The organism is Agrobacterium sp. P15N1-A, from assembly GCF_044626815.1.
In the GTDB taxonomy this organism is placed as follows: Bacteria; Pseudomonadota; Alphaproteobacteria; order Rhizobiales; family Rhizobiaceae; genus Agrobacterium; species Agrobacterium leguminum.
The window spans coordinates 110658-220203 of sequence record NZ_JBIUPF010000002.1 but is presented as its reverse complement, the minus strand read 5'-3'; the positions used below and the strand labels follow the sequence as shown (position 1 = coordinate 220203).

Here is a 109546-nt window from a genome sequence, read left to right as displayed (position 1 = left end):
CTTTGTAAAAAGGTCCCTTGGGGCAAAGGCAAACCCGACGGGTTCACATGTTGTGTTCCCGTCTACTGGAGACAGACAGTGGAAAGAGCGGAAAAACGCGAATTCGTCACGGAGCTGAACGAAGTCTTCAAGGCTTCCGGTTCGGTTGTCGTGGCCCACTATGCTGGTGTCACCGTTGCGCAGATGAACGACTTCCGTTCGAAGATGCGCGCTGCCGGAGGCACCGTCAAGGTCGCGAAGAACCGCCTGGCCAAGATCGCTCTTCAGGGCACGGAGTCGGAAGGGATGACAGATCTCTTCAAGGGCCAGACGCTGATTGCATACAGCGTCGACCCGATGATCGCTCCGAAAGTCGTCATGGATTTCGCCAAGACCAACGACAAGGTCGTTGTTCTCGGTGGCGCCATGGGTGCAACCACGCTCAACGCCGAAGCAGTCAAGTCGCTTGCGACCCTGCCTTCGCTGGACGAGCTGCGCGCAAAGCTGCTGGGCCTTCTCAATGCCCCGGCAACCCGCGTCGCTACGGTTGTCGCCGCACCTGCAAGCCAGCTGGCACGGGTGTTCTCGGCTTACGCCAAGAAGGACGAAGCCGCTTAAGGCGGTTTTTCGCTGTAAATATTCAAACTGGTTCGAACTGAACAAAAGGAACTATCAAAATGGCTGATCTCGCAAAGATCGTAGACGACCTCTCCTCGCTGACCGTTCTGGAAGCTGCAGAACTGTCCAAGCTTCTCGAAGAAAAGTGGGGCGTTTCCGCTGCTGCTCCGGTAGCTGTTGCTGCTGTTGCTGGCGGTGCAGGCGCTGCTGCTGCTGCTGAAGAAGAAAAGACTGAATTCGACGTGATCCTGGTTGACGCTGGCGCCAACAAGATCAACGTCATCAAGGAAGTCCGCGCTATCACGGGCCTCGGCCTGAAGGAAGCCAAGGACCTCGTTGAAGGCGCTCCGAAGGCTGTCAAGGAAGCTGTTTCCAAGGCTGAAGCTGCTGATCTCAAGAAGAAGCTTGAAGAAGCCGGCGCTAAGGTCGACGTTAAGTAATCTTGCGATTACTGGCGGGAAGGGGCTTCATGCCCCTTTCCGTCGTTATCGTTTTTAAAACTCATTACCCAAAAGCCGCGTGAAAATGGCTTTTGGGTAATGGGTTCTTCAAGAGAATGGTTCCGAACCGGCTCATCTAGGCAATCCGGCCTGATCGATCCGGGATGTGGAACGAGATTGATGACACCCATTGCTTGACGGGATCGACTGGCCATCGGTTCCCGTCCGTTGCAGGCCCGGATGCAATTTTTAAAGGAGCGACGATGGCTCAGACCCTTTCGTTTAACGGTCGCAGGCGCGTACGCAAGTTTTTCGGCAAAATTCCAGAAGTAGCGGAAATGCCGAACCTCATCGAGGTTCAGAAGGCTTCGTACGACCAGTTTCTCATGGTTGACGAGCCCAAGGGTGGCCGTCCCGACGAGGGATTGAATGCCGTATTCAAGTCCGTATTCCCGATCACCGATTTTTCCGGCGCCTCCATGCTTGAATTCGTGTCCTACGAATTCGAAGCGCCGAAGTTCGACGTCGAGGAATGCCGTCAGCGCGATCTGACCTATGCTGCGCCGCTGAAAGTGACGCTGCGCCTCATCGTGTTCGATATCGATGAAGATACGGGCGCAAAGTCCATCAAGGACATCAAGGAACAGTCCGTCTACATGGGCGACATGCCGCTCATGACCAATAACGGTACGTTCATCGTCAACGGCACCGAGCGCGTCATCGTTTCGCAGATGCACCGTTCGCCGGGCGTGTTCTTCGATCACGACAAGGGCAAGAGCCATTCTTCCGGCAAGCTGCTCTTCGCTGCCCGCGTCATCCCGTATCGCGGTTCCTGGCTCGACATCGAGTTCGACGCCAAGGACATCGTCTATGCGCGTATCGACCGTCGCCGCAAGATCCCCGTGACCTCGCTGCTGATGGCGCTTGGCATGGATGGCGAAGACATTCTGTCGACCTTCTACACCAAGGCTTCCTATGAGCGCGACGGCGACGGCTGGCGCATTCCGTTCCAGCCCGAGACGCTGAAGAACGCCAAGGTCATCACCGACATGATCGACGCCGATACCGGCGAAGTCGTGGTCGAAGGTGGCAAGAAGCTGACCCCGCGCCTGATCCGTCAGCTGACGGAGAAGGGCCTGAAGGCGCTGAAGGCGACCGACGAAGACCTCTACGGCAACTATCTGGCCGAAGACATCGTCAACTACGAGACGGGTGAAATCTATCTCGAAGCCGGCGACGAAATCGACGAGAAGACCCTCGGTCTCATCCTGCAGTCCGGCTTCGACGAGATTCCGGTCCTCAACATCGACCACGTCAATGTTGGCGCCTATATCCGCAACACGCTGTCTGCCGACAAGAACGAGAACCGTCAGGAAGCCCTGTTCGACATCTACCGCGTCATGCGTCCGGGTGAGCCGCCGACCATGGAATCGGCGGAAGCGATGTTCAACTCGCTGTTCTTCGATGCGGAGCGTTACGATCTGTCGGCCGTTGGCCGCGTCAAGATGAACATGCGCCTCGACCTCGATGCGGAAGACACCGTGCGCACGCTGCGCAAGGAAGACATCCTCGCCGTCGTCAAGATGCTGGTCGAACTGCGCGACGGCAAGGGCGAAATCGACGACATCGACAACCTCGGCAACCGCCGTGTCCGTTCTGTCGGCGAGCTGATGGAAAACCAGTATCGTCTGGGCCTTCTGCGCATGGAACGTGCGATCAAGGAACGTATGTCCTCGATCGAAATCGACACCGTGATGCCGCAGGACCTGATCAACGCGAAGCCGGCAGCCGCCGCCGTTCGCGAATTCTTCGGTTCCTCGCAGCTGTCGCAGTTCATGGACCAGGTGAACCCGCTTTCGGAAATCACCCACAAGCGCCGTCTTTCGGCTCTTGGACCGGGTGGTCTGACCCGCGAGCGCGCCGGCTTCGAAGTCCGCGACGTTCACCCGACCCATTACGGCCGCATTTGCCCGATCGAAACGCCGGAAGGCCCGAACATCGGTCTGATCAACTCGCTTGCAACTTTCGCCCGCGTCAACAAGTACGGCTTCATCGAAAGCCCGTACCGCAAGATCGTCGACGGCAAGGTGACCAACGACGTGATCTACCTCTCCGCCATGGAAGAGGCCAAATATTACGTCGCGCAGGCCAATGCGCCGCTCAATGAAGACGGTTCGTTCTCGGAAGAGTTCGTCGTCTGCCGTCACTCGGGCGAAGTTATGCTCGCACCACGTGACAACATCAACCTGATGGACGTTTCGCCGAAGCAGCTCGTTTCGGTCGCAGCGGCTCTCATTCCGTTCCTGGAAAACGACGACGCCAACCGCGCTCTCATGGGCTCGAACATGCAGCGTCAGGCCGTTCCGCTTCTGCGCGCCGAGGCACCGTTCGTCGGTACCGGCATGGAGCCGATCGTCGCCCGTGACTCCGGCGCTGCCATCGCAGCCCGTCGTGGCGGTGTGGTCGATCAGGTGGATGCGACCCGTATCGTTATCCGCGCCACGGAAGACCTCGATGCCGGCAAGTCCGGTGTCGACATCTACCGTCTGCAGAAGTTCCAGCGTTCGAACCAGAACACCTGCGTCAACCAGCGTCCGCTGGTTTCCGTCGGCGACAACATCTCCAAGGGCGATATCATCGCGGACGGTCCGTCGACCGACCTCGGCGATCTGGCTCTCGGCCGCAACGCGCTTGTCGCGTTCATGCCCTGGAACGGCTACAACTACGAAGACTCGATCCTGATGTCGGAGCGTATCGTTTCCGACGACGTGTTCACCTCCATCCACATCGAAGAATTCGAAGTGATGGCGCGCGACACGAAGCTTGGTCCGGAAGAAATCACGCGCGACATTCCGAACGTTTCGGAAGAAGCGCTGAAGAACCTCGACGAAGCCGGTATCGTTTACATCGGTGCGGAAGTTCAGCCGGGCGATATCCTCGTCGGCAAGATCACGCCGAAGGGCGAAAGCCCGATGACGCCGGAAGAAAAGCTTCTGCGCGCCATCTTCGGTGAAAAGGCTTCCGACGTTCGCGACACCTCCATGCGCATGCCTCCGGGCACGTTCGGTACGGTCGTCGAAGTCCGCGTCTTCAACCGTCACGGTGTGGAGAAGGACGAGCGCGCGATGGCTATCGAGCGCGAAGAGATCGAGCGCTTAGCAAAGGACCGCGACGACGAACAGGCAATTCTTGACCGTAACGTCTACGGCCGTCTGATCGACATGCTGCGTGGCCACGTTTCCATCGCCGGTCCGAAGGGCTTCAAGAAGGGCGTCGAGCTTTCCAACGCCGTCGTCTCCGAGTATCCCCGCTCGCAGTGGTGGATGTTCGCGGTCGAAGACGAGAAGGCCCAGTCCGAACTCGAAGCGCTTCGTGGCCAGTACGACGAGTCCAAGTCGCGCCTTGAACAGCGCTTCATGGACAAGGTCGAAAAGGTCCAGCGCGGCGACGAAATGCCTCCGGGCGTCATGAAGATGGTCAAGGTCTTCGTTGCCGTTAAGCGCAAGATCCAGCCGGGCGACAAGATGGCCGGCCGTCACGGTAACAAGGGCGTCGTCTCGCGTATCGTTCCGGTCGAGGATATGCCGTTCCTCGAAGACGGCACGCATGTCGACATCTGCTTGAACCCGCTCGGCGTGCCTTCGCGCATGAACGTCGGCCAGATCCTCGAAACCCACCTCGCATGGGCATGCGCAGGCATGGGCAAGAAGATCGGCGAGATGCTCGAAGAGTATCGCAAGACGATGGACATCAGCGAGCTTCGCAGCGAGCTGACGGAAATCTACGCGTCAGAAGCCAATGACGAGGTTCAGCGTTTCGACGACGACTCGCTGGTGAAGCTTGCCGAAGAAGCCAAGCGCGGTGTTTCCATCGCGACCCCGGTCTTTGACGGTGCGCATGAGCCCGACGTCGCCGCGATGCTGAAGAAGGCAGGTCTGCATGAATCCGGTCAGTCCGTCCTTTATGACGGTCGTACCGGTGAGCCGTTCGACCGCAAGGTCACCGTCGGCTACATGTACATGATCAAGCTGAACCACCTTGTTGACGACAAGATCCACGCTCGCTCGATCGGTCCTTACTCGCTCGTTACCCAGCAGCCGCTGGGCGGCAAGGCGCAGTTCGGCGGACAGCGCTTCGGGGAAATGGAAGTCTGGGCTCTGGAAGCATACGGCGCGGCCTACACGCTGCAGGAAATGCTGACCGTCAAGTCGGACGACGTGGCCGGCCGCACCAAGGTCTACGAAGCGATCGTCCGTGGCGACGATACCTTCGAGGCCGGTATTCCGGAGAGCTTCAACGTTCTCGTCAAGGAAATGCGGTCGCTCGGTCTTTCGGTTGAGCTGGAAAACTCGAAGATCGAGAACCAGCCCGAAGACCAGCTGCCCGACGCGGCGGAATAAAAATGAGAGAGGCGGGCGCCTTCCGGGCGCCTGCCGGTTTCCCGTCAGCGCGGCTGGCGGGGGACACTTTCGCCGCATTGTGCGGTTAATCCGTATTTAAAGCTCTGGACGGCGACCCGGGAAGAAACCGGTCCGGATGCAAACAGGGGCAGCAGCTAGCCTCTCAAGGAGACAAGGCATGAACCAAGAGGTCATGAATCTTTTCAATCCTCAGGTGCCTGCGCAGCATTTCGATTCCATCCGGATTTCGATTGCTTCGCCGGAAAAAATCCTGTCGTGGTCCTACGGCGAGATCAAGAAGCCGGAAACCATCAACTACCGTACGTTCAAGCCGGAACGCGACGGCCTTTTCTGCGCGCGTATCTTCGGACCGATCAAGGACTATGAGTGCCTGTGCGGCAAGTACAAGCGCATGAAGTACAAGGGCATCATCTGCGAAAAGTGCGGCGTCGAAGTCACGCTGTCGCGCGTTCGCCGTGAGCGCATGGGCCATATCGAGCTCGCAGCGCCGGTTGCCCACATCTGGTTCCTGAAGTCGCTTCCCTCGCGTATCTCGACCCTGCTCGACATGACGCTGAAGGATGTCGAACGCGTTCTTTATTTCGAGAACTACATCGTCACCGAGCCTGGCCTCACTTCGCTGAAGCAGAACCAGCTTCTGTCCGAAGAAGAGTACATGATCGCCGTTGACGAGTTCGGCGAAGACCAGTTCACCGCCATGATCGGCGCTGAAGCCATCTACGAGATGCTGGCTTCGATGAACCTCGAAAAGATCGCCGGCGACCTGCGTGCCGAACTTGCTGAGACCACGTCTGATCTCAAGCAGAAGAAGCTGATGAAGCGCCTGAAGATCGTCGAGAACTTCATGGAGTCGGGTAACCGTCCTGAATGGATGATCATGAAGGTCGTTCCGGTCATTCCGCCGGACCTGCGTCCGCTGGTTCCGCTGGATGGCGGCCGTTTCGCGACGTCCGATCTCAACGATCTCTATCGCCGCGTCATCAACCGTAACAACCGTCTGAAGCGCCTGATCGAGCTTCGCGCACCTGGCATCATCATCCGCAACGAAAAGCGTATGTTGCAGGAATCCGTCGATGCGCTGTTCGACAACGGCCGTCGCGGTCGCGTCATCACCGGTGCCAACAAGCGTCCGCTGAAGTCGCTCTCCGACATGCTCAAGGGCAAGCAGGGCCGCTTCCGCCAGAACCTTCTCGGCAAGCGCGTCGACTATTCCGGTCGTTCGGTCATCGTGACCGGTCCGGAACTGAAGCTGCACCAGTGCGGTCTGCCGAAGAAGATGGCGCTCGAACTGTTCAAGCCGTTCATCTACGCCCGCCTCGACGCCAAGGGTTACTCCTCGACCGTCAAGCAGGCCAAGAAGCTGGTTGAAAAGGAAAAGCCTGAGGTCTGGGATATCCTCGACGAGGTCATCCGCGAGCATCCGGTTCTTCTGAACCGCGCACCGACGCTGCACCGTCTGGGTATCCAGGCTTTCGAACCCATGCTGGTCGAAGGCAAGGCCATTCAGCTGCACCCGCTCGTCTGCACGGCCTTCAACGCTGACTTCGACGGTGACCAGATGGCTGTCCACGTGCCGCTTTCGCTGGAAGCCCAGCTGGAAGCACGCGTGCTGATGATGTCGACCAACAACATCCTGCATCCGGCGAACGGTCATCCGATCATCGTTCCGTCGCAGGACATGGTTCTCGGCCTCTATTACCTGTCGATCATGAACCAGAACGAGCCGGGCGAAGGCATGGCCTTCTCGGATATCGGTGAGCTGCATCACGCGCTTGAAAACAAGGTCGTGACGCTGCATGCCAAGATCCGCGGCCGCTTCAAGACCGTGGATGCCGACGGCAAGCCGGTTTCGAAAATCCATGAAACGACCCCTGGCCGTATGCTGATTGGCGAACTTCTGCCGAAGAACGTCAACGTGCCTTTCGACGTCTGCAACCAGGAAATGACCAAGAAGAACATCTCCAAGATGATCGACACGGTCTACCGTCATTGCGGCCAGAAAGACACGGTCATCTTCTGCGACCGCATCATGCAGCTCGGCTTTGCCCACGCCTGCCGCGCCGGCATTTCGTTCGGCAAGGACGACATGGTCATTCCGGACAGCAAGGTGAAGATCGTCGGCGACACCGAAGCTCTCGTGAAGGAATACGAACAGCAGTATAATGATGGTCTCATCACCCAGGGCGAAAAGTACAACAAGGTTGTCGACGCCTGGGGCAAGGCAACCGAAAAGGTCGCCGAAGAAATGATGGCACGCATCAAGGCTGTCGAGTTCGATCCGGAAACGGGCCGCCAGAAGCCGATGAACTCCATCTACATGATGTCCCACTCGGGTGCTCGTGGTTCTCCGAACCAGATGCGTCAGCTGGGCGGCATGCGCGGCCTGATGGCGAAGCCGTCGGGTGAAATCATCGAGACGCCGATCATCTCGAACTTCAAGGAAGGCCTGACCGTTAACGAGTACTTCAACTCGACCCACGGTGCCCGTAAGGGTCTTGCAGACACCGCCCTGAAGACGGCGAACTCGGGTTACCTGACCCGTCGTCTCGTCGACGTCGCGCAGGATTGCATCGTCAACTCCAGGGATTGCGGCACCGACAAGGGCCTCACCATGACCGCCATCGTCGATGCCGGTCAGGTCGTTGCCTCGCTCGGCGCGCGTATCCTCGGCCGTACGGCTCTGGATGACATCGACAATCCGGTCACCGGCGAGAACATCGTCAAGGCTGGAACGCTGATCGACGAAGCCGACGTTGCGACCATCGAAAAGGCTGGCATCCAGTCCGTCCGCATCCGCTCGGCGCTTACCTGCGAAGTGCAGATCGGCGTCTGCGGCGTCTGCTACGGTCGCGACCTTGCACGCGGTACGCCTGTCAACATGGGCGAAGCCGTCGGCGTCATCGCCGCACAGTCTATCGGTGAACCGGGCACGCAGCTCACCATGCGTACGTTCCACCTTGGCGGTACGGCAAACGTGGTCGACCAGTCGTTCCTCGAAGCCTCGTATGAAGGCACGATCCAGATCAAGAACCGCAACATCCTGCGGAACTCCGAAGGCGTTCTCATCGCCATGGGCCGTAACATGTCCGTTACGATCCTCGATGAGCGTGGCGCGGAACGTTCCACGCAGCGTGTGGCCTACGGTTCGAAGATCTTCGTGGACGATGGCGACAAGGTTAAGCGCGGTCAGCGTCTTGCAGAGTGGGACCCCTACACCCGTCCGATGATGACGGAAGTGGAAGGTACCGTTCACTTCGAAGACCTCGTCGATGGTCTCTCCGTTCTGGAAGCGACCGACGAATCCACCGGCATCACCAAGCGTCAGGTCATTGACTGGCGTTCGACGCCGCGCGGTTCGGACCTCAAGCCTGCTATCGTCATCAAGGACGCTTCCGGTGCGGTTGCGAAGCTTGCCCGTGGTGGCGAAGCCCGCTTCCAGCTGTCGGTCGACGCCATCCTGTCGGTCGAGCCGGGTGCGAAGGTCTCCCAGGGTGACGTGCTTGCACGTTCGCCGCTGGAAAGCGCCAAGACGAAGGACATCACCGGCGGTCTGCCGCGCGTTGCCGAACTGTTCGAAGCCCGTCGTCCGAAGGACCACGCCATCATCGCTGAGATCGATGGTACGATCCGTCTCGGCCGCGACTACAAGAACAAGCGTCGCGTGATGATCGAGCCTGCGGAAGACGGCGTCGAGCCGGTCGAATACCTGATCCCGAAGGGCAAGCCCTTCCATCTTCAGGAAGGCGACTATATCGAAAAGGGTGAATACATCCTCGACGGTAACCCGGCACCGCACGACATTCTGGCGATCAAGGGCGTGGAGGCTCTGGCTTCCTACCTCGTGAACGAAATCCAGGAAGTCTACCGTCTGCAGGGCGTTGTGATCAACGACAAGCACATCGAAGTGATCGTTCGCCAGATGCTGCAGAAGGTCGAGATCACCGATGCTGGTGACAGCCAGTATATCGTCGGCGACAATGTCGACCGTATCGAGCTGGACGACATGAATGACCGTCTGATCGAAGAGGGCAAGAAGCCGGCTTACGGCGATCCTGTCTTGCTCGGCATCACCAAGGCTTCGCTGCAGACGCCGTCCTTCATCTCGGCCGCATCCTTCCAGGAAACCACCAAGGTTCTCACGGAAGCTGCGATCGCCGGCAAGACGGACACGCTGCAGGGCCTCAAGGAAAACGTCATCGTCGGCCGTCTCATCCCGGCCGGTACTGGCGGCACCATGACGCAGATCCGCCGCATCGCCACGTCGCGCGACGACCTCATTCTCGAGGAACGCCGCAAGGGCACCGGTGCAGGTTCTGCGAACCAGATGCTGCAGGACATGACGGACCAGGCTCCGGCCGCCGAATAAGGCGGGAAGGGCAGGGGCTTTGCGAAGCCCCGCCAAAGTTCAGAACAAAACGCCCGGAGCAATCCGGGCGTTTTTGTTTGTGCGGAATAGGGGCTGTCGCTTTTGCGGTCGGCCGGTGTCTCCAGCCACGTGCGGCGGGGTCAGCCCTGTTCGCGGATGTTATAACGGGTCAGGACGGAGAGCCGGCGAACGAGATCGGTCTGGCCGGTGCTGCCGGTCTTCGCATAGATCGACTTGGCGTTGCTGCGCACCGTTTCGTGGGAAATCTGCAACTGCTTCGCCACGGCGGGAAGCGAAAGCCCCTTCATGATTTCCAGCGCCACACGGGCCTCGCCTCTGGTGAGGTCGTAAAGCCCCTTCAGCAGTGAGGTCGCGTCGGCGACGGTGCCCATGGGTTGCGATATCAGCACGATGGCGCAGCCTTTCGGGGACAGATCCAGTGCGTTCCTGCGCAACGGTATGACGTGCAGGATGCAGGAGCGATCTTCGCCGGTCGGCAGCGGGAACGAGCCGATATTATGCCCGGCAAGCGCCTTATAGAGCAGCCGGTTCACTCTTTCGTCGGAGATCACGAGCCTGTCGTGGGCGCGGGTGGAAATACATTTCCTGAGGGAGAGAAACATGTCGTTTGCCGAAAGCACACGGCCGCTCGCCTGAAGCACCGCCGCCGGCGCCCCGATGGCGTTCAGTCCAAGCGTCATGGCATCGGCTTTCTGCCGCTGCAAGCGGGTTGCCAGCGTGAGGCTGCGGGCAATATGCGGCCTCAGCCGGCCCAGCGCCGCCATGGTTTCCGGCCCGATGACGCCGCTATCGAGCTTGCGTTCGAAAAGCACTGTCATTGCCGGATGGTCGGGCGGGGCAACCTGGGTGGCCGCGCCATATCCCAGGCCGCGCGGCATGAGGAAATCGCGCACGATCGGCAGTCCCGCCCATTCATCATGGGTAAAAACATCGAAATCCTGCACGAAGGAAAATTGCCCCTCACGGATTGCGCGGGTCAGGCGGTCGTTTCGGCGGTTCCAGCCGCCATCCATGAAGGCCTGCATCAGCTCCTGGAAATTGGGCGTGTAAAGCCAGGCTTCTTCTTCACCCTTGCCCCAGGTAAGGGCGCCACCCCAGAAATCCAGCCGGTGGCCGATGGCGGCTATGACCTGTGCCCAACGATCGGGGAAAAGCGCTGCCTCATAAATGTCATCGATAATGTCTGCCGACAATATAGTATTCAACCCGTCACTGGAATCTTGTGTCGGGCGTATTTAAACATCATATTCCGGTATTGTTCAACGTATAATCAAATAATACTATTGTATTCAAAGTATATAATCTATGAGTGACTTAATATATTGACCAATTTGCCAAAGGGATCGCGCAGAAACAGCCGGCGCACGCCCCAGGCCTCGGTAACCGGGCCATAGTCGATCGGCAAGCCCGCTTTCAGGATTCTTTCGTGGACCTCTTCGAAATTATCGACCTCGATGGAAAGGTCCGGCACTGCCGCGCCGGAGCCGCCTTCGCTTGCGAAGCTGACCTGCGCCCTGGCTTCGAGCGGACTGGCATAGGTCAGTATCCAGCCGTGGTCCATGGCGACGTTCATGCCGAGAATATCGCCATAGAACGCCTGAACCCGAGCGGGGTCGGGCGTTGCGATGTTGGCGACGACACGTCTTACCGCCACGGACCTGCGCCTCAGGCGAAGCGGATGATGGCGACTTCGCCTTCGAGCGCGCCCTGATAGGCGGAGGCGTGCGGCTCTTCATCGGGGATCTCGGTCAGCATGCCGATCTGGTCGAGATCGGCTTCGATGAAACCTTCCTCGGAAAGGGCATTCAGCGTTTCGCGCACGGCGGTATCGTCGTCCGGTGCCCGCAGGATGACGTGGATGTCGATGCCCTCGGAATTGTCGGTCTCATAGGCCTTGCCGATGACGATGAAGACCATCGGCTCGTCGCGTCCGTTGTCGTTGTCGGGGAGGGTGCTCATGACGCGGTTCCTTGATCTGTCGTTGCTGTGATGCGGGCCGAGGGAATCGGTCCCGCCCATGGCGAAGCCGCTCCGGCCCGCCATGGGGAATCAATAGACGGATTTTATGAAAAGCCAAAGCGCGGAGGTCAAAATCGCTGCCTTCCGTGCCGACTTATGTTAAAGCGGGTTGGAAATGGCCCGGACGTGGGCTTTGCGGCCATGGGTGGCGGCGCAAAATGTGGATTCACCCTTGACGAAAGCTGGCTAAAACAGTAGTACGCCCGCCATCGGAGCCTCTGTGGGTGCTGGCCGTTCGGTAACCTTTTTCCCGAACATCATCTCAAACGGGTCTCCATTGCACGTAGAAGACACGAATGTTGCACGCAAGACGCCTCATCCGGTGTCCTCTGCTCTTGGTGGTCCATCCGTGAAAACGGATCGGGCCACGTTTTGCGCATGAGGATATATGCGTGCATCGTCGCCGGCAACGGCATAGCCGCCACCCGTGAGGGTGGCTAAAGTAGTTTTTGCAAGGGATGGTTATATGCCTACCGTAAACCAGCTGATCCGCAAGCCTCGCCAGGCACAGGTAAAGCGCAACAAGGTTCCTGCTCTTCAGGAAAACCCGCAGAAGCGTGGTGTTTGCACCCGCGTTTACACGACGACCCCGAAGAAGCCGAACTCGGCTCTGCGTAAGGTTGCCAAGATCCGCCTCACCAACGGCTTCGAAGTCATCGGCTACATTCCGGGCGAAGGTCACAACCTTCAGGAACACTCCGTGGTCATGATCCGCGGCGGCCGCGTAAAGGACTTGCCGGGCGTGCGTTACCACATCATCCGCGGTGTTCTCGATACCCAGGGCGTCAAGAACCGCAAGCAGCGCCGCTCCAAGTACGGTGCGAAGCGTCCGAAGTAATTCGGGTTTCAACAAATTCCGGCGCTGCGCGAGGTTCTCCGCGTGGTTTAGCGTCAATAACATTGAGAGACAAAGAATATGTCCCGTCGCCATAGTGCAGAAAAGCGTGAGATCAACCCGGACCCGAAGTTCGGCGATCTGGTCGTCACCAAGTTCATGAACGCCATCATGCTTCACGGCAAGAAGTCGGTCGCAGAAAGCATCGTTTACGGCGCGTTCGACGTCGTTCAGGGCAAGACGAAGCAGGAGCCGCTCGGCGTGTTCCACTCCGCCCTCGACAACGTTGCTCCGCACGTTGAAGTGCGTTCGCGCCGCGTTGGTGGTGCCACGTATCAGGTTCCCGTCGACGTTCGTCCCGAGCGCCGTCAGGCCCTCGCTATCCGCTGGCTGATCACGGCTGCCCGCAAGCGCAACGAAACGACCATGGTCGATCGCCTTTCCGGCGAACTCATGGACGCTGCGAACAACCGCGGTTCCGCTGTCAAGAAGCGCGAAGACACGCACAAGATGGCCGACGCCAACCGCGCATTCTCGCATTACCGCTGGTAATCTTAACCGGTCGCATATCGAAAGGCAGTCCATTATGGCTCGCGAATATAAAATCGAAGACTACCGCAATTTCGGTATCATGGCGCATATCGACGCCGGCAAGACGACGACCACCGAGCGTATCCTTTATTACACCGGTAAGTCGCACAAGATCGGCGAAGTTCACGATGGCGCTGCCACGATGGACTGGATGGAGCAGGAGCAGGAGCGTGGTATCACCATCACCTCCGCTGCCACCACGACCTTCTGGAAGGGTCGCGACGGCAAGATGCGCCGCTTCAACATCATCGACACCCCCGGCCACGTCGACTTCACCATTGAAGTCGAGCGTTCGCTGCGCGTTCTCGACGGCGCCATCGCGCTGCTCGATGCCAACGCCGGTGTTGAGCCGCAGACGGAAACCGTCTGGCGTCAGGCCGAGAAGTATCATGTTCCGCGCATGATCTTCTGCAACAAGATGGACAAGACCGGTGCTGACTTCTACCGCTCGGTAGAAATGATCAAGACCCGTCTCGGCGCCATCGCCGTTGTCATGCAGCTGCCGATCGGCGCTGAGACCGAGTTCAAGGGCGTTATCGACCTGATCGAGATGAACGCACTCATCTGGCGCGACGAATCGCTCGGCGCTCAGTGGGACGTCGTCGAAATCCCGGAAGACATGAAGGCCAAGGCTGACGAATATCGCGAAAAGCTGATCGAGACCGTTGTCGAGATCGACGAAGAAGCGATGGAAGACTACCTGAACGGCATCATGCCCGACAACGACAAGATCCGTGCGCTCGTTCGCCGCGGCACCATCGACGTGAAGTTCCACCCGATGTTCTGCGGTACCGCGTTCAAGAACAAGGGCGTTCAGCCGCTTCTCGACGCAGTTGTCGACTACCTGCCTTCTCCGCTGGACATTCCAGCGATCAAGGGTATCGACTTCAAGACCGAAGCCGAAATCGAGCGTCATGCCGACGACAGCGAGCCGCTTTCCATGCTCGCGTTCAAGATCATGAACGACCCCTTCGTCGGTTCGCTGACCTTCGCACGCATCTACTCGGGCAAGCTCGAAAAGGGTACGTCCGTCATCAACACGGTCAAGGACAAGCGCGAGCGCGTCGGCCGTATGCTGCAGATGCACTCCAACAGCCGTGAAGACATCGAAGAAGCCTTTGCCGGCGACATCGTTGCTCTGGCTGGCCTCAAGGAAACCACGACTGGCGATACGCTCTGCGATCCGCTGAAGCCGGTTATCCTCGAGCGCATGGAATTCCCCGAGCCGGTCATCCAGATCGCGATCGAGCCGAAGACCAAGGGCGACCAGGAAAAGATGGGCCTCGCGCTCAACCGTCTGGCTGCTGAAGATCCTTCGTTCCGCGTCAAGACCGACGAAGAGTCCGGTCAGACGATCATCGCGGGCATGGGCGAACTTCACCTCGACATTCTCGTTGACCGTATGCGTCGCGAGTTCAAGGTTGAAGCAACCGTCGGCGCTCCGCAGGTTGCCTACCGCGAAACCATCACGCGTCAGCACGAAGAAGACTACACGCACAAGAAGCAGTCCGGTGGTACCGGTCAGTTCGCGCGCGTCAAGATCATCTTCGAACCGAACCCCGAAGGCGAAGACTTCAAGTTCGAGTCCAAGATCGTCGGCGGTGCTGTTCCGAAGGAATACATCCCGGGCGTTCAGAAGGGTATCGAAAGCGTTCTGTCTTCCGGTCCGCTCGCTGGCTTCCCGATGCTCGGCGTCAAGGCGACGCTGGTCGACGGTGCATTCCACGATGTTGACTCGTCGGTTCTCGCCTTCGAAATCGCATCGCGTGCCTGCTTCCGTGAAGCAGCGAAGAAGGCTGGCGCACAGCTTCTCGAGCCGATGATGAAGGTCGAAGTCGTAACGCCGGAAGACTATGTCGGTGACGTTATCGGCGACCTGAACTCCCGTCGTGGTCAGATCCAGGGCCAGGAAAGCCGTGGTATCGCCGTCGTCATCAACGCGCATGTTCCGCTCGCGAACATGTTCAAGTACGTCGACAACCTGCGCTCCATGAGCCAAGGCCGTGCACAGTACTCGATGACGTTCGACCACTATTCGCCGGTTCCGTCGAACGTGGCGCAGGAAATCCAGGCTAAGTACTCCGGTCAGAAGTGATCGGGGTACGCCCCACCGAATTTTGAAGATTATTCCCGTCAAGGGACAAGAATGGAGAGCCACTAATGGCAAAGAGCAAGTTTGAGCGCAATAAGCCGCACGTCAACATTGGCACGATCGGTCACGTTGACCATGGCAAGACGTCGCTGACGGCAGCGATCACGAAGTTCTTCGGCGAATTCAAGGCGTATGACCAGATCGACGCCGCGCCTGAAGAAAAGGCCCGTGGTATCACGATTTCGACGGCACACGTCGAATACGAAACGCCTGCCCGTCACTACGCGCACGTCGACTGCCCCGGCCACGCCGACTACGTGAAGAACATGATCACCGGTGCTGCCCAGATGGACGGCGCGATCCTGGTTTGCTCGGCTGCCGACGGCCCGATGCCGCAGACCCGCGAGCACATCCTGCTTGCCCGTCAGGTTGGCGTTCCGGCGATCGTCGTGTTCCTCAACAAGGTCGACCAGGTTGACGACGCCGAGCTTCTCGAGCTCGTCGAGCTTGAAGTTCGCGAACTTCTGTCGTCCTACGACTTCCCGGGCGACGATATCCCGATCATCAAGGGTTCGGCTCTTGCCGCTCTTGAAGATTCCGACAAGAAGATCGGTGAAGACGCGATCCGCGAGCTGATGGCTGCGGTTGACGCCTACATCCCGACGCCTGAGCGTCCGATCGACCAGCCGTTCCTGATGCCGATCGAAGACGTGTTCTCGATCTCGGGCCGTGGTACGGTTGTGACGGGTCGCGTTGAGCGCGGTATCGTCAAGGTTGGCGAAGAAGTCGAAATCGTCGGCATCCGTCCGACCTCGAAGACGACTGTTACCGGCGTTGAAATGTTCCGCAAGCTGCTCGACCAGGGCCAGGCCGGCGACAACATCGGTGCTCTCGTTCGCGGTGTTAACCGTGACGGCGTCGAGCGTGGTCAGATCCTGTGCAAGCCGGGTTCGGTCAAGCCGCACAAGAAGTTCAAGGCTGAAGCCTACATCCTGACGAAGGAAGAAGGCGGCCGTCATACGCCGTTCTTTACGAACTACCGTCCGCAGTTCTACTTCCGCACGACGGACGTAACGGGCATCGTTACGCTTCCGGAAGGCACGGAAATGGTTATGCCTGGCGACAACGTCACCGTTGACGTCGAGCTGATCGTTCCGATCGCGATGGAAGAAAAGCTGCGCTTCGCTATCCGCGAAGGCGGCCGTACCGTCGGCGCAGGCATCGTTGCCTCGATCGTCGAGTAATTTCGACCTTTGAAATTCTGACTGGCGGCGGTGTGAACAACACCGCCGCCGGACTTTTGGTAAAAAGCCTGGCGGCGTTGCATTTTTAGTGCTTGAAAAATTCGGTGAAAGCGCGTAAACGCGCACTCACACTCACCGCTGGATTCGCAAGCGATTGCGAAACGCGGTGTTTTAGCAATACAGACAACTGAAATGATTGGGATGCGACAGCGCATTTCTCTCGATTTTTGAAAATCTGCGGCGCCACGATCAATAGAAGTTCATGTGTTTCCGCGTGCGGAAACGAATAACAAAGAACAAGGACAAGACGAATGAACGGCCAGAATATCCGTATCCGCCTCAAGGCGTTCGATCACCGGATCCTCGATGCCTCTACCCGTGAAATCGTGTCGACCGCAAAGCGCACCGGCGCCAGCGTTCGCGGCCCGGTTCCGCTCCCCACTCGCATCGAAAAGTTTACCGTCAACCGCTCTCCTCACGTTGACAAGAAGAGCCGTGAACAGTTCGAAATGCGGACGCACAAGCGTCTTCTCGATATCGTTGACCCCACCCCGCAGACTGTCGATGCTCTGATGAAGCTCGACCTCGCTGCTGGCGTTGACGTGGAAATCAAGCTCTGAGACCCGGCCTGATCCATTAAAGGTGAGGGCTGAAGTAACAAGGCCGGACCTCACTTTTGGGTGAGGGCCAATAACAAGGAAGGTACGTGGAGTAATCCAACGACTTCCAAACCGGAGACCGGAAACATCGTGAGATGTCGAAGGGCACTCCTTAACAAAGGCCAGAGAGGGTTTTCCCTTCAAGGCTCGCAAGAGGATGAACCAATGCGTTCAGGTGTGATTGCACAGAAAGTGGGTATGACACGCGTCTATAACGACGCAGGTGAACATATCCCCGTAACAGTATTGCGACTGGATAACGTACAAGTCGTTGCCCAGCGCACGGAAGACAAGAATGGCTACACCGCAGTTCAGCTCGGTGCCGGCCAGTCCAAGGTCAAGAACACGACGAAGGCGCTTCGCGGTCATTTTGCCGCTGCCAATGTCGAACCGAAAGCCAAGCTCGTCGAGTTCCGGGTTTCCCCCGAGAACCTGATCGACATCGGTGCAACACTGACCGCAAATCATTTTCAGTCCGGCCAGCTGGTCGACGTCACTGGAACCACGATCGGTAAAGGTTTTGCCGGTGCTATGAAGCGACACAACTTCGGTGGTGGCCGCGCTTCGCACGGTAACTCCGTATCGCACCGTGCACATGGTTCGACCGGTAACAACCAGGATCCGGGCCGCGTCTGGAAGGGCAAGCGCATGGCTGGTCATATGGGCCAGACGCGCGTTACGACCCAGAACCTCGAAGTCGTTTCGACCGATGAAGACCGTGGCCTCATCCTCGTGAAGGGTGCAGTTCCCGGCTCGAAGGGTTCCTGGATCATCGTCCGCGACGCCGTCAAGTCGGCTGCGAAGTAAGGGAGCCTTATCATGGAATTGAACGTCAAGACCCTCGAGGGAAAAGACGCCGGCAAGGTTTCTCTGTCGGATGAGATCTTCGGCCTCGACCCCCGCCAGGACATCCTGGCCCGCATGGTTCGCTGGCAGCTTGCAAAGAAGCAGCAGGGAACCCACAAGTCCAAGAACCGGTCGGAAGTTTCCCGCACCGGCGCGAAGATGTACAAGCAGAAGGGTACGGGCCGCGCTCGTCACCATTCGGCTCGCGCACCGCAGTTCCGCGGCGGCGGCAAGGCCCACGGCCCGGTCGTTCGCAGCCATGCACACGATCTTCCGAAGAAGGTTCGTGCGCTCGCTCTGCGTCACGCCCTGTCTGCAAAGCTGAAGGCTGAAGAACTGATCATCGTCGATCAGCTCGTCGCGTCCGAAGCAAAGACCAAGGCTCTGCTGGGCAGCTTCGCTTCGCTTGGCCTGACCAACGCTCTCGTTATCGGCGGCGCCGAACTTGATGGCAACTTCAAGCTCGCTGCTCAGAACATCCCGAACGTGGACGTTCTGCCGGTTCAGGGCATCAATGTTTACGACATCCTGCGCCGTGGCAAGCTGGTGCTTTCCAAGGCTGCTGTAGAGGCTCTGGAGGAGCGGTTCAAATGACGGATCTTCGCCACTACGATGTGATCGTATCTCCTTCGATCACGGAAAAGTCGACGCTGGTATCCGAACAGAACCAGGTCGTATTCAACGTCGCCAAGAATGCTTCCAAGCCTGAAATCAAGGCTGCCGTGGAAGCTCTCTTCGGCGTCAAAGTCACGGCTGTGAACACGCTTATCCGCAAGGGTAAGACCCGTCGTTTCCGTGGATTCGCCGGTAAGCTGAAGGACGTCAAGAAAGCCGTCGTCACGCTCGCCGAAGGTCAATCCATCGACGTGTCCACCGGACTCTAAAGGTTAGGCCCAAGCGGGCAAAGACCCAAAAGGGAACAAGAAAATGGCATTGAAAAGTTTCAATCCGACCACGCCGAGCCAGCGCCAGCTGGTTATCGTGGACCGCGCTTCGCTCTACAAGGGCAAGCCGGTAAAGGCTCTCACCCAGGGCCTCAGCTCCAAGGGTGGCCGTAACAACCAGGGCCGGATCACCGTCCGTTTCCAGGGTGGCGGTCACAAGCGGACCTACCGTCTGGTTGACTTCAAGCGTCGCAAGTTCGACGTAGAAGGCACCGTTGAGCGTCTGGAATACGACCCCAACCGCACCGCGTTCATCGCGCTGGTTACGTATACCGACGGCGAACAGGCTTACATTCTCGCGCCACAGCGTCTCGCTGCCGGTGACAAGGTGATCGCCTCCGACAAGGCAGTGGACGTGAAGCCCGGCAACACCATGCCGCTTCAGTACATTCCGGTCGGTTCGATCATCCATAACGTCGAGATGAAGCCGGGCAAGGGCGGTCAGATCGCTCGCTCCGCCGGTACGTATGTCCAGCTCGTCGGCCGCGATGCCGGCATGGCCATCCTGCGTCTCAACTCGGGCGAACAGCGTCTAGTGCACGGCTCCTGCCTCGCATCGATCGGTGCTGTTTCGAACTCGGACCACGCCAACATCAACGACGGCAAGGCCGGTCGTTCCCGTTGGCGCGGCAAGCGTCCGCACGTTCGCGGCGTCGTCATGAACCCGGTCGACCACCCGCACGGTGGTGGTGAAGGTCGCACGTCGGGTGGTCGCCACCCGGTTACTCCGTGGGGCAAGCCCACGAAGGGCAAGCGCACCCGTTCGAACAAGTCGACCGACAAGTTCATCATGCGCTCGCGCCATCAGCGTAAGAAGTAAGAGAGGTAGTCACTAATGGCTCGTTCAGTATGGAAAGGTCCGTTTGTTGACGGCTATCTTCTCACCAAGGCTGAGAAGGTGCGCGAGAGCGGACGTAACGAAGTAATCAAGATCTGGAGCCGTCGCTCCACGATCCTGCCGCAGTTCGTTGGTCTGACCTTCGGCGTCTACAACGGCAGCAAGCATGTGCCCGTCTCCGTCAACGAAGACATGGTCGGACACAAGTTCGGTGAATTCTCTCCGACCCGTACCTATTACGGTCACGGCGCGGACAAGAAGGCAAAGAGGAAGTAATCATGGCGAAGGCTAAGACCGAACGCCGGCTGAAGGACAACGAGGCTCAGGCCGTTGCCCGTACGCTCCGCGTCAGCCCCCAGAAACTGAACCTGGTTGCCGCTCTTATCCGTGGCAAGAAGGTTGATCGCGCTCTCGCCGAGCTCGAATTCTCCCGCAAGCGCATTGCAGGCACCGTCAAGAAGACGCTCGAATCTGCAATTGCCAATGCGGAAAACAACCACGACCTCGACGTCGACGCTCTCGTCGTCGCCGAGGCCTATGTTGGCAAGTCCATCACCATGAAGCGTTTCCACGCTCGTGGCCGTGGTCGTGCTTCCCGCATCGAAAAGCCGTTCGCTCACCTCACGATCGTTGTTCGTGAAGTTGAGGAAAAAGGGGAGGCCGCATAATGGGTCAGAAAATCAATCCGATCGGCTTCCGCCTCGGCATCAACCGTACCTGGGATAGCCGCTGGTACGCTGACACCGCAGAATACGGCAAGCTGCTGCATGAAGACCTGAAGATCCGGGCTTACCTGATCAAGGAACTTAAGCAGGCCGGTATCGCCAAGGTCGTCATCGAGCGTCCGCACAAGAAGTGCCGCGTCACGATCCACTCGGCTCGTCCGGGTCTGATCATCGGCAAGAAGGGTGCGGACATCGAGAAGCTTCGCAAGAAGCTTTCCGAGATGACCAACTCCGAAACGCACCTCAACATCGTTGAAGTGCGCAAGCCGGAAATCGACGCGACGCTGGTTGCCCAGTCGATCGCTCAGCAGCTCGAGCGCCGCGTGGCTTTCCGCCGTGCGATGAAGCGTGCTGTTCAGTCCGCAATGCGTCTTGGCGCCGAAGGCATCAAGATCACCTGCGGCGGCCGTCTTGGCGGTGCTGAAATCGCTCGTACCGAATGGTACCGCGAAGGTCGCGTTCCGCTGCACACGCTGCGTGCGGACATCGACTACGGCACGGCTGAAGCTGAAACCGCATTCGGCATTTGCGGCATCAAGGTCTGGATCTTCAAGGGCGAAATCCTTGAGCACGATCCGATGGCTTCTGAGCGTCGCGGTCTCGAAGGCGACGCACAGGGCCCTGCAAGCCGTGAGCGTGGCGATCGTGGCGATCGTCGTCGCGAAAACGCTTGATTGACGCTGGCGAAAGATAAGCTCGGAGAAGTAAGAAAATGTTGCAGCCAAAGCGTACTAAGTACCGTAAGCAGTTCAAGGGACGCATCAAGGGCGTCGCCAAGGGCGGCTTTGACCTGGCATTCGGTGAATTCGGCTTGAAGTCGCAGGAACCGAACCGCGTGAATGCACGCGAGATCGAAGCGGCCCGCCGCGCGATCACGCGTTACATGAAGCGCGCAGGTCGCGTGTGGATCCGCGTATTCCCCGACGTTCCGGTCACGGCCAAGCCGACCGAAGTTCGTATGGGTAAGGGCAAGGGTTCGGTCGATTACTGGGCATGCAAGGTCAAGCCCGGTCGTATGATGTTCGAGATCGACGGTGTGTCCGAGGAGATCGCCCGTGAGGCGCTTCGTCTCGGCGCTGCCAAGCTCTCGGTCAAGACGCGCTTCGTACAGCGCATCGCAGAGTAAGGAGCAAGGCACATGAAAGCCGATGAAGTTCGCGGCCTCAGCGCCGACCAGCTCAAGGACAAGCTCGCCGATCTGAAGAAGGAGCAGTTCAACCTGCGCTTCCAGAAGGCAACTGGTCAGCTGGAGAAGTCCTCGCGCATCAACGAAGTCCGCAAGGATATCGCCCGCGTTAAAACCATTGCCCGCCAGAAGGCGGCAGAAGCCAAGGCCTAAGGAAGAATAATATGCCGAAACGCATTCTGCAGGGCGTCGTTGTGTCCGACAAGAACGAGAAGACTGTCGTAGTTCGCGTTGAGCGTCGATTCGCTCACCCGCTGCTTCAGAAGACCGTTCGTCGTTCGAAGAAGTACAAGGCACACGACGAAAACAATCAGTATAAGGTCGGCGATGTCGTTTCCATCGAGGAATGCGCACCGATCTCCAAGGACAAGCGCTGGACGGTCGTTTCCGCCCAGGCTTAATTTCATCAGAATCGCGCCTTGTGTCTTGCACTTGGCGCGAATTCCTGTATGAAGCAGCGCAAGGACGCTCGTGACCCGAGCGTCTTTTGCTTTGATGCGCACGGAAGGTCCTTCGGGAAACCACCCTGTCACGACATTTCCGCGCAAAAAAAGAGATATTCATAAGCTGGGGCAGGGGGCTCGCTCGGGAGAGTTTGCCCAACCGTTCCGGTAACAACAAGAAGGCGACCTGACATGATTCAGATGCAAACAAACCTCGACGTTGCGGATAATTCCGGCGCACGTCGTGTCATGTGCATCAAGGTGCTGGGCGGCTCGAAGCGCAAATATGCTTCTGTTGGCGACATTATTGTCGTTTCCATCAAGGAAGCTATTCCGCGCGGCCGCGTCAAGAAGGGCGACGTGATGAAGGCGGTTGTCGTGCGCACCGCCAAGGACATCCGCCGCGCTGACGGCAGCGTCATCCGTTTCGATAACAACGCAGCCGTTCTTATCGACAACAAGAAAGAGCCCATCGGCACCCGTATCTTCGGACCGGTTCCGCGCGAACTTCGCGCCAAGAACCACATGAAGATCATCTCGCTGGCTCCGGAAGTACTGTAAGGAGCGACAAGCGATGCAGAAGATTCGTAAAGGCGACAAGGTTGTCGTATTGACCGGTAAGGACAAGGGCCGTACCGGCGAAGTAATCCAGGTTTTGCCGAAGGAAGATCGGGCCGTTGTGCGTGGCGTTAACATGGTGAAGCGTCACCAGCGCCAGACCCAGGCCCAGGAAGCCGGCATCATCAACAAGGAAGCATCCTTGCACATCTCCAACATCGCCATCGTCGACAAGGATGGCAAGCCGACCCGCGTTGGCTTCTCTGTTGTGGATGGCAAGAAGGTCCGCGTGGCCAAGCGTTCGGGAGAAGTGATCGATGGCTGATAAGTACGAGCCGCGTCTCAAGACGGAATACGTTTCCCGTATCCGTGGCGCCATGCAGGAGAAGTTCTCCTACGCAAACGTCATGATGATCCCGAAGCTTGAAAAGATCGTGATCAACATGGGTGTTGGCGAAGCAACTGCCGACTCCAAGAAGCCCACGATTGCTGCCGGTGACCTGGCTGCGATTGCCGGCCAGAAGCCGGTCGTTACCCGCGCTCGCAACTCGATCGCTGGTTTCAAGGTTCGCGAAGGCATGCCGATCGGTGCGAAGGTTACCCTTCGTGGCGCCCGCATGTACGAATTCCTTGATCGTCTGGTCAACATCGCGCTGCCGCGCGTTCGCGACTTCCGGGGCCTGAACCCGAAGAGCTTTGACGGCCGTGGCAACTTCGCCATGGGCATCAAGGAACACATTGTGTTCCCTGAGATCAACTACGATAAGGTTGATCAGATGTGGGGCATGGACATCATCGTTTGCACGACGGCGACGTCGGACGACGAAGCTCGGGCTCTGCTTACAGAGTTCAACTTCCCGTTCCGTCACTAACCGTAACGACGAGCGTAGAAAAGGAACTCCGATATGGCGAAAACAAGCGCAGTTGAAAAGAACAAGCGCCGCCGCAAGTCGGTCGCCCAGCAGGCCGCCAAGCGCGCTGCTCTCAAGGCGATCGTTATGAACCAGTCCCTTCCGATCGAAGACCGGTTCAAGGCCACTCTGAAGCTCGCTTCGCTGCCGCGTGACGGCTCGAAGACGCGTATCCGCAACCGCTGCGAAGTAACGGGCCGTCCGCGCGCGTTCTATCGCAAGCTCAAGATGTCGCGTATCGCGCTTCGTGAGCTGGGCAATTCCGGCAAGGTGCCGGGCATTGTCAAGTCGAGCTGGTAAGGAGACGGGCACATGACCATGACTGATCCTTTGGGTGATATGCTCACCCGCATCCGCAATGGTGCTGCTCGCCGCAAGTCTTCGGTAAGCACGCCGGCTTCCAGCCTCCGCGCACGCGTTCTCGACGTGCTGCAGGCTGAAGGCTACATTCGCGGTTATTCCAAGGTCGATTTCGAAAACGGCAAGTCCGAATTCACGATCGAGCTGAAGTACTACGAAGGCGCGTCCGTGATCCGTGAGATCGGCCGCGTTTCGAAGCCGGGCCGCCGGGTTTATGTCTCGGTAAAGTCCATTCCGCAGGTCGCGAACGGCCTCGGCATCACCATCCTTTCGACCCCGAAGGGCGTGATGGCCGATCACCAGGCTCGCGAACAGAACGTTGGTGGCGAGGTTCTTTGCTCGGTCTTCTAAGACCCGAGCAAGGATCTCCATAACGAACAGACAGGATTGAATAATGTCTCGTATCGGTAAAAAGCCCGTTCCGGTTCCAGCAGGTGTGACGGCCAATGTCGACGGCCAGAAGGTTACTGCTAAGGGCCCGAAGGGTGAACTGTTTTTCGTCGCTAACGACGACATTCAGCTGAAGCTCGAAGATAACGGCGTTTCCGTAACGCCGGCTAACGGCACCAAGGAAGCTCGTTCGAAGTGGGGCATGTCCCGCACGATGATCGAGAACATCTTCAAGGGTGTTAAGGACGGCTATGAGCGCAAGCTCGAAATCAACGGCGTCGGTTACCGTGCCGCCATGCAGGGCAAGAACCTGCAGCTGGCTCTCGGCTTTTCCCACGACGTTGTTTACGAGCCGCCGGTCGGCATCACCATTGCCGTTCCGAAGCCGACGGAAATCATCGTTTCCGGCATCAACAAGCAGCAGGTTGGCCAGGTAGCCGCGGAAATCCGCGAATACCGCGGTCCCGAGCCCTACAAGGGCAAGGGCGTGAAGTACGCTGAAGAGCGTATTGTCCGCAAAGAAGGCAAGAAGAAGTAAGGATCACGCGAAATGGCTAGCAGGAAAGAAGCACTTGCACGTCGCGCGAGTCGTGTGCGCCGCCAGATCAAGGCGGTTGCCAACGGCCGCCCGCGCCTGTCGGTTCATCGCTCGTCGAAGAACATCTACGCCCAGATCATCGATGACGTTGCTGGCAAGACGCTTGCGTCTGCTTCCACGCTCGAAGCCGATCTGCGCGGCTCGCTCAAGACCGGCGCCGACGTTGCAGCAGCAACTGTCGTAGGCAAGCTGGTTGCCGAGCGTGGCGTCAAGGCTGGCGTCAAGGATGTCGTATTCGACCGTGGCGCGTTCATCTACCACGGCCGCATCAAGGCCCTGGCAGACGCTGCCCGTGAAGGCGGCCTGAACTTCTGATTTTTTCCGCCCGGACAACGATCCGGGCGGAATTTCACCGGACCATGCGGATCTCTTCATCGGGGCCGCTGGTCTTTTCGTTTGCCGTTCCACCCGTAAAAGAAAAAGGACAAGGACAATGGCACAGGATAAAAGAGGTTCCCGCGAAGAGCGTCAGAACCGCGAAGAGCGCGATAGCGAATTCGTCGACAAGCTGGTCGCGATCAACCGCGTTGCAAAGGTTGTTAAGGGTGGCCGTCGCTTCGGCTTCGCCGCTCTCGTCGTCGTTGGCGACCAGAAGGGCCGCGTTGGCTTCGGTCACGGCAAGGCTCGTGAAGTTCCGGAAGCGATCCGCAAGGCAACCGAAAGCGCAAAGCGCGATCTGATCTTCGTTCCGCTGCGCGATGGCCGCACGCTGCACCACGACGTCAATGGCCGTCACGGCGCAGGCAAGGTTCTGCTGCGTTCGGCCAAGGCCGGTACCGGTATCATCGCCGGTGGTCCGATGCGCGCCGTTTTCGAAACGCTCGGCGTTCATGACGTTGTTGCAAAGTCGACCGGTTCTTCGAACCCGTACAACATGGTTCGCGCCACGTTCGACGCTCTGAAGCATCAGGTTCATCCGAAGGACATCGCTGCACAGCGCGGTCTGAAGTATGCGACCCTTCAGGCTCGTCGTGCCGCTTCCGGCAACGCTTCTGAAGAATAAGGAGCTGGATCATGGCCAAGAAAACTACTGAAGCCAAGAAGACTGTTACGGTCGAACAGATCGGCAGCCCTATTCGCCGCCCGGCAATCCAGCGTCAGACGCTGGTCGGTCTGGGTCTCAACAAGATGCATCGTCAGCGCACCCTGGAAGACACTCCGGCGGTTCGCGGCATGATCCGTGCGGTCCAGCATCTCGTTCGCGTCGTTGACGAGAAGTGAGACGGAGTAACCTATCATGAAACTCAATGAAATCAGAGACAACGAAGGCGCCTCCAAGGACCGTATCCGCGTAGGTCGCGGTATCGGTTCCGGCAAGGGCAAGACCGGTGGTCGCGGTGTGAAGGGCCAGAAGGCTCGTTCGGGCGTCGCCATCAACGGCTTCGAAGGCGGTCAGATGCCCATCTACCGTCGTCTGCCGAAGCGCGGTTTCAACAACATCTTCGCTTCCGAATATGTTGTCGTATCGCTCGGCCGCATTCAGACCGCCATCGACGCCAAGAAGCTTGACGCTTCCGCTACGATCGATGCCGCTGCTCTCAAGGCTGCCGGCGTTATCCGCCGCGCCAAGGACGGCGTACGCATTCTCGCCGACGGCGAGCTGAAGGCCAAGGTCGCTTTCGAAGTTGCCGGTGCTTCCAAGCCCGCAATCGAAAAGATCGAAAAGGCCGGCGGTTCGATCAAGCTTCTCGCAGTTGCAGCAGAAGCCGCCGAGTAATATATAGACTTCAGACGCCCGGGGCTCGTCGCTCCGGGCGTCTGCGCTCCCTGGCCTATGGTGCTTTCGATCTAAATCGATTTATGGAGCATCAGGGCAATCTCTTCGCGGTGTGCTTCCACGGCCCCGCTTGCGGCAGAAAGTGCTGCAGGGAGAGCCTCACAGTTCTTGAACTTCCGTAGGGGAGGGGATAGGACATAAAAAACAGGGTGAGGCATGATGGCGGCTCAGAGCCGCGTTTGTCCGAAGCCCGGTTTTGACCAGTATCTTTTAGACCTTTCCGCATCGGCCGGTTGCGCTGGCTGGCAAGGGTCATTCGGAGAAATTTATGGCTTCAGCAGCGGAACAACTGGCTTCGAACCTGAATTTTTCGACCTTCGCTAAGGCGGAGGATCTGAAAAAGCGTCTCTGGTTTACTCTTGCCGCACTTCTCGTCTACCGTCTCGGCACCCACATTCCGCTTCCGGGCCTGAACCCCGAAGCCTATGCGCAGGCCTTCCGTGGCCAGGCCAACGGTATTCTCGGTCTTTTCAACATGTTTGCGGGTGGCGCCGTCGAGCGCATGGCGATTTTCGCGCTCGGCATCATGCCTTACATCTCCGCTTCGATCATCGTGCAGCTCATGACCTCGGTCGTGCCTTCGCTCGAAGCGTTGAAGAAGGAAGGCGAAGCCGGCCGCAAGATCATCAACCAGTATACGCGCTACGGCACGGTGCTGCTCGGCACGCTGCAGGCCTATGGCATTGCGGTCGGCCTCGAAAGCGGCAACGGTCTCGTGGTCGATCCGGGCTGGTTCTTCCGCATTTCCACCGTCATCACACTGCTCGGCGGCACGATGTTCCTGATGTGGCTCGGCGAGCAGATCACCTCGCGCGGTATCGGCAACGGTATTTCGCTGATCATCTTCGCGGGCATCGCCGCAGGCCTGCCCAAGGCGCTGGCCGGGACGCTGGAACTCGGCCGTACCGGTGCGCTTTCCACCCCGCTCATCCTGACGGTCGTTGTGGTCGCCATCGGCGTCATCGCGCTCATCGTCTTCGTGGAGCGCGCGCAGCGCCGCCTGTTGATCCAATATCCGAAGCGACAGGTCGGCAATCGCATGTTCCAGGGCGATACCTCGCATCTGCCGCTGAAGCTCAACACGGCCGGCGTCATTCCCGCGATCTTCGCATCGTCGCTGCTGCTGCTGCCGGCAACGGCTGCGGGTTTTGCCGGAAACACCAACCTGCCGGGCTGGGCAACCTCGATCATCGCGTCGCTGCAGCACGGACAGCCGCTGTTCATGGCGCTTTACGGCCTGCTGATCGCGTTCTTCGCGTTTTTCTATACGGCGATCGTCTTCAATCCGAAGGACACCGCAGATAACCTCAAGAAGCATGGTGGCTTCATTCCGGGCATCCGTCCGGGCGAGCGCACCGCGGAGTACATCGATTACGTCCTGACCCGCATCACCGTGGTCGGCGCGATTTATCTGGTCTTCGTCTGTATCCTTCCTGAGACACTTATCGCACGCACGGGCATTCCATTAGCCCTTGGTGGTACTTCGCTTTTGATCGTTGTCAGTGTAACTCTGGACACGGTTGCGCAAATTCAGGGCCACCTGATCGCGCAGCAGTATGAAGGGCTGATCAAGAAGTCGAAGTTGCGTGGAGGAAAGAGGGGACGATGAGACTGATATTTTTGGGTCCGCCGGGTGCGGGCAAGGGAACCCAGGCCAAGCGGCTGACGGACAAGTACGGGATCCCGCAGCTTTCCACCGGTGACATGCTTCGCGCTGCGGTCAGCGCGGGCACCGAAATCGGCAAACGCGCCAAGGCCGTCATGGACGCCGGCGGGCTTGTTTCCGACGATATCGTCAATCAGATCGTTTCCGAACGCATCGAAGCACCGGACTGTGCCAAGGGCTTTATTCTCGACGGCTATCCGCGCACCGTTCCGCAGGCCAAGGCGCTTGCTGACAACATGCGCAAGAAGAATCTGGTCCTCGATGCCGTCATCGAACTCAAGGTGGACGAAGAGGCGCTGATTCGCCGAATCGAAAACCGCGTCGCTGAAACCATTGCCGCCGGCGGTACGGTTCGCTCGGACGACAATCCGGAAGCGTTCCGCAAGCGCCTGACGGAATATCGCGAAAAGACCGCGCCGCTGTCCGCCTATTACAGCGAACAGGGCGAGCTCGTGACGCTGGATGGCATGGCTGACGTCGATGCCGTCACCGAGGCTATCGAGCGCGTTCTCGAGAAAGCCTCCGCCTGATTGACGGAGCGGATGGGCGAGGCTGTTGCGCTCTTGCCCATATCTCGCTTGCGCATGGCGGCTGATCCTTTGGATCGTAAAAGAATCTTGGCGGAGCCGGTTGCTTTTTTGCGCTGATTCCGTTAAACACCGCGCCAACTCGCGACATCCCAAGCGACTGGCGCGGATTTCCCTTAGGGAAGGGAGATCCGGGTTCGGTCGTTTTGACTTGTCACGGACACCAATTTGAACTGGCGGTCTTGTCGGCCGCTCGAATGGAATCACCACTTGCCGGATGGCAACTGGAACCAAGGAGAAGAGACGTGGCACGTATCGCTGGCGTCAACATCCCGACCGCGAAGCGCGTTGTTATTGCGCTGACCTACATTCACGGGATCGGTCCGAAATTCGCGCAGGAAATCATGGACAAGGTCGGTCTTCCGGCTGAAAAGCGCGTTCATCAGCTGACGGATGCTGAAGTTCTTCAGATCCGCGAAGCCATCGACCGCGACTACCAGGTCGAAGGCGACCTGCGTCGCGAGACCTCGATGAACATCAAGCGTCTGATGGACCTCGGTTGCTACCGCGGCCTGCGTCACCGTCGTGGCCTTCCGGTCCGCGGTCAGCGCACGCACACCAACGCCCGCACCCGCAAGGGTCCGGCGAAGGCTATCGCTGGTAAGAAGAAGTAATTTTCCGGTTCTCCGGAAGGGGGAGGCTGGTGCAGTCCGCGCCAGCCTTTCTGAGTTTGGCGTGAAGCCCCGATGGGGTTGATCGCCGGTGTAGCCGCTGGTGTTACGGCGGTGAAGAGATCAATGAAAGGTATAAAATGGCCAAGGAAGCCGCACGTATTCGCCGTCGCGAACGTAAGAACATCACGTCGGGCGTTGCGCACGTCAACTCGACCTTCAACAACACGATGATCACCATCACCGACGCACAGGGCAATGCTATTGCCTGGTCGTCCGCTGGTGCCAAGGGCTTCAAGGGTTCGCGCAAGTCGACTCCGTTCGCTGCCCAGATCGCTGCTGAAGATTGCGCGAAGAAGGCTCAGGAACACGGCATGAAGTCGCTTGAAGTTGAAGTTTGCGGTCCGGGTTCCGGTCGTGAATCGGCACTTCGCGCCCTGCAGGCTGCCGGTTTCATGATCACTTCCATTCGCGACGTGACGCCGATCCCGCACAACGGTTGCCGTCCGCGCAAGAAGCGCCGCGTCTGACGCGACCGTGGTTCGGAAATTCCGCCTTACCTCAGGTCTGGCGGAATTTTCGTGTATCTGGCGTGTGCGCGTCGATTTCGATCGACGGACTTGCGCTCAAGAACCCACCGATGAACCGCTGAATTAGGTTCCTCTCGGTGTTTTCATGCTCGGTCCGTCACGATTGGATGGTGGCGGCGAACGGAAGGTTTAAAGATGATTCAGAAGAACTGGCAGGAACTTATCAAGCCGAACAAGGTCGAGTTCACCTCGTCCAGCCGCACCAAGGCAACGCTGGTTGCCGAGCCGCTGGAGCGTGGTTTCGGTCTTACCCTCGGCAACGCGCTGCGTCGCGTTCTGTTGTCTTCTCTGCGTGGCGCCGCTGTGACGGCCGTGCAGATCGACGGTGTCCTGCACGAATTCTCCTCCATCCCCGGCGTTCGGGAAGATGTGACGGATATCGTGCTCAACATCAAGGAAATCGCCATCAAGATGGACGGCGATGATTCCAAGCGCATGGTCGTGCGCAAGCAGGGTCCGGGCGCCGTAACCGCTGGTGACATCCAGACGGTTGGCGATATCGAGATCCTGAACCCCGACCACGTGATCTGCACGCTTGATGATGGCGCTGAAATCCGCATGGAATTCACCGTCAACAACGGCAAGGGTTACGTACCGGCTGAGCGCAACCGCGCGGAAGATGCCCCGATCGGCCTCATTCCGGTGGACAGCCTCTATTCTCCGGTCAAGAAAGTGTCCTACAAGGTGGAAAACACCCGTGAAGGCCAGGTTCTCGACTATGACAAGCTGATCATGACGATCGAGACCAACGGTTCGGTTTCCGGCGAAGACGCCGTTGCCTTTGCCGCTCGCATTCTTCAGGACCAGCTCGGCGTCTTCGTCAACTTCGACGAGCCGCAGAAGGAAGCAGAAGAAGAATCGGTTACCGAACTCGCGTTCAACCCGGCGCTTCTCAAGAAGGTCGACGAGCTCGAGCTGTCCGTTCGTTCGGCAAACTGCCTGAAGAACGACAACATCGTTTATATCGGCGACCTGATCCAGAAGACCGAAGCCGAAATGCTTCGCACGCCGAACTTCGGTCGCAAGTCGCTGAACGAAATCAAGGAAGTTCTCGCTTCCATGGGTCTGCACCTCGGCATGGAAGTGCCGGCATGGCCGCCTGAGAACATCGAAGATCTCGCAAAGCGTTACGAAGACCAGTACTAACAATCAAAAAGGCAGACCCTTTAAAGACTGCCTTTCCCCGTCAAACAGCAGGTAAGTCACCTGCATGTGCCAGGAAACGGCAGGCCTTAGAGAAGGAACCTGCGAAGAAGGAGAATAGCAATGCGCCACGGTAATTCAGGCCGCAAGCTCAATAGAACCGCCAGCCACCGCAAGGCAATGTTTGCCAACATGGCTGCTTCGCTCATCACCCATGAGCAGATCGTAACCACGCTTCCGAAGGCGAAGGAAATTCGCCCGATCGTTGAGAAGCTCGTCACTCTCGGCAAGCGCGGCGACCTGCACGCTCGTCGTCAGGCGATCTCGCAGATCAAGGATCAGGACGCCGTTCGCAAGCTGTTCGACGCGATCGCAGCCCGCTACGCAAACCGCAATGGCGGCTACCTGCGTATCATGAAGGCCGGCTTCCGCCAGGGCGACAATGCCGCTCTCGCCGTCATCGAATTCGTCGAGCGCGACGTTGACGCCAAGGGCGCAGCCGACAAGGCTCGCGTTGCCGCTGAAGCTGCTGCTGCCGAAGCTGCATAAGGTTTGACGCCGTTCAGGCGTCGTGAGTAAAAAAAAGCCGGGCGAGAGATCGCCCGGCTTTTTCGCGTTAATTTATCTGTTCAGGGTTAGCGGTCTGGCAAACACCGGCTGATCTGGAGAAGAAGATCGGCAATGGGCGCGGTCAAATAAAATCGGTCAGAAGCGTGATGCGCTTGCCAAAGCACTTGCAGGTCTTCTTCTGTAATCTCGCCGCTCTCAATGAGTTCGCCCAGCTGAGAGAGGGCGCGCTGATGCTTGTCGCCTAAGGCTTGCGCAATTCGAGCGGGAGCGAAAGCCACGCCGTCGGCCGCGGCGTGGAATATCTCGGAAAGCGCAGCTTGAGCGCCGGCGAAAATGTCAGGTCGGTGGGAAGCGGTTCGATTTCGATCATTTGGCTTCATGATTTGGACTGATGTTGTAGAGGACTCCTGTTGGCGCGTCTTCCCCGTTTGTGTTGCATGATCGAGGGCCGCACCAGCCGATACCCCAGCAGCACCACCATCGTGCTGATATAAAACACCGGCTCCAGCGTGATCGACTTTCGCGCCAGCACGAAATGCAGCACGCCGACGATGAGCACGAGATAGACGAGTTTGTGCAGCGTGTTCCAGCGGCTGCCGAGTTTGCGGATCGACCAGCGGTTGGAGGTGAGCGCCAGAGGAATGAGCATGAGAAGGCCGGCCATGCCGAGCATGATATAGGGGCGCTTCAGTATATCGCCGGCGATGGAGCCGAGGATCAGGCCGCGGTCCAGCACCAGATAGACGGTGAAATGCGCCAGCACGTAATAAAAGGCGATCAGCCCCAGCGCGCGGCGATAGGCGATGAGGTTGATGTTGAAGAGATCGCGTAGCGGCGTCACCAGAAGCCCCAGGCAGAGGAAGCGCAGCGCCCAGATGCCGAGCAGGTGTTCGAAATCCTTGACCGGATTGAAGCCGAGGCCGCCGGTTGCCGCGAGATAGAAATACCAGAGGCCCGGACAGAGGCCGATCGCATAAAGCGACCAGATTGCTGCCGGCTGGTAACGCTTCGGCAGCGAGGGAAGAGGCAGGGCGAAGGCCATGGTCAATAATTCGCTTTCAGGTCCATGCCGGCATAGAGGCTCGCCACCTCGTCATAACCGTTGAACATCAGGGTAGGGCGGTTCTGGGTGCCAAAGAAACCGCCTTCGCCGATGCGCTGTTCCGTCGCCTGGCTCCAGCGCGGATGATCCACATTCGGGTTGACGTTGGAATAGAAGCCATATTCGCGGGCGTTGGAGTTTTTCCACGTCGTTTCCGGCTGTTTCTCGACCAGCGAAATGCGGACGATGGATTTAATGCCCTTGAAACCGTATTTCCATGGAACGACGAGGCGGATCGGTGCACCGTTCTGGTTGGGCAGGGTCTCTCCATAAAGGCCGACGGCGAGAATGGTGAGCGGATGGCGTGCTTCGTCGAGGCGAAGCCCCTCGACATAGGGCCAGGAGAGAGGCTGAAAGAGGCCGCTTTGCCCCGGCATTTCGTCCGGCCGCACCACGGTTTCGAAAGCGACATATTTCGCGCTGCCGAGCGGCTCCACCTTGTCGAGAAGGGCTGCGAGCGGGAAACCAATCCACGGAATGACCATCGACCAGCCCTCGACACAGCGCATGCGATAGGTGCGCTCTTCGAGAGGGTATTTCATCAGGTCTTCGATGCCGAATTCCTGCGGTTTGGAGACGAGGCCATCCACCTTCACCGTCCAGGGGGTAGGCTTGAACTTGCCGGAATTCTCCTTCGGGTCGGATTTTCCGACGCCGAATTCGTAGAAATTATTATAGCTGGTGACAGCATCGAGCGGGGTGAGCTTCTCATCCAGCTTGTAAGCGCCGGGTTTTGCGGAAAGCGGCGCGGCAACAGCCTCGCGCCCGGCCAGCCCGATTGCCGCCAGCCCCGCCGCCGTGCCGAGGAAGCCACGTCTGGACAGGTAGATATTCTTCGGCGTGATTTCATTTGCCGAGATGAGGGGCGGACGATAGGCGGGCATTGGAACCTCCACAAAAGCCGGGTACATCGGCGATAAATCGATTATGATAGCCAATACGGCCGCTGCACAGATATGTTTCAGCGCTCTGCGGAAAAACAACGGTGGGGCGGCGGAAATCGCGCATTTGTGATGAAGGCGCGGCCCGATAGCACGATGAAGAGAAAGCGTACCGTACCGAACCGTACTGTTTTGCCTCAAGGTGACAGTGACAGGGCTTGCGGTTTGCGCTAGAAAAACCGCAAAATAGGGCAGAGGCCGTTTTGACCGCGCTACGGAAGACGCGTCTTCGCCCAAGAGATTGAGGAAAACACCATGCCAGCCTATCGCTCCAGAACGACAACCCACGGCCGCAACATGGCGGGCGCGCGCGGCCTTTGGCGCGCCACCGGCATGAAGGACAGCGATTTCGGCAAGCCGATCATCGCAGTGGTCAATTCCTTCACGCAGTTCGTGCCGGGCCATGTGCATCTGAAGGATCTTGGCCAGCTCGTTGCCCGCGAAATCGAGGCGGCCGGCGGTGTGGCCAAGGAATTCAACACCATCGCCGTCGATGACGGTATCGCCATGGGCCATGACGGCATGCTCTATTCGCTGCCGTCGCGTGAGATCATCGCGGATTCGGTGGAATATATGGTCAATGCCCATTGCGCCGATGCGATGGTGTGCATTTCCAACTGCGACAAGATCACCCCCGGCATGCTGAATGCGGCGATGCGCCTCAACATCCCCGCGGTCTTCGTTTCCGGCGGTCCGATGGAGGCCGGCAAGGTCGTCCTGCACGGTAAGACGGTTGCGCTCGATCTGGTCGACGCCATGGTTGCGGCTGCAGACGACAAGATTTCCGATGAGGATGTGAAGGTCATCGAACGCTCTGCCTGCCCGACCTGCGGTTCCTGTTCCGGCATGTTCACGGCCAATTCCATGAACTGTCTGACCGAGGCGCTGGGTCTGTCGCTGCCCGGCAATGGTTCGACGCTCGCCACCCATTCCGATCGCAAGCGGCTGTTCGTCGAAGCCGGTCACCTGATCGTCGATCTGGCGCGCCGTTATTATGAGCAGGAGGACGAAACCGTCCTGCCGCGCACCATCGCCAACAAGGCGGCGTTTGAAAACGCGATGTCGCTGGATATCGCCATGGGCGGCTCCACCAACACGGTGCTGCATATTCTGGCGGCGGCGCATGAGGGCGGCGTCGATTTCGGCATGGAAGACATCGACCGTCTTTCCCGCAAGGTTCCCTGCCTTTCCAAGGTCGCGCCCGCCAAGCAGGACGTGCACATGGAAGACGTTCATCGCGCTGGCGGCATCATGCGCATTCTCGGCGAGCTGGAACGCGGCGGGCTCATCAATCGCGATACCTATACCGTTCATGAGGCGACGCTGGGCGACGCCATCGACCGCTGGGACATCACCCGCACCAACAGCGAGACGGTGCGCCAGTTCTTCAAGGCCGCCCCCGGCGGCGTGCCGACGCAGGTGGCCTTCAGCCAGTCCTCGCGCTGGGACGATCTGGATACGGACGGCGAAAACGGCGTCATCCGCTCGGTCGAGAAGCCTTTCTCCAAGGATGGCGGTCTGGCCGTGCTTTACGGCAACATCGCGCTCGACGGCTGCATCGTGAAGACGGCGGGCGTCGATGAATCCATCCTGAAATTCACCGGTCCGGCAGTGGTTTACGAAAGTCAGGATGCGGCGGTGAAGGGCATTCTCGGCAACGAGGTCAAGGCGGGCGACGTCGTCGTCATTCGTTACGAAGGGCCGAAGGGCGGGCCGGGCATGCAGGAAATGCTTTATCCGACCAGTTACCTGAAATCCAAGGGCCTCGGCAAAGCCTGTGCGCTGATTACCGATGGTCGTTTCTCCGGCGGCACCTCCGGCCTTTCCATCGGTCACGCCTCGCCGGAAGCGGCGCAGGGCGGCGCCATCGGCCTCGTGCGCCAGGGCGACCTGATCGAGATCGACATTCCGAACCGTACGATCAACCTGAAGGTCACCGATGCGGAGCTGGCTTCGCGCCGCGCCGCGCAGGAAGAACTGGGCTGGAAGCCGGAAGCGCCGCGCAAGCGCAATGTCACCACGGCGCTGAAGGCCTATGCGGCCTTTGCTTCCAGCGCGGACAAGGGCGCAGTGCGGATTCTGCCGGAGTAAGTTCCGGATTTGCGAGATGATAAGAAGTCGCCGTTGATAAACGGCGGCTTTTTTGTGCCGATCACTCTTTATCGAGCCGATAAGGTCGAAGCGGCACGATTTTCCGCCGTGGCCTGCAAAAGGCATTTGTACGGCCGGTCGCAACAAAGGCCAGCTTGTCCATCATTTTAAAAGGCCGCAGGACAAGGCGTGATGATTTCAGTTGCGGCATCGTTTCCTGTCTTTGCATTTGCGGCAGGGGAATAGTCCTCAAGATCAGAAACTGATTCAAGCGCTTTGCATCTCGATTCCGGAATTCAGGCCAACGCCCTGTTTTCATAGGGATTTTGCGAGACCATCGAATTGGGGTGTGGAAATCCGGTGCTTGAAATCAGGTCACATTGGAGTGATTGGCGGCGTTTCCTCTTTTCATCGCCGTATGGCTTCCTAGCTCAGTGACATGAAAAGACGAACCGCACTTGCCCTTATCGCCTCCCTGCCTTTAGCCCCGCTCACCCGTGCGCAAAGCACCGGCAATGGCATCCGTTTCGATCCGTTGCTGCGGGAGGCGGATGCGCTTTCCAGCCTCAAGGCGATCATTGTCAGCATCGATGGCGAAGAGGTCGCGAGCCGCGCCTATCACGGCGCCGGTTTGAACGGCTCCACCAATATCAAGTCGGCCTCGAAATCGATCATTTCCGCTCTGGTCGGCATGGCCATCGATCGCAAGATTCTCGAAGGCGCCGACCAGCCGATCGCGACCGTTCTGCGCGGCGATTTTCCGCAAAATCCCGATCCCCGGCTGGAACGGATCACCGTCGGCAACCTGCTGTCGATGCAATCCGGCCTGGAGCGCATGTCCGGCCCCAATTACGGCCGCTGGGTCGCCAGCCGCAACTGGGTGCGGATGGCGCTGGGTTCCGGTTTTGCCGGAGAACCGGGCGGTGGCATGCTTTATTCCACCGGCTCCACCCATCTGCTCTCGGCGATCCTGACAAAAGCTTCAGGCCGTTCGACGCTGTCGCTTGCGCGCGACTGGTTCCGTCCGCTCGAAGGATTTTCCATCGGCGGCTGGGAGCGCGATCCGCAGGGCATCTATCTCGGCGGTAACCAGATGGCGATGACGGCGCGGTCTTTGCTGGCCTTCGGCGAGCTTTATCGCCTGGGCGGTGTGACACCCGGCGGTGAGCGGTTGATTTCTCAGGGCTGGGTCGAGCAATCGTGGCGGCAACGTACCAATTCCGTCTTCAACGGCGACGGCTATGGCTATTGCTGGTTCATCAAGGAGATGGCAGGCGAGACGGTCTATTATGCCTGGGGTTATGGCGGCCAGATGCTCTATATCGTACCCGCCAGACGGCTATCGGTTGTGATGACCTCTCGCGAGGACGCACCTTCCGCCCGAACCGGTTATCGTGACCAGTTACATGGCCTTATGGAAAACATCATCCGGGCGGTGTGAGGAGGTCAGAGCGGCCGGTTGATGCTCTGGAACGCCTCTCCGAGACGTTTCATCCGTTCCTCGTAAGCACTGGTAAGGCAGGCAACGTCCGCTGCGCATTCCTGGCGCTTCTTCAGCCACTGGCTCTGCTCGTCGCGCAGCGTGTCGCGTGCGCCCATGGCCATCAGCTGGGTGAGGATGTCGAAGGTGGTGGCCATCTTCACATCCTGATCGTTCAGCGTGCGGTTGTCGCAGATCGCCTTTTCATCCGCGGCCAGATCGGTCTTTGCGCAATCGAAGCTCGCCGCGCTGGCCAGCGAAGCGAAAGAGGGGGAGAGGAGGATGCCGCAGGCAAGGAGGATCGGTTTCAGATGCATGGGTCGTCTCTTTTTAAGGAAAGTCAGGTGCCGGTGAAACCGAAAAGGGGCGCTGTTGGTTCCAATGTCGCCCACCGATCCATGCCTGGAAAAGGACGGCCATCATCTTGCCGCTCTTTGCTTTACAGGCTTTGGCGTTATAACTCCATCATACTGATGACGATGAGGAATCACATGCGAAGCGTGTTGAAGTATCTGTCCACCGGCTTTCTCGCCGCACTCATTCTCCTGCCCGTGGGTGCTGTGGCGCAGGATAACAGGACCGTGCCGTCGAGCCACACGGAAATGCAGCTTTCCTTCGCGCCGCTGGTCAAGCGCACCGCGGGCGCGGTGGTGAATGTCTATGCCGAACGCGTCGTGCAGCGGCGTCTGTCGCCCTTTGCCGGTGATCCTTTCTTCGAACAGTTCTTCGGCCAGCAGATGCCGAACCGCACGGAAAAGCAGTCGTCGCTCGGCTCCGGCGTGATCGTGACCGCCGGCGGCCTCGTGGTGACCAACAATCACGTCATCGACGGTGCCGATGACATCAAGGTGGCACTGGCGGATGGGCGTGAATTTTCCTCCAAGGTGCTGCTGAAGGATGACCGGGTCGATCTCGCCATTCTGCAGATCGATGCGAAGGAGCAGTTTCCCGTGCTGTCGCTCGGCAATTCCGATGCGATTGAAGTGGGTGATCTGGTGCTGGCCATCGGCAACCCCTTCGGTGTCGGCCAGACGGTGACGAGCGGCATCGTCTCGGGTCTGGCACGCAACCAGGTCACGCAGGGCGATTTCGGCTTCTTCATCCAGACCGACGCTTCCATCAATCCCGGCAATTCCGGCGGCGCATTGATGAACATGGCGGGCGAGCTGATCGGCATCAATACGGCCATCTTCTCCAAGGGCGGCGGCTCGAACGGTATCGGTTTTGCCATTCCCGCCAATCTGGTCAGGGTTTTCGTCGCTGCCGCCGAGCGTGGCGATGCGAGCTTCGAGCGACCCTATATCGGTGCGACCTTCGATCCGGTGACATCGGATGTCGCCGAGGCGCTTGGCCTGCATCGCGCCCGCGGTGCGCTGGTTGTCAGTGTCATCAAGGACGGTCCGGCGGAGAAGGCGGGTATCGAGCCGGGGCAGGTCGTCACCGCCGTCAATGGCCTCGAGGTGGAACATCCGGATGCGCTGGGTTATCGCCTGACGACCGCCGGCATCGGCAAATCCGCCGAACTGACGGTGATGGACAAGGGGAAAGAGAAAAAGGTGACCATCGCGCTCGATACCGCGCCGGAAACCGCACCGCGCGATGAACGGCTGATCGAGGGCCGCAATCCCTTCGCCGGCGCGACTGTCGCCAATCTTTCGCCAAAGCTTGCCGATGAACTGCGCATGCCCTCGCAGGTGACCGGCGTTGTCATTGCCGATGTGAAGCGTGGCTCGCCGGCCTATCGTGTCGGTTTCCAGCCGAAAGATGTGATCCTGTCGCTGAACGGCGCGGATATCGGCACCACCGCTGCGGTTGAGAAGGCGCTGGATGACAATCCCGGCTTCTGGCGCGTGGAAATCCTGCGTGACGGACAGCGCATCCGGCAGTTCCTGCGATGAACGACGACCTCTTCGCCCCGCAAGTGCCCGTGGAGGTCGCCAACCGGCGGCCTCTCGCCGATCGTCTGCGTCCGAAGACGCTGGCGGAGGTGAGCGGGCAGCCGCATCTGACGGGCGAGGAGGGCGTGCTGCGCCGCATGATCGACAGCGGCTCACTGGGGTCGATGATTTTCTGGGGACCGCCCGGCACCGGCAAGACCACGGTTGCCCGTCTGCTTTCCGGCGAGGCGGGTTTGGCTTTCGAGCAGATCTCGGCGATCTTTTCCGGGGTCGCCGATCTCAAGAAGGTTTTCGAAGCGGCGCGCACACGGCGGATGAATGGCCGGCAGACGCTGCTTTTCGTCGACGAGATTCATCGCTTCAACCGCGCCCAGCAGGATAGCTTCCTGCCGGTCATGGAAGACGGCACCATCATTCTGGTGGGCGCCACCACCGAAAACCCGTCTTTCGAACTCAATGCCGCTCTGTTGTCGCGGGCGCGTGTGTTGACATTCCGCTCGCATGACGAGGAGAGCCTGAGCGAGCTTCTGAAGCGCGCCGAGGAGGCGGAGGGCAAGTCGCTGCCGCTGACGGAAGAGGCACGGGCCAGTCTGATCCGCATGGCCGATGGCGATGGCCGCGCTGTGCTGACGCTTGCCGAAGAGGTGTGGCGGGCGGCACGCAAGGACGAGACCTTCGATACCGAAGGGCTGACGCGCATCGTGCAGCGCCGCGCGCCCGTCTACGACAAGAGCCAGGACGGCCATTACAATCTCATTTCCGCGTTGCATAAATCCGTGCGCGGTTCGGACCCGGATGCCGCGCTTTATTATCTTGCCCGCATGTTCGATGCCGGCGAAGATCCGCTCTATATCGGCCGTCGGCTGGTGCGCATGGCGGTGGAGGATATCGGCCTTGCCGATCCGCAGGCGCTCGCCGTCTGCAATGCCGCCAAAGATGCCTATGATTATCTCGGTTCACCCGAGGGTGAGCTGGCGCTGGCGCAGGCCTGCGTCTATCTCGCCACCGCGCCGAAATCGAACGCCGTTTATACCGCCTTCAAGTCGGCGATGCGGGCGGCCAAGGAAAACGGCTCGCTGGTGCCGCCGAAACATATTCTGAACGCGCCGACCAAGCTCATGAAGGGCGAGGGTTATGGCGACGGTTACCGCTACGACCATGACGAGCCGGATGCCTTTTCCGGACAGGACTATTTCCCGGAAAAAATGGGGCGCACGACCTTTTACGATCCGCCAGATCGGGGTTTCGAACGGGAAATCCGCAAGCGTCTGGACTGGTGGGCGAAGCTGCGTCGCGAGCGTGGATCGCGCTAGCATTTTACGCGCCTGCGCCGAAACCGTATCGCGGTCGATCTTAAGAAAAAGATTCAGGCCGCTGGCAAAAAGAGTCGTGAAACCGCGACAACTCGCTGTTTTTTAAGGAAGATCAGGATGCCTTGCGATGCTGTGCCGCCTGCGGCTGTGCGGGCAGCATCTTGACCGAGGATTCCGCCAGGCCGCTATGGCCTTCGGCATCGATCACCAGATGCCAGTGCAATGTCTCGGGAATGGCGATGCGGATCGGCGATTTTTTCGCAACGCCGCCGAGATATTTGAAATCGAGCAGTTCGGTGAAACGCTGGAAATTCGCGCCCGTCATCAGCCGCACATTGTTGACGGCTGACAGGGATATTTCAAGGGTAGTTCCTGCCCGCAATTCCTTCAGGTCATAATGCGTATAGCGAAAATTCGGCCGGGCCATCGCGCCCTCCCTGTAAAGTAATTTCGGTCAAAGAGGATAGGGGCCGCACGGTTAACGGTGTCTTTAAATGCCGCTGGCCGGTTTGAAAATTCACGCTTGCTGTGCCTGTCTGGCATGATGGCGCCAAGGAGTATGAGCATATGAGAACAATACCAACGTATAATATGTGTATTTAATAATAATAAATTTTTTGCCTTTAACATCGGCTGGTCGAAGTGCATCAGCGACGTTGAGGGGGAACATGAAAAACGTAACAATATCTACGCGCCTTTATGCGCTCGTCGCATTGTTTCTGGCAATACTGGCCGCGGCGCTGACATTCAGCCTGTTTGAAAGCTACCACGAGATGGAGCGCGAACGGAAAGCCGGGCTTGCGGCAATGAACGAAACCGCTGTTGCCATTCTCGATCAATATTACCGGCTGGAGCAGGGCGGAAGCCTGACGCGGGAGGCGGCGCAACAGCAGGCCAAGACGACCATTGCGGCAATGCGCTACGGCAATGGCAGCGGCTATTTCTGGATCAACGATATGCATCCCAAAATGGTGATGCATCCGATCAAACCTGAAATGAACGGCACTGACCTTACCGCCAACAAGGACCCGAATGGCAAGGCGCTGTTCGTGGAGTTCGTGAATACGGTCAAGGCGGGTGGCAAGGGCTTTGTCGATTATTACTGGCCGAAGCCCGGCGCGCCGGAGCCGGTCGAGAAATTTTCCCATGTCGCCGGTTTCACCCCCTGGGGCTGGATCGTCGGCACCGGTGTTTATGTTGACGATCTTGAAGCGGTATTCTGGCGCGACGTCTATTTTAACGGCGGTCTTTGCATCGCTGCGGGTCTTCTGGTTGTCGGCGTGGCTGCAGCCGTCGTGCGCAGCGTGACGCGGCCGATCGATCTTATCCGCCAGAGCATGCGGCGGATTGCCGACGGTGACGGCGAGGCCGAAATCAGCTTCGCCGACCGTCGCAATGAAATCGGCGCGATTGCCAAGACGCTGCTGGTGCTGCGCGACAGCGTCAATGAGCGCAGCGCGCTGCAGGCCCGCGAGGCGGATCAGCAGCGGGCACTGGAGCAGGAGCGGCACGGTAACGAGATGGTTCTGCGCTCCGCTTCCGAGCGGCAGGCCCATGCCATGGAGCGACTGGGCAATGCGCTCGAAGCGCTTGCCAATGGCGACCTGACCGTTTCGCTTGCGGATATCGGCGCGGATTATGAAAAGCTCCGCATGGACTTCAACCGTGCCGTCGGCGCATTGCACGGCGCGATCGAGGCGATTGCCAGAACGGGCCATGTGGTCAATGACAGCGCCTCCGATATCAGCGGTGCGACCGGTAATCTTTCCCGCCGCACCGAACAGCAGGCAGCGGCGCTGGAAGAGACGGCGGCTGCTCTGGACGAGATCACCGCCACGGTGCGCACGGCTTCCGAGCGTGCCAACGAGGCCCGACAGATGGTGCAGGACACGAAAACCAGCGCCGGCCGCTCGGGCGAGATCGTGCGCAATGCTGTCGACGCCATGGGGCGTATCGAGGAGTCTTCCAAGCGCATCGGCCAGATCATCTCGGTCATCGACGAAATCGCCTTCCAGACCAATCTTCTGGCGCTGAATGCCGGTGTGGAAGCAGCGCGTGCGGGCGAGGCCGGGCGTGGTTTTGCCGTCGTGGCGCAGGAGGTTCGCGAACTGGCGCAACGTTCCGCCAATGCGGCCAAGGAAATCAAGACCCTCATCAACCGTTCGGCGGAAGAGGTTGGCGGCGGCGTCGCACTGGTGCGCTCGACGGGCGATGCGCTGGAAGAGATCGTGGCGCTGGTCAATCGTGTCGATGGCCATGTGAACTCCATCGCCACGGCGGCGCGCGAGCAGGCGACCGGCCTGCAGGAGATCAACACCTCCGTCAACCACATGGACCAGATGACACAGCAGAACGCCGCCATGGTGGAAGAAACGACGGCGGCCAGCCAGACGCTCGCCGAGGAAAGCCGCCAGCTGCGCTCGCTGCTGTCGCGTTTCGAGCTTGGACATGGCGCCGGGCGCGAGGTTTCGCGGGCCGCTTGATTTCAGGTGTTTCAGGAAGTTAAAGGGCGCGGCTTTGGCCGCGCCCTTTGTTATGGACAGGACTTTATCCGACCGCTCCGTCATCCGGCGCGATTGTCGCGGTCTTGTGTGGATGGGACTGCGCCAAACACATCATTCGTTATTTCCCGCAACCAATAAGGTTTCGTTTACCTCATTTCTTTAAAATTTATCCTGTATTGCCGCGAATAGCGGCCGCTGAAGGTACAGGTTCTCGTATGGCGTATGTTTCCCTTCCGCGTCGTCTTGTGACGTTGCTGATGATTTCCACGGTCATGGTGTCGTGTTCGGCGGAGGGCCTCGTGCCACCGGCGGAGGTGGATGGCACCACACGCGTCAGCGCCATCCGCTCATCGCGGCAGCAGGGTTACAGCGCGCCGGCGGGTGCGGTGTATCAGGCCGAGCAGGCCGGGCAGGGCGCCGATTATCCGGCAGCCGTTTCACAGCCGATGCCGGAGCCTTACGCCTCGCAGGATCCCCTGCTGCAATCGCCGCAGGGTGGGCAGGGTTATTCAACGCTCGATTCCCAGCACCAGGCGCGCATGGCGGCCAGCGGCCATGGCAATATGCCGGCGCAGACAATGCAGGGTCAGACAATGCAGGGCCAGACGATGCAGGGGCAGACCATGCCCGCGCAGCAGATGACCAGCAACCAGATCGCCGAAGGCGAAGGCGGCGTGAACATGGATTCCATGCTGGGCGTGGAGCCGGTCCGCGGACTTGCCGAAGAACAGGATGCGGATATTGCCGAAGGCGCGTCGGCGCAGCCGGTGGTGGATGGTATCGGCACGGACAATCCCGTGGCCGTTCCTCCGGCCCGCCAGCCGCAACGGGCCAGCCAATCGCGGCTCATCCCGCCGCCGCCGCTCGGCTCCTCCTCCCGTCGTCAGCCGGTGGAGGAAGTGGCGATGGTGATGCCGAACGATCCGATGGCTGGTGGCGGGCTGCAAAGCAACCGCTCGATGGCGCCCGGTGTCATGCCATCTTCCGAAGTTGCCTGCCGTTCCGAGTTGCGCCGCCTCGGCGTCGCTTTCCGGGATGTCGCGCGCATTGCCGACGGTCCGACCTGCGGTATCGATTATCCGATCGAGCTCAGCGGTCTTGCCAGCGGCGTCGCCATCCGGCCGGCGGTGAAGCTCAATTGCCAGGTCACGCTTGCCTTCGCCAAATGGGTGAAGTTCGAGCTCGTGCCATCCTCGCGCTTCCGTTATCTCTCCGGTGTCGGGCGCATCACGCCGATGGGCGGTTATTCGTGTCGCAAGATGAATTCACGCTCCAGCAATCCGTGGTCCGAACATGCGCGCGGCAACGCCATCGATATCGGCACCATCACGCTGAAGAACGGCAAGGAAATCGACGTGCGCAAGAAAAGCTTCTTCGCCTTCCGCGAAAAGGCGTTGCTGAAGGCGGTGAGGTCCGACAGCTGCAAATATTTCTCCACCGTTCTCGGGCCGGGCAGCGATCCCAATCACTGGAACCATTTTCACTTCGACCTGCGCACCCGCAAGTCAGGTTACAGGCATTGTGACTAGGGGGATTGAGACGCGAACGGCGTGATTGGGCAGGGCGATAGTCGGGCGGCATTTTAGACGCTCGCTGTAATGCGTCACGTTTGCAACTTCCGTCATTCCGGCCTTGAGCCGGAATCCAGCCGACGCGCGTCAGCGCGACGGGAAGACTCCTTTCAGCTCAAGGACTTGAGCTGGCTGGATTCCGGCTCAAGGCCGGAATGACGGAAGTGCGGATTCACTTGTCGGAATTCCAACTCTTCTGTCACATTCCCACAAAAAAAGACCGGCCCGAAGGCCGGTTGAAGAAGACAGCCTTATCGGGGGGATATCGGCGTCTTTGCAAGGGCATGCAATGGGAAACGATCCCATGGAGTGGTCCATCCGGCGCGGATGTGCGGCAAAAGATATCGCGCCGTACTGACCTGCGGCCAACATGGCTTGCCGCGCTCTTCTGATACGCTATGAGGGTCACATGTTTGTGACAACGGCCTTCGGGAGCCTGCCTTTATGCCCCCTGTTTCAGAGCTGATGGTCTTTGCTGCGGCGCTTGCGGCAGCGGGTGTGGTCGCCGGTCTTCTGGCGGGGCTGTTCGGCATTGGCGGCGGCGCGGTGCTGGTGCCCGTCTTTTACCAGGTCTTCGGGCTGCTGGATGTGCCGGAGGCGGTGCGCATGCATCTTTCGCTCGGCACCTCGCTTGCCATTATCGTGCCCACCTCCATCCGTTCGTTCCTGACGCATCGTCAGAAAGGCGCGGTCGATATCGATCTGTTGAAGGGCTGGATCGTCGCCGTGCCGCTCGGCACCATCCTCGCATCCGTGGTTGCGGCCCATGCCTCGAGCGTTGCGCTGCGGCTGATCTTCGCCTTCATCGCGCTGGCGCTTGCCTTCCGGATGATCTTCAACCGGGCAAGCTGGCATCTCGGTTCCGACCTGCCGCAGAACCCGGGCCGTTTTCTGGTGGGCACCGGCATCGGGCTTTTTTCGGGCCTGATGGGCGTGGGCGGCGGGGTGATGAACAACACCTTCATGACGCTCTACGGACGCACCATTCATCAGGCAGTCGCCACGTCTTCCGGCGTCGGCGTGCTGATTTCGCTGCCGGGGCTGCTGGGTTACATCTGGGCCGGCTGGGGTGATGCGGGCCTGCCGCCGTTTTCCACCGGCTTCATCAACTGGATCGCCGTGGTGCTCTTGATCCCCATTACGCTCGTGGTCGCGCCCTATGGCGCGCGGCTGGCGCATGCGCTCAGCAAGAAGCAGCTGGAGCGCGCCTTCGGACTGTTTCTGGTCTTCGTTGCGGCGCAGTTTTTCTATAGCGTTTACGGCTGATTTTCCTTAATCGCCGAACGCAGTGTTCAGCCCGTCGGACTGGCATTTGCGCATTCTACGGCCTATATGGCGTGCATCTTACTCGGTTTTTCGAAAGATTCGCCATGAATGCCATTGTTTCGATACGGAATCTGACAAAATCCTACGCAAACGGCTTTCAGGCGCTCAAAGGTGTCAGCCTCGATATCAAAGAGGGGGAAATCCTCGCTCTTCTCGGTCCGAATGGTGCTGGCAAGACGACATTGATCTCCATCGTCTGCGGCCTCGTCAATCCCGGTGAAGGTTCGGTTCTTGTCGGCGGGCACGATGTGGTGAAGGATTTTCGCCAGACCCGCGCCCTGATCGGCCTCGTGCCGCAGGAATTGACCACAGACCAGTTCGAGACGGTGTGGAACACCGTCAGCTTCTCGCGCGGCCTGCACGGGCAAAAGAAGAACCCGGAGCTGATCGAGCGTATCCTGAAATCGCTGTCGCTCTGGAACAAGAAGGACAATATGCTTCGGGAGCTTTCCGGCGGCATGAAACGGCGTGTGCTGATCGCCAAGGCGCTCGCGCATGAGCCGAAGGTTCTGTTCCTTGACGAGCCGACGGCCGGCGTGGATGTGGCGCTGCGCCGCGACATGTGGAATGTGGTTTCCGAGCTGCGCGCCAAAGGTGTCACCATCATCCTCACCACGCATTACATCGAAGAGGCGGAAGAAATCGCCGACCGCGTGGGCGTCATCAACGGCGGCGAATTGCTGCTGGTGGAAGAAAAGACGGCGCTGATGAAGAAACTCGGCCGCAAGCAGCTTTTCCTGGAGCTTGCCCAGCCCGTGGAGCAATTGCCCGACAGTCTTGCGCCCTTCGGTCTGACGCTTTCCGATGACCGCTGCACCGTCACCTATGAAATCGAGGATAATGGCGAACAGAGCCGCATTGCCGATGTTCTGAGCGCTCTTTTCGCCGCCAACATCCATTTCAAGGATATTTCAACGCGGCAGAGTTCGCTTGAGGATATCTTCGTTTCGCTGGTGGGAGGCCAGAAATGAATTTCGAAGCCATCAAGGCCATCTATCTGTTCGAAATGGCGCGCACGCGCCGCACCCTGCTGCAGAGCGTGGTCTCCCCGGTCATTTCCACATCGCTTTATTTCATCGTATTCGGAACCGCGATCGGTTCGCGGATTCAGGAGGTTGGCGGTGTTTCCTACGGCGCGTTCATAACGCCCGGCCTCATCATGCTGACGCTTCTGACGCAATGTATCGGCAACGGCTCCTTCGGCATCTATTTCCCGAAATTCACCGGTACAGTCTATGAAATCCTCTCCGCACCGGTGGCGATGACGGAAATTCTGGCCGGTTATGTCGGGGCGGCGGCGACCAAGGGGCTGATGATCGGCACGATCATCCTGATTACCGCTTCCTTCTTCGTGGATATCACCATCGCCCACCCGTTCATGATGATCCTGTTCTTCGTGCTGACGGCAGTGAGCTTCAGCCTGTTCGGCTTCATTATCGGCATCTGGGCGACGAATTTCGAGCAGCTGAACCTCATCCCCATGCTGGTGGTGCCGCCGCTGACCTTCCTCGGTGGCAGCTTCTATTCCATCGACATGCTGCCGCCCTTCTGGCAGACGGTCAGCCACTTCAACCCGGTGCTTTATCTCATCAGCGGTTTCCGCTGGAGTTTTTATGAGATCGCCGACGTCAATCCTGCCATCAGCCTGGCGATGATCACGCTGTTTCTGGCGCTGTGCCTCGGTGTTGTCGGCTGGATGTTCAAGACGGGGTATCGGCTGCGCAACTGACGGCATCCGCATTCCCTTCATTCCTGTGCCTGTCACAGGAATCCAGCCGACGCGCGTCTGCGCGGCGGGGAGGTCCTTTCAGCCCAAGGACTTGGGCTGGCTGGATCCCTGTGACAGGCACAGGGATGAGGGAGATCGGGGCGTTCTGCCCCGTTCCCAAACAAGCCTTACGACATGATCAACCCGCCGTCGACATTGATCGTCTGCCCAGTGATGTATGCCGCATCTTCGGAAGCCAGAAACGCCACCAGTGCGGCGACTTCGGCGGGCGTTCCAGCGCGGCGCATGGGGATGTTGCGTACCCATTCGGCCATTAGTTCGCCCGGCTTGTAGTCGCCCAGCATCTGGCCCCAGACGCGGTCGTTATAGTCCCACATTTCGGTGTGGATGATGCCCGGGCAGATGGCGTTGACGGTGATGCCTTCAGGCGCCAGTTCCTTGGCAAGGCTTTGTGTCAGGCCGATAACGCCGAATTTCGAGGCGGCATAATGCGGGGTATAGATGAAGCCTTGACGCGCCTGGCCGGAAGCGGTGTTGACGAGGCGGCCCTTGGTGCCGCTTTCGCGGAAGCGGCGGATTGCCTCCTGGCAGCAGAGGAACGCGCCCTTGGTGTTGACGTCGAGATTGAAATCCCACTGTTCCTGCGTCAGTTCCTCGATCTTGGAAATGGTGATGACGCCGGCATTCTGGACGGAGATGGAAAGCGCGCCGATCGCTTCTTCGGCAGCACCATAGGCCTCGCGCACCGCTGCCGCGTCGCGCACATCGAGGATGACGCCGTGTGTGACCGCGCCAGTTTCGTCCGCTAGTTTTCTGGCGGCGTCATGGGTGTCCCTGTCGACAGAGGCGATGGCGACTTTTGCGCCTTCCTCGGCAAAACGGCGGGCGATGCCGTATCCGATGCCCTTGTTGCCTCCGGTCACGAATACGGATTGACCTTCAAAGCGCCTCATGTCTCCTCCTTTATGGGATTTTGGCTATGTTTCCTTGCCGACCAGTCGTTCGGCGGTGAATTTATCGGTGACGAGCACGTCGATCACACCGGTTCTGAGCGCACCGGCAATCGCCTCGGTCTTTTTCGAGCCGCCGGCCAGCGCAATGACGCGGTCGACATTGGAGAGATTTTCCAGCGGCAGGCCGATGACCCGGTCGTCGAGCGGCGTCTTCACCGGCTTGCCTTGCCTGTCGAAGAAGCGCAGCGAGATGTCGCCCACCGCACCCGCCTGGGCGAGATCGGCCAGTTCCTTGGCGGAAAAAATGTTGCCGGAACGGGCGAGAAGCTCAGATGGTTCGACGGCGCCGACGCCGACGATGGCGAGCGTGATCGACCCGAAGAGATCGATGGTTTCGCGCACGAAGGGATCGGCGAGCATCAAGAGCTTGGCTTCGCGCGAGGTGGCGACGCCCGGCACCGGCAGCAGCTTCGGTTCGGCCTCCGTCAGCCGCGCCAGCCGGGTGGTGATCTGGGTCGCATGCGTCTGAACGGAAGGATCGCCCATGCCGCCCAGCGTCTGGACGATATAACGCGCCTTGGCACCTTTAAGCGGGTGGATGTTTTCCACCATCTTGAAGATTGTCTGGCTCCAGCTGGAGACGCCGATGATCTCGTTCTGTGACAGCGTCACCTCGAGGAAATGCGCCGCTGCCTCGCCGATGCGGGCCATGATCGCGCCGTCGCGATCCTCGCTGCAATCGACAACGATGGCTTCCGGCAGGTCGAAACGTTCGCGCAGCTGCGCTTCCAGATCGCTATAGGTGCCGGGCGGCGGAATGATGCTGGTGCGGACGATACCTTCGGCCTCGGCACGCTTCAACATGCGCGAGACGGTGGCCTGCGACAGGTTGAGATGCTGCGCAATTTCCGCCTGCCTTTTGTGCTCGCTGAAATACATCTGCGCCACGCGGGATATCATTCGAAGTTCGTTTAGCCTGCCCATAAGCCCTCCAGGGTGAATTTTTATTCACCATTACCCGAGGTTACAGGCAAGGTCGAGCGGGCAATCGCATCGCGCCAGACGCTGAGCTGCTGGCTGTTTTCGCTCGCGGACGGCGCGATGGTGTTGCCGTTGCTGTTCAACGCCGCGATGGCATCGAGATCGCTCCAGACACCGAGGGCGAGGCCGGCGAGATAGGCGGCACCCAGTGCCGAGGCTTCCGGCGCGTCACGCTGGATGACGGGGTGTTGCAGCATGTCGGCGACACATTGCATCAGGAAACGGTTCTGGCTCGGGCCGCCATCCACGAACAGGCGTCCAAAGCCCGAAGGCGACTGTGCGCGCATGGCGGCGAAGACGTCATGGACCTGAAAGGCAATCGAGTCAGTGACGGCGCGGGCCATCTGGGCACGCGTGGTGCTGAAATTGATCTGCGAGAACAATGCACGCGCATTGGTATCCCAATAGGGCGCACCGAGGCCAACGAAGGCCGGCACGAAACCGGGGCCGTTTGGCTCGGCAGTGGCGGCGAGTTCCACCAGCGCGGCGACATCCGGCAGGCCAAGAATCTCCGTCATCCAGGGCAGGGAGGCTGCCGAAACGAGAATATTGCCTTCAAAAGCGAAGGTCGGTTTGCCGCCGAGCCGCCATGCGACCGTGGTGGTGATGCCGCGTTCTGGCGCGATGAAATGCGGCAAGGTGGTCATCACAGATGAGCCGGTGCCGAAAGTGACCTTGCCGTCACCGGGGTTGAAGGCGCCGTGGCCAAAGAGGGCTGCGTGGCTGTCGCCGATGGCGGCGAGGATCGGTGTGCCGTCCTTGATACCGGGAACGCCTGATGTGGTGCCGAAGTCGCCGCTGCTATCGCGCAGAGCGGGCAGGGTGTTGATATCGATGCCGAAGAGCTCGCAAAGCTCATCGCTCCAGACCTGCCGGTTGAGATCGAGCACCTGGCTGCGGGCGGCGTTGGAGGCGTCGCAGGCATGCACCTTGCCGCCGGTGAAGCAATGGATGAGCCAGCTATCGATGGTGCCGACACGGAGCCTGCGCCCCTTCGGGGCACGCTCCAGCAGCCAGCGCATTTTTGCGCCGGGAAACATGGGGTCGATCGGCAGGCCGGTCAGCGCCATGACGTGCTCGGAATGGCCCTTTTCGACCAGTTCGGCGCAGTCCTGCGCCGTGCGGCGGCATTGCCAGCTGAGCACCGGGCCGAGCGGCTCGCCGGTTTCGCCATCCCATATGGTGACGGATTCGCGCTGGTTGGAAATGGCGATGGCCGCGACATCGATGTCAGAGGGGGCGGCGCCGAGGCAGGCGGAGATCGCTTCACGGACCGAGGCCCAGATGCGGTTCGGATCCTGTTCCACCCAGCCGGGCTGCGGATAGGCGATGCCGACGGGAGATGAGCCGCGCGCCAGCAGCTCTCCGCTTTCCGAGACGAGTATGGCCTTGGAATTGGTGGTGCCCTGATCGATGGACAGAATGGCGCGCATCATGGAGGTCTTTCGTCGGCAGTTTTTCGTTTGGGCCTTGCGGGGATTAAACGACGATATTGCAGAAAGGGTGTCGCCGCGCATCCGAAGACACGCGACGACCCTGGGAGGAGACTTTATTTTCTCTTGATCAGCGTCTGCGCCGCATCCGCGATGGCTTCAGGGGCCATACCGAATTGATCCAGCAGCCATTCGGCCGAACCGGTGTGGGCAAAGACGCCGGGAACGCCGAGACGTTTCATCGGCACGGGGGCCTGTTCGACCACGACTTCGGCAATGGCCGAACCAAGGCCGCCGAAGATCGAATGTTCTTCAGCCGTCAGGATCGCGCCGGTTTCCTTCGCAGCAGTGACGATCGCCGCCTCATCGATGGGGCGCACGGTCGCCATGTTCAGCACCCGCGCCTTGACGCCACGGCTGGCCAGAATATCGGCGGCCTTGACGATGCGGTGGGTCAGCGTGCCATTGGCGATCAAAGTCAGGTCGGAACCTTCACGCAGCAGGTTGGCGCGGCCGAGTTCGAAGACATGGCCTTCCGGCAGCAGATCCGGCACGCCGACGCGTGACAGCCGCAGGAAGCAGGGGCCGGCATAGTCCGCCGCCCATTTGACGGCGGCGGCCGTTTCGATGCGGTCGCAGGGCGCGATGACCGGCAGGTTCGGCAGAACGCGGGTCCAGGCGAAATCTTCGATGGAATGATGCGTCGGGCCGAGTTCGCCATAGGCCATGCCCGAGGATATGCCGATCAGCTTCACATTGGCGTTGGAATAAGCAAGGTCGGCCTTGATCTGCTCCAGCGCGCGGCCGGTGAGGAAGCAGGACGCGCCGCAGACGAAGGGCAACTGGCCGCCATTGGCGAGACCGGCGCCGACGCCGACCATATTCTGTTCGGCAATGCCGACATTCACGAGGCGCTCGGGGAATTTCGACTTGAAGCCGCCGAGCTTCGAGGAGCCGACCGAATCGTTGCAGACGGCGACGACCCTGTCATTGCCGGCGGCCAGCGCTTCCAGCGTTTCGGCGAAGGCGTCGCGGCAGTCATAAAGCTTGGCGGCGGTTACGGGCGCGTTCATTACAATGTCTCCGAAAGTTCTTTGACGGCGATTTCATATTGTTCCCTGCTCGGAACCTTGTGGTGCCAGTCAACGCGGTCCTGCATGAAGGAAATGCCGTGACCCTTGTTGGTGTGGGCGACGATGCAATGCGGGCGGTTGCCGCGATGCTCCAGCGCCGGCACGACTTCCGCCATGGCGTTGCCGTTGATTTCGCTGACTTCCCAGCCGAAAGCCTCGAGCTTCGGGCGAAGCGGCGCGACATCGTTGGTTTCCGAAAGCGCCGCACCCTGCTGGAAGCGGTTGTGATCGACGATCAGCGTCAGATTATTGAGGCCGAATTGCGCTGCGGACATGATGGCTTCCCAGTTGGAGCCTTCCTGCATTTCGCCGTCGCCGGTCATGACATAGGTGTGGTAGTCCGCACCGGAAAGCTTGGCCGCCTTGGCCATGCCGACGGCAACCGGCAGTCCGTGACCGAGCGGGCCGGTATTGGTTTCCACACCCGGCACCTTGTTACAGTTCGGATGGCCGTTGAGGCGCGAATTCGGCTGCAGGAAGGTCGAGATTTCCTCTTCCGGGATGAAACCGCGCTTGGCAAGCGTCACATACAGCGCGCAGGCCGTATGGCCCTTGGAAAGCACGAAGCGGTCGCGGGCAGGGTTCTTCGGATCATCCGGCCAGATGCGCAGGACGCGGAAGTAAAGGGCCGTCATGATGTCGATAGCCGACATTTCGCCGCCGACATGGCCCGCACCCGCTTCAAAAACAGCCTGTACGTCGCGAAGGCGAATCTGGCGCGCAATGCGCTCTAGCTCCTGGGACTGCATGGAATCCTCTTCAAAACATGCGTGTGAATATTTATGCATCTATTTATATAATTGCAGACGTGGCGTTTCTGTCAAGATGGAATTGCGGATTGTTTATCGTCCGGCGGTATCGGCATTGCCGTGAAAGCCCTATTGACAAGCTTCTCTCAACTGGCTTATGCATGTTTCGCCGATGATGAATAATTATTCTAATCGGTTTAAAAAAATGCAAGACAGTCATCGGGAGGAGCCATGTCCGCGCTTGAACGCAATGAGGGGGTCACGCACACCAGGAGCCCGCTTGCCTGGCTGAGTGGTGCGACCGGACCGCTTTTGGGCCTGCTGCTGCTGTGTGTCTTTTTGACTTTCGCCAGCGAGAACTTCCTGTCGCTCCGAAACGGGCTCAACATTCTCGACCAGATCACAGTGCTCGGCATCATGGCCGTCGGCATGACCTTCGTGATCCTGCTTGGCGGCATCGATCTGTCCGTCGGCTCGGTGCTGGCGCTGTCGATGATGATCATGGGCTGGACGGCCAATGTCGCGGGCATGCCGATGGGCATGGCCATCGTGCTGGCGCTTGTCGCCTCTGCCGCCTGCGGCCTCGTGGTCGGTATTCTGGTGACGGCCTTTCGGGTGCCTGCTTTTATTGCCACGCTGGCGATGATGTCGGTGGCGCGCGGTCTCGCCAATATGATCACCGATGGACAGCAGATCGTCGGTTTTCCTGACTGGTTCATGATGCTGGCGATAGAGCGTCATTTCGGCGTGTTGACCGCAACCGTGCTGCTGATGCTGGTCGTGGTGCTTGTGACCTGGATTTTTCTGCGTTTCCGCTCCGAAGGCCGCACGGTTTATGCTGTTGGCGGCAACCCGGAAGTGGCGCGTCTTGCGGGCATCAACGTGCCGCTGGTGACGATCTGCGTTTATGTCGCCTGTGCGGTTCTGGCCGGTCTGGCCGGCATCGTTCTTGCAGCACGTCTCGACTCGGTGCAGCCCTCCAGCGGCTTCGGTTACGAGCTGGATACGATTGCGGCTGTCGTCATCGGCGGAACCTCGCTTTCGGGCGGTGCGGGCGGCATTGGCGGCACCCTGATCGGCGTGCTGATCATCGGCGTGCTGCGCAACGGCCTCAATCTGCTCAACGTTTCTCCCTTTTTGCAGCAGGTCATCATCGGTGTGGTCATCGTGCTGGCCGTGGGCGCTGAAACCTTGCGTCGCCGCAGAAGCTGAATTTGCCTGCGGATGGCGAAGAGCCGTCCGCGCAATAAACGACCCTCCCGGCATGGGAGGCGTGAAAAACGGCCGGAGGGGAGGAGGTTTGATCTGCCCGAAGGTCAACAATCAACAAATGGAGGAATAATCATGAAATTTTCACGCATTCTGCTGACATCCGCCGCCCTTCTCGCCATGTCGCTCGGCCAGGCCAATGCCGCCGAAGTCAAGAAGATCGGCCTTGCCGTCGCCAATCTGCAGGCGAACTTCTTCAACCAGATCAAGCAGGCCGTTGAAGCCGAAGCCAAGACGCGCGGCATTGCCGTCGTCACCGTTGACGCCAAGGGCGATGGCCCGACGCAGGTGAACCAGATCCAGGATCTGCTGACCCAGAATATCGATGCGCTGATCTACATTCCGGCCGGTGCCGCCGCTGCGACCGTTCCTGTAAAGCTTGCCAAGGCCTCCGGCGTTCCCGTCATCAACATCGACCGCAATGCCGATGGCGCGCCGGGCGATACCTTCCTTGCCACCGATTCCGTCGCCTCCGCCAAGGCGGTTTGCGATTACATCATCAAGCAGGCCGGTGGTTCGGGCAAGATGGTCATCATCCATGGCCAGAAGGGCACGACACCGGAAGTGGACCGCACCAAGGGCTGCATGGAATCGGTAAACGCCAATTCCGGCGTGAAGATCGTCGCCGAACAGTGGTCGAACATGTGGAGCCAGGATGAAGGCTTCCAGATCATGCAGAACATGCTGCAGGCCAATCCGGATGTCTCCATCGTCTTTGCGCAGGCCGACGGTCTGGCGCTCGGCGCGGCGCAGGCAATCAAGGTCGCCAACCCTTCGCAGAAGATCGTCGTTGGTGGCTTTGATGGTGATACGGCAGCCCTTGAGGCGCTGAAGAACGGCGTGTTCGACGTGACCGCGACGCAGCAGACCCAGAAGATGGGCCGCATGGCTGTGGAAATGGCCGTCAAGATCGTCGGCGGCGAGAAGGTTCCGGCCGTGCAACTCTCCGATGCGACGCTGACGACAAAGGAAAATGTCGAAGGCTTCATCGCCAACCATCCCTGATCCTGCTGCCCCGCGCGACCCTTGGGATGCGCGGGGCATTCACTGATTTGTCTTTAGGTTATTTCGGACGCAAGGCTTGGGCATTCCCGCTGCTTATGTGTCCTGGGAGGTCCCGTCATGCGCGAGCCGGTTCTTTCGCTCCGTGGCATCAGCAAACGTTATGGTCCGCTTGAGGTTCTGAAAGCCGTCGATCTCGATGTCTATCCGGGTGAAGTGGTGGCGTTGCTGGGTGAAAACGGCGCGGGCAAATCCACGCTGTCAGGTATCATCGCCGGTTCGCGTGAGCCGTCCGAGGGCAAGATGACATGGCTTGGAGAGCCATACGCGCCTGCATCGCCCCGCGAGGCGATCGATAAGGGCATCGTGCTCATCCACCAGGAGCTGAAGCTTCTGCCGGAGCTTTCCATCGCTGAAAATGTCTTCATCGGTCGCTGGCTGATGAAGAACGGCGTTATCGACCGCGCCGAGATGGTGCGCAGAGCCCAGCAGCAGCTGGCGCGCCTCAATCTCCACATTCCCGCCACCCGCAAGGTGGCCGGTCTTTCGACCGCCAACCAGCAGCTGATCGAAATCGCCAAGGCGCTGGCGCTGGATGCGAAACTTCTGATCCTCGATGAGCCGACAGCGGCACTTGGCGGTGCGGAAACGCAGGCGCTGTTCGAGCAGGTGCGCAAGCTGCGCGCCGAGGGCGTCGGCATCATCTATATTTCCCACCGCATGGAAGAGATCAAACAGATCACCGACCGCATCGTCGTGTTGCGCGATGGCGAGCGGGTGCATGAATTTGCCGATAGCGCGACGCCGGTGCGTACCATCGTTGAAAGCATGGTCGGCCGCTCGCTGGAGCGCCTGTTCCCGGCGTTGCCGGAACCGCAGGACAAGGTGGTGCTGGAGGTCAAGGGGCTGACCGGCGCGACCAATGCCTTCCGTGACATCAGCTTCGGCGTTCGCGCCGGCGAAATCCTTGGTATCGCCGGACTGATCGGCGCGGGACGCACCGAGCTGGTGCGGGCGATATCCGGTGCCGACCCGACGAGTGCGGGTGAGGTGCTGCTGGATGGCAAGGCGCTGGCGCTGAAAAGCCCGGCGGACGCTATAGAGAAGGGCATCGTCATGGTGCCGGAAGACCGCAAATTGCAGGGGCTGGTGGTGGAGCACGAGATCGGCGAGAACCTGATCTATGCCAATCTCGACCGCGTCGGCACTGGCTGGATCACGCCGCGCATCAAGCGCGCCTTTACCAAGGAAGCCATCGCCAAATTCGGGGTGAAGGGCCGCAGCGAACAGCCGGCGTCCGATCTTTCCGGTGGCAACCAGCAGAAGGTGGTCATTGCCAAATGGCTTGCCCGCAATCCGCGCGTGGTGGTGCTGGACGAGCCGACCCGCGGCATCGATGTCGGCGCACGCGCGGGCATTTACGATATCATCGTCGGATTGGCGAAAAGCGGCGTGGCCGTCATCGTCGTCAGTTCCGATCTCGAGGAAGTGCTGGGCGTATCGAACCGCATCCTCGTGCTCGCGCAGGGAAAACAGGCCGGCATCCTCAACCGTGACGAAGCAAACGACGTCTCGGTCATGGAACTGGCTACCATTTGAAGAAGGAAATACCGATGTCCACCATCACGCTCAACGCGCCGAAACTTTTCGATCTTTCCGGCCAGGTGGCACTTGTCACCGGTGCCGGCTCCGGCATCGGCCAGCGGATCGCCATGGGGCTTGCCCAGTCCGGCGCCAATGTCGCGCTGCTTGATCGCCGTACCGATGACGGTCTGGCGCAGACGGCTGATTTTATTGCAAAGGCCGGGCGCAAGTCGATCCAGATTGCGGCTGACGTCACCAGCAAGCAGGCATTGACTGAAGCGGTTGCGCGTACTGAGGCCGAGCTTGGTGCGCTTTCACTTGCCGTCAATGCCGCCGGCATCGCCAACGCCAATCCGGCCGAGGAGATGGAGGAAAGCCAGTTCCAGACGATGATGGACATCAACCTCAAGGGCGTTTTCCTCTCCTGCCAGGCGGAAGCCAATGCCATGCTGAAGAACGGTCGTGGCGCGATCGTCAACATCGCCTCGATGTCCGGCGTCATCGTCAATCGCGGGCTGATGCAGTGCCATTACAACGCCTCGAAGGCCGGCGTCATCCACATGTCGAAATCCATGGCGATGGAGTGGGTGGGGCGCGGCATTCGCGTCAACACCATCTCGCCGGGTTACACCGCAACGCCGATGAATACGCGGCCGGAAATGGTGCACCAGACCAAGCTGTTCGAAGAACAGACGCCGATGCAGCGCATGGCGGGCGTCGATGAGATGGTTGGTCCGGCGATCTTCCTGCTGTCAGATGCGGCGAGCTTCGTGACGGGCGTGGATCTGCTGGTGGATGGCGGTTTCTGCTGCTGGTAGGGTTTTCGACGCGGTAGCGCTGAGGTGGATGATAGGGCGCGCCAGACCTATGGGTCAGGTTGACGCGGCTTTTTCCCTCCGTCACCCCGGACTTGATCCGGGGTCCAGTGCGATCAAGTCTTTGATCGCAAAAGAGTCTTCTCACGGCGCAGACGCGCCGTGGCTGGATGCCGGATCAAGTCCGGCATGACGGAAGAGGAGAAGCCAGACGGTTTCACAAACATTACGCCCGGCTCGCGCCGGGCGTTTTCGTATTCACACCACCAGCAGCAGTTCACGCAACCTGCTTCTGCACCACGTCTTCGACAACATCGCCCTTGAGGTAAGCAACGAGGTCCTTGATCGTCACGACGAGCAGGCCGTGGCGTTCGGCGAAGACTTCGAGCTGGGGCAGGCGGGCCATGGTGCCGTCGTCATTGGCAACTTCGCAGATGGTGCCGGACGGGAATTTTCCGGCAAGGCGGCAGAGGTCCACGGCGGCTTCCGTGTGGCCGGTGCGGCCGAGAACACCTTGCGGATTGGCGCGCAGCGGGAAGATGTGGCCGGGACGGGCGAAGTCTTCCGGGCGCGAACCCTCCGACACCAGCGCACGCACTGTCTCTGCCCGGTCGGCGGCGGAAATGCCTGTCGTGGTGCCCGGAATATAGTCCACCGAGACGGTGAAGGCCGTCTTGAGGGATTCGGTGTTGCGCGACACCATCAGCGGAATGTCGAGCGCGTCGAGGCGCTCACCCGGCATGGCGACGCAGACCAGCCCGCGGGCATGATTCATCATGAAAGCGATCTGCTGCGGAGTGATGCTGTCGGAAGCGGCGATGATATCGCCTTCGTTTTCGCGGTCTTCATCGTCAACCACAATCACCATCTCGCCACGGGAAATGGCATCTATCGCGTCTTCAATTTTAGCAATGGTCATTCTATTTCAAGCCTTTCAAGGGGTTATGCCGTTTTGCGGCATTTTCGCGCTTCAAGAAGCGCCAAATATCCCTTGGGCGAACAATGCAATGCGAAGCCCGCTCACGCGCGGGCGTCTTATGCCTTGTCCTCTTCCATCCGGACTATACCGTCGGCTCCGGCCTCTCACCGGATCTGCTGACCTTCCGGCTTTGGAGACCGGAAGCGCTCGCGGGCTCCGGGAAAAATCCCGATACCGCCGGTGGGGAATTGCACCCCGCCCTGAGAACGGAACCAACATAAATTATCAAATGGGAAGGAATCAAGGGGCAATGGCCTGCCGTTGCCCTTGTGCGCGAAAAGAATATCCCGATTGCGGAGGCAACGGGGTATTTCCTTTCAGGGGCCGACAGCTCGTAGGGGGCTGAGGTTTATCGATCCCGCAACCGCAATTCATCGGTCTGCATCTGCAGCGAACCCAGCGTCGACAGGAAGCTCATGCCGAGCAGGCTCTGGCCCAATTGGCCATCCTGTGCGACGAGGGCGGGGATGTTGCGTCGCATGATCGGGCCAATGCTGATTTCCGAAAGGGTAACGGGCGCTGCCGCCGTGCGGCCATTCGCGGTCATCACCGGTACGGTATAGCGGAGATTTGCGGTGTCGATGCCGATTGCGGCCGCATCCGCATTGGCGAGCACCACGGAACTTGCACCGGTATCGACGAGCATGTGGATCGTCTTGCCCTCGACGCCGACATTTGCCTCGAAATGGCCGCTCATCGATTTGTGCAGGACGATTTCCTGTTCGCCGCCAGCCGTCGTCACCACCACGGCGCGGCCGGGCATCAGGCCGCCCAGCAGCCGGTCGCCGAAGGATTGCAGGTCGTAGCGATAGAGATAGAGCGAGACGAGGCCGAGAATGATGACGAGCCAGACGGCGAGCTGGCGGATGACGGTGCCGAAGCTGCCGCGTCTTCCCGCCAGAATGCCGGCCGATAATAGGCCGGCAATGGGCAGAAGATAAAGCACGTGGGCGAATTGATCATTATCGATGCCGAGCGTTCGGCCGCCGTCGTGATTGATGAGAAGCAGGCCAAGGCCGACGGCCAGCAGGAGGAGAACGATGGTCAGCCTGTTCATGCGATATGCGTCTCCTTGGCGGTCTCGGGCAGGTTTGCCAGTCTTTGCGGCAGCAACCGCATGATGTCGCGGCGCTTCTCGTCGCTATACCCTGCCCAGCCGCCGATTTCATCCAGCGTTCGCCCGCAGCCGATGCAGAGGCTCATGGTTTCATCGAGGCGGCAGATATGGATGCAGGGTGTTTCCATGATGATTTATATCAGGCCGTCACGCCGCAAGGGCAAGGGCGATGAGGGTAACGATCTCCGTGATCTGCTGGCACGCGCCGATGGTGTCGCCGGTATGGCCGCCGATCTTCCTGTCGCAGAGCCTGCCGAAAAGCACCGCCGCCAGAAAGGCTGCCGCCAGCACCAGGGCAATCGACAGGAGCGGCAGGGCATGCAGCGTGAAGAGTGTGAAAAGCAAAAACCCGATCACCAGCGCGATGTTGCGCTCGCTTGTGCCCGGCTGTCCGGCGCCGGCGGCGATGCCGGAGGTTTTGGCGGCGGGCAGGGATTGCCAGTGCCACACCATCAGGGCGCGGCTGAGGACAAGCGCGGCGATCAGGGCAGCGGCGGCGGTTTTTGCCGGCAGCGTCTCAACGAGCGAGGCGAGCGCGGTGGCGCGAAGCGCAAAGGACAGGACCATGGCAATCGTGCCATAGCTGCCGATGCGGCTGTCCTTCATGATCTCGAGCATGCGCGCCTTTTCCTTGCCGCTGCCGAAACCGTCGGCCATGTCGGCCAGGCCGTCTTCGTGCAGCGCGCCCGTGATGAGCGCCGTCAGGCCGATGACGAGCCAGCCGGTAAGTTGCGGAGAGGCGTCGAAGGCTGCGAAAACGACAACAAGGAAAGCGGCGGGCAGGGCGATCAGCAGGCCGGCGGCGGGAAAGGCGCGGGCGGTGCGGCGCATCGACACGCCCTCGGCATCTTCGAAAAACCGCGAGGGAACGGGCAGGCGGCTCAGAAAGGCGAGGGAATGCATGACATCTGTTATAAAATCCCCGGCCTTCATGCTCTCTCCGTTGCAGTCGCTGCATTTCCGGTTGTTCCGCGGCGCATCCGCGATTATGAGAGGCGCAACAAAGACCGATTTGCCGGAAAACACAAGTTCCGGACGCATGAGCCGATGCGACAGCCAACCTGACGACGAGAAAGACAGATATCATGAGCATGAGCGGATTGCCCTTCGACGATTTCCGCGCGCTGCTGCGCGAGCTTCCCGGCCCGGATACGCACGCGCTTGTGGCGGCCAAGGAGCGCAATGCGCAGCTGACCAAGCCTGCCGGTTCGCTCGGACGTCTCGAAGAAATCGCCATGTGGCTGGCTGCCTGGTCCGGCCGTTCTCCGGCCGTCACCCGCCCGCTGGTGGCGATCTTCGCCGGCAATCATGGCGTTACCCGGCACGGCGTTACGCCCTATCCGACATCCGTGACCCAGCAGATGGTGGAAAATTTCGCGGCAGGCGGCGCGGCGATCAACCAGATCTGCGTTGCAAACGATCTTGGCCTGAAGATCTTCGATCTGGCGCTCGATTACCCGACCGGCGACATCACCTGCGAGCCGGCGCTTTCCGAGCGCGATTGCGCCGCCACCATGGCCTTCGGCATGGAGGCGATTGCCGGCGGCACCGATCTTCTCTGCGTCGGCGAAATGGGCATCGGCAACACCACCATTGCGGCGGCGATCAATCTCGCGCTTTATGGCGGCACGGCGGAAGAATGGACCGGTCCCGGCACCGGCTCGGAAGGCGAAGTCATGGCCCGCAAGATCGCGGCGGTGAAGGCAGCGGTGGAGTTCCACAAGGATCATCTGTCCGATCCGCTGGAGATCATGCGCCGTCTCGGCGGACGCGAGATCGCCGCGATTGCCGGCGCCATCCTTGCCGCCCGTGTGCAGCGGATTCCCGTGCTGATCGACGGTTATGTGGCGACGGCTGCTGCCGCTCTCCTCAAGGCCGCCAATCCTTCGGCGCTCGACCATTGCCTGATCGGCCATGTCTCGGGTGAGCCCGGCCATCTGGCCGCCATCGAAAAGCTCGGCAAGACGCCGCTTTTGGCGCTTGGCATGCGGCTCGGCGAAGGCACGGGGGCAGCGCTTGCCGCCGGCATCGTCAAGGCCGCCGCCGCCTGCCATTCCGGCATGGCGACATTCGAAGCGGCGGGTGTGGACACCCGCATCAGTTCCCGCACCGACCATTGAGGCCGAAGATGGACCTGACGCCGCAAAAGAAGCAACCGGAACCCGCCTTTCGCAAGGAAAAAGGTTGGCGGCATCTTTTTGCCGCCGCGCGCTATTCCGTGCAGGGCCTTGGCCGGCTGTGGCAGGAAGCGGCGTTCCGGCATGAGGTTCTCGCCTTCGGCGTCGGGCTTGCCCTGCTTCTGGTCGTCGGCGCGCCGTTTGCGCATCTTCTTGTCTTTACGGTGCTGATGCTGCTTCTGTTTTCGGTGGAGGCGTTGAATACCGCCATCGAGGAGCTGGTGGACCGTATTTCACCGGAAATCTCCTCGGTCGGGCGGCATGCCAAGGACCTCGGCTCCTTTGCCGTCTTCTGCCTGTTGATGGCGAACGGATTTTTCGTGCTGTATTCGCTGGTGACGACGTTATTCTTCTGAGGTCTCTTCAGGCCTAAGCGAAGGACCGCCGGCGCGGCTGGATGGCGTGGGTTTCTTCCACGGCCGGCAGGCTTTGCAGCACACGTTTGGCCGGCAGGATGGCGATGCCTTCTGTGCCCTCGCGCAGTTTCGATTTCAGGATGAACTGGCCGTCATGCTTGGCGAGAATGGCCTGAACGATGGGCAGGCCAAGGCCGGTTCCCTGTTCGGCGCTCTTGATCGCGATCGATCCCTGACCGAAGGCGGACAGCACCACGGGAATTTCATCTTCGGGAATGCCGGGACCGTTATCCCTGATCGAGACATATTGGCCGCCGCCTGCCGTCCAGCCGGCTTTCACGAGGATCTCGCCGCCCTGCGGCGTGAATTTTACGGCGTTGGACAGCAGGTTGAGGATGACCTGGCGAATGGATTTCTCATCGGCCCAGACCTGCGGCAGGCTGTTTTCGAACTGCTGGGAAATTTTGATGTTCTTGGCGCGGGCGCGAAGCTGGATCATGCCGATGCAATCCTCGGCGATTTCCAGCATCGAGATCGCTTCTTCGTTCAGGTCATAGCGGCCGGCCTCGATGCGCGACAGGTCGAGGATTTCGTTGATGAGATCAAGCAGATGCTGGCCGGAGCGATGGATATCGCCGGAATATTCCTTGTAGAGCGGATTGTTGAGCGGACCGAGCACCTCTGATGACATGACCTCGGAGAAACCGAGAATGGCGTTGAGCGGGGTTCTGAGCTCATGCGACATGGAGGCGAGGAAGCGCGATTTCGCCAGATTGGCTTCTTCCGCGCGCCGCCGCGCCTCGTCCGAAACCGAGTTTGCGACTTCGAGTTCTGCGATCAGGTCGTCCTTTTCCGTTTGCGAGGAGAGGAGCTTGATGCTGGTCTGGTAAAGCCGGCTGGTAATGCGATGACAGAAGAGGATCGCCATGCCGAACATCAGCGCCAAGCCGACATCGAAGGGATCGCGTGAAATGGCCGAGGTTATGCAGAGAGCCGCCAGCACCGGCAGGAAGGTCATGAAGGTCGCCCGCCGCAGCATGAAATTGGCCATGGCGGTCAGCGAAAGCGCGATCAGCAGCGTCGAGCCCTTGAAGAAAAGAACGAGCGTCGGGTCGTTGCGCACCGGTTCGGCCAGCGCAAACATTGCCCAGGCGCAGCCGATGAGGATCTGCATGCCGAGGAAGAGACTTTTCCAGTGCTGAAGATTGTCGGCCGTGATTTCCTGTTTTGCCGCCCGCTTGGCCAAGAGCAGAGAAAAGGCGTGGAAGCTCAGCGCAATCAGCGACCAGATGATCAGGCTGATATCGCGGGTGATATAAAGGCCGATGATGGAGGCGAGCAGGATGAAAAGCGGCATGATCATCGCGCCCTGCAGGGTTTCGGCGATGTGCATGGTCAGCATTTCGCGTTCATAGGCGTCGCTTGCGCCGGCCCCCTGCTGCAGGCGTTCACGCGTCGTCTTCACCGTGTCGAAGACCGCCTTGTTGCGGTGCTTTTTCGACCGGTCGACGATGATCTTGTCGGTGGACGTGCTGACGCTTTTACTCATTGTTACAACGCAGGGTGACATGAACCCTTGCAGACTACGCGCAAAATCTTAAGAAGATGCTGCCGTGAAAGGATTTGTTTGCCATTTCTGACAAGGGTTTGTTGTTACATGAGACGAAATGGAGGCAAGGGCAGGCGGTTTTCGGCATTTCGCGATGGCGGGCTTTTTCTCGCCACGGTTTTTCTCGGCATTCTGATCGCGGCCAAGCTCGACCAGATCAACAGCGAAACCTATAGCGGCCGCTTCTTCGTGATCGATGGCGATACGCTGTCGAAGGGTGAGGAACGTTTCCGGTTGCTCGGCATCGATGCGCCGGAGCTTGCGCAGACATGCCTTCGCGGCAGCGAAAGCTGGCCGTGCGGCGAGGAAGCGCGCCGTATCCTGCAAAGGCTGGCCGGGGCTGAGGGTTTTTCCTGTTCCGGCAGTTCCAGAGACCGTTACGGGCGGCTGCTGGTTTATTGTTCCGCCGGCGGCAGGGATATCTCGTCGGAAATGGTGTCGGCGGGTTTTGCCGTCGCATCCGGTTATTTCCAGTTCTCCGGCGAACAGGCGGCGGCGCGCAGGCAGGCACGCGGCATCTGGGCAGGAGAATTCGAGAAACCGTCGCAGTGGCGGCGGGAACACCGTGCCGCGGATCTGGAAACGCCGGCGGTGGGTTTCCTCACCGTTGTCCGTCATCTTCTGGGGTGGGATTATGGTTGAGCTGGTGCCGGTGCGTGATGACGGGCTGGACGGATTGCGCGGAGAAATCGCCCGCTGCCGTCTCTGTCGCGACAAGCCGCTCAGGGGAATGGCCGATCGCCTGCCGCACGAACCCCGGCCGGTGGTCGTAATGTCGACCAAGGCGCGCATCCTGATTGCCGGGCAGGCGCCGGGGCTTCGCGTGCATGAAACGGGGCTGCCGTTCAACGATGCCTCGGGCGACAGGCTGCGGCAATGGCTGAACGTCGACCGGCAGACGTTCTACGATCCGGATCGTTTCGCCATCGTGCCCATGGGCTTCTGTTTCCCCGGTTATGACGACAAGGGCAGCGACCTGCCGCCCCGGCGCGAATGCGCGCCGCAATGGCGTGAGCGGGTGATGATGGCGATGCCGCAGGTGGAGCTGATCCTCGCCATCGGCCAATATGCGCAGGCTTTTCATCTGGGGGAAAGGCGGCGCAAGACCATGACGGAAACGGTGCAGGACTGGCGCGGCTTTCTCCATGCCAATTCCGGCCCCGGCATTTTTCCCCTGCCGCATCCAAGCTGGCGCAACACGGGCTGGCTGAAAAAGAACCCATGGTTCACGGAGGAACTGCTGCCGGTTCTGCGACAACATGTGGAAATGCGGCTTTAGTGAAACAATTTTCTGTTTTTCTGCAAAAATTAGTGTATTGAAAGGAAATTAATTCAGGAGGATAGACGCATTGGATCGCCTAGACCGTAAGATTTTGCGCATTCTGCAAGAGGATTCCACGCTGGCCGTTGCCGATCTGGCGAAAAAGGTCGGCCTTTCCACGACGCCCTGTTGGCGGCGTATCCAGAAGATGGAGGAAGACGGCGTTATTCGCCGGCGCGTGGCGCTGCTCGATCCGGTCAAGGTCAACACCAAGGTCACGGTTTTCGTCTCCATCCGCACCGCCTCCCATTCCATCGAATGGCTGAAGCGTTTCTCCGAGGTGGTTTCCGAGTTTCCAGAAGTCGTCGAATTTTACCGTATGAGCGGCGATGTCGACTATCTGCTGCGCGTCGTCGTGCCTGATATTGCGGCCTATGATGCCTTCTACAAGCGCATGATCGCCAAGATCGAAATTCGCGACGTGTCCTCTGCCTTCGCGATGGAGCAGATCAAATATACGACGGAACTGCCGCTCGATTACATGCTGCTGGACAATCCGAAATCCGGCGAGGAGTGATCCGCCGCCGGCCAGTTTTTCGACCGATGCCCTTTCCGGTTGCCAGGGAGGGCATTTTCATTTGCGGGTACCTTTTCCTCGCCGATCTGGCTCATCGCAGGGCGATCCTGTCGGAAGGTCCATCCGTTGGCCGCTGCCGGGGCACGACAATTCTATTCCGCGCATAGTGGCAAATTCGCACATTCAATTCTCTCGGCCCTGTCTCCGCGCAAACTGGGATTTTGATAAAATCTCTCGAATATCTACGCTTTTACTGTCGAAGGATGGAATAGCGAGGGATATCCATATGCTTACACGACGCGGAACATTGGGACTGATTGCAGGTGCGACCGGGGCAGTGTTTCTGCCGCATATCCGGCGGGCAAGTGGCGCAACCACCACATTGCGGATTGGCTGGCAGAAGAATGGCGTGATAGCGCTCGCGAAAAGCCAGGGTGCGCTCGAAGCGCTGCTGAAGGATCGCGGCATCGAGGTCAAATGGTCGGAATTCTCCTCCGGGCCGCCGCTTCTCGAGGCGCTGGGTGCCGGCGCGCTGGATATCGGCCCGACCGGCGATGTGCCGCCGCTTTTCGCGCAGGCTGCGGGCGGTAATCTGCGTTATGTGGGCACTTACAAAGCGGCGGCCGGCGGATCGGCCATCCTCGTGCAGAAGGATTCGCCGCTGAAGACGCTGGAAGACCTGAAAGGCAGGAAAGTCGCCTTCAAGCGCGGCTCCAGCGCCCACAATGTCACCGTCAAGGCGTTGCGAAAGGCAGGGTTGACCTTGAGCGACATTACGCCGGTCGATCTTGCCCCGCCGGATGCGGCCGCCGCCTTCCGCAGCGGCAGCATCGATGCCTGGTCGATCTGGGATCCTTATTTCGCCGTGGCGGAAAAAGAGCCGACGACACGGGTTCTTTCGACCGCCGAAGGCATCGTCGATCCGTGGAGCTATTTCCTTGCCAATGGCGATTTCGTGGAGGCCAACCCCGATCTCGTGCCGCTGATCCTCAAGGAACTGGCGAATGTGGGTGCGAAAGCCCAGGCCGATATCGATGCAACGGCAAAGTCGCTGGCGTCGATCACCGGCGTTCCCGAGGATGTCACCAAGGTCTCGCTGACGCGGCCGGGCGCCGATCTCGGGCGGGTTTCGCTGGTTCCGGATGAAGCCATCGCCTATCAGCAGGCGCTTGCGGATGAGTTCTACGATCTGAAGATCGTGCCGAAGAAACTCACCGTGGCGGATATCGTGTGGCGGCCGAAGGCGAGCTGAGGGGGCTAAAAGGTGAGTCTCTTCAACCTGCTGGCGGGTGTTGCTGAGAGGTTGATTCAGGAAAATGCCATTCTTGCCGCATAGGGCGAGCCCGTGCCGCTTGTTTCTTCTCTCCGCCGGGGAGAAGTCCGCGGCAGCGGGACGAGGGGGCAAGGGTAGAGATAGACCGAGAGTTTGCCCCCTCATCCGACCCTTCGGGTCACCTTCTCCCCGGCGGGGAGAAGAAAACTGCCGAAACGTCGGGGGCACAAGCCTCCTATGTCGCATCAGCCCTTGAGCTTGGCAATCACCAGATGGCCGGGTGTCGGATTGCCGTCCTGCATGCGCACGTTGATGTCGGTCACTTCGAGAACCTCGAAACCGGTCGCCGCCAGTCTTTCCCGAACATAGGTTTCCGCATGGGCGAAACGCTGGTGCGGGCCGACCATATAGGGGCGTCCGGCCAGGGTTTCTTCGGGCAGGGTTTCCGACGAGAAGATCAGCAGGCCGCCGGCATTGAGGTTTTCGGCGGCGCCGAAAAACAGCGGCTCCAGCGCGCCGAGATAGGGCAGTACATCGGTGGCGGTGATGATGTCGAAAGGTTCGTCGTCATTATCCTCGAGAAAATCCTCGGCTTCGGCGATGTAGAGCGTCTCGTAGAGGTCCTTCTCATGGGCGATCTCGACCATGTTTTCGGAAATATCGATGCCGGTGATATCGTCGGCCATATCGCGCAGCGCCTCGCCGGTAAGGCCGGTGCCGCAGCCGAGATCGAGCAGGCGCTTGAAGGGGCCGAGATTCAGCGTCTGCAGCCGCTGGCGCACCATCATCGGTACGGCGTAACCGAGCTGTTCGACAAGAATATCCTCGAAAGCTTCGGCATGCTGGTCGAACAGGGTTTCGACATAGGCGTCGGGCGCCTTTGGCGGGGTTTCGCCCCGGCCCATGGCGGCGATGCGCACGGCCGCTCCGCCGTGATCGTCCGGATCGATGGCCAGAACCTCTTCATAGGCCTTAACCGCCGCGTCCACATCGCCGGCTTTTTCAAGCGCGAGCGCGCGGTTATAGGCCTCGGCAAGCGCCTCTTCGTCGATTTTCTGGTTCTTCGTCATCGTGCCTTATCCGTCAGCATCTTCAGTTGAGGTTTGCTGTAAGCCGCATCGGGGACGGGCGCAATGCTTATGTGGTGCGACGGCTCAGTGGATGATGAACTCCCCCTTGAGCGCGCGCCATTCCTGCGCCGAGATTACCTGCCGGTGCACGTAGCGGACGGAATGCAGCGGTCCGTCGAGCTTTTCCTTCCAGAATTTGAGGAAGCCATGCATCTCAGGGAAGTCCGGGGCAAGATCATAGTCCTGCCAGACATAGGTCTGGAGAACCAGCGGATGATCCGGCAGGCGATAAAATATCTGGGCGGTGGTGAGGCCGTAGCCTCTCAGCATCATTTCCATGTCCTTGTTCATGACGGCGGTTCCCGTTTCCATGATTGCCGATCACAGCGTTACCGCTGTATCGAATATGGGAACACGTCATGGTTAATCCAAGCTTGCCAAAGACATGGACTGTCACAAAATATTTATATTTTTCAAAATGTTGGCAGCCTTCATTGATGAGTGCTGCCAACGTTGCGACTAGCGCTTGAGATGCCGGGTCAGGCGGGCTTCCAGCCATGCCCAGACATGCCGCAGCGTTTCAACGATCGTCAGATAGAAGATCGCGGCCCAGAGATAGGCCTGATAATCGAAGGTGCGGGAAAAGGCGTAGCGGGTCTGGCCCATCAGGTCGAAGACCGTGACGATGGAGACCACCGCCGAGCCCTTGATCATCAGGATGATTTCGTTGCCATAGGGACGCAGCGCGACGATGAGCGCCTGGGGCAGGATGATCTTGCGGAAAGTGACGAGTTTCGACAGGCCGAGCGAGGCGGCGCCCTCATGCTGGCCGCGCGGCACGCTGCGGATCGCGCCGCGCAGGATTTCGGCCTGATAGGCGGCGGTGTTGAGGGTGAGCGACAACAGGCCGCAATACCAGGCCTCGCGGAAGAACCACCACAGGCCGACGGTTTCCAGCCCCTGGCGGAAACTGCCGAGGCCGTAATAGATCAGGAAAAGCTGCGCCAGAAGCGGCGTGCTGCGGAAGACGTAGACATAGGCATAGGCCAGCGCGCCGACGATGCGGTTTTCCGACATGCGGCCGAAGGCGATCGGCACGGAAAGAATGGCGCCGAGAATGATCGAGCTGCCGACGAGGGTTATGGTGGTGATGAGACCGTCGATATAGCGCGGCCCGTAACGCTGGAATTTGTCCCAGTCCCAGCCCTCGATCATGGCGAAGATCAGCCCGGCGGCGAGCAGCAGCCAGAGCGTGATGACGGCGATGCCGACGATGCGCGAAATATTGAGCGGCTTGTCCGCGACGGCCGGCGCGGGGCGCGCGGGAATGAGTTCCTGAATATGGCTCATCGGCTCACCTCCGACTTGCGCGACCAGCGATCGATGAAGCCGATGCCGATGGAGGAAAGCAGCGCGAGGATGAGGTAGAGCAGGCAGGCGATGCTGTAGAAGAAGAAGGCTTCCTTGCTGACGCGGGCGGCGATGCCGGTCTGGCGAACGATATCGGCAAGGCCGATGATCGAGACGTAGGACGTGTCTTTCAGCAGGATGACCCAGAGATTGGTCATCCCGGGAAGGGCGATCCTGACCAACTGCGGAATGATGATGAGCACCATGGTGCGGCCCCGCGAAAGCCCCAGTGCCGCACCCGCCTCATATTGCCCTTTCGGTATGGCCTTGAAGGCGGAGAGCAGCACTTCGGACGCATAGGACGAAAACACCACGGACAGCGCCACCATGCCCGCCACGAAGGCGTTGATCTCAACCGGACCGGTGATGCCGACATAACCCGCCACCGATTGCAGCAGCATCTGGATGCCGTAATAGACGATGAAGAGCGTCAGGAGTTCCGGCAGGCCGCGGAAGATGGTGGTGTAGATACCGGTCGCCAGCCGCAGCGATTTTTCTTCCGATTGCGCGGCGAGCGCGATGAGGAAACCGATCAGCAGCCCGACGGGCAGGGTGGCGAGCGCCAGCGAGATGGTGACCTTGACGCCGAAGGCGATTTCATCGCCCCAGCCCGCATCGCCGCAGGCGACCAGGGTGCCGTTTCCGAAAAGCGAGAAGAGACCGACCGGCCCGCAAAAGGGATCGAGAAGTGTCGAGACATAGGTCCAGAACGCACCTATGGCGGAAAATGCTCCGCTCATGCCAATTTTCCCCTGCGGTCTTAAGCCGCCGTGATTGTTATCGTGACGTTTTCAAACAAAAATGGCGGAAGGGCAAGCCTTCCGCCACGAGATTTCAACAGATCGAACGGGCTTACTCGCCGTAAACGTCGAAATCGAAGTATTTTTTGTTGATCTCCTGATACTTGCCGCTGGCGCGAATGCCGGCGATGGCGGCGGTGAACTTGTCGGCAAGCGCCGTGTCACCCTTGCGGACGGCGACGCCCGCGCCATTGCCGTTGATCTCGACATCGACCGGAAGCGGCGTCAGGATCTTGCAGCAGGCGCCAGCATCCGTCTTCAGCCATTCCGACAGAACGACGATATCGTCGATGACGGCGTCGATACGGCCATTGGCGATGTCGAGCTTATATTCGTCGGCGGTCGGATACATCTTCACGTCGGCATCGGGGAAATGCTTTTCGGCATAGTTGGAGTGGGTGGTGGAACCCTGCGCGCCGAGCGACTTGCCCTTCAGATCGTCGACGGACTTGATCGGCGAATCCTTCGGCACGGCGATGGCCGGCGGGGTGTTGTAATATTTCTTGGAGAAGTCGACCTTCTCGAGACGCTCGGGCGTGATCGACATGGACGCGATGATGGCGTCGAACTTCTTGGCCTGAAGGGCGGGAATGATGCCGTCCCAGTCATTGGTGACGAAGGTGCATTCGGCCTTCATTTGTTCGCACAGCGCCTTGGCGATGTCGATGTCGAAGCCGGTCAGCGTGCCGTCGGCTTCGAGATTGTTGAAGGGCGGATAGGCGCCTTCGGTGCCGATGACGATCTTGTCCTGCGCGAGGGCTGCGCCGGAAAACAGCGAGATGGCGGCAATCGATACGGCTGCGAGCAGACGGGTGGAAATAGGCATTTCGATCCTCTCTTTTGGTCGTTCATCCGCAGTCTGTTGTTGTTTTCAGTGCGGACGCCATGGGCGCAGGGCGCAGCGGATGATACCGCCTGTAGCCTTCAGCGCGGATGCGATTATTCATCCGGTTGGTCAAAAAATGCAACTGCAATATTAGTGACCGCGATTGTGCCGCAGAGCTTCCACGAAAACGCCTTGATCTGTTCATTTCCGGTACAGAAGGCTTTGTCCATCATGGGAACCGAAGCGTGTGCGAGGCGTTGACCAGCGCCTGCACGCGCAGCCGGAATCAAGATGTCGCAAGACTGGCGACCAATAATGGCAGATGAGGAAACACCGATGCTGAAGAAGAACACATTGCTGACGGGGGTGGTTTTCCCCCTCATGTCGCTGGCGATTGCGGTGGAGCCGGCCGCGGCCGGTTTTGCCGGTGCTGCGCGGGCGCAGACGCCGGTGTCGCAGGCGCTTCCCGGCGATGCTGCGACCGGTCAGGTGATTCTGGCGCAGGCGCAGCCGGAAGAGCCGAACCCGGAAGAAGAACTGCGCAAACGCCGCAAGCAGGCCGAAGAGGCGCAGCCGCAGGCCGAGCCGCAACGACAGGAGCGTGCGCCGGAGCCGCAGCGCGAACCGGAGCCCAAGCGCGAGGCCGCGCCTGTCGAACCGCGCCCTGAGCCGCAACGGGAACCCCAAAGGGAGCCGCAGCCCGAACCCCAGCGGGAACCGCAGCAGCGCGAGGCTCGCCCGGAGCCCGCGCCGGCCGAGCAGCCGCAGGAGCGTCCCCGCAAACCCGAACGCGCGCAGGAGCCGCAGGGCGAGGGCGAACAGCGCCCCGCACGCCAGCGCGAGGCCGCACCCGAAGCCGCACCTGCCGAAGAGCAGCCGAAGGAACGTCCGCGCAAGCCGGAACGGGCCGAGCAGCCCGCAGCCGAAGGCGAGCAACGTCCGCGCAAGGAGCGCGCGAAGGAACCTGCCGCTGAACAGGAGCCCGCAGCACGGCCTGAAAATGCCGGCGAGCCGGCCAAGCCCCGCGAACCGGCGCCTGCCAAAAAGCCACCGGTAGAGGAAAAGGCCCCGGAACAGAAAGCCGAACCGGCCGAAAAAGCCGTTCCAGAGAAAAAACCGGCCGCCCCCGAGCCCGCCGCGAAGGAAGCACCGGTTCCGACCGAAGCGCCGACGCCCGCGCGTCCGCCGGCACCTGAAGCCCAGCCCAACCCCGCACCCGGCCGTCAGCCTTCGGAACAGCCGCCGGCGGAGGGTCAGGGCAGAACCGAACCTGCAGCCCCGCTGCCGGGCGCGCCGACGCCGCCGCCGAGCGGTACGACAACCGGACAGGCGCCGGCCGGCGAACCCGTTCCGAATCAGGTCGCTGTTCCGCAGACGGAAGCGCCGCCGATGACGAAGGAAGAGCTGGACAAGGCCAAGGCCATCGCCAAGGATCCGTCCAGGACCGCCGATACCGTCATTCTGCCGGTCGACAAGGGCGCCGCCGTGCTCGACAGCGACAAGGAAGTGGAACGCTCCGGCAACCGCCAGACCCGCGAGGAGCGCCGTCGTGAACGCGAGCAGGCCGGTGACGTGAAGGTTCCGACCTCCGACGCCGAGGCGCAGCGCGCCGGCGCCGGCGAAGGCAAAGCCCCGCCGCCGCCCGTCAAAATGGAAGCCATCACCTCGCAGCAGGGCGAGCGTGTCGACCGTCGCCCGCAATATGAGCGGCCGGAAGGCGTGCGGGAATGGCAGCCGCGCGAAGGCCGCCCGCGTGACCGTGACCGCGATGCGCCGATCATCCTGCAATTCGGCGACCGCGTCGTGGTGCGCGGCGACGACAACCAGCGCTTCATCCGCGATGGCGGCGAGCCCTATTACGAGCGTCTGCCCGGCGGCCGTGTCCGCGAAACCGTGGAGCGCCGTGACGGAACGCAGGTGGTGACCATCCGCAACCGTTATGGCGACGTGATCCAGCGCTCGCGCATCGACGATCGCGGCCGCGAATATGTGCTGTTCTATGCGCCGGAGCTGATGGAAGATCCGGACCGCGATTACGTCTATCGCGATCCGGGCCTCGACCTGCCGCCGATGCGTCTGCGCATTCCCGTGACGGACTACATCATCGACACCTCGAGCGATCCGGACCGCGATTATTACCGCTTCCTGGAACAGCCGCCGGTCGAGCCGGTGGAGCGTGTCTATTCGCTGGATGAAGTGCGTTATTCGGCCCGTATCCGCGACAAGGTGCGCCGTATCGACCTCGATACCATCACCTTCGCCACCGGCAGCGCCGAAATCCCGATGACGCAGGCCCGTTCGCTGCGCAAGGTGGCGGATGCGATCAACAAGGCGCTGGACAAGAATCCCGGTGAAACCTTCCTGATCGAAGGCCATACCGACGCCGTCGGCTCCGATGAAAGCAACCTCGTTCTTTCTGACGAGCGCGCCGCTTCCGTCGCCAATGTCTTGACCGATGTTTACGGCATTCCGCCGGAAAACCTCGCGACCCAAGGCTATGGCGAGCGCTACCTGAAGGTCCAGACGCTCGGCCCGGAACAGCAGAACCGCCGCGTCACCATCCGCCGCGTGACGCCGCTGGTGAAGCCGGTCGCCCAGAACTGATCGGGTTCGACAGGAAAAACAAAGGCCCGGAAGCGCAAGCTCTCCGGGCCTTTTTTGTTGCTTACTATCTCCCCAGCGCCGAGACGTTTGACGAAGTTGGATCATCCGCAATCCGTCACCCCGGACCAGACCCGGGGTCCAGCGTGATCAAGTCGTTGATCACGAAAGACTCTTTCACGGCGCAGACGCACCGTGGCTGGATGCCGGATCTAGTCCGGCATGACGGAGGAGAGGTTTTCGGACCCTGCCATCGCCCGCAAATTCGAGGATGATCCAACCCCGGCGGTTAGTTCAGCGCCACCGCGATTTCCGCCGCAAGCTGCGCATTGTTGCGCACCAGCGCGATGTTGGTTTCCAGGCTGCGTCCATCCGTCAGGCGGAAGATGTCGCCGAGCAGGTAGGGGGTGACTTCCTTGCCGGTGATATCGTCGCGCTCGGCGTGGGAGATGGCGCGGTTGATGTAGATTTCCATTTCCTCGCGCGGAATTTCGTCCTCTTCCGGTACGGGATTGGCCACCAGCATGCCGCCATCGATACCCAGCTGTTCGCGGGTTGTCTGGAAATTGGCGATTGCCGCGGGGCTGTTGAGCGAGAGCGGGCTCGGCAGGCCCGAGGAACGCGACCAGAAAGCCGGGAATTCTTCCGAGCCGAAAGTGACGACCGGCACGCCGTTGGTTTCGAGAACCTCGAGCGTCTTCGGAATATCGAGAATGGCCTTCGCGCCGGCGCAGACGACGATCACGCCGGTTTTCGCAAGCTCGGTCAGATCGGCGGAGATGTCGAAGGTCTCTTCCGCGCCCTTGTGCACGCCGCCGATGCCGCCGGTGGCGAAAACGCGGATGCCGGCGCGGGCGGCGGCGATCATGGTGGCGGCCACGGTGGTGGCGCCGGTGCGGCGCTCGGCGATCGCAAAGGCGATATCGGCGCGCGAGACCTTCATGGCGTCGGTGGTCTGGGCCAGCGCTTCGAGCTGGTCCTTCTCAAGGCCGATATGCAGGGTGCCGTGAATGACCGCGATGGTGGCCGGAACCGCACCCTGATCGCGGATGATCTGTTCGACGCTTTCCGCCATCTCGATATTGCCGGGATAGGGCATGCCGTGGGTGATGATGGTCGATTCAAGCGCAACGATCGGCGCACCGCGCTGCTTGGCGGCGGCGACTTCCTGAGAATAGACGATGGGCAGGAGCGGGGAGATAGGGCGGGTCATTTCATCTGTTCCAGTTTTTAAAAGCGGGTTCATGCCAGCATTTCAGCCCTGGGAACAAGCCCCAACATGGCTTCGACACTGTCTTTTGATAGTTCGTGGGAGGTGGCGAAGGGCGATTGCACGGTGATGGCGGCTGCCGCCGCGCCTTGCCTCAAGGCTTCCGCAATCGTCTTTCCCTCGGCGATGGCGGCGAGATAACCCGACGCCATGGCGTCGCCCGCGCCGGTCACGTCCTTCACCTCACGGATGAGGGGCGGGTGGAGGATCGCCGTTTCCGTCCCGCTGAAGGCCACCACCTCGCTTGCGCCGCGGGTAACGACGCCGCCGGCAAGCCCGGCCTTGCGCAGAATGTCGGGCCAGTCGCGGACATTGGCCGCCGTCTCGCCGGTCAGCGCGCGGGCTTCCGCCTCGTTCATGAAAAGGATGTCGATATCGCCGAGCGCCGCTTTCAGCTTCACCGCCTTGGCGGGGGATATGGCGATGGCCGCCAGCGGCTTTTCGCAGGCGCGGGCGACGAGGCCGAGCGCCGTCAGCGTATCTTCCGGCAGGTTGGCGTCGCAGAGCAGGATATCGCTCGCCGTGATCGCCTCGCGCACGGCGCGTATCTTGAGGCGGCGCGGGGTGAAGAGCTTGTAAAGGTCCATATCGGCCAGCGCGATGACCAGATTGCCGTCACGCTCCAGAATGGCGGTGTAGCTTGGCGTGCGGCGGTCCAGGAAGGTGAAGGGCGTGTCTTCCACGCCCGCCTGCCGTGCAGCCTCCGCCACCGCGTCGCCGGTCGTGTCGCCGCCGCGCGGGGCGATGATGCGGACCTGAAAACCGAGGCGGGAAAGATTGCGCGCGGCGTTGAAACCGCCGCCGCCGGCCTCTTCCATCCAGGAGCCGGGGTTGCTCGCGCCGGGCGCCGTTTCAGTCTCGATCATGCCGCGCCTGTCGATATGCGCGCCGCCCAGAACGAGTATTTTCTTCACGCTTGCGTTTCCCTCTGTGGCGGATGGAAAGACCGGACGATTCGGCCTAAACTGACGTCTTCCTGACCTCGCATCCGGTTTGCGGCCATGGGCCGGGCACAGAAAAACGAAAGCAGAACAAACGACTTATCGCTATTTGTTTTCAATATGCTGGCTCAGCCTTGCGAAATGAGAACAAATAGAGTACATACCGTTTCCATACTGCTTCATTGCCTGTGCGGCTTCAATAACCTAAAGGTGGTTCGGATGGCACAAAATTCTTTGCGTCTCGTAGAGGATAAATCGGTGGATAAAAGCAAGGCACTGGAAGCGGCGCTCTCCCAGATCGAACGGTCGTTCGGCAAGGGATCGATCATGAAGCTCGGTTCCAATGAAAACGTGGTTGAAGTGGAGACCGTTTCGACGGGTTCGCTCAGCCTGGATATCGCGCTCGGCATCGGCGGTCTGCCGAAGGGGCGCATCATTGAAATTTACGGTCCGGAAAGCTCGGGCAAGACGACGCTGGCATTGCAGACCATTGCCGAAGCCCAGAAAAAGGGTGGCATCTGCGCCTTCGTGGACGCCGAACATGCGCTGGATCCGGTCTATGCCCGCAAGCTCGGTGTGGATTTGCAGGGCCTTCTGATCTCGCAGCCGGATACGGGCGAGCAGGCGCTGGAAATTACCGATACGCTGGTGCGTTCCGGCGCGGTCGACGTGCTGGTCGTCGACTCCGTTGCGGCGCTGACGCCGCGGGCGGAAATCGAAGGTGAGATGGGCGACAGCCTGCCGGGTCTTCAAGCGCGTTTGATGAGCCAGGCGCTGCGCAAGCTGACGGCTTCGATCTCCAAGTCCAAGTGCATGGTGATCTTCATCAACCAGATCCGCATGAAGATCGGCGTCATGTTCGGTTCGCCGGAAACGACGACGGGGGGTAACGCTCTGAAGTTCTATGCGTCCGTTCGTCTCGACATCCGCCGTATCGGCTCCGTCAAGGAGCGCGAAGAGGTTGTCGGCAACCAGACGCGTGTGAAGGTCGTCAAGAACAAGATGGCGCCGCCCTTCAAGCAGGTGGAATTCGACATCATGTATGGCGAAGGCGTTTCCAAGACCGGTGAGCTTGTCGATCTCGGCGTGAAGGCCGGCATCGTCGAGAAGTCCGGTGCATGGTTCTCCTATAACAGCCAGCGTCTGGGGCAGGGGCGTGAGAACGCCAAGATATTCCTGCGCGACAATCCGGAAACGGCCAATGAGATCGAACTGGCGCTGCGCCAGAATGCCGGCCTGATCGCCGACCGCTTCCTGCAGAATGGCGGCCCGGAAGCCGGTGACAGCGACGGTGACGACGGCTGATCTGGGTGATGCCGCGGGGTGTTTTCCGCCCGGCTGCTGCGCTCGACATGAATTGGCATAACAAAAAGGCCGTGCGATTTGCCTCGCATGGCCCTTTTTGTTTGTCGGCGCGCCTTCGCGGGCCTCCATGGCTGGACAGGGCCGGGTGCGGACGATAAAAGCCAGTGATTTTGCAATATAGCCATCCTTCGGGGTGGAAGTGATGGACTCCAGCTGTGAGCGGTGTGTGGGCATGAGCGGTGTGAATGAAATTCGGTCGACTTTTCTCGACTACTTCAAGAAGAACGGACACGAGATCGTGCCCTCCAGCCCGCTGGTGCCGCGCAACGATCCGACACTGATGTTCACCAATGCCGGCATGGTGCAGTTCAAGAACGTCTTTACGGGTCTTGAAAGCCGTCCCTATTCCACGGCCGCTTCGGCACAGAAATGCGTGCGCGCCGGCGGCAAGCATAACGACCTCGACAATGTCGGTTATACCGCCCGTCACCACACCTTCTTCGAAATGCTCGGCAATTTCTCCTTCGGCGATTATTTCAAGGAAGAGGCGATCACCCATGCCTGGAACCTGATCACCAAGGAATTCGGCATCGACCGCAACCGTCTGCTGGTCACCGTCTACCACACCGACGACGAGGCCTTTAATCTCTGGAAGAAGATCGCCGGTTTCTCCGACGACCGCATCATCCGCATCCCGACCAGCGACAATTTCTGGGCGATGGGCGATACCGGCCCCTGCGGTCCCTGTTCGGAAATCTTCTACGATCATGGCGACCATATCTGGGGCGGCCCGCCCGGCTCGCCGGAAGAAGATGGCGACCGCTTCATCGAAATCTGGAACCTCGTCTTCATGCAATATGAGCAGCTGACGAAGGAAGAGCGCATCGACCTGCCGCGTCCGTCGATCGACACCGGCATGGGCCTTGAGCGTATTTCGGCGCTGCTGCAGGGCAAGCATGACAATTACGACACCGATCTCTTCCGCGCGCTGATTGCCGCTTCCGTGGAAGCGACCGGCGTTCCGGCCGAAGGCGAAAAGCGCGCCAGCCACCGCGTCATCGCCGACCATCTGCGCTCGTCCGCCTTCCTGATTGCCGATGGCGTCCTGCCGTCGAACGAAGGTCGCGGTTATGTTCTGCGCCGCATCATGCGCCGCGCCATGCGCCATGCCGAACTTCTCGGCGCGCGCGAGCCGCTGATCTACAAGCTGCTGCCGGCGCTGGTGCAGCAGATGGGTCGCGCCTATCCGGAACTGGTCCGTGCCGAGGCGCTGATTTCCGAGACGCTGAAGCTTGAGGAAACCCGTTTCCGCAAGACGCTGGAGCGCGGCCTGTCGTTGCTTTCCGATGCGACGTCGACGCTGCACAAGGGCGACATGCTGGATGGCGAAACCGCCTTCAAGCTTTACGACACCTATGGTTTCCCGCTCGACCTGACGCAGGATGCGCTGCGCGCCCGCGAAATCGGCGTCGATATTTCCGGCTTCACCGATGCGATGGAGCGCCAGAAGGCGGAAGCCCGCTCGCACTGGGCCGGTTCCGGCGACAAGGCGACCGAGACCGTCTGGTTCGAGCTGAAGGAAAAGCTCGGCGCGAGCGAATTCCTCGGTTACGACACCGAAACCGCCGAAGGCGTCATCCAGGCAATCGTCAAGGATGGCAAGTCGGTGGATAGCGCTGCCGATGGTGAGACCGTGCAGGTCGTCGTCAACCAGACGCCGTTTTATGGCGAGTCCGGCGGCCAGATGGGCGATACCGGCGTGATTTCCGGCGACAACGGCGCCTTTGCCGTTTCCGATACCCAGAAGAAGGGCGAAGGCCTCTTCGTGCATCTGGGCACAGTCTCCAAGGGCGGTCTGAAAGTTGGCGATGCCGTTCAGCTGACGGTCGATCATGACCGCCGCTCGCGCCTGCGCGCCAACCATTCCGCCACCCATCTGTTGCACGAGGCGCTGCGCGAAGTGCTCGGCACTCATGTCGCCCAGAAGGGTTCGCTGGTTGCGCCCGAGCGCCTGCGTTTCGACGTTTCGCATCCGAAGCCGATGTCGGCCGAGGAGCTGAAAGTCGTCGAAGAAATGGCGAACGAAATCGTGCTGCAGAACTCGCCGGTCGTGACCCGCCTGATGAGCGTCGACGACGCCATTGCCGAGGGCGCCATGGCGCTGTTCGGTGAAAAATACGGTGACGAAGTTCGCGTTGTCTCCATGGGCACCGGCCTGCATGGCGCAAAAGCCAACCGTCCTTATTCCGTCGAGCTTTGCGGCGGCACGCATGTGGCGGCCACCGGCCAGATCGGCCTCATCCGCATTCTCGGCGAAAGCGCCGTCGGTGCCGGCGTGCGTCGTCTCGAAGCCGTGACCGGGCAGGGCGCGCTTGCCTATCTGGCCGAACAGGATGACCGGGTTAAGGCGCTTGCTTCTTCGCTGAAGGTTCAGCCGGGCGATGTGCTGTCGCGTGTCGAAGGTCTGCTCGATGAGCGCAAGAAGCTGGAACGCGAGCTTGCCGATGCCCGCCGGAAGCTTGCCATGGGCGGCGGTTCGGCGGATGCCGGCGCAAGCGATGTCAAGCAGGTTGCCGGCGTCAACTTCCTGGCAAAATCCATGTCCGGCATCGATGCCAGGGATCTCAAGGGTCTTGCCGATGAGGCCAAGGCCAATCTCGGCTCGGGCGTCGTGCTGCTGATCGCCGTTTCCGAGGACGGCAAGGCAAGTGCTGTCGCAGCCGTGACCGAAGATCTGACGGCCCGTTTCAGCGCTGTCGATATCGTCCGCACCGCTTCCGCCGCACTCGGCGGCAAGGGCGGTGGCGGCCGACCGGATATGGCGCAGGCCGGCGGCCCGGATGGCGCCAGGGCGCAGGATGCCATCGAAGCGGTGGCGGCGGCGCTGGCTGCCTGATCGGCGTGAATTGAAGAGGGCGGGGTTTTAACCCCGCCTTTTTTGTTTCCGCCTTCAAAGACAAGATGATTGCGCGCCAAGGACGCGACGGGGGAAGCGATGCGCTTTGTAAATCCTATTCCTTTTGTGCGCGATATAGGCCGTTCGAAGGCGTTTTATCGTGACAGGCTGGGCCTGAAGATCATCGAGGATTTTGGAAACTTCGTCCTCTTTGAAAGCGGTTTTGCAATCCATGAGGGGCGGTCGCTCGCGGAGACGGTCTGGGGCACATCGTCGGGCGCGGAAAAACCCTATGGCAGACGGAATATGCTGCTTTATTTCGAACATGCTGATGTCGATGCGGCTTTTCGAAACATCGCGCCGCATGTGGAGCTTATCCATCCACTCGAGCGACAGGCCTGGGGGCAGAGGGTGTTTCGTTTTTACGATCCGGACGGGCACGCGATAGAGGTCGGGGAGCCGCTCGGCCAGTCCGGTACATAACCCGCCGCGATGATCGATCGGATATTCGATTTTCGGGCGGGCTATCGTTTATTGGTAGCGGCACGGCTGGCCCGTACTATCCGGTTGCCTGCAAGTCCTTCGCCGCTTCCTCGTCGAGCTGGGCGGCCCGCTTGTAGGCCGGGCGGTCGGTAAGGTGGGCCATGTAGTCGAGAAAGGCCGGGCGTTTTTCGATGGTGCCGAAATGCAGGCCCCAGCCGATATGGGCGCCGACATAGACATCCGCCGCCGTGAAGAGATCGCCGGCGATGAAGCGGTTTTCGCTGACGGCCCGCTCAAGCGTATTCATCACATCCGCATAGCTGCCGCAGCCGGCCATGCGCAACTTCTCCTTGGGCACTTCGAAACCCATCGCCTTCATGCTCGCCGCCATTTCCAGCGGGCCTGCGGCAAAGAACATCCAGCGATAATAGAGCCCGCGTGCCTTGGGTGTGGGCGCAAGGTTCGCGCCGGGAAAGGCGTCGGCGAGATAGGCGCAGATCGCAGCCGCCTCGGTGACGATGGTATCGCCGTGCTTGATGGCGGGCACCTTCGCCATCGGATTTATCAGCCGGTAGGCGGGCGATTTCATCGACGTCTCGAAGCCCAGTATTTCCGTTCGGTAAGGAACGCCCACTTCCTCAAGCATCCATCGCGCGATGCGTCCGCGCGACATGGGGTTGGTGTAGAAGATCAATTCACTCATGCTTTTGCCTCCCCAAGCAAAATCGTCGAAGCATCATGGGAAAACCGATGCGGATTTCGCACTCGTGCTTCGCTTTTTAACCATCCGCAGCGTCATTCGCGTGTTCCCTAAAGATCGCGCCGATGCTCCGATGAACGTTTGACTGTGCCTGGCAAGTTATGTGCAAGTAGATGCTGTTTCAGCTTTGTCTTATTGTTGTACTGGCCGTGGCACGCGGAATCGAAGTCTGCGCCTAGTACAACGGCTAATCAAGATACTGTGAACAAAAAAGAAAACCCGGCATTGCGCCGGGTCCGGGTGCGCTCATATCGGTGCCTGTCAACCATCAATCGCATTGGCGGCCGGGGCTTTGGAAAGAGAAGCCATCGCAGTCTCGTGGGTTGGTTTTCTTCCTGCATGCCTCGTTGCCGCGAGCAGCGCCAGAAAAAATGCGACCGTGGTAAGCACGGTACGGAGAAGGTTGGAAAGTGCCCAGCGGTCCAGCAGTTCCTGCCAGTTGGCCGGCACGTCGGCGGCAACAGTCTTGAAAAACTCGTTGATCGGAACATTGACCATTCGCGTCTGAATGACGACGCCGGTGTAAATTATCAAGGCCAATAGCCATAGCAGCCTGCAATTGCGATCAACGACCACGGCGACGAGAAGGGCCGCCAGCGGTGCAAAGAAGGCGGTGAAGAAGACGCCGTTGCGGACGCTGATATTGATGCCGTTGAATGCCGGAATGAAGATATCGGCCTCCAGTTGCTGGAAAGCCATCATCACGGGGTTGCTGAAGGCGAAAAAGAATCCGGCCATCACGCCAAGGCTCAGCGGAGCAACGATGCGCAAGACCGATATTGCCGGTTCTCTTGCGATGGCCAGCGCGGGAAAATGCCTTGTTCTGATCTCGTGCAGAAATGAGCTGGACATCAAAACCTCCATCAAATAACCGTACATATATGTACGGCATATCCGTACGCCTATGTACGGTTATTGTCAAGGAAGTGCGGATGCGAAACGAAAGCAGGGAATTGCGCCGGCGCGAGATTGTCGAACATGCCTTCGCCATGCTTGCCAGGGATGGATATGCCGCCTTTTCCATGCAGGCGCTGGCGAAGGTGAGCAGGTCCTCCAAGGAAACGCTCTACGGCTGGTTCGGCGGCAAGGCCGGGCTTTACGAAGCCATGGTCGAAGAAAATGCCGCAAGGCTGGTATTGCCGTCGGCGGAAGTGGCCGATGGCGTGAGGGAGCTTTCCCGTTTCGGGGCTGAACTATTGTCGATGCTTCTCGGGGAGCGGGCGGTTCTGCTCAATCGGGTTGCCGCGGCGGAAGCCGGCGGTGACGCCACGCTCGGAGCATTTCTGGCGGAAAAGGGTCGTGACCATGTCATGCCGAAGCTTGCGGCGTATTTTCAGGCGCTGGCAAATCAGGGCGTCATGGGTATTGCGGCAGCGGAAGAGCCTGCGGAAATCTGGCTGTCGCTTCTGGCAGGGGATTTGCAGATAAGGCGTGCGACGGGGGCAATTGGCCTGCCGACGCAGGAGGAGATAGACGCTCGCTCGGCCCGCGCCGCGCAGCTGACGTTTCAGCTCTACGGTACAAATGAAAAACCCGGCGATGAGGCCGGGTTTTGAAGTCGCTGAGTGGGCCGGCTTAAGCCGCCATCGCCTTCTTGAGATTTTCGTCGATCTTGTCGAGGAAGGCGGTGGTGGAGAGCCAGGGCTGGTCCGGTCCGATGAGGAGCGCCAGATCCTTGGTCATGTAGCCGCTTTCGACGGTGTCGACGCAGACGGTTTCGAGCGTTGCCGCGAACTTTGCCAGTTCGGCATTGTCATCCAGCTTGGCGCGGTGGGCGAGGCCACGGGTCCAGGCGAAGATCGAGGCGATCGAGTTGGTCGAGGTTTCCTGGCCCTTCTGGTGTTGACGGTAATGGCGCGTGACCGTGCCGTGTGCGGCTTCGGCTTCGACCGTGCGGCCATCGGGAGACAGGAGAACCGAGGTCATCAGGCCGAGCGAGCCGAAGCCTTGCGCAACCGTGTCAGACTGCACGTCGCCATCGTAGTTCTTGCAGGCCCAGATGTAGCCGCCGGACCACTTCAGCGCGGAAGCGACCATGTCGTCGATCAGGCGGTGCTCATAGGTGATGCCGATCTCATCGAACTGCTTCTTGAATTCGTTCTGGTAAACTTCTTCGAAGATATCCTTGAAGCGGCCGTCATAGGCCTTGAGGATGGTGTTCTTCGTGGAGAGGTAAACCGGCCACTTGCGCATCAGGCCATAGTTCATGGAGGCGCGGGCGAATTCGCGGATGGATTCGTCGAGGTTGTACATGGCAAGCGCCACGCCGGCGCTGGGGGCGTCGAAGACGTCCTTTTCGATGACCTGGCCGTCTTCACCGACGAACTTGATGGTCAGCTTGCCCTTGCCGGGGAACTTGAAATCGGTTGCCTTGTACTGGTCGCCGAAAGCGTGACGGCCGACAACGATCGGCTTGGTCCAGCCGGGAACGAGGCGCGGAACGTTCTTGCAGATGATCGGCTCGCGGAAGATGACGCCGCCCAGAATGTTGCGGATCGTGCCGTTCGGGCTCTTCCACATCTGCTTCAGGCCGAATTCCTCGACGCGGGCTTCATCCGGCGTGATGGTCGCGCACTTGATGCCGACGCCATGCTTCTTGATGGCGTGCGCCGCATCGACCGTGACCTGGTCGTTGGTGGCGTCGCGGTTTTCAACCGAGAGGTCGTAATATTCGATGTCGAGATCGAGGTATGGCAGGATCAGCTTGTCCTTGATGAGCTGCCAGATGATACGGGTCATTTCGTCGCCGTCGAGATCGACGACCGGATTGGCTACCTTGATCTTTGCCATGAATTCCTCACCTTCGAAGCTGTGGCGCCGGATGGCGCCGGTATCCGGAAAAATATCCGGTGCGGCTATAGCATCGCGCGCGCCTGAGGCAAAGCCATGGGGGGCGCTTTTTTGGCGCAGCGCAATAACGCTTTGCGCATTGCCAAACCATAATGCCGGAATACAGTCAGGCGAATCGCTTCGCCCGCCTGTCGGGCCTATCCCGGGATCACATCATGCGGAATATTCTGCTTCTGACTGCCGCCGTCCTCTTTTCGCATAGCGCGCTCGCCGCCGGGCCTGCCGATCCCGTTCAGAAGGTGATGGATATCACCGTCAAGAACTGGTCCGGCGAGGCGGAAAACTGGAAATACGTCTTCGACGAGGACATGCTGACCAGCCTGTTCAGCAAGGATTTCGTCGCACAATATCGCGAAGCCTCCAAGAAACCGGCTTACGAGGCCGAAAGCGGCGAGACCGGCGATCCCTTCGGTTACGACGTCGTGACGAACTCGCAGGATGGTTGTCCGCTGGCCGATGTTTCCGTGACGCCAGGCGCGGTGAAGGACGGCGTGACGGATGTGACGGCGAAATTCAAGCTCTGGGCCTGCATGGATGAAGCGGAGATGAAGGCGACGGTTGACGAAGTGCATTTCGACGTCGTCGAGGAAGACGGCCGGCCAGTCATCAGCGATATTCACCGGGTCGGCGATGAGGGCAGGGATTCGCTGCGCGAAGAGATGGCGACGATCATCAAGGGAGAGCAATAAGGGGCGTCCTGCCAGCGGGGTGAAGCCAGGCTTTCTCCGCGCCGGCTTTGATTTTGGCGCCGATCTGTGCCAGTGAAGCGCGCTTTAGCGCGTCGGGCTGAAAATCGATGCGACGCTTCAACACACGGACAAAAGACGATGGCAGGCACAAACAGCGATCTCGAACTTGTGGCGGAAGGCCCGGCGATCATTCTCGTCGAACCGCAGCTCGGCGAAAATATCGGCATGGTGGCGCGGGCCATGGCCAATTTTGGCCTGGCCGAATTGCGTCTGGTCAATCCGCGTGACGGCTGGCCGAGCGAGAAGGCGCGCGCCGCAGCCTCCAAGGCCGATCACGTCATTGACGGCACCAAGGTATTCGAGACGCTGGAAGAGGCGATCAAGGACCTGAACTTCGTTTATGCCACGACCGCGCGCGAGCGTTACGGTTTCAAGCCGGTGCGTGCGCCCGTCACCGCCGCCGATACGCTCAGGGCAAAATTCAAGGCTGGCGAAAAGACCGGTATCCTCTTCGGGCGGGAGCGCTGGGGGCTGACCAATGAGGAAGTGGCGCTGGCCGACGAGATCGTGACTTTTCCGGTCAATCCCGCTTTTGCCTCGCTCAATATCGCACAGGCCGTGCTTTTGATGTCCTATGAATGGATGAAATCCGGCATGGACGATCTGGGAGAGACGCTTTTCCAGTCCGTCGAGCAGCGCCCTTCGACCAAGGAACAGGTTTTCGGCCTGTTCGAACATATCGAGGAAGCACTGGATGCGCGGGGTTATTTTCATCCCGCTGAAAAAAAGCCGAAAATGGTCGACAATCTGCGTGCAGTGCTGTCGCGACGCGGGTTTTCCGAGCAGGAAATCAGCGTTTTCCGTGGCGTGATCAATTCGCTCGACCGCTTTCCACGGCAATGGCCGAAGCAGGCGGGAAGGGCAGCGGGGCCGTCGGCCGAGGGAGCAGGGGAGAATGCTGAAGACGAGTGAGGCGGCGGCCGATGTGCTGAAACCGGTGCTGGTGTTCGATTCCGGCATTGGCGGGCTGACCGTGCTGCGCGAGGCGCGGGTGCTGATGCCCGAGCGCGGCTTCATCTATGTGGCCGACGATGCGGGTTTTCCCTATGGCGGCTGGGAGGAGGAAGCGCTGAAGGCGCGCATTCTCTCGCTCTTCGACAAGCTGCTGGACGACTATAGCCCGGAAGTCTGCATCATCGCCTGCAACACCGCCTTCACGCTCGCTGGTGCAGATCTTCGCGCCCGCTTTCCGCAGATGACCTTCGTTGGCACTGTGCCCGCCATCAAGCCGGCGGCGGAGCGTACCCGTTCCGGCCTCGTTTCCGTGCTGGCGACACCGGGCACCGTCAAGCGCGCCTATACGCGCGATCTCATCCAGTCCTTCGCCAGTCAATGTCATGTCCGCCTCGTCGGCTCTGAAAACCTGGCGCGCATGGCGGAAAGCTGGATCAGGGGCGAGCCGGTTTCGGATGAGGCTGTGCTTGCCGAAATCGAACCCTGCTTCATCGACAGCGAGGGAAAACGCACGGATATCGTCGTTCTTGCCTGCACCCACTACCCCTTCATGGCCAATCTGTTCCGCAGGCTGGCGCCATGGCCGGTGGATTGGCTCGACCCCGCCGAGGCGATTGCGCGGCGCGCGCGCCACCTCGTGCCGCTGCCGCAGGATGCGGAGCATCCGGATGGTTTCGATTTTGCCGTCTTCACCTCCGGCAATCCGGATTTCGCCACCCGGCGGCTGATGCAGGGTTTCGGTCTCAGCGTTTCTGCGGCCTGAGCGCCTGTTGCATTTTTGCATCTTTTTTATCCGTCTTTTGCAATTCGAGATTGCGACCACTTGTCGCGCCGGATTTCTTGTGTAAGATGCTTCTTGTCTGTAACCGCTATAAATGGAGGCGTGGAATGACCAATGACATCAATATGCGCCTTAACGGCATGTCAGGCCTTTCCGGCATGATTATCGGCGGTTATGTGATGCGAGGCATCTCCCTCCGATAAGGCTTATGGCCTGATTTCCCTGCCGTTTGGCATTTTCACTTCGTCCGACATGTGATTTTCGCGTTCGCGTGGCATGAGTGCTGCGCCCCGCCGTTTCGGCATGTCGTTTTCCATCGATAAAGGACCTGGCCGCTTTGCCGCGCCGGGATGGATTTCCCATGCAGAAAAATCAACCATTGGTAGCATATGCGCTGCCGGATGCGGTCGATCGCTTGTTCGTCACATTCGGTGTCTGGAAAACCCTGAAGGCGGTTCTCATCGCCGCACTGGTGCCGCGCGCGCCGCCGACCGATCCTGCCGATCTGCCAGAGCGCCTTCTGGTCGATATCGGCCTCGACCCTTCGCGGGTGAAGCGGCGGCGGGATTGGGAGGTTCCTCACTGGGCGCCCCGGTTTTGATTGGCAAAGGCCTCTCCGGCAAAGAAATGTCGGGGAGGCTTCGTCGTTGAGTTACGCCCGCTGACAAACCACGAAATGCAGGCGGCCGCGGCGCGGTCTGCGAAAAATCCGGCTTGATGCGAAGCGTTTTCCGTGGCTTGCTCGAGACTAGGGACAAAGGAGATTCACCATGCCGCTGGAGAACTGGCTGGCCTTCGTGGCCGCATCCGCCATCATGCTCGCCATTCCGGGACCGACGATCCTGCTGGTGATTTCTTATGCGCTGGGCCACGGCCGCAAGGCCAGCACGGCGACGGTGACGGGTGTGGCGCTCGGTGATTTCACCGCGATGACGGCTTCCATGCTTGGTCTCGGCGCGCTGCTTGCCACATCGGCGGCGCTTTTCACCGGGCTTAAATGGATCGGTGCGGCTTACCTCATTTATCTCGGCATCAAGCTGTGGCGTTCGCCGGTCAGCGGCGAGGGCCGGCAAGGGACTGGCGTGACCGGCCGCGAAAGGCCGCTCAAAATCTTCCTGCATGCCTATATCGTCACCGCGCTGAACCCCAAGAGCATCGTGTTCTTCGTGGCCTTCCTGCCGCAGTTTCTGGTGCCGACATTGCCCTTCTGGCCACAGGTGCTGATTTTTGAAGTCACGTTCCTCGTGCTTGCCACGGTGAATGCGGCGCTTTATGGACTTCTGGCAAGTGCCGCCCGCAATACGATCCGCAAGCCGACGGTTCAGCGCATCGTCAACCGCACGGGCGGCGGTCTCCTGATCGGCGCCGGTCTCATTGCCTTCGGCTGGAAGAGGGCGGTCTCGGCGTAACGCCCCTCAAACACCTGGGGTGTCGGTCGCCTGAAATTCGGACATAACAAAATGGCATTGCCGCATATTCTTCTCGCCCTGATCACCGTGTTTTTGTGGGGCTTCAACTTCGTCGTGATCAAGGTGGGCGTCGCCGATATGCCGCCCTTGTTTCTGACTGGGGTGCGTTATCTTTTTGCGGCCGTGCCGCTGGTGTTCTTCCTGCCGAAACCCAATGTGCCGTGGCGTCACATGATCGTGTATGGCATGGCGATGGGCTTCGTGCAGTTCGGCCTGCTTTATCCGGCCATCAAGCTCGGCCTGCCGGCGGGGCTTGCTTCGCTCGTCATGCAGTCGCAGGCATTCTTCACGCTGGCACTTGCCGTGGTGTTCCTCGGCGAGCGGCCGTTGCCCTCACAGATCCTCGGCGCGATCATTGCTTTTGGCGGGCTCGCGGTCATTGGCGTAGAGCGCATGACGGCGGCAGCGTTGATACCGCTGCTGATGGGGGTCGGCTCGGCCATTGCCTGGGCCTGCGGCAACATCGTCAACCGCCGCATCGGCCAGGTGAACGCGGTTTCCTTTGTGGCGTGGACAAGCCTTGTGCCGGTTCTGCCGTTGATTCTGCTTTCGCTGGCGGTGGAAGGACCTGAGGCGATTGCGGAAGGCGTGCTCAATGCGACGCCGACGATGGCTTTTGTGGTGATCTACATGGCCTATGGTGCGACCATTGTCGGCGCGGGCATCTGGAGTTACCTGCTTCTGCGGTATCCGGCCGGAACGGTGGCGCCGTTTTCGCTACTGGTGCCGATTGTCGGTTTCATCAGCGCCTATCTCGCTTTTGCGGAGCACATCACCGTCTTCGAAGTGGTCGGTGCAGCATTGGTCATCATCGGGCTGATGCTGAATGTGTTCGGCAGACGGCTTTCGTTTTTGCGAGTCTCGTCCGGGACTGCATAGATGCGGCGTAATTGCCTGTGCATTATCGGCACGGGGCAGACGCAACCGGCGATTTTTTGGTAAAGAGCATGTTCGGCCGCCGCCAGGGGAATCGGCCGGATGACATGCAGCACGAGGAATGGAACATTGCAGGTCGGTATCGACATGGGAACCCTATCGGGCGGGCAGCAGGCCAAGCTCGATATCGAGGAATTGCTTGCGACGCGTTTGCTGGTGCAGGGCAATTCCGGTTCCGGCAAGTCGCATCTGCTGCGCCGGCTGCTCGAGCAATCGGCGCAATGGGTGCAGCAGGTCATCATCGATCCCGAGGGTGATTTCGTCACGCTTTCCGACAGGTTCGGCCATGTGGTGGTGGATGGCGAGCGCACCGAGGCGGAGCTTGCCGGCATTGCCAACCGCATTCGCCAGCACCGCGTTTCCTGCGTGCTGACGCTGGAAGGCCTCGATATCGAACAGCAGATGCGGGCCGCCGCCGCCTTCCTCAACGGCTTGTTCGATGCGGATCGTGAATTCTGGTATCCGGTGCTTGTCGTGGTGGATGAGGCGCAGATGTTTGCGCCCTCCGTCGGCGGCGAGGTGACGGAGGATGCGCGCAAAGCGTCGCTGGGCGCCATGACCAATCTGATGTGTCGTGGCCGTAAGCGCGGTCTTGCCGGCGTCATCGCCACGCAGCGTCTGGCGAAGCTCGCCAAGAACGTGGCAGCGGAAGCCTCGAACTTCCTGATGGGCCGCACCTTTCTCGATATCGACATGGCGCGCGCGGCTGACCTTCTTGGCATGGACCGGCGACAGGCGGAAATGTTCCGAGATCTGCAGCGCGGCAATTTCGTGGCGCTCGGCCCGGCGCTCTCGCGTCGACCGCTGCCCATCGTCATCGGCCCGGTGGAAACCTCGGCGCGTTCCTCTTCGCCGAAGCTGATGCCTCTGCCGGATACACTGCCAGATGTCGAAGACCTGATTTTCACGCCGGATCCGGAAGAGTTTACGCGGCCTGCCGTGCGCCGCACACCGCCAGCACCACGCCCGACCACGGATATTCTGGCCGAACTCTCCCGTTCCACGCCCGCCGCCGTCGGTCCTTCACAGGAGCAATCGCCGCGTGCAGGCCAGCCGGAACTGACGCCCGAGGAGCGCGAGGAGAAAATCGCGACGGTTCTCGTCGAAATTCTCGATGATCCGCAATCGGCCTATCGGACCGATGCCGTACTTTATCAGGATTTTCTGGTGCGTGTCCGCATGCGCCGTATTCCGGGCACACCGATGACGCTTGCGGAATTCCGCCGGCAGGTGGCGATTGCCCGCTCAGGCGTGGATGCTGCGATGGCGGCCAGCGAAGGCTGGGAAAAGGCGCTGGAATTGTCGACGTCGGTTTCCGACGACCTGCAGGGCGTTTTCCTGTTGCTGGTCAAGGCCGCTCTTGGCGAGGAGCCTTGTCCGTCGGATGCCCGCATTGCCCGCGCCTATGGCACCCATTCCGCCCGCCGCGCGCGGCGGTTGCTCGGTTATTTCGAGGAGAAGGAGCTTGTGGTGGTGCATGCCGACTTCTCCGGCAAGCGCATCGTGGCTTTCCCTGATCTCGATGCAAAAACCGCACCCGGCGATGCGGATGCGGCTGAGGATGATGCGCGGCTTGCGGCGGAGTGAGGTTGCGGCAGGCTGCTTGTTTGACATACCTCCCGTCATGCCGGACTTGATCCGGCATCCAGCCACCGCGCGTCTGCGCCGTGAGACGAGTCTATTGTGATCAAGGACTTGATCGCGCTGGACCCCGGATCAGGTCCGGGGTGACGGCGTGTATATTATGGGGCGGTGCAACCTCATTCGTCAGCGGAATTCTGAAAGAAGCTGAGGAGGCGTTTCCGCCTCCTCGATCAAGGCCTTATTCGATGGCCTTTGTTTCCTTACGCGTCGCAATCAGCGAACCGACGATGCCGGTTGCGAGGATGGCGACGGTGACGCCGAGAGAGACGGCGGGCGGGATCTTGGCGATGCCGAGCATATCGGCGACGAAGATTTTCGAGCCGACGAAGACCAGAACCGCAGCCAGCGCATATTTCAGATAAGCGAAGCGGTGGATCAGGGCGGCAAGCGCAAAATAGAGGGCGCGCAGGCCAAGGATCGCGAAGATGTTCGAGGTGTAGACGATAAACGGATCGGTGGTGATCGCGAAGATCGCCGGGATCGAATCGACCGCGAAGATCAGGTCGGCGATTTCGACCATGATGAGCGCCAGGAAGAGCGGCGTCACGAAGGTCTTGAGTTTGCCGGTGGCCTCATCGGTTTCCTTGACGAAGAATTTCTCGCCATGCAGCCTATTTGTCACCGGAAGGTGACTGCGCAGGAACTTCAGGATGCGGTTATTGCCGATATCCGATTCATCATGGTCGGACGAGAACAGCATCTTGAGGCCGGTGAAGACGAGGAAGGCCGCGAAGAGATAAAGCACCCAGTGGAAGTTTTCGACGATGGCCGCGCCGCCGGCAATCATGATGCCGCGCAGGACGATGACGCCGAGGATGCCCCAGAGCAGCACGCGGTGCTGATATTGGCGGGGAATGGCGAAATAGGAGAAGATCATGGCGATGATGAAGATATTGTCCATCGCCAGGCTTTTTTCGACCACGAAGCCGGTGACATATTCCATCGCCGACTGTTCGCCGGACTGGTACCAGATCCAGCCGCCGAAGGCCAAGCCGATGGCGATATAAAAGCCCGACATCAGCAGGCTTTCACGAACGCCGATTTCCTTGGAGTTCTTGTGCAGCACGCCGAGATCGAGCGCGAGCAGGCCAAGGACGAGAGAAATGAAGACAGCCCACATCCATGTGGGGGTGCCGAGAAAATCGTTGAGGAGAAATTCCATCAGTCAACCTTTAGCCGGACGAGGTTGGCTTTGCGGATGGGGAACGTGCGTGAAGAATATACGTGGGCCCCAACCTAAAGAAACTCGACATCACGTGTTGTCCGGTAACACGCCAGAGGGGCCCGAGTTCTGATCACGATGGAGAGATGGGTGGGCGCTCAGGCTTTTCAAGGGTACTCGTGAGAAAAAAAGCGGCAGGCGTTGTTTGACAAATTTGTAAAACGTGTTTAGAAGCCGCCCCAACGCCGGGCAGTGATGTCCGGTGTGTTTTGTTGACTGCCTTGCAGTTTTAAAGGCTGACGTTCGGCGGTCAATATCACCGACATGTCCCGTGGTTTCTCCATTTGCATGTGAGAAGCCTGTCAGAGGCCCTGAAACGGGCTTCAGAGGAGGGCGTGTTTCCTTGAACCGGTTTGGCAACAGACCGGCATAACCTTTTGAGAAGGAAATACGATGAGCAAGCGCGAATCGGCTAAGTACAAAATTGACCGCCGCATGGGCGAAAACATCTGGGGTCGTCCGAAGTCCCCGGTTAACCGCCGCGAATACGGCCCGGGCCAGCACGGCCAGCGCCGCAAGGGCAAGATGAGCGACTTCGGCACGCAGCTGCGCGCCAAGCAGAAGCTCAAGGGCTATTACGGCGAACTGCGCGAAAAGCAGTTCCGCGCTACTTTCGACGAAGCAAACCGTCGCAAGGGTGACACTTCCGAAAACCTGATCGGCCTGCTCGAGTCGCGTCTGGACGCCATCGTCTACCGCGCCAAGTTCGTTCCGACCGTTTTCGCATCGCGTCAGTTCATCAACCATGGCCACGTCACGGTTAACGGCGTTCGCGTCAACATCGGTTCTTACCGCTGCAAGCCGGGCGACGTTATCGAAGTTCGCCAGAAGTCCAAGCAGCTCGTAACCGTTCTGGAAGCCGTTCAGCTCGCTGAGCGTGACGTTCCGGACTACATCGAAGTTGACCACAACAAGATGGTTGCGACCTACGCCCGCGTTCCGGCTCTCTCCGACGTTCCGTACCCGGTCGTCATGGAACCGCATCTGGTCGTCGAATTCTACTCGCGTTAATCGACGCGTTTCAGTATTCAGGAAGCCGCCCTTCGGGGCGGCTTTTTTGTTTGCGGGGAAGGCTTTGCATGCAGGACATTCAGGCGATCGTCGATTCCATCTATGACAGCATGCTGCCAAGACTGGGTGAGGGGAAGGTTGCGGATTACATTCCCGAACTTGCCAAGGTCGATCCCAACCAGTTCGGCATCGCCATCACCACCGTCGACGGAACCACCTATACGGCCGGCAATGCGCTGACGCCGTTTTCGATCCAGAGCATCTCCAAGGTTTTCATGCTGACGCTGGCGCTCGGCAAGGCCGGCGAGACGGTGTGGAACCGGGTAGGGCGTGAACCTTCAGGCTCTTCCTTCAATTCCATCGTCCAGCTGGAGCATGAGCACGGCATCCCGCGCAATCCCTTCGTCAATGCCGGCGCGATCGTGGTGACCGATATCGTTCTTTCCGGCCACCAGCCGCGCGAGGCTATCGGCGAGCTTCTGCGCTTCGTGCGTTATCTCGCGGATGACGATACGATCAGCATCGACGATACAGTTGCGAAATCCGAGCAGGCGACGGGGTTCCGCAATTTTGCGCTCGCCAATTTCATGCGCTCCTTCGGCAATCTGCACCATCCCGTGGAATATACGCTCGGCGTCTATTTCCACCAGTGCGCGCTTTCCATGACCTGCGCCCAGCTTTCCCGGGCGGGCCTTTTCCTCGCCAATCGCGGCCGCAATCCGCTTACGGGGCATACGGTTGTGTCGGACCGGCGGGCGCGACGCATCAATGCGCTGATGCTGACCTGCGGCCATTATGACGGATCGGGCGATTTCGCCTATCATGTCGGCCTGCCGGGCAAGAGCGGTGTCGGCGGCGGCATCATGGCGGTGGCGCCGGGCAATGCGTCGATTGCCGTCTGGTCGCCGGGTCTCAACAAGGTCGGCAATTCGGCGCTCGGGTCACAGGCGCTGGAATTGCTGGCGACGAAAACCGGCTGGTCGGTATTCGGGGCTTGATATTGCCGGCGGATGGGGGCATTGCCTGCATGAAGAACGGCAGTCGTGCCGGAGCGAGCGGATGATGAACATTCTCACCAAGATCGATGACTTTGTAGATCAGGCCGGGGCCGCACCGATCGGGGCGGATCAGGACGCGTCCGAGGAAAACGGCAGCTCGCATCCCCTGTTCGACAACGCGCCGCGGTCTGTCTCGTTCAACAAGCTGCGCAAGCGGCTGCTGCGCAATGTGCGCCAGGCGTTTGAAGATTTCGGCATGCTGAACGGCCAAAAGCGCTGGCTGGTTGGCCTTTCCGGCGGCAAGGACAGCTATGGTCTTCTGGCGCTGCTGCTCGATCTCAAATGGCGCGGGCTTTTACCGGTGGAACTGGTTGCCTGCAATCTGGATCAGGGCCAGCCGAATTTTCCCAAACACGTGCTGCCGGAGTATCTGGCGAAGATCGGTGTTGCCCATCGCATCGAATATCGCGATACCTATTCCGTGGTGAAGGAAAAGGTGCCTTCCGGCGGCACTTACTGTTCGCTCTGTTCGCGGCTCCGGCGCGGCAATCTCTACCGCATCGCGCGGGAGGAGGGTTGCGACGCGCTGCTGCTCGGCCATCATCGCGAGGATATTCTCGAAACCTTCTTCATGAACTTCTTCCACGGCGGCCGGCTGGCCGGAATGCCGGCCAAGCTTTTGAATGACGAGGGCGACCTGATGGTCATGCGCCCGCTTGCCTATTGCGCCGAAGAGGATATGGCGAAATTCGCGGCGGCGATGGAATTCCCGATCATTCCCTGCGACCTCTGCGGCTCGCAGGACGGGCTTCAGCGCAATGCCATGAAGGAGATGCTGGCCGACATCGAACGGCGTATGCCCGGCCGCAAGGACGTGATGCTGAGGGCGCTTGCCCATGTCAATCCATCGCATCTGCTTGATCCCAAGCTTTTTGATTTCTCGGCGCTTTCTGTCACCGGGGCGTCACCTGAAGAGCGTAGGGAGGCCAACTCCCTTTTATGAAGAAGTGCCCCGCCCGATGACCCTTTCCGACAAAGATATCGACTTCCTCGTTTCCACCGTTGCCGCTGCCGGCGCGAATGAAATTCTTCCCCGCTTCCGAAACCTGAGCGCCGGTGCGATCTCCGAAAAGACCTCCGCCGTCGATCTGGTCACCGAGGCCGATGTTCTGGCGGAAAAGGCGATCACCGCCGCTCTCCTCCAGCGATTTCCTAAGGCCCATATCGTCGGCGAAGAAGCCTATGAGGCGGACCAATCCGTCATTCCCGCACTTGCCGATGCGCCGCTTGCCTTCGTGATCGACCCCATCGACGGCACGTTCAATTACGCTTCCGGCTTCCCCGCTTTCGGCACATTGCTTGCGGTCACCGTCAAGGGTGAGACGGTGGCGGGCTTCATCCACGATCCGGTGATGGGCGATACCATCGTTGCCCTGAAAGGCGAGGGCGCGTTTCTCAACCGCGGGAACGGTTCGCAGGCGAAGCTCAGGGTTGCCGATCCCGCGCGATTATCCGACATGGTCGGCATCTTTTCCTGGGGCCACAGCCATCAGGATCGCCGGCCGGTGATTGCCGCCAATATGGCCAAGATCAAGATGGCGCTGTCGCTCAACTGCTCGGCACATGAATATTGGCTCGCCTCGGCCGGCAAGCTGCATTTCATCGGCCATGAAAAGCTGATGCCGTGGGATCATCTCGCCGGCGTGCTCATTCATCAGGAGGCGGGCGGTTACACGGCCCGTTTCGACAATACGCCCTATCGGCCGGGGCAAACGGAGGGCGGCATTCTGTCTGCTCCCGACAAGGAAAGCTGGAAGATGCTGCGACGGGAAATCGTCGCCTTATAAGATCACGCTCAGAAAGAAGGATATCGCCCATGGCTCTCGAACTCGACATCGCCTCTCTTGCCAATACGCTTCAGGAGGCGGCGGCAGTGGAAATCCTGCCGCGGTTCCGCAATCTGGGCGAAGGCGATGTGCGGATGAAGACCGAGGCAATCGATCTCGTCACCGAGGCCGACGAGGCCGCCGAACGGTTGATACGCGCCCGCGTGCAGGAAATCATGCCTGATGCACTGTTCATCGGCGAAGAGGCGGTGGCGGCGGATGCGTCGCTGCTGGGCAAGCTTGCCGATGCCGATCTTGCCGTGGTGGTCGATCCCATCGACGGCACCTATAATTTTGCTTCCGGCCTGCCGCTCTTCGGCGTGATGATGAGCGTCATCTCCAAGGGCGAGACCGTTGCCGGCCTGATCTTCGATCCGATGGGCAATGACTGGGCGATTGCCGAAAAGGGTTCCGGCGCGTGGCTTTGCGGCGCCGACGGTTCGCAGACGCAGATGTCGGTCGTGCCGGCCCCGGAATTGTCGCAGATGGTCGGCATCGCCAATACCGGCTATTTCGACGTGGAGACACGGCGCAAGATCCTGACGAACCTCGCCGATGTGCGGCTCTTCACCAGCTATCGCTGCGCGGCGCATGAATATCGCCTGTTCTGTGGCGGCCACATGCATTTCCTGATGTATAACAAGCTGATGCCCTGGGACCATCTGGCCGGCACGTTGCTGTCGCAGGAGGCGGGCGCTTACGCGGCACGCCTCGACGGCTCGCCCTATCTGCCGAGCCATGTGGATGGCGGGCTGCTGCTCGCGCCGGATCAGGAGACGTGGGAACTGCTGCGGGAGAAGGTTTTTACGGTGTGAGGTGCGCTCACGCGAATTTCAGCTTCTTGCCTTCACAAGCCTGCCTGCAACGTCCTGAAATCTCTCCTCCGTCATGCTCGGGCCTGTCCCGAGCATCTGCAACGTCCCGATTTTGTTGACGTGATTAGATCCTTGGGACAAGCCCAAGGATGACGTTGAGTGTGAAAGCAGACTTGTTGTCACATTAAGGGCGCGGAACAGAATTCCGCGCCCTTTCATTTTTCTACCGCCCCTCAGCGGGTCGGCTTGTTATGCGCCTGAAACAGCACGCCCTTTTCGCCGATCAGCACGAAGATGAGGCCGACGATGGAGACGGTGAAGAAACCCGCCACCATGGGCAGCGCCGTGCCGTTGAAAGACTGGCCGATGGCCGCGCCGATCAGCGAGCCGCCGACGGTTCCCATGAAGCCCATGACGGACGATGCGGTGCCGGCGACGTGGCCGAGCGGTTCCATCGCCAGCGAGTTGAAGTTCGAGCCGATCCAGCCGAACTGGAACATGGCGAGCGCGAAGAACACGATGAAGATGGCGAAAGGCATCGGTTCCGGCCCCAGCACCTGCACCAGCAGCCAGAGGAAGGTGATGGCGATGAAGCCAAGCAGCGAGCCGTGCGACAGCTTGCGCATGCCGAACCGGCCGACCAGCCTTGCATTGACGAAGGACGAGAAGGCCATGAACAGCGCCACGCCTGCAAAAGCCGCCGCAAACCATGCGCCGAGCCCGTAAATGCCCTTATAGACCTGTTCGACCGAGTTGATGAAGCCGAACAGCGCCCCGAAGATGAAGGTGCTGGAGAGCGTATAACAGAGCGCGATACGGTTGGTGAGCACGATCTTGAAACCGCCGAGGATCGAGCTTGCGGTCAAGGGGCGGATATCGTCCGGATGCAGGGTTTCCGGCAGGCGGAAATACATCCAGGCCGTCACCACGGCGGCAATGGCCGCCATGAAAGCGAAGATCAGGTGCCAGTCACCGAAAAACAGCACGATCTGGCCGGTGCCGGGCGCTATGACCGGTACGACCATGAAGACCATCATGATCAGCGACATGACTTCCGCCATCTGCCGTCCGCCATAGATATCGCGCACGATGGAGACCGTGATGACACGCGTCGCCGCCGAACCGATGCCCTGAATGAAGCGCAGCATCAGCAGCCCTGAGAAGGACGGTACGAAGACCACGGCGATGGCTGAAACGATGTAGATGGCAAGCCCGACGAACATCGGCTTGCGGCGTCCGAAACGGTCCGAAATAGGTCCGTAGAGAAGCTGGGCGATGCCGAAGCCGAGAAGATAGCTGGAAATCACATATTGGCGGTGGTTTTCGTTCTCGACGCCCAGCGAGGCGCCGATTTCCTGAAGACCGGGCAGCATGATGTCGATGGCGAGCGCGTTCAGCGCCATCAGCATCGCGGCCAGCGCGATGAATTCCGTGCGCCCCATCGAGCCTGCGCGCGAAGCGGTGGATTGTGAAAGATTTGTCACAGGATTGCCCCAAAAAGAACGGCAAAGGCGTTGCATGAAGCAACGCCTGGCATAAATTTCTGACAATCAGGGTGGGCCGGATGAACCGGCCGAAATCAGGCCGCGCCGCGGACGCTGATACCCTGTTCTTGGAAGTGGTTCTGCAGTTCGCCGGACTGGAACATCTCTCTTACGATGTCACAGCCGCCGACGAATTCGCCCTTGACGTAGAGCTGCGGGATGGTAGGCCAGTTGGAGTAGTCCTTGATGCCCTGGCGGATATCTGCATCGGCAAGCACGTTGATGCCCTTGTAGTCGACGCCGAGATAATCGAGGATCTGTACCACCTGGCCGGAAAAACCGCACTGCGGAAATTGCGGGGTGCCCTTCATGAAAAGAACGATGTCGTTGCTCTTCACTTCGCTGTCGATCATGTCGTGAATGCCGCTCATAGGCCTATTCCTTTCACATGCGGTTCAAGGCCGCTGCTTTCTGTTTGTTCCTAGATAACATGTCGTGGCGCGATTTCCACCCGGGAAGCGTAAAAAACTGCGGGTGTGGCATCGCTGATTGCGGGTCGAAACTCCGGCTACCAGCGCGTCGTTCTCTTCGGGTAAGAAAAGTCGAGAACGATTTTTCCTCTCCGCTCCCACCGTCTGAAGACTGATTGTATCAATACACCTGTTTCGCCTTCCCAAATATCGAATTCGCGAGTGTTATCGAACGTTATGGCTCGCATGCCACTCGGCAACGAGCAATCGTCCTCACAGTCAATCTCCATTTCGCTATAGAAACTGTTTACTTTGATATCGAGAGTTAACTTTGGACTTTTCTGGTCCACCAGGCGGCAGGTGTTGCCGGTTCTGCAGAAGGCTGTGCCGGATATCCGATCAGCACCATCAAGCTCCACGACGAAGCCGATCTTGATCTCTTTGCTGCCCTTAACCTCTGCGGCACCTTGTAACGGCCCCGAAATCGCCAGTAGTAAAACGGCGGGAAGCAGGGGGAGGCGATACATCATCGATATCGTTGTCTGCTGCGGGCGGCGGCGGTCCGCCTTTTGCTCACCTGCTTCTTGGCCGGCTTGGGTTTGATGGCGGCGTTGATCGCGGCTTCCAGAACCGAGCCGACGATGCCGCCGGCAAGCGAGCCGGTGCTTTTCGTCCGGCGCGCCCGTCGGGTCTTGCGGATGCCGGTCTTGGTGAGGATTTCAGACAGCGCGCCCTTGACGACGCCGTTGAGTACTTGATCGACGATGCCAGACAAATTTCCCTCACCGATAAATAAATCACATTTCCGTCGCGATTTTTACTATACGTGCATCGCCCGCTGTATCAAGCGATCCTTTCGGGTGTCTCTAGCGCGCATTTGCTTTCCTCCGAAACGCAAAAGCGCGCTATCTCTTTGTTTTTGCGCATTGTCCTGATGTAAAAGCGATTTTGCTTTTACTGGAAATGCTCCGGCCGAAGGTTCATGCATGCCAGCCGTCAAGTCACGACTTGTACTTTATTTTCCCGGTTTCGATCCGCTCGATGCGGCCGCCCATCATCTGCGTTACCAGCGGGCGGCGGCGCTCTCCGGCAAGACATGGGATATCGATTATGCCGTGGGGCCGCTGGAGAATGCGCCCGGGGGTGAAACATTCACGGTGGAGGCCTCGGCGGGCGACTGGCGGACGCGCTCCGACATTTTCGTCTACGACCATAATGCGGTGATATCGCAATTGCGCGATGAGCCAGTCTGGCGGCAGATCTGGCTCGGCTTCAAGGCCGGAGCCGGCATCATCGCCGAGGGCGGTGCGGCGCGTTACTTCCGCCACGCCTGGCGTTTTGGCCTGTTCTTCATCTTTCCGTTCCTGCTGATGCTTGTCGGCGGTGCGCTTGCGGCGGCTATTGCCCTGTCGCCCTTAATTTTCGCATTACCTCTCTGGCTCTTGGCGATCAGTCTTCCCGCCGCCGCCCTGTTTTTCGTGAAGGCTTTCCTGCCGTTTGCGGAGCGGTTTCACACCCTGCATCTTTATGCGGACTGGCGGTTCGCGCTCGCGGTCGGCCGCGATGAGCCGATTGCCCGTGACTGGATCGAGGAGAGGGCAGCACTCGTTCGTACGGCGCTGGAGCAGCCCGCGGATGAGGTTCTGGTGGTTTCCCACAGCATGGGCGCCAGCCTTGCGCTCGCCGTGATCGGCCACGTGCTGGAACTGAAGCCGGATGCGCTGGATGGCCGGAAACTGTCCTTTGCGACCTTGGGCGGGGCGGCGCTGCAATGTGCGTTCCTGTCGAGCGCCGACCGGCTTCGTCAAAGCATCGGCACGATCGCTCGTCACCCGGAGGTGACATGGTTCGATATCCAGTGCCTGACCGATCCGATTCATCTCTACCGGTGCAATACCGTGGGCCTGACCGGTCACAGGGATGCGCCGCAGCCGAAGATCGTACCGATCCGTTTCAAGCATTCGCTCTCGCCGGACCGCTATAAGAAGAACAAGCGCAACTTCCTGCGCATGCACCGGCAATATGTGCTGGGGCCGGATCGCAGATCCGGTTACGATTTTACCCTGCTGACGGCGGGCCCCTTGCCGGCCGCCTCCTTCGCCGCTCTGGATTCGCAGACGCCGCCCGCCTTGTAAGCGGCACCAACCCATTCGGCCGGACATAAAAAAGGCCCGCGTGAGAGTATCACGCGGGCCTTGATTTATTCCGCAGGTTTCACGCTGTCCCCTAGGCGGGACAGAGACGGTCTGTTGCCGGAACCGCTTTCACGGGCGCAATCATTCGGGAGCCGAGGTCTGCAGGGCAAGGGCATGCAGAACGCCGCCCATATTGCCCTTCAGCGCGTCATAGACCATCTGGTGCTGCTGCACGCGGGTCTTGCCCTTGAATGCTTCCGCAACGACTTCCGCCGCGTAATGATCGCCATCACCGGCCAGATCGCGGATCGTGACCTTTGCCCCGGGAATTCCCGCCTTAATCATGTCTTCAATGTCGCCGGGTTTCATGGGCATGGTGTTTCTCCTTAATTCATTCTGCGGCGAGCAAAGTTTCGCCGTCCATGAATTGAGGGAACCACGATTCATAGGCCAAGTGCAATTCTTTAATCTCGACAGCCCGCGCCGTGCCCAGCTTTACGGTGGAACCGCCGGTAACGCCGATGACCGGGCAGGAAACGCCCGCCGCCTTCGCCGCTGTCTGCACCTCGTCGAGATCGTCCTTTTTGACCGTCAGAACGTAACGGCCCTGATCTTCGCCATAGAAGGTGAGAACCGGGTTGTAGCCTTCGACCGCGTCGATGGTTGCGCCGATGCCCGACGAAATCGCCATTTCGGCAACTGCAAGCGCCAGACCGCCCGAGGAGCAATCGTGAACGGCGGTGGCAAGGCCGTCGGTGATGAGGCTGCGGACGAAGTCGCCGTTGTTCTTTTCAGCGGCCAGATCGACATGCGGCGCAGGGCCATCGATGCGGCCATGAATGTCACGCATGTAAACCGACTGGGCGATATGCGTGCCAAGGCCGGCAGGGGCGCCGACGAGCAGCACCACTTCGTCAGCGGCGGCGAAACGGATGCGCGCCATGCGGCCCCAGTCCTTCAGGAGGCCGACGCCGCCGATGGTGGGGGTGGGCAGGATCGCCTGACCGTTGGTTTCGTTATAGAGCGAGACGTTGCCGGAAACGATGGGGAATTCCAGCACGCGGCAGGCTTCGCCGATGCCCTTGATGGCATGGACCAGCTGGCTCATGATCTCGGGCTTTTCCGGATTGCCGAAATTGAGGTTGTCGGTGGCCGCCAGCGGCAGAGCGCCGGTGGCGGTGATGTTGCGCCAGCATTCGGCGACGGCCTGCTTGCCGCCTTCGAAGGCATCGGCCTCGACATAACGCGGCGTCACGTCGGAGGAGAAGGCGAGCGCCTTCCTGTCATGGCCTTCGACGCGAACCACGCCGGCATCGCCGCCGGGAAGCTGCAGCGAATTGCCCTGGATCAGCGTGTCATACTGTTCGTAGACCCAGCGGCGCGAGGAATTGTTGGCCGAACCGACCAGCGATACCAGCGCATCGGCGATATCGGCGGCGGGGACGTCGTTTTCCGAAAGCGGCGCGGGCACCTTGGCGGGCGTCCACGGGCGGTCATATTCCGGGGCCTGATCGCCCAGTTCCTTGATCGGCAGGTTGGCGACTTCCTCGCCATTGTGCAGCACGCGGAAGCGCAGATCATCGGTGGTCTTGCCGACGATGGCGAAGTCCAGACCCCACTTGACGAAGATCGCCTTGGCGACTTCTTCCTTGGAAGGTTCGAGAACCATAAGCATGCGCTCCTGGCTTTCCGAGAGCATCATTTCGTAAGCCGTCATGCGCTCTTCGCGCACCGGTACGGCGTTCAAGTCAAGCTCGATGCCGAGATCGCCCTTGGCGCCCATTTCGACGGCCGAGCAGGTGAGGCCGGCCGCACCCATGTCCTGAATGGCGATGACCGCACCGGTCTTCATCAGCTCGAGGCAGGCTTCCAGCAGGCACTTTTCGGTGAAGGGGTCGCCGACCTGAACGGTCGGGCGCTTTTCTTCAATGGATTCGTCAAATTCGGCAGAAGCCATGGTCGCACCACCGACGCCGTCGCGGCCGGTCTTCGCGCCGAGATAAACGACCGGCAGGCCGACGCCCTTGGCTTCCGACAGGAAGATCGCATTGGACTTGGCAAGGCCGGCTGCGAAGGCGTTGACGAGGATGTTGCCGTTATAACGCGGGTCGAATTCCACTTCGCCGCCGACGGTCGGCACGCCGAAGGAATTGCCGTATCCGCCGACACCGGCGACGACGCCGGCCACGAGGTGGCGGGTCTTCGGGTGGTCAGGCGCGCCGAAGCGGAGCGCGTTCATGGCGGCGATGGGGCGGGCGCCCATGGTGAAGACGTCACGCAGGATGCCGCCGACGCCGGTTGCCGCACCCTGATAGGGTTCGATATAGGACGGGTGGTTGTGGCTTTCCATCTTGAAGACGACGCAGTCGCCATCGTCGATATCGACCACGCCGGCGTTCTCGCCGGGGCCCTGAATGACGCGCGGACCCTTGGTCGGCAGGGTCTTCAGCCACTTCTTGGAGGACTTGTAGGAGCAGTGCTCGTTCCACATGGCCGAGAAGATGCCAAGCTCGGTAAAGCTCGGCTCCCGTCCGATCAGGTCGAGGATACGCTGGTATTCGTCGGGCTTCAGCCCGTGGGATGCAACGAGTTCCGGGGTGATCTTGATGGAGTTTGAGATAGACATAGGTCTCACGCGGTTCGAGCCGAGGAAAGTTTCCGGTTCTTTAGCGCAAGAGGCTCCATGGTGCGACAGGAAAATGCGCCGCTTTGCCGGCTAATTGGTGGTTTATGCGGTTATTCACCCGTTGCGGTGGGTGCCCGCAACGCTGCGACCCGTATCACGCCACGCTTTCATAGCCGGCGGAGCCGTTATCCAGCAGGTGACGGAGTATGCCGAAGGCATGGGTCAGTTCCTCGCGGGTGGAAGGCCCGGAAAAGCTGATGCGGACGCGGTGGAAAACCTTGTCCGTCCGGCCGGCCTTGAACTCGTCCTCGTCATCGATCAGCACGCCTTCCTTCATCGCTGCGCTGCGGAAGGTGCCGGAAAGCCATGGTTCGGGCAGTCTCAGCCACAGAAAGGCGATATCGGGCAGCGAATTGAAGTCCAGCCCGGCAAAGACGCGCCGGGCAATCGCCTCGCGCCCGTTCAGTTCGGCGATGCAATCCTTGCGGATATCGCGGGCGTCGCCGCTATTGACGAGGCGCGCATTCAGTTCGGCCAGCATGAAGGGCAGGCCGCCCGTCATCATCGAGTGGGAAATACGGATGCGCGAGGAATATTGCGCGGGACAGGCGACCCAGCCGCCGCGCACGCCGGCGGCGACGGATTTCGACAGGCCGCCGACGACGAAGGTAATGTCGGGCGCAAATTCGGCGATCAGCGGGATCGCATCGCGCGTCATCGCGCCATAAAGATTGTCCTCGACGATCCACACACCGTAGCGGCGCGCGATATCGGCAATCGCACGGCGGCGGTCTTCCGGCAGGGTGGCGCAGGTCGGGTTCTGGCCGGCCGACATCAGGAAGATCATCTTGGGATGCTGCTGGGCGCAGACGCGTTCGAAATCATCCGGGACAATACCGTTCTCATCCACCTCCACCAGCGTCACCCGCCGGCCGGCAAGGGCGGCGCTGCGGCTGATGTGGGAATAGGTGACGGGTTCGAAGACGATGCGGTCGCCCGGCGCGGTCATCGCGGACATCACGCTCATCACCGCCGCATGGGCGCCAAGCGTCGAAACGATGTTTTCCGGCTTCGGCGACCAGCCGTTCTGGGAAAGCCAGCGAACGCCGGCCATGCACCAGTTATCGGGAAAAGAGCGGGCATAATTGGTAATGTCGTGGGGATGCTCTCTGGTCACTGCCTCGATGTGCCTGGCGATCAGCCCGCTCTGGCCGACATCTGGCGCGGCGGTGGTGTTCAGCCGGAATTCGGCGCTGCTGTCGATGGCGTGGCGCGTGCTGCCGAAGGCGGCCGCTGCCGGCTCCATGGGCAATGACGGGGCAGGGGTCTTGCGCTCATTGACATAGGTGCCGCGTCCGACCTCACCGCTGACGAGGCCACGCTCATGGATCAGCGCATAGGCGCGGCTGATTGTGCCGATTGTCACACCGAGATCGTAGGCAAGATTGCGCTGCGGCGGCAGTTTCGAGCCGGCCTGCAGGATGCCGTCGGAAATCGCGCCTTCGATACTGTCAGCGAGGCGCAGGTAAATCGGGCCGTCGCCCTCGGTAATGTCGGGAAGCCAATTTGTCATGGTGACAATTTATGCATTGTATCTACTCTCAAGTCAATTGTATTTATTGTCTGCATTGAATGAGGCCAAACGCACGGAGACAATAGGTGCAATATGCGCAAGATGGATCAATACCTTTCGACAGCGGATACACTCTATCCTGACGGCTACGAACGGGAACGCGTGTTCCGCGATGCCGGCGACATGGTCGCACCGGCGCCCTTTCCGGCCAGGATCGCCCACACGCTTATTGGTCGCCTGATTGCGGGCGTGTCCTCATGGCAGCGGAAACGTCAGGGACGTTTTGCCCTGCGGGAACTTTCGGACGATCTGCTGGATGATATCGGCGTTACGCGGGATGAAGCCTTGAAGGAGGCGGCGAAATCCCGGCTGTTTTCCTGGCCGCCGCGGCCGCTTTGATTTTTTGTCGGAGAGCGGCGCCTTCTTTCCCCGGCGCCAAGCAGCCATTCGGCAACCCGCCACGCCAATCCCAACCGGCGCTGGCGGGTTTTTTTATGCCGGCCGCGTTCTCACGGGGTGCCAGTGTCTGTCGATCAGCAGCCCTTGCCGCCATTCGCCCAGCGCTTGACGTCGGTTGCGATGCGGCCGGAAAGGGCTTCGTTCATCACGGGGCCGAAAGCGTCGAGTTTCGCCGGGTTGCCTTCAGCCTGAACCACCAGCATGGGGCGCGATTCCGGGCTGTTGCGCGGCACGAGCAGGATGCGCGGACGGCCCGAGAAAGAATTGAGTTCCGGGGCGAGGCGATAGGCCTTGAATGCCGCATCGCCCGATTTGAACCAGCAGGCATTGGCGCCAAGCGCGATCCTTTCCATGGTCGGCAGGGCCGCGCGGGAGACGGAGGAGGAAGGCTGCGGTTTCGGCTGGCAGGCGGCAAGCGCCGCTGCCGCGAGGATCAATGCGGTAGCCTTGTAGGCATTGTGTCGAAGAAGACGGGGCATCAGGTCATCCAGAAGAGAAGCCGAAACGGCATCAAAAAAGGCGGGCTCGAAGCCCGCCCGGTCTATCAGGCTGCGACGACGCCGAGCGCCGAAGCGAAGAGGCCACGACCGTCATTGCCGCCATGGGCGGCTTCGATCAGGTTTTCCGGATGCGGCATCATGCCGAGGACATTGCCCCTAGCGTTGATGACGCCGGCGATGTCATTCAGCGAACCGTTGGGGTTGGTGCCGTCGGCATAACGGAACACCACCTGGCCGTTGTCTTCCACGGACTTTAGCTCATCCGTATCGAGGAAATAGTTGCCGTCGTGGTGGGCGACGGGGCAGCGCAGAATCTGGCCCTTGTCATAAGCGCGGGTGAAATCCGTGTCGTTGTTGGCAACTTCGAGCTTCACTTCACGGCAGACGAATTTCAGCGAGGCGTTGCGCATCAAGGCGCCCGGCAGCATGCCCGCCTCGACCAGAATCTGGAAACCGTTACAGACGCCGAGAACCTTGACGCCCTTTTCGGCCTTTTCGCGAATGGCCTGCATGACCGGCATACGCGCGGCGATGGCGCCGCAACGCAGATAGTCACCATAGGAGAAGCCGCCCGGGATGACGATCAGGTCGACGTCGGGAATATCCGTTTCCGTCTGCCAGATGGTGACGGGCGCGCTTCCGGAAATTTTCGTCAGCGCCGCGATCATGTCGCGGTCGCGGTTGAGGCCGGGAAGTTGGACGACAGCGGATTTCATCGGAGCGGCTCCTGGGGCTTCAGAGGATGGCGATGGCGTAGTTTTCGATGACCGTATTGGCCAGAAGCTTTTCGCACATTGCCTTCAGGTCGGTCTCGGCCTTGGCCTTGTCGGCGCCTTCCAGCTCCAGGTCGAAGACCTTGCCCTGACGGACATGGCCAACGCCACCGAAACCGAGGCTGCCGAGCGCGCCTTCGATTGCCTTGCCCTGCGGATCGAGAACGCCGTTCTTCAGCGTAACAGTCACCCGTGCCTTGATCACCTGATCTTCTCCTGATTTTACCCTTGCGGTGTCGATATTATTTCACGAGGCCGATATTACTTCACGAGGACAGGGCCGGTGCCGCGGATCGGTTCGTTTTCATTGATGATGCCGAGACGGCGCGCGACTTCGGAATAGGCTTCGAGAAGCCCGCCCATGTCGCGGCGGAACAGGTCCTTGTCCATCTTTTTCTGGGTTTCGATGTCCCACAGGCGGCAGCTATCGGGCGAAATCTCGTCGGCGAGGATGATGCGCATCATGTCGCCTTCGAAAAGGCGGCCGCATTCGATCTTGAAATCGACGAGCTGGATGCCGACGCCGAGGAACAGGCCGGAGAGGAAGTCGTTGACGCGGATGGCGAGCGCCATGATGTCATCGAGCTCGGCGGGGTTGGCCCAGCCGAAAGCCGTGATGTGCTCTTCGGAGACCATCGGGTCTTCGAGCTCATCCGACTTGTAATAGAACTCGATGATGGAGCGCGGCAGCACCACGCCTTCCTCGATGCCGAGGCGCTTCGACAGCGAGCCGGCAGCGACATTGCGCACGACGACTTCGAGCGGGATCATCTCCACTTCCTTGATCAACTGCTCGCGCATGTTGAGGCGGCGGATGAAGTGCGTGGGAATGCCGATCTTGTTCAGATGCGTGAAGACGTATTCGCAGATACGGTTGTTCAGCACGCCCTTGCCGTCAATGACTTCATGCTTCTTCTTGTTGAAGGCGGTCGCATCGTCCTTGAAGAACTGGATAAGCGTGCCTGGCTCCGGACCCTCGTAGAGGATCTTGGCCTTGCCTTCGTAAATACGGCGGCGACGGTTCATAATTGCAGGTCTCTTGGTTGACGCCGATTCTGGTGGCGTTGCGTTTGGTCTTTGAAGCGGTCCCATAAAGGAAAAGAGTGCATTCTACAATGCGGCTCGCATATTTCCCTTCAATTCTTGTGACAGGCCGGGGAAACCGCTGCGCCCGGAAATTAAGCTTCCGGGGCTGATCGAAGGGGAGGCGGTCCGCCGGGCTGGTGCCGTCAGGGCTCGACAGCCTTCAGCCGGCTCAAAAACTGCGCGAAGACCATACCGCCTTCCGGCCACGGACCATGGCCGGACTCGGTGTTGATATGGCCGGACATGCCGGCGTCGATCAAAAGCGAGCCCCAGGCGGCGGCGATGTCATCGGCATGTTCATAGGAGCCGAAAGGATCGTTGCGACTGGCGATGGTGATCGCCGGGAACGGCAGCGGATCGCGCGGGTAAGGCCCGAAGGTCATCAGGTGCTTCGGCCGGATATCGGGATTGGCGACATCGGGCGGCGCGACGAGCAGCGCGCCGGACACTTTCCTGCCGATTTCCGGCAGGGCATGGATGACGGTCGGCACACCGAGCGAATGGGCGACGAGGACGATAGGCCTGGTGGAGGCATTGACCTCTTCCACCAGCCGGGCGACCCAGTCTTCCTTCACGGGTTTGGACCATTCGGCCTGCTCGACGCGGCGTGCGGTGGAAAGCTTGCGCTCCCAGCGGCTCTGCCAGTGGTCGGGGCCGGAATTGGTATAACCGGGGACGATCAGGATATCTGCTTCTGAAACTTTCATGCGCCCATATCTGTGTTGCGATGCCGCCGCGATCAAGGTCGCGGCGGCATTAACTTCAAGGTCTCAAACTCGGCTCAAGTCTCAGGCGTTGCCGAAGACGCGGGTGAAGATCGTGTCGACATGCTTGGTGTGGTAACCGAGGTCGAACTTTTCGCGGATCACCTCTTCGGGAAGGGCGGCGCGCACTTCCTCGTCACCCAGCAGTTCCTCAAGGAAATCGGCGCCCTGTTCCCAGACCTTCATGGCGTTGCGCTGTACCAGACGGTAAGCGTCTTCGCGCGATACGCCGGCCTGCGTCAGCGCCAGGAGAACGCGCTGAGAATGCACGAGGCCGCGGAACTTGTTCATGTTCTTCAACATGTTGTCCGGGTAGATCACCAGCTTTTCGATGACGCCGGCCAGGCGGTTCAGTGCGAAATCGAGAGTGACAGTGGTGTCCGGGCCGATGGCGCGCTCGACGGAGGAGTGGCTGATATCGCGCTCGTGCCACAGCGCAACGTTTTCCATGGCCGGAACCACCGACATGCGCACCAGACGGGCAAGGCCGGTCAGGTTTTCGGTCAGAACCGGGTTGCGCTTGTGCGGCATGGCGGACGAGCCCTTCTGGCCCGGCGAGAAGAATTCTTCCGCTTCCAGAACCTCGGTGCGCTGCATGTGGCGGATTTCGATGGCGACGTTTTCGATCGACGAGGCGATGACGCCGAGGGTTGCGAAGAACATGGCGTGACGGTCGCGCGGGATGACC

The 109546-nt window shown here is 60.1% G+C and carries 116 protein-coding genes and 1 riboswitch (1 of these 117 running past the window's edge); of the genes, 73 read left to right on the top strand and 43 right to left on the bottom strand.

Annotation, left to right across the window (positions count from 1 at the left end):
* Positions 1-78 precede the first annotated feature (78 nt).
* The 4 genes from rplJ (at position 79) to rpoC (ending at position 9824) form a co-directional block, all read left to right on the top strand.
* Positions 79-597: a 50S ribosomal protein L10 gene (gene rplJ / locus ACIK7D_RS08985; protein WP_003523725.1), complete on the top strand. Its 519-nt coding sequence runs from the start codon at positions 79-81 to the stop codon at positions 595-597.
* A 59-nt stretch (positions 598-656) separates the two neighbouring features.
* The gene (gene rplL / locus ACIK7D_RS08980; protein ID WP_003523726.1) at positions 657-1037 is read left to right on the top strand and encodes a 50S ribosomal protein L7/L12; all 381 of its coding nucleotides are present in this window, start codon (positions 657-659) and stop codon (positions 1035-1037) included.
* 263 nt (positions 1038-1300) lie between these two features.
* Entirely contained in the window at positions 1301-5437 is a 4137-nt protein-coding gene (gene rpoB / locus ACIK7D_RS08975) for a DNA-directed RNA polymerase subunit beta (protein ID WP_003523727.1), read from the top strand.
* A 178-nt stretch (positions 5438-5615) separates the two neighbouring features.
* The gene (gene rpoC, locus ACIK7D_RS08970; protein ID WP_080816633.1) at positions 5616-9824 is read left to right on the top strand and encodes a DNA-directed RNA polymerase subunit beta'; all 4209 of its coding nucleotides are present in this window, start codon (positions 5616-5618) and stop codon (positions 9822-9824) included.
* A gap of 140 nt (positions 9825-9964) precedes the next feature.
* On the opposite strand, the gene ACIK7D_RS08965 is transcribed toward rpoC, so the two are convergent.
* From ACIK7D_RS08965 to ACIK7D_RS08955, 3 genes are all read right to left on the bottom strand, one after another.
* Complete coding sequence (locus ACIK7D_RS08965) at positions 9965-11050, bottom strand: helix-turn-helix transcriptional regulator (protein WP_269313819.1); 1086 nt, start codon at positions 11048-11050, stop codon at positions 9965-9967.
* Between the two features lie 98 nt (positions 11051-11148).
* Complete coding sequence (locus tag ACIK7D_RS08960; protein ID WP_400156108.1) at positions 11149-11499, bottom strand: VOC family protein; 351 nt, start codon at positions 11497-11499, stop codon at positions 11149-11151.
* An 11-nt stretch (positions 11500-11510) separates the two neighbouring features.
* Complete coding sequence (locus tag ACIK7D_RS08955) at positions 11511-11804, bottom strand: hypothetical protein (RefSeq protein WP_003523731.1); 294 nt, start codon at positions 11802-11804, stop codon at positions 11511-11513.
* Between the two features lie 526 nt (positions 11805-12330).
* Between ACIK7D_RS08955 and rpsL the strand changes: the two genes are divergently transcribed.
* From rpsL to rplQ, 31 genes are all read left to right on the top strand, one after another.
* Entirely contained in the window at positions 12331-12702 is a 372-nt protein-coding gene (gene rpsL, locus ACIK7D_RS08950) for a 30S ribosomal protein S12 (RefSeq protein WP_003507760.1), read from the top strand.
* A 78-nt stretch (positions 12703-12780) separates the two neighbouring features.
* Entirely contained in the window at positions 12781-13251 is a 471-nt protein-coding gene (gene rpsG, locus ACIK7D_RS08945; RefSeq protein WP_003507761.1) for a 30S ribosomal protein S7, read from the top strand.
* A 34-nt stretch (positions 13252-13285) separates the two neighbouring features.
* A complete protein-coding gene (gene fusA / locus ACIK7D_RS08940) occupies positions 13286-15385 on the top strand; it encodes an elongation factor G (RefSeq protein ID WP_003523732.1) in 2100 nt (699 codons plus the stop codon).
* Positions 15386-15450: 65 nt separating this feature from the next.
* Complete coding sequence (gene tuf, locus ACIK7D_RS08935) at positions 15451-16626, top strand: elongation factor Tu (RefSeq protein WP_003525183.1); 1176 nt, start codon at positions 15451-15453, stop codon at positions 16624-16626.
* A gap of 311 nt (positions 16627-16937) precedes the next feature.
* Positions 16938-17246, top strand: a complete 309-nt coding sequence (gene rpsJ, locus ACIK7D_RS08930; protein WP_003507767.1) for a 30S ribosomal protein S10 — start codon at positions 16938-16940, stop codon at positions 17244-17246.
* A gap of 204 nt (positions 17247-17450) precedes the next feature.
* Positions 17451-18092: a 50S ribosomal protein L3 gene (gene rplC / locus ACIK7D_RS08925; RefSeq protein WP_003507769.1), complete on the top strand. Its 642-nt coding sequence runs from the start codon at positions 17451-17453 to the stop codon at positions 18090-18092.
* Positions 18093-18104: 12 nt separating this feature from the next.
* The gene (gene rplD, locus ACIK7D_RS08920) at positions 18105-18725 is read left to right on the top strand and encodes a 50S ribosomal protein L4 (protein WP_003495173.1); all 621 of its coding nucleotides are present in this window, start codon (positions 18105-18107) and stop codon (positions 18723-18725) included.
* Positions 18722-19015 (top strand): 50S ribosomal protein L23, encoded by a 294-nt coding sequence (locus tag ACIK7D_RS08915; RefSeq protein WP_003521003.1) that lies wholly within the window; start codon positions 18722-18724, stop codon positions 19013-19015. Before rplD ends, ACIK7D_RS08915 begins: the two co-directional genes overlap by 4 nt.
* A gap of 43 nt (positions 19016-19058) precedes the next feature.
* Positions 19059-19895 carry a 50S ribosomal protein L2 gene (gene rplB / locus ACIK7D_RS08910; protein WP_003521004.1) on the top strand — a complete coding sequence of 279 codons (837 nt, stop codon included), beginning with the start codon at positions 19059-19061 and terminating at the stop codon, positions 19893-19895.
* Between the two features lie 15 nt (positions 19896-19910).
* Positions 19911-20189, top strand: coding sequence for a 30S ribosomal protein S19 (gene rpsS / locus ACIK7D_RS08905; RefSeq protein ID WP_003507772.1), 279 nt, complete (start codon positions 19911-19913; stop codon positions 20187-20189).
* A 2-nt stretch (positions 20190-20191) separates the two neighbouring features.
* Complete coding sequence (rplV, locus tag ACIK7D_RS08900) at positions 20192-20581, top strand: 50S ribosomal protein L22 (protein WP_003521005.1); 390 nt, start codon at positions 20192-20194, stop codon at positions 20579-20581.
* On the top strand, positions 20581-21312 hold the full coding sequence (rpsC, locus tag ACIK7D_RS08895; protein WP_004442600.1) for a 30S ribosomal protein S3: 732 nt from the start codon (positions 20581-20583) through the stop codon (positions 21310-21312). Before rplV ends, rpsC begins: the two co-directional genes overlap by 1 nt.
* Positions 21313-21350: 38 nt before the next feature.
* Positions 21351-21764, top strand: a complete 414-nt coding sequence (gene rplP / locus ACIK7D_RS08890) for a 50S ribosomal protein L16 (RefSeq protein WP_003495190.1) — start codon at positions 21351-21353, stop codon at positions 21762-21764.
* A 12-nt stretch (positions 21765-21776) separates the two neighbouring features.
* Complete coding sequence (gene rpmC, locus ACIK7D_RS08885) at positions 21777-21977, top strand: 50S ribosomal protein L29 (protein WP_003495193.1); 201 nt, start codon at positions 21777-21779, stop codon at positions 21975-21977.
* 11 nt (positions 21978-21988) lie between these two features.
* On the top strand, positions 21989-22225 hold the full coding sequence (rpsQ, locus tag ACIK7D_RS08880) for a 30S ribosomal protein S17 (RefSeq protein ID WP_003495195.1): 237 nt from the start codon (positions 21989-21991) through the stop codon (positions 22223-22225).
* Positions 22226-22459: 234 nt separating this feature from the next.
* Positions 22460-22828 carry a 50S ribosomal protein L14 gene (rplN, locus tag ACIK7D_RS08875; protein ID WP_003495199.1) on the top strand — a complete coding sequence of 123 codons (369 nt, stop codon included), beginning with the start codon at positions 22460-22462 and terminating at the stop codon, positions 22826-22828.
* Positions 22829-22841: 13 nt separating this feature from the next.
* Complete coding sequence (rplX, locus tag ACIK7D_RS08870) at positions 22842-23150, top strand: 50S ribosomal protein L24 (protein WP_003521006.1); 309 nt, start codon at positions 22842-22844, stop codon at positions 23148-23150.
* Positions 23143-23697, top strand: a complete 555-nt coding sequence (rplE, locus tag ACIK7D_RS08865) for a 50S ribosomal protein L5 (RefSeq protein ID WP_003495201.1) — start codon at positions 23143-23145, stop codon at positions 23695-23697. The genes rplX and rplE overlap by 8 nt, the downstream gene beginning before the upstream one ends.
* A 33-nt stretch (positions 23698-23730) precedes the next feature.
* Positions 23731-24036 (top strand): 30S ribosomal protein S14, encoded by a 306-nt coding sequence (gene rpsN, locus ACIK7D_RS08860; RefSeq protein ID WP_003507785.1) that lies wholly within the window; start codon positions 23731-23733, stop codon positions 24034-24036.
* Between the two features lie 12 nt (positions 24037-24048).
* On the top strand, positions 24049-24447 hold the full coding sequence (gene rpsH, locus ACIK7D_RS08855) for a 30S ribosomal protein S8 (protein ID WP_003521007.1): 399 nt from the start codon (positions 24049-24051) through the stop codon (positions 24445-24447).
* 43 nt (positions 24448-24490) lie between these two features.
* Complete coding sequence (gene rplF / locus ACIK7D_RS08850; protein ID WP_003495204.1) at positions 24491-25024, top strand: 50S ribosomal protein L6; 534 nt, start codon at positions 24491-24493, stop codon at positions 25022-25024.
* A 12-nt stretch (positions 25025-25036) separates the two neighbouring features.
* Complete coding sequence (rplR, locus tag ACIK7D_RS08845) at positions 25037-25399, top strand: 50S ribosomal protein L18 (RefSeq protein WP_003521008.1); 363 nt, start codon at positions 25037-25039, stop codon at positions 25397-25399.
* A 118-nt stretch (positions 25400-25517) separates the two neighbouring features.
* Positions 25518-26087, top strand: a complete 570-nt coding sequence (rpsE, locus tag ACIK7D_RS08840) for a 30S ribosomal protein S5 (protein ID WP_004442585.1) — start codon at positions 25518-25520, stop codon at positions 26085-26087.
* Positions 26088-26098: 11 nt separating this feature from the next.
* Positions 26099-26305 (top strand): 50S ribosomal protein L30, encoded by a 207-nt coding sequence (gene rpmD / locus ACIK7D_RS08835; protein WP_003495212.1) that lies wholly within the window; start codon positions 26099-26101, stop codon positions 26303-26305.
* Between the two features lie 16 nt (positions 26306-26321).
* Positions 26322-26801, top strand: a complete 480-nt coding sequence (rplO, locus tag ACIK7D_RS08830) for a 50S ribosomal protein L15 (RefSeq protein ID WP_003521009.1) — start codon at positions 26322-26324, stop codon at positions 26799-26801.
* Positions 26802-27129: 328 nt separating this feature from the next.
* A complete protein-coding gene (gene secY / locus ACIK7D_RS08825) occupies positions 27130-28470 on the top strand; it encodes a preprotein translocase subunit SecY (protein ID WP_003521010.1) in 1341 nt (446 codons plus the stop codon).
* Positions 28467-29057 carry an adenylate kinase gene (locus ACIK7D_RS08820; protein WP_003507790.1) on the top strand — a complete coding sequence of 197 codons (591 nt, stop codon included), beginning with the start codon at positions 28467-28469 and terminating at the stop codon, positions 29055-29057. The genes secY and ACIK7D_RS08820 overlap by 4 nt, the downstream gene beginning before the upstream one ends.
* Positions 29058-29359: 302 nt before the next feature.
* Positions 29360-29728 (top strand): 30S ribosomal protein S13, encoded by a 369-nt coding sequence (rpsM, locus tag ACIK7D_RS08815; RefSeq protein WP_035263425.1) that lies wholly within the window; start codon positions 29360-29362, stop codon positions 29726-29728.
* A 137-nt stretch (positions 29729-29865) separates the two neighbouring features.
* Entirely contained in the window at positions 29866-30255 is a 390-nt protein-coding gene (gene rpsK / locus ACIK7D_RS08810) for a 30S ribosomal protein S11 (protein WP_003521013.1), read from the top strand.
* Between the two features lie 195 nt (positions 30256-30450).
* Positions 30451-31461 carry a DNA-directed RNA polymerase subunit alpha gene (locus ACIK7D_RS08805; protein WP_003495228.1) on the top strand — a complete coding sequence of 337 codons (1011 nt, stop codon included), beginning with the start codon at positions 30451-30453 and terminating at the stop codon, positions 31459-31461.
* A 120-nt stretch (positions 31462-31581) separates the two neighbouring features.
* Positions 31582-32007: a 50S ribosomal protein L17 gene (gene rplQ, locus ACIK7D_RS08800; protein ID WP_003521014.1), complete on the top strand. Its 426-nt coding sequence runs from the start codon at positions 31582-31584 to the stop codon at positions 32005-32007.
* Positions 32008-32093: 86 nt separating this feature from the next.
* Here rplQ and ACIK7D_RS08795 read toward each other — a convergent pair whose 3' ends face one another.
* Genes ACIK7D_RS08795 through msrP form a run of 3 tightly spaced genes read right to left on the bottom strand, consistent with a single transcriptional unit; the run spans position 32094 to position 34014 of the window.
* The gene (locus ACIK7D_RS08795; protein ID WP_149740924.1) at positions 32094-32408 is read right to left on the bottom strand and encodes a hypothetical protein; all 315 of its coding nucleotides are present in this window, start codon (positions 32406-32408) and stop codon (positions 32094-32096) included.
* The gene (gene msrQ, locus ACIK7D_RS08790; RefSeq protein WP_400156107.1) at positions 32405-33070 is read right to left on the bottom strand and encodes a protein-methionine-sulfoxide reductase heme-binding subunit MsrQ; all 666 of its coding nucleotides are present in this window, start codon (positions 33068-33070) and stop codon (positions 32405-32407) included. The genes ACIK7D_RS08795 and msrQ overlap by 4 nt, the downstream gene beginning before the upstream one ends.
* A gap of 2 nt (positions 33071-33072) precedes the next feature.
* Positions 33073-34014: a protein-methionine-sulfoxide reductase catalytic subunit MsrP gene (msrP, locus tag ACIK7D_RS08785; protein WP_137453030.1), complete on the bottom strand. Its 942-nt coding sequence runs from the start codon at positions 34012-34014 to the stop codon at positions 33073-33075.
* 312 nt (positions 34015-34326) lie between these two features.
* Between msrP and ilvD the strand changes: the two genes are divergently transcribed.
* Complete coding sequence (gene ilvD, locus ACIK7D_RS08780; RefSeq protein ID WP_137453031.1) at positions 34327-36162, top strand: dihydroxy-acid dehydratase; 1836 nt, start codon at positions 34327-34329, stop codon at positions 36160-36162.
* Positions 36163-36223: 61 nt separating this feature from the next.
* Here the strand turns inward: ilvD and ACIK7D_RS08775 are convergent, their stop codons facing one another.
* Entirely contained in the window at positions 36224-36481 is a 258-nt protein-coding gene (locus ACIK7D_RS08775) for a hypothetical protein (protein ID WP_400156106.1), read from the bottom strand.
* A 120-nt stretch (positions 36482-36601) separates the two neighbouring features.
* On the opposite strand from ACIK7D_RS08775, the gene ACIK7D_RS08770 reads away from it, so the two are divergent.
* On the top strand, positions 36602-37603 hold the full coding sequence (locus tag ACIK7D_RS08770; protein ID WP_400156105.1) for a serine hydrolase domain-containing protein: 1002 nt from the start codon (positions 36602-36604) through the stop codon (positions 37601-37603).
* Positions 37604-37608: 5 nt separating this feature from the next.
* Here the strand turns inward: ACIK7D_RS08770 and ACIK7D_RS08765 are convergent, their stop codons facing one another.
* Complete coding sequence (locus ACIK7D_RS08765) at positions 37609-37959, bottom strand: lysozyme inhibitor LprI family protein (protein WP_080816653.1); 351 nt, start codon at positions 37957-37959, stop codon at positions 37609-37611.
* A 174-nt stretch (positions 37960-38133) separates the two neighbouring features.
* Here ACIK7D_RS08765 and ACIK7D_RS08760 point away from each other — a divergent pair, with 174 nt between their 5' ends.
* A complete protein-coding gene (locus ACIK7D_RS08760; RefSeq protein ID WP_400156104.1) occupies positions 38134-39540 on the top strand; it encodes a DegQ family serine endoprotease in 1407 nt (468 codons plus the stop codon).
* The gene (locus ACIK7D_RS08755; protein ID WP_400156103.1) at positions 39537-40853 is read left to right on the top strand and encodes a replication-associated recombination protein A; all 1317 of its coding nucleotides are present in this window, start codon (positions 39537-39539) and stop codon (positions 40851-40853) included. Before ACIK7D_RS08760 ends, ACIK7D_RS08755 begins: the two co-directional genes overlap by 4 nt.
* A gap of 112 nt (positions 40854-40965) precedes the next feature.
* Here the strand turns inward: ACIK7D_RS08755 and ACIK7D_RS08750 are convergent, their stop codons facing one another.
* Positions 40966-41280, bottom strand: a complete 315-nt coding sequence (locus ACIK7D_RS08750) for a DUF1883 domain-containing protein (RefSeq protein ID WP_127758023.1) — start codon at positions 41278-41280, stop codon at positions 40966-40968.
* Positions 41281-41521: 241 nt separating this feature from the next.
* On the opposite strand from ACIK7D_RS08750, the gene ACIK7D_RS08745 reads away from it, so the two are divergent.
* From ACIK7D_RS08745 to ACIK7D_RS08725, 5 genes are all read left to right on the top strand, one after another.
* Positions 41522-43336, top strand: coding sequence for a methyl-accepting chemotaxis protein (locus tag ACIK7D_RS08745; protein WP_400156102.1), 1815 nt, complete (start codon positions 41522-41524; stop codon positions 43334-43336).
* Between the two features lie 236 nt (positions 43337-43572).
* Positions 43573-44886, top strand: a complete 1314-nt coding sequence (locus tag ACIK7D_RS08740) for an extensin family protein (protein ID WP_400156101.1) — start codon at positions 43573-43575, stop codon at positions 44884-44886.
* Between the two features lie 486 nt (positions 44887-45372).
* Positions 45373-46194 (top strand): sulfite exporter TauE/SafE family protein, encoded by an 822-nt coding sequence (locus ACIK7D_RS08735; protein ID WP_035261319.1) that lies wholly within the window; start codon positions 45373-45375, stop codon positions 46192-46194.
* Positions 46195-46298: 104 nt separating this feature from the next.
* Positions 46299-47225: an ABC transporter ATP-binding protein gene (locus tag ACIK7D_RS08730; RefSeq protein WP_078052751.1), complete on the top strand. Its 927-nt coding sequence runs from the start codon at positions 46299-46301 to the stop codon at positions 47223-47225.
* The gene (locus tag ACIK7D_RS08725; protein ID WP_003520396.1) at positions 47222-47983 is read left to right on the top strand and encodes an ABC transporter permease; all 762 of its coding nucleotides are present in this window, start codon (positions 47222-47224) and stop codon (positions 47981-47983) included. The genes ACIK7D_RS08730 and ACIK7D_RS08725 overlap by 4 nt, the downstream gene beginning before the upstream one ends.
* Positions 47984-48150: 167 nt before the next feature.
* On the opposite strand, the gene ACIK7D_RS08720 is transcribed toward ACIK7D_RS08725, so the two are convergent.
* From ACIK7D_RS08720 to ACIK7D_RS08700, 5 genes are all read right to left on the bottom strand, one after another.
* On the bottom strand, positions 48151-48936 hold the full coding sequence (locus ACIK7D_RS08720) for an SDR family oxidoreductase (protein ID WP_400156100.1): 786 nt from the start codon (positions 48934-48936) through the stop codon (positions 48151-48153).
* Between the two features lie 24 nt (positions 48937-48960).
* Positions 48961-49920, bottom strand: coding sequence for a sugar-binding transcriptional regulator (locus ACIK7D_RS08715; protein WP_003520399.1), 960 nt, complete (start codon positions 49918-49920; stop codon positions 48961-48963).
* 20 nt (positions 49921-49940) lie between these two features.
* Positions 49941-51410: an FGGY family carbohydrate kinase gene (locus ACIK7D_RS08710; protein WP_400156382.1), complete on the bottom strand. Its 1470-nt coding sequence runs from the start codon at positions 51408-51410 to the stop codon at positions 49941-49943.
* 116 nt (positions 51411-51526) lie between these two features.
* Positions 51527-52483: a transketolase family protein gene (locus ACIK7D_RS08705; protein WP_400156099.1), complete on the bottom strand. Its 957-nt coding sequence runs from the start codon at positions 52481-52483 to the stop codon at positions 51527-51529.
* Entirely contained in the window at positions 52483-53292 is an 810-nt protein-coding gene (locus tag ACIK7D_RS08700; RefSeq protein ID WP_052817934.1) for a transketolase, read from the bottom strand. Before ACIK7D_RS08700 ends, ACIK7D_RS08705 begins: the two co-directional genes overlap by 1 nt.
* Before the next feature lie 231 nt (positions 53293-53523).
* On the opposite strand from ACIK7D_RS08700, the gene ACIK7D_RS08695 reads away from it, so the two are divergent.
* The 4 genes from ACIK7D_RS08695 to ACIK7D_RS08680 all read left to right on the top strand — a co-directional run bounded on the left by ACIK7D_RS08695 (position 53524) and on the right by ACIK7D_RS08680 (position 57965).
* Complete coding sequence (locus tag ACIK7D_RS08695; protein WP_127758017.1) at positions 53524-54504, top strand: ABC transporter permease; 981 nt, start codon at positions 53524-53526, stop codon at positions 54502-54504.
* A 132-nt stretch (positions 54505-54636) separates the two neighbouring features.
* Entirely contained in the window at positions 54637-55566 is a 930-nt protein-coding gene (locus tag ACIK7D_RS08690; protein WP_400156098.1) for a sugar ABC transporter substrate-binding protein, read from the top strand.
* A 117-nt stretch (positions 55567-55683) separates the two neighbouring features.
* Positions 55684-57162 carry a sugar ABC transporter ATP-binding protein gene (locus ACIK7D_RS08685; RefSeq protein ID WP_400156097.1) on the top strand — a complete coding sequence of 493 codons (1479 nt, stop codon included), beginning with the start codon at positions 55684-55686 and terminating at the stop codon, positions 57160-57162.
* A 14-nt stretch (positions 57163-57176) separates the two neighbouring features.
* Positions 57177-57965: an SDR family oxidoreductase gene (locus tag ACIK7D_RS08680; RefSeq protein ID WP_065115987.1), complete on the top strand. Its 789-nt coding sequence runs from the start codon at positions 57177-57179 to the stop codon at positions 57963-57965.
* Between the two features lie 274 nt (positions 57966-58239).
* Here the strand turns inward: ACIK7D_RS08680 and ribB are convergent, their stop codons facing one another.
* From ribB to ACIK7D_RS08660, 4 genes are all read right to left on the bottom strand, one after another.
* On the bottom strand, positions 58240-58881 hold the full coding sequence (ribB, locus tag ACIK7D_RS08675; RefSeq protein ID WP_400156096.1) for a 3,4-dihydroxy-2-butanone-4-phosphate synthase: 642 nt from the start codon (positions 58879-58881) through the stop codon (positions 58240-58242).
* A 121-nt stretch (positions 58882-59002) separates the two neighbouring features.
* Positions 59003-59153, bottom strand: a riboswitch (FMN riboswitch).
* A gap of 137 nt (positions 59154-59290) precedes the next feature.
* A complete protein-coding gene (locus tag ACIK7D_RS08670; protein WP_137003715.1) occupies positions 59291-59998 on the bottom strand; it encodes a TIGR02281 family clan AA aspartic protease in 708 nt (235 codons plus the stop codon).
* Positions 59995-60186: a DUF1289 domain-containing protein gene (locus ACIK7D_RS08665; RefSeq protein WP_137453043.1), complete on the bottom strand. Its 192-nt coding sequence runs from the start codon at positions 60184-60186 to the stop codon at positions 59995-59997. Before ACIK7D_RS08665 ends, ACIK7D_RS08670 begins: the two co-directional genes overlap by 4 nt.
* Before the next feature lie 19 nt (positions 60187-60205).
* Entirely contained in the window at positions 60206-60991 is a 786-nt protein-coding gene (locus ACIK7D_RS08660) for an adenosylcobinamide-GDP ribazoletransferase (RefSeq protein WP_400156095.1), read from the bottom strand.
* Between the two features lie 152 nt (positions 60992-61143).
* On the opposite strand from ACIK7D_RS08660, the gene cobT reads away from it, so the two are divergent.
* Together cobT and ACIK7D_RS08650 are read left to right on the top strand one after the other, a co-directional pair.
* A complete protein-coding gene (cobT, locus tag ACIK7D_RS08655) occupies positions 61144-62178 on the top strand; it encodes a nicotinate-nucleotide--dimethylbenzimidazole phosphoribosyltransferase (protein WP_020012887.1) in 1035 nt (344 codons plus the stop codon).
* A gap of 8 nt (positions 62179-62186) precedes the next feature.
* Positions 62187-62591: a diacylglycerol kinase gene (locus ACIK7D_RS08650; protein ID WP_137003712.1), complete on the top strand. Its 405-nt coding sequence runs from the start codon at positions 62187-62189 to the stop codon at positions 62589-62591.
* Positions 62592-62604: 13 nt separating this feature from the next.
* On the opposite strand, the gene pdhS2 is transcribed toward ACIK7D_RS08650, so the two are convergent.
* Positions 62605-64140 (bottom strand): two-component system sensor histidine kinase PdhS2, encoded by a 1536-nt coding sequence (pdhS2, locus tag ACIK7D_RS08645; RefSeq protein ID WP_137453045.1) that lies wholly within the window; start codon positions 64138-64140, stop codon positions 62605-62607.
* 108 nt (positions 64141-64248) lie between these two features.
* Here pdhS2 and ACIK7D_RS08640 point away from each other — a divergent pair, with 108 nt between their 5' ends.
* The 4 genes from ACIK7D_RS08640 to ACIK7D_RS08625 all read left to right on the top strand — a co-directional run bounded on the left by ACIK7D_RS08640 (position 64249) and on the right by ACIK7D_RS08625 (position 67290).
* Positions 64249-64842, top strand: coding sequence for a thermonuclease family protein (locus ACIK7D_RS08640; protein WP_400156094.1), 594 nt, complete (start codon positions 64249-64251; stop codon positions 64840-64842).
* Positions 64835-65479, top strand: coding sequence for a uracil-DNA glycosylase family protein (locus ACIK7D_RS08635; protein WP_162936624.1), 645 nt, complete (start codon positions 64835-64837; stop codon positions 65477-65479). Before ACIK7D_RS08640 ends, ACIK7D_RS08635 begins: the two co-directional genes overlap by 8 nt.
* A 70-nt stretch (positions 65480-65549) precedes the next feature.
* On the top strand, positions 65550-66038 hold the full coding sequence (locus ACIK7D_RS08630; protein ID WP_003507846.1) for an Lrp/AsnC family transcriptional regulator: 489 nt from the start codon (positions 65550-65552) through the stop codon (positions 66036-66038).
* Positions 66039-66324: 286 nt separating this feature from the next.
* Positions 66325-67290, top strand: a complete 966-nt coding sequence (locus ACIK7D_RS08625; RefSeq protein WP_400156093.1) for an aliphatic sulfonate ABC transporter substrate-binding protein — start codon at positions 66325-66327, stop codon at positions 67288-67290.
* 266 nt (positions 67291-67556) lie between these two features.
* Here the strand turns inward: ACIK7D_RS08625 and ACIK7D_RS08620 are convergent, their stop codons facing one another.
* From ACIK7D_RS08620 to ACIK7D_RS08600, 5 genes are all read right to left on the bottom strand, one after another.
* Positions 67557-68381, bottom strand: coding sequence for a methyltransferase domain-containing protein (locus tag ACIK7D_RS08620; RefSeq protein ID WP_400156092.1), 825 nt, complete (start codon positions 68379-68381; stop codon positions 67557-67559).
* Between the two features lie 84 nt (positions 68382-68465).
* A complete protein-coding gene (locus ACIK7D_RS08615) occupies positions 68466-68732 on the bottom strand; it encodes an usg protein (protein ID WP_003522173.1) in 267 nt (88 codons plus the stop codon).
* A gap of 168 nt (positions 68733-68900) precedes the next feature.
* Positions 68901-69731 carry an ABC transporter permease gene (locus ACIK7D_RS08610; protein WP_400156091.1) on the bottom strand — a complete coding sequence of 277 codons (831 nt, stop codon included), beginning with the start codon at positions 69729-69731 and terminating at the stop codon, positions 68901-68903.
* A complete protein-coding gene (locus ACIK7D_RS08605; protein ID WP_059760406.1) occupies positions 69728-70531 on the bottom strand; it encodes an ABC transporter permease in 804 nt (267 codons plus the stop codon). Before ACIK7D_RS08605 ends, ACIK7D_RS08610 begins: the two co-directional genes overlap by 4 nt.
* Before the next feature lie 112 nt (positions 70532-70643).
* Positions 70644-71417, bottom strand: a complete 774-nt coding sequence (locus ACIK7D_RS08600) for an ABC transporter substrate-binding protein (protein ID WP_003525132.1) — start codon at positions 71415-71417, stop codon at positions 70644-70646.
* 336 nt (positions 71418-71753) lie between these two features.
* Between ACIK7D_RS08600 and ACIK7D_RS08595 the strand changes: the two genes are divergently transcribed.
* Positions 71754-74021: an OmpA family protein gene (locus tag ACIK7D_RS08595; RefSeq protein ID WP_400156090.1), complete on the top strand. Its 2268-nt coding sequence runs from the start codon at positions 71754-71756 to the stop codon at positions 74019-74021.
* A 286-nt stretch (positions 74022-74307) separates the two neighbouring features.
* On the opposite strand, the gene ACIK7D_RS08590 is transcribed toward ACIK7D_RS08595, so the two are convergent.
* The gene (locus ACIK7D_RS08590; protein ID WP_065655925.1) at positions 74308-75231 is read right to left on the bottom strand and encodes a pseudouridine-5'-phosphate glycosidase; all 924 of its coding nucleotides are present in this window, start codon (positions 75229-75231) and stop codon (positions 74308-74310) included.
* Positions 75232-75260: 29 nt separating this feature from the next.
* A complete protein-coding gene (locus tag ACIK7D_RS08585) occupies positions 75261-76202 on the bottom strand; it encodes a carbohydrate kinase family protein (protein WP_400156089.1) in 942 nt (313 codons plus the stop codon).
* Positions 76203-76448: 246 nt separating this feature from the next.
* Between ACIK7D_RS08585 and recA the strand changes: the two genes are divergently transcribed.
* From recA to ACIK7D_RS08570, 3 genes are all read left to right on the top strand, one after another.
* On the top strand, positions 76449-77534 hold the full coding sequence (recA, locus tag ACIK7D_RS08580) for a recombinase RecA (protein ID WP_003525161.1): 1086 nt from the start codon (positions 76449-76451) through the stop codon (positions 77532-77534).
* A gap of 232 nt (positions 77535-77766) precedes the next feature.
* A complete protein-coding gene (gene alaS, locus ACIK7D_RS08575; RefSeq protein WP_400156088.1) occupies positions 77767-80430 on the top strand; it encodes an alanine--tRNA ligase in 2664 nt (887 codons plus the stop codon).
* Positions 80431-80529: 99 nt separating this feature from the next.
* Positions 80530-80913, top strand: a complete 384-nt coding sequence (locus ACIK7D_RS08570; RefSeq protein WP_400156087.1) for a VOC family protein — start codon at positions 80530-80532, stop codon at positions 80911-80913.
* A 76-nt stretch (positions 80914-80989) separates the two neighbouring features.
* Here ACIK7D_RS08570 and ACIK7D_RS08565 read toward each other — a convergent pair whose 3' ends face one another.
* A complete protein-coding gene (locus ACIK7D_RS08565; RefSeq protein WP_059760392.1) occupies positions 80990-81616 on the bottom strand; it encodes a glutathione S-transferase family protein in 627 nt (208 codons plus the stop codon).
* Positions 81617-81934: 318 nt separating this feature from the next.
* Complete coding sequence (locus tag ACIK7D_RS08560; protein ID WP_400156086.1) at positions 81935-82552, bottom strand: anthrone oxygenase family protein; 618 nt, start codon at positions 82550-82552, stop codon at positions 81935-81937.
* A gap of 53 nt (positions 82553-82605) precedes the next feature.
* On the opposite strand from ACIK7D_RS08560, the gene ACIK7D_RS08555 reads away from it, so the two are divergent.
* Positions 82606-83229, top strand: coding sequence for a TetR/AcrR family transcriptional regulator (locus ACIK7D_RS08555; RefSeq protein ID WP_400156085.1), 624 nt, complete (start codon positions 82606-82608; stop codon positions 83227-83229).
* Positions 83230-83248: 19 nt separating this feature from the next.
* On the opposite strand, the gene ACIK7D_RS08550 is transcribed toward ACIK7D_RS08555, so the two are convergent.
* Positions 83249-84463: an NADP-dependent isocitrate dehydrogenase gene (locus ACIK7D_RS08550; protein ID WP_003520411.1), complete on the bottom strand. Its 1215-nt coding sequence runs from the start codon at positions 84461-84463 to the stop codon at positions 83249-83251.
* Positions 84464-84678: 215 nt separating this feature from the next.
* Between ACIK7D_RS08550 and ACIK7D_RS08545 the strand changes: the two genes are divergently transcribed.
* From ACIK7D_RS08545 to ACIK7D_RS08515, 7 genes are all read left to right on the top strand, one after another.
* Positions 84679-85212 (top strand): hypothetical protein, encoded by a 534-nt coding sequence (locus ACIK7D_RS08545; RefSeq protein WP_003520412.1) that lies wholly within the window; start codon positions 84679-84681, stop codon positions 85210-85212.
* A gap of 138 nt (positions 85213-85350) precedes the next feature.
* Positions 85351-86184 (top strand): RNA methyltransferase, encoded by an 834-nt coding sequence (locus ACIK7D_RS08540; protein WP_080816712.1) that lies wholly within the window; start codon positions 85351-85353, stop codon positions 86182-86184.
* On the top strand, positions 86168-86989 hold the full coding sequence (murI, locus tag ACIK7D_RS08535; protein WP_400156084.1) for a glutamate racemase: 822 nt from the start codon (positions 86168-86170) through the stop codon (positions 86987-86989). Before ACIK7D_RS08540 ends, murI begins: the two co-directional genes overlap by 17 nt.
* A gap of 379 nt (positions 86990-87368) precedes the next feature.
* On the top strand, positions 87369-87608 hold the full coding sequence (locus ACIK7D_RS08530; RefSeq protein ID WP_059760384.1) for a hypothetical protein: 240 nt from the start codon (positions 87369-87371) through the stop codon (positions 87606-87608).
* Between the two features lie 169 nt (positions 87609-87777).
* Positions 87778-88416, top strand: coding sequence for a LysE family translocator (locus ACIK7D_RS08525; protein ID WP_080816715.1), 639 nt, complete (start codon positions 87778-87780; stop codon positions 88414-88416).
* Between the two features lie 51 nt (positions 88417-88467).
* Positions 88468-89355 (top strand): EamA family transporter, encoded by an 888-nt coding sequence (locus ACIK7D_RS08520; RefSeq protein ID WP_400156083.1) that lies wholly within the window; start codon positions 88468-88470, stop codon positions 89353-89355.
* Between the two features lie 99 nt (positions 89356-89454).
* Complete coding sequence (locus tag ACIK7D_RS08515; protein WP_400156082.1) at positions 89455-90999, top strand: ATP-binding protein; 1545 nt, start codon at positions 89455-89457, stop codon at positions 90997-90999.
* Positions 91000-91234: 235 nt separating this feature from the next.
* On the opposite strand, the gene ACIK7D_RS08510 is transcribed toward ACIK7D_RS08515, so the two are convergent.
* On the bottom strand, positions 91235-92218 hold the full coding sequence (locus tag ACIK7D_RS08510) for a TerC family protein (protein WP_400156081.1): 984 nt from the start codon (positions 92216-92218) through the stop codon (positions 91235-91237).
* A gap of 453 nt (positions 92219-92671) precedes the next feature.
* Between ACIK7D_RS08510 and rpsD the strand changes: the two genes are divergently transcribed.
* From rpsD to ACIK7D_RS08485, 5 genes are all read left to right on the top strand, one after another.
* Positions 92672-93289: a 30S ribosomal protein S4 gene (gene rpsD / locus ACIK7D_RS08505; protein WP_003520423.1), complete on the top strand. Its 618-nt coding sequence runs from the start codon at positions 92672-92674 to the stop codon at positions 93287-93289.
* Between the two features lie 68 nt (positions 93290-93357).
* On the top strand, positions 93358-94287 hold the full coding sequence (locus ACIK7D_RS08500) for a glutaminase (protein ID WP_400156080.1): 930 nt from the start codon (positions 93358-93360) through the stop codon (positions 94285-94287).
* A 64-nt stretch (positions 94288-94351) separates the two neighbouring features.
* Positions 94352-95290 carry a tRNA 2-thiocytidine(32) synthetase TtcA gene (gene ttcA, locus ACIK7D_RS08495; protein WP_400156381.1) on the top strand — a complete coding sequence of 313 codons (939 nt, stop codon included), beginning with the start codon at positions 94352-94354 and terminating at the stop codon, positions 95288-95290.
* 16 nt (positions 95291-95306) lie between these two features.
* Positions 95307-96134 (top strand): inositol monophosphatase family protein, encoded by an 828-nt coding sequence (locus ACIK7D_RS08490; protein WP_400156079.1) that lies wholly within the window; start codon positions 95307-95309, stop codon positions 96132-96134.
* Between the two features lie 29 nt (positions 96135-96163).
* A complete protein-coding gene (locus ACIK7D_RS08485) occupies positions 96164-96988 on the top strand; it encodes an inositol monophosphatase family protein (protein WP_400156078.1) in 825 nt (274 codons plus the stop codon).
* 233 nt (positions 96989-97221) lie between these two features.
* Here ACIK7D_RS08485 and ACIK7D_RS08480 read toward each other — a convergent pair whose 3' ends face one another.
* The 4 genes from ACIK7D_RS08480 to ACIK7D_RS08465 all read right to left on the bottom strand — a co-directional run bounded on the left by ACIK7D_RS08480 (position 97222) and on the right by ACIK7D_RS08465 (position 99717).
* The gene (locus ACIK7D_RS08480) at positions 97222-98430 is read right to left on the bottom strand and encodes a multidrug effflux MFS transporter (RefSeq protein ID WP_127758031.1); all 1209 of its coding nucleotides are present in this window, start codon (positions 98428-98430) and stop codon (positions 97222-97224) included.
* 137 nt (positions 98431-98567) lie between these two features.
* The gene (gene grxD / locus ACIK7D_RS08475) at positions 98568-98903 is read right to left on the bottom strand and encodes a Grx4 family monothiol glutaredoxin (protein WP_003520429.1); all 336 of its coding nucleotides are present in this window, start codon (positions 98901-98903) and stop codon (positions 98568-98570) included.
* 137 nt (positions 98904-99040) lie between these two features.
* A complete protein-coding gene (locus tag ACIK7D_RS08470; protein WP_400156077.1) occupies positions 99041-99472 on the bottom strand; it encodes a hypothetical protein in 432 nt (143 codons plus the stop codon).
* The gene (locus tag ACIK7D_RS08465; protein WP_078052777.1) at positions 99469-99717 is read right to left on the bottom strand and encodes a hypothetical protein; all 249 of its coding nucleotides are present in this window, start codon (positions 99715-99717) and stop codon (positions 99469-99471) included. Before ACIK7D_RS08465 ends, ACIK7D_RS08470 begins: the two co-directional genes overlap by 4 nt.
* A gap of 211 nt (positions 99718-99928) precedes the next feature.
* Between ACIK7D_RS08465 and ACIK7D_RS08460 the strand changes: the two genes are divergently transcribed.
* On the top strand, positions 99929-101077 hold the full coding sequence (locus ACIK7D_RS08460) for a hypothetical protein (protein WP_400156076.1): 1149 nt from the start codon (positions 99929-99931) through the stop codon (positions 101075-101077).
* 141 nt (positions 101078-101218) lie between these two features.
* Here the strand turns inward: ACIK7D_RS08460 and ACIK7D_RS08455 are convergent, their stop codons facing one another.
* From ACIK7D_RS08455 to ACIK7D_RS08445, 3 genes are all read right to left on the bottom strand, one after another.
* Entirely contained in the window at positions 101219-101452 is a 234-nt protein-coding gene (locus tag ACIK7D_RS08455; protein WP_003507909.1) for a BolA/IbaG family iron-sulfur metabolism protein, read from the bottom strand.
* Between the two features lie 16 nt (positions 101453-101468).
* A complete protein-coding gene (gene purL, locus ACIK7D_RS08450; RefSeq protein ID WP_400156075.1) occupies positions 101469-103703 on the bottom strand; it encodes a phosphoribosylformylglycinamidine synthase subunit PurL in 2235 nt (744 codons plus the stop codon).
* Between the two features lie 154 nt (positions 103704-103857).
* Positions 103858-105276 carry a PLP-dependent aminotransferase family protein gene (locus ACIK7D_RS08445; protein WP_400156074.1) on the bottom strand — a complete coding sequence of 473 codons (1419 nt, stop codon included), beginning with the start codon at positions 105274-105276 and terminating at the stop codon, positions 103858-103860.
* A gap of 93 nt (positions 105277-105369) precedes the next feature.
* On the opposite strand from ACIK7D_RS08445, the gene ACIK7D_RS08440 reads away from it, so the two are divergent.
* Positions 105370-105675 (top strand): DUF1127 domain-containing protein, encoded by a 306-nt coding sequence (locus ACIK7D_RS08440; RefSeq protein WP_080816742.1) that lies wholly within the window; start codon positions 105370-105372, stop codon positions 105673-105675.
* Between the two features lie 134 nt (positions 105676-105809).
* Here ACIK7D_RS08440 and ACIK7D_RS08435 read toward each other — a convergent pair whose 3' ends face one another.
* The 6 genes from ACIK7D_RS08435 to purB all read right to left on the bottom strand — a co-directional run.
* Positions 105810-106214, bottom strand: coding sequence for a hypothetical protein (locus ACIK7D_RS08435; RefSeq protein ID WP_400156073.1), 405 nt, complete (start codon positions 106212-106214; stop codon positions 105810-105812).
* A 65-nt stretch (positions 106215-106279) separates the two neighbouring features.
* Complete coding sequence (purQ, locus tag ACIK7D_RS08430; protein ID WP_080816744.1) at positions 106280-106951, bottom strand: phosphoribosylformylglycinamidine synthase subunit PurQ; 672 nt, start codon at positions 106949-106951, stop codon at positions 106280-106282.
* A 19-nt stretch (positions 106952-106970) separates the two neighbouring features.
* Entirely contained in the window at positions 106971-107213 is a 243-nt protein-coding gene (purS, locus tag ACIK7D_RS08425; protein ID WP_003507918.1) for a phosphoribosylformylglycinamidine synthase subunit PurS, read from the bottom strand.
* Between the two features lie 56 nt (positions 107214-107269).
* Positions 107270-108034, bottom strand: coding sequence for a phosphoribosylaminoimidazolesuccinocarboxamide synthase (gene purC, locus ACIK7D_RS08420; protein ID WP_003520440.1), 765 nt, complete (start codon positions 108032-108034; stop codon positions 107270-107272).
* A gap of 203 nt (positions 108035-108237) precedes the next feature.
* On the bottom strand, positions 108238-108801 hold the full coding sequence (locus ACIK7D_RS08415) for an alpha/beta hydrolase (protein ID WP_080856489.1): 564 nt from the start codon (positions 108799-108801) through the stop codon (positions 108238-108240).
* Positions 108802-108882: 81 nt separating this feature from the next.
* A protein-coding gene (gene purB / locus ACIK7D_RS08410; RefSeq protein ID WP_003520443.1) for an adenylosuccinate lyase crosses the window boundary here: on the bottom strand, positions 108883-109546 show its 3' portion. It continues 644 nt past the right edge of the window; 664 of the gene's 1308 nt are visible here — the last part of the coding sequence; the start codon falls outside the window, past its right edge; it ends in the stop codon at positions 108883-108885.

Excerpts from the sequence above, each read along its gene's own strand:
- rplL (WP_003523726.1), top strand. The coding sequence starts at position 657 with ATGGCTGATCTCGCAAAGATCGTAGACGACCTCTCCTCGCTGACCGTT.
- rpoB (WP_003523727.1), top strand. The coding sequence starts at position 1,301 with ATGGCTCAGACCCTTTCGTTTAACGGTCGCAGGCGCGTACGCAAGTTT.
- rpoC (WP_080816633.1), top strand. The coding sequence starts at position 5,616 with ATGAACCAAGAGGTCATGAATCTTTTCAATCCTCAGGTGCCTGCGCAG.
- ACIK7D_RS08955 (WP_003523731.1), bottom strand. The coding sequence starts at position 11,804 with ATGAGCACCCTCCCCGACAACGACAACGGACGCGACGAGCCGATGGTC.
- rpsL (WP_003507760.1), top strand. The coding sequence starts at position 12,331 with ATGCCTACCGTAAACCAGCTGATCCGCAAGCCTCGCCAGGCACAGGTA.
- rpsG (WP_003507761.1), top strand. The coding sequence starts at position 12,781 with ATGTCCCGTCGCCATAGTGCAGAAAAGCGTGAGATCAACCCGGACCCG.
- fusA (WP_003523732.1), top strand. The coding sequence starts at position 13,286 with ATGGCTCGCGAATATAAAATCGAAGACTACCGCAATTTCGGTATCATG.
- tuf (WP_003525183.1), top strand. The coding sequence starts at position 15,451 with ATGGCAAAGAGCAAGTTTGAGCGCAATAAGCCGCACGTCAACATTGGC.
- rpsJ (WP_003507767.1), top strand. The coding sequence starts at position 16,938 with ATGAACGGCCAGAATATCCGTATCCGCCTCAAGGCGTTCGATCACCGG.
- rplC (WP_003507769.1), top strand. The coding sequence starts at position 17,451 with ATGCGTTCAGGTGTGATTGCACAGAAAGTGGGTATGACACGCGTCTAT.
- rplD (WP_003495173.1), top strand. The coding sequence starts at position 18,105 with ATGGAATTGAACGTCAAGACCCTCGAGGGAAAAGACGCCGGCAAGGTT.
- ACIK7D_RS08915 (WP_003521003.1), top strand. The coding sequence starts at position 18,722 with ATGACGGATCTTCGCCACTACGATGTGATCGTATCTCCTTCGATCACG.
- rplB (WP_003521004.1), top strand. The coding sequence starts at position 19,059 with ATGGCATTGAAAAGTTTCAATCCGACCACGCCGAGCCAGCGCCAGCTG.
- rpsS (WP_003507772.1), top strand. The coding sequence starts at position 19,911 with ATGGCTCGTTCAGTATGGAAAGGTCCGTTTGTTGACGGCTATCTTCTC.
- rplV (WP_003521005.1), top strand. The coding sequence starts at position 20,192 with ATGGCGAAGGCTAAGACCGAACGCCGGCTGAAGGACAACGAGGCTCAG.
- rpsC (WP_004442600.1), top strand. The coding sequence starts at position 20,581 with ATGGGTCAGAAAATCAATCCGATCGGCTTCCGCCTCGGCATCAACCGT.
- rplP (WP_003495190.1), top strand. The coding sequence starts at position 21,351 with ATGTTGCAGCCAAAGCGTACTAAGTACCGTAAGCAGTTCAAGGGACGC.
- rpmC (WP_003495193.1), top strand. The coding sequence starts at position 21,777 with ATGAAAGCCGATGAAGTTCGCGGCCTCAGCGCCGACCAGCTCAAGGAC.
- rpsQ (WP_003495195.1), top strand. The coding sequence starts at position 21,989 with ATGCCGAAACGCATTCTGCAGGGCGTCGTTGTGTCCGACAAGAACGAG.
- rplN (WP_003495199.1), top strand. The coding sequence starts at position 22,460 with ATGATTCAGATGCAAACAAACCTCGACGTTGCGGATAATTCCGGCGCA.
- rplX (WP_003521006.1), top strand. The coding sequence starts at position 22,842 with ATGCAGAAGATTCGTAAAGGCGACAAGGTTGTCGTATTGACCGGTAAG.
- rplE (WP_003495201.1), top strand. The coding sequence starts at position 23,143 with ATGGCTGATAAGTACGAGCCGCGTCTCAAGACGGAATACGTTTCCCGT.
- rpsN (WP_003507785.1), top strand. The coding sequence starts at position 23,731 with ATGGCGAAAACAAGCGCAGTTGAAAAGAACAAGCGCCGCCGCAAGTCG.
- rpsH (WP_003521007.1), top strand. The coding sequence starts at position 24,049 with ATGACCATGACTGATCCTTTGGGTGATATGCTCACCCGCATCCGCAAT.
- rplF (WP_003495204.1), top strand. The coding sequence starts at position 24,491 with ATGTCTCGTATCGGTAAAAAGCCCGTTCCGGTTCCAGCAGGTGTGACG.
- rplR (WP_003521008.1), top strand. The coding sequence starts at position 25,037 with ATGGCTAGCAGGAAAGAAGCACTTGCACGTCGCGCGAGTCGTGTGCGC.
- rpsE (WP_004442585.1), top strand. The coding sequence starts at position 25,518 with ATGGCACAGGATAAAAGAGGTTCCCGCGAAGAGCGTCAGAACCGCGAA.
- rpmD (WP_003495212.1), top strand. The coding sequence starts at position 26,099 with ATGGCCAAGAAAACTACTGAAGCCAAGAAGACTGTTACGGTCGAACAG.
- rplO (WP_003521009.1), top strand. The coding sequence starts at position 26,322 with ATGAAACTCAATGAAATCAGAGACAACGAAGGCGCCTCCAAGGACCGT.
- secY (WP_003521010.1), top strand. The coding sequence starts at position 27,130 with ATGGCTTCAGCAGCGGAACAACTGGCTTCGAACCTGAATTTTTCGACC.
- ACIK7D_RS08820 (WP_003507790.1), top strand. The coding sequence starts at position 28,467 with ATGAGACTGATATTTTTGGGTCCGCCGGGTGCGGGCAAGGGAACCCAG.
- rpsK (WP_003521013.1), top strand. The coding sequence starts at position 29,866 with ATGGCCAAGGAAGCCGCACGTATTCGCCGTCGCGAACGTAAGAACATC.
- ACIK7D_RS08805 (WP_003495228.1), top strand. The coding sequence starts at position 30,451 with ATGATTCAGAAGAACTGGCAGGAACTTATCAAGCCGAACAAGGTCGAG.
- rplQ (WP_003521014.1), top strand. The coding sequence starts at position 31,582 with ATGCGCCACGGTAATTCAGGCCGCAAGCTCAATAGAACCGCCAGCCAC.
- ACIK7D_RS08795 (WP_149740924.1), bottom strand. The coding sequence starts at position 32,408 with ATGAAGCCAAATGATCGAAATCGAACCGCTTCCCACCGACCTGACATT.
- msrQ (WP_400156107.1), bottom strand. The coding sequence starts at position 33,070 with ATGGCCTTCGCCCTGCCTCTTCCCTCGCTGCCGAAGCGTTACCAGCCG.
- msrP (WP_137453030.1), bottom strand. The coding sequence starts at position 34,014 with ATGCCCGCCTATCGTCCGCCCCTCATCTCGGCAAATGAAATCACGCCG.
- ilvD (WP_137453031.1), top strand. The coding sequence starts at position 34,327 with ATGCCAGCCTATCGCTCCAGAACGACAACCCACGGCCGCAACATGGCG.
- ACIK7D_RS08775 (WP_400156106.1), bottom strand. The coding sequence starts at position 36,481 with ATGAAAACAGGGCGTTGGCCTGAATTCCGGAATCGAGATGCAAAGCGC.
- ACIK7D_RS08770 (WP_400156105.1), top strand. The coding sequence starts at position 36,602 with ATGAAAAGACGAACCGCACTTGCCCTTATCGCCTCCCTGCCTTTAGCC.
- ACIK7D_RS08765 (WP_080816653.1), bottom strand. The coding sequence starts at position 37,959 with ATGCATCTGAAACCGATCCTCCTTGCCTGCGGCATCCTCCTCTCCCCC.
- ACIK7D_RS08760 (WP_400156104.1), top strand. The coding sequence starts at position 38,134 with ATGCGAAGCGTGTTGAAGTATCTGTCCACCGGCTTTCTCGCCGCACTC.
- ACIK7D_RS08755 (WP_400156103.1), top strand. The coding sequence starts at position 39,537 with ATGAACGACGACCTCTTCGCCCCGCAAGTGCCCGTGGAGGTCGCCAAC.
- ACIK7D_RS08750 (WP_127758023.1), bottom strand. The coding sequence starts at position 41,280 with ATGGCCCGGCCGAATTTTCGCTATACGCATTATGACCTGAAGGAATTG.
- ACIK7D_RS08745 (WP_400156102.1), top strand. The coding sequence starts at position 41,522 with ATGAAAAACGTAACAATATCTACGCGCCTTTATGCGCTCGTCGCATTG.
- ACIK7D_RS08740 (WP_400156101.1), top strand. The coding sequence starts at position 43,573 with ATGGCGTATGTTTCCCTTCCGCGTCGTCTTGTGACGTTGCTGATGATT.
- ACIK7D_RS08735 (WP_035261319.1), top strand. The coding sequence starts at position 45,373 with ATGCCCCCTGTTTCAGAGCTGATGGTCTTTGCTGCGGCGCTTGCGGCA.
- ACIK7D_RS08730 (WP_078052751.1), top strand. The coding sequence starts at position 46,299 with ATGAATGCCATTGTTTCGATACGGAATCTGACAAAATCCTACGCAAAC.
- ACIK7D_RS08725 (WP_003520396.1), top strand. The coding sequence starts at position 47,222 with ATGAATTTCGAAGCCATCAAGGCCATCTATCTGTTCGAAATGGCGCGC.
- ACIK7D_RS08720 (WP_400156100.1), bottom strand. The coding sequence starts at position 48,936 with ATGAGGCGCTTTGAAGGTCAATCCGTATTCGTGACCGGAGGCAACAAG.
- ACIK7D_RS08715 (WP_003520399.1), bottom strand. The coding sequence starts at position 49,920 with ATGGGCAGGCTAAACGAACTTCGAATGATATCCCGCGTGGCGCAGATG.
- ACIK7D_RS08710 (WP_400156382.1), bottom strand. The coding sequence starts at position 51,410 with ATGCGCGCCATTCTGTCCATCGATCAGGGCACCACCAATTCCAAGGCC.
- ACIK7D_RS08705 (WP_400156099.1), bottom strand. The coding sequence starts at position 52,483 with ATGAACGCGCCCGTAACCGCCGCCAAGCTTTATGACTGCCGCGACGCC.
- ACIK7D_RS08700 (WP_052817934.1), bottom strand. The coding sequence starts at position 53,292 with ATGCAGTCCCAGGAGCTAGAGCGCATTGCGCGCCAGATTCGCCTTCGC.
- ACIK7D_RS08695 (WP_127758017.1), top strand. The coding sequence starts at position 53,524 with ATGTCCGCGCTTGAACGCAATGAGGGGGTCACGCACACCAGGAGCCCG.
- ACIK7D_RS08690 (WP_400156098.1), top strand. The coding sequence starts at position 54,637 with ATGAAATTTTCACGCATTCTGCTGACATCCGCCGCCCTTCTCGCCATG.
- ACIK7D_RS08685 (WP_400156097.1), top strand. The coding sequence starts at position 55,684 with ATGCGCGAGCCGGTTCTTTCGCTCCGTGGCATCAGCAAACGTTATGGT.
- ACIK7D_RS08680 (WP_065115987.1), top strand. The coding sequence starts at position 57,177 with ATGTCCACCATCACGCTCAACGCGCCGAAACTTTTCGATCTTTCCGGC.
- ribB (WP_400156096.1), bottom strand. The coding sequence starts at position 58,881 with ATGACCATTGCTAAAATTGAAGACGCGATAGATGCCATTTCCCGTGGC.
- ACIK7D_RS08670 (WP_137003715.1), bottom strand. The coding sequence starts at position 59,998 with ATGAACAGGCTGACCATCGTTCTCCTCCTGCTGGCCGTCGGCCTTGGC.
- ACIK7D_RS08665 (WP_137453043.1), bottom strand. The coding sequence starts at position 60,186 with ATGGAAACACCCTGCATCCATATCTGCCGCCTCGATGAAACCATGAGC.
- ACIK7D_RS08660 (WP_400156095.1), bottom strand. The coding sequence starts at position 60,991 with ATGAAGGCCGGGGATTTTATAACAGATGTCATGCATTCCCTCGCCTTT.
- cobT (WP_020012887.1), top strand. The coding sequence starts at position 61,144 with ATGAGCATGAGCGGATTGCCCTTCGACGATTTCCGCGCGCTGCTGCGC.
- ACIK7D_RS08650 (WP_137003712.1), top strand. The coding sequence starts at position 62,187 with ATGGACCTGACGCCGCAAAAGAAGCAACCGGAACCCGCCTTTCGCAAG.
- pdhS2 (WP_137453045.1), bottom strand. The coding sequence starts at position 64,140 with ATGAGTAAAAGCGTCAGCACGTCCACCGACAAGATCATCGTCGACCGG.
- ACIK7D_RS08640 (WP_400156094.1), top strand. The coding sequence starts at position 64,249 with ATGAGACGAAATGGAGGCAAGGGCAGGCGGTTTTCGGCATTTCGCGAT.
- ACIK7D_RS08635 (WP_162936624.1), top strand. The coding sequence starts at position 64,835 with ATGGTTGAGCTGGTGCCGGTGCGTGATGACGGGCTGGACGGATTGCGC.
- ACIK7D_RS08625 (WP_400156093.1), top strand. The coding sequence starts at position 66,325 with ATGCTTACACGACGCGGAACATTGGGACTGATTGCAGGTGCGACCGGG.
- ACIK7D_RS08620 (WP_400156092.1), bottom strand. The coding sequence starts at position 68,381 with ATGACGAAGAACCAGAAAATCGACGAAGAGGCGCTTGCCGAGGCCTAT.
- ACIK7D_RS08615 (WP_003522173.1), bottom strand. The coding sequence starts at position 68,732 with ATGAACAAGGACATGGAAATGATGCTGAGAGGCTACGGCCTCACCACC.
- ACIK7D_RS08610 (WP_400156091.1), bottom strand. The coding sequence starts at position 69,731 with ATGAGCCATATTCAGGAACTCATTCCCGCGCGCCCCGCGCCGGCCGTC.
- ACIK7D_RS08605 (WP_059760406.1), bottom strand. The coding sequence starts at position 70,531 with ATGAGCGGAGCATTTTCCGCCATAGGTGCGTTCTGGACCTATGTCTCG.
- ACIK7D_RS08600 (WP_003525132.1), bottom strand. The coding sequence starts at position 71,417 with ATGCCTATTTCCACCCGTCTGCTCGCAGCCGTATCGATTGCCGCCATC.
- ACIK7D_RS08595 (WP_400156090.1), top strand. The coding sequence starts at position 71,754 with ATGCTGAAGAAGAACACATTGCTGACGGGGGTGGTTTTCCCCCTCATG.
- ACIK7D_RS08590 (WP_065655925.1), bottom strand. The coding sequence starts at position 75,231 with ATGACCCGCCCTATCTCCCCGCTCCTGCCCATCGTCTATTCTCAGGAA.
- recA (WP_003525161.1), top strand. The coding sequence starts at position 76,449 with ATGGCACAAAATTCTTTGCGTCTCGTAGAGGATAAATCGGTGGATAAA.
- alaS (WP_400156088.1), top strand. The coding sequence starts at position 77,767 with ATGAGCGGTGTGAATGAAATTCGGTCGACTTTTCTCGACTACTTCAAG.
- ACIK7D_RS08570 (WP_400156087.1), top strand. The coding sequence starts at position 80,530 with ATGCGCTTTGTAAATCCTATTCCTTTTGTGCGCGATATAGGCCGTTCG.
- ACIK7D_RS08565 (WP_059760392.1), bottom strand. The coding sequence starts at position 81,616 with ATGAGTGAATTGATCTTCTACACCAACCCCATGTCGCGCGGACGCATC.
- ACIK7D_RS08560 (WP_400156086.1), bottom strand. The coding sequence starts at position 82,552 with ATGTACGGTTATTTGATGGAGGTTTTGATGTCCAGCTCATTTCTGCAC.
- ACIK7D_RS08555 (WP_400156085.1), top strand. The coding sequence starts at position 82,606 with ATGCGAAACGAAAGCAGGGAATTGCGCCGGCGCGAGATTGTCGAACAT.
- ACIK7D_RS08550 (WP_003520411.1), bottom strand. The coding sequence starts at position 84,463 with ATGGCAAAGATCAAGGTAGCCAATCCGGTCGTCGATCTCGACGGCGAC.
- ACIK7D_RS08545 (WP_003520412.1), top strand. The coding sequence starts at position 84,679 with ATGCGGAATATTCTGCTTCTGACTGCCGCCGTCCTCTTTTCGCATAGC.
- ACIK7D_RS08540 (WP_080816712.1), top strand. The coding sequence starts at position 85,351 with ATGGCAGGCACAAACAGCGATCTCGAACTTGTGGCGGAAGGCCCGGCG.
- murI (WP_400156084.1), top strand. The coding sequence starts at position 86,168 with ATGCTGAAGACGAGTGAGGCGGCGGCCGATGTGCTGAAACCGGTGCTG.
- ACIK7D_RS08530 (WP_059760384.1), top strand. The coding sequence starts at position 87,369 with ATGCAGAAAAATCAACCATTGGTAGCATATGCGCTGCCGGATGCGGTC.
- ACIK7D_RS08525 (WP_080816715.1), top strand. The coding sequence starts at position 87,778 with ATGCCGCTGGAGAACTGGCTGGCCTTCGTGGCCGCATCCGCCATCATG.
- ACIK7D_RS08520 (WP_400156083.1), top strand. The coding sequence starts at position 88,468 with ATGGCATTGCCGCATATTCTTCTCGCCCTGATCACCGTGTTTTTGTGG.
- ACIK7D_RS08515 (WP_400156082.1), top strand. The coding sequence starts at position 89,455 with ATGACATGCAGCACGAGGAATGGAACATTGCAGGTCGGTATCGACATG.
- ACIK7D_RS08510 (WP_400156081.1), bottom strand. The coding sequence starts at position 92,218 with ATGGAATTTCTCCTCAACGATTTTCTCGGCACCCCCACATGGATGTGG.
- rpsD (WP_003520423.1), top strand. The coding sequence starts at position 92,672 with ATGAGCAAGCGCGAATCGGCTAAGTACAAAATTGACCGCCGCATGGGC.
- ACIK7D_RS08500 (WP_400156080.1), top strand. The coding sequence starts at position 93,358 with ATGCAGGACATTCAGGCGATCGTCGATTCCATCTATGACAGCATGCTG.
- ttcA (WP_400156381.1), top strand. The coding sequence starts at position 94,352 with ATGAACATTCTCACCAAGATCGATGACTTTGTAGATCAGGCCGGGGCC.
- ACIK7D_RS08490 (WP_400156079.1), top strand. The coding sequence starts at position 95,307 with ATGACCCTTTCCGACAAAGATATCGACTTCCTCGTTTCCACCGTTGCC.
- ACIK7D_RS08485 (WP_400156078.1), top strand. The coding sequence starts at position 96,164 with ATGGCTCTCGAACTCGACATCGCCTCTCTTGCCAATACGCTTCAGGAG.
- ACIK7D_RS08480 (WP_127758031.1), bottom strand. The coding sequence starts at position 98,430 with ATGGGGCGCACGGAATTCATCGCGCTGGCCGCGATGCTGATGGCGCTG.
- grxD (WP_003520429.1), bottom strand. The coding sequence starts at position 98,903 with ATGAGCGGCATTCACGACATGATCGACAGCGAAGTGAAGAGCAACGAC.
- ACIK7D_RS08470 (WP_400156077.1), bottom strand. The coding sequence starts at position 99,472 with ATGATGTATCGCCTCCCCCTGCTTCCCGCCGTTTTACTACTGGCGATT.
- ACIK7D_RS08460 (WP_400156076.1), top strand. The coding sequence starts at position 99,929 with ATGCCAGCCGTCAAGTCACGACTTGTACTTTATTTTCCCGGTTTCGAT.
- ACIK7D_RS08455 (WP_003507909.1), bottom strand. The coding sequence starts at position 101,452 with ATGCCCATGAAACCCGGCGACATTGAAGACATGATTAAGGCGGGAATT.
- purL (WP_400156075.1), bottom strand. The coding sequence starts at position 103,703 with ATGTCTATCTCAAACTCCATCAAGATCACCCCGGAACTCGTTGCATCC.
- ACIK7D_RS08445 (WP_400156074.1), bottom strand. The coding sequence starts at position 105,276 with ATGACAAATTGGCTTCCCGACATTACCGAGGGCGACGGCCCGATTTAC.
- ACIK7D_RS08440 (WP_080816742.1), top strand. The coding sequence starts at position 105,370 with ATGCGCAAGATGGATCAATACCTTTCGACAGCGGATACACTCTATCCT.
- ACIK7D_RS08435 (WP_400156073.1), bottom strand. The coding sequence starts at position 106,214 with ATGCCCCGTCTTCTTCGACACAATGCCTACAAGGCTACCGCATTGATC.
- purQ (WP_080816744.1), bottom strand. The coding sequence starts at position 106,951 with ATGAAATCCGCTGTCGTCCAACTTCCCGGCCTCAACCGCGACCGCGAC.
- purC (WP_003520440.1), bottom strand. The coding sequence starts at position 108,034 with ATGAACCGTCGCCGCCGTATTTACGAAGGCAAGGCCAAGATCCTCTAC.
- ACIK7D_RS08415 (WP_080856489.1), bottom strand. The coding sequence starts at position 108,801 with ATGAAAGTTTCAGAAGCAGATATCCTGATCGTCCCCGGTTATACCAAT.